This is a genomic window from Paenibacillus sp. J22R98 (assembly GCF_059383835.1).
On record NZ_JBXENW010000011.1, the window covers coordinates 57,672 to 173,014 of the forward strand.

A 115,343-nucleotide genomic window follows, 5' to 3' on the forward strand; every position below is an offset into this window, starting at 1 on the left:
CTTCAGCGGCAACTATGACATCTTCGACCAAGGTTATGCGAATGTCGTGAACAGCACCACTTGGAATCCGACGAATCAGAAAGCGGATATGATTGCCATCGCGCCTTATGTCGGCAGCGGCCTAGACGGTGCAAGTGCCAGCATTCAAAGCCAGTTCCACGCCGATATTGATGCTACTTTCACAGATCGCGTACTGACTGCAGTCGCCATCGCGCAGAAATATAACGTGAAGCTCGGCTGCTACGAGGGCGGACAGCATGTGCTGACCAACGCCGATCAATGGAGCGGCAACCAAAACATCTACACCGAATACACGTACATGCTGAACAAATTCGCTCCGTATTTCGTGCTCTATAACCATTATGCGCATGCCGGTTCTTGGTCTTCCGGCGGTGCGTGGGGAGCTAAAGCGTTCACCGGCCAATCGAACGCAAGCGCGCCGAAATACCGCGCCATCGTGGATTGGGTTGCAGCTCATCCTTGATGAGCCGCAACTAAAAAGAGCACCTCTTAGGAATTTCTAAGGGGTGCTTTCTTTTGTAATCAATCATCTGCTAGATGCAAACATCTAAGCACTGGTTCATAAGTGAAAAAACAGCCGACCAAGGAACTCCCCTTGGCCGGCTGCTTCTGTGAACGGAACCGCCTCGCAACGTTTATTTTTTATCTTTCTTGTCGTCCTTCTTATCCTCTTTCTCTTGCTTCTTCTCTTCTTTCTCTGCCTTCTTCTCTTCTTTCTTGTCATCCTTCGTCAAAGGCAGCATGACAATCGGGTCCGCCAATTGCACCTTATCCTGAAGGTTATTCCAAACCATCACCTTAACCGTAAACTTCTCTGCGCGTTTCGGCAGATCGAAACCGCTGGTGAATGTAGCGGTCTCGCCGTCCTTCAACGTTCTCGATACAGAAGACATAGCCTTCATGACGCCTTTCTTATTATACAACGCCACAACAAGGGTCACGGGCTGAGCCGCGCCATGATTCGTTGCCGTCACTTCGGCGAGCAGCATCCCTTCGGCAGGCACGCTCGTAACAATTGCGCCTGCCTCGTTCTTGAATACAGCGGTATCCAGCGTCAAGCCTTGCGGCTCAGGGGTCACCTCACCAGGATCTTCCGTTGTTTCGACGAGTTGAACGTTGTCGATCAGCAAGTCAACGCCCGCTGTGTTTTTCCAAATAAATACGTTCGAAGCCGCTACACTGGCTCCCGTCTTAAACACGACCTCTTTCTTTGTCCATTCGGTCGAGTCAAACGACAGCACATGTTTGATTTGGTCGGAATCCGGTGATTGGTCCGTCGGCTTGTATTGGAAGCCTGCCGCAGCGCCATCCGCCTCGGTTGCGCCGCTCACCTTGCCCCAGATCGCCAGCTTGTAATTCGTGTTCGGTTTCACCGTCACGAATTGACCGCCGCCGCCAGCACCGCCGGCCGTTACTTTCAGCGCCTTCGAGCCGCCAATTCCTGCTCCTGCCGCTGCTTCAAGACGTCCCCAGTTCATCCAGGCGTCCAAATCCTTCTCGAAATCGCCGTTTACAACAATTGGCGGTTGTTCCGCAAGCGATACGTTGTCGACCAGCAGGTCCACGCCGGCTGCCGACTTCCATACAAATACGTTTGCTCCCGCAACGCTTGGCCCCGTCGTGAACGTCACTTCTTTCTTCGTCCATGCCGTCGAATCGAACGACAATATGAATTTGATCTGATCGGAATCCGGCGATTGCTCCGTCGGCTTATACTGGAAACCCGCATCAGCAGTATCTGATTCAATCGCACCGCTTACTTTACCCCAAACTGTCAGCGTATACGTGGTATTCGGCTTAATCGTCACGAATTGACCGCCGCCACCCGCTCCACCTGCGGGCACCTTGAACGCTTTAGAATTATCGACTCCAACTCCTGTTGCGAGCTCAGCGCGCGACCAGTTCAACCAGCCGGTCAAGCCATCTTCAAAGTTACCGTTGACCATCACAGGAAGATTAAGCGTCACCGGTAACGTCAACGAATTATGATTGTCATCCCACACTTGATTGCCAAGCCAGCTCAGATTCGTCGGACGTGAGCCGTCTAGCTTATCGACTTCCCAGCCGCCGCCTTTGGTCGTATTGGCAGTCAGATCGAATTGATCCTCGCCTTCCCATGCCCATACAAGTCGACCCACATGACGCTGAACAGCCTCATTGAACATCGCCGCCGTTACGTTCGTAGTCTGACTGTCGCCGCCGCCATACTCTCCAATGATGAGTGCCAAACCTTTGTTTGCAGCTTCATCCAGATAGTTCGCGAGCCGCTGCTGGCCATTAAACCATTCCCCATACATGTGAAGCGAGAACACCAGATTATCGTACGATGCCGCCAGCTGCTGGCCCGTAGACAAAATCGCGCTGTCAGACGTTCCATTTCGGAATCCGCCCTCTTGGCCGTACAAATGACCGTCCAAAACGATGATATTCTCCGCTCCAATCGCACGGATGGCTGCAATGATTTCCTCATGCACCTCTTTCCAGCGCGCAATGGACTCGCTAGTCGAATACCCCTGTCCGGCCTGCCCCGGTTCATTCATGATGTTGAACCAGACGTACGGATTGTCTTTGTACTTCGTTGCAAGGTTAATCCAATAGGCTTTCAGTTCGTCCACGGACATGGAATAACTGCCATCCGCAGCGGTTGAGCCGGTTTCACCCGGATACGAGCCCGTGAAATCATGATCCTCAAGCATGGTTACGACATGCTTGGAGGTAAACGCATTTACGATGCCGTCCAAATCCATGTTATTGTTGATGTTCCAATGCTCCATACGCGGGAACATGTTCACACGAACCGTATTGAATTTCCAAGTGTCCACGATCATATTCACGTCTGGCAATGTCGGACGAGACCAAGGCCAGCGCGGGCCGTTCACGTTCACGCCTTTGGCAATGAATGTGTTTCCGCTTGGGTCCTTAATTTCACTCCCTTGGACAATAAAGTTACCGTCTGCCATAGTTGGCGTCTCCACGACCGGCACTTCCGGCTGCTCCGGCGCGGTCAGCACTTCTACACCTTCAACTACGCGGAAATGATCGAAATCAATCGGGCTGCTTCGAACACCGATCGCAATTTTGCCCGCATTATACGCGTGATCCTCAACCCGGTCAAACAACTTGGTAACCGTGTTCGCTTGAAGGGCATTCACCGAGATATGTCCGTCATCCTCTTGAATGACTTGCAATGTGGTTGTTTTGCCGCCTATTCCGTAAACAATATCAGTTGCCAAACTGGTTTCCGCATTGTTCACGATTTTCTTCAAAGAAACGTTTGCCGCATTGTTCGCAACGCTTGCATTGCCTAACAGCAATTCGTAATAGTTGCTTGCGTCTTGATATCCCCACAGCAATCGCGTTGCATTCCAGTGTCCGCTCGACAAAGGCGCCTCGACGTCGACTTGGAATGAATACGTACCGTCAAAGCTCTGGTCTGTGACCGCTGATTGCAGATAGGCACTCCATGACTCCGAATGCAGCTTGCCATTGGCAATTGAAAGCGTGGCATCCAGTGTCCAACCTTCGGCACTGCTAAAATCGCTTGTGTATTCCTCATTGGAAGCGCTTGCGAGAACGGGTACGACTTGGCTAACCAATGAGAAAATCATCATAACGGCTGCCATTATCGAGACCCATTTCTTAATGCTGACCATGCTCACCATTTCCCTTCATTTTTCAAGTGATATGCTGGGACCGCAATTCTAATTATAATTTTGGCGCGGATGGCTCCAATATGGAAAAAAGTAGGTAGAACAGTGAAATCTGTCTCCTCCTTAACTGGAAATCATACGCAATTCCACCCTGGAAATAGAAAAGACCGCTACACATAGGTAGACGGTCCTAATGAACGCATGGACGAACTGCAAAATGACTAGGAAACGAATGCGATCTTCCTGCTCAGCTCCACGACCATCTTCGCTTCGTTCGCTCCGCGAAGAGCCTCGCCCTGATAGGTTAGGTTGCTGATCGTAACCTGCTCAATCATATGCTCGGCATCATAGCCGCGAATAATCGACACCGGCAGCAAGCCGCCGACAATGGCAATGTCCTCGAAACGAATATCACGGACATGACCGCGCTCCGCATCCTTCGAGTATTGCGAGAACTGTACTTTAATATCAATGAGCTTCTCGCGTGAATCCTCCACTCGGATGTTCTTGTACAGCACATTATGCACATCCGCACGATCGCCATTATGAATCGTAAACGTACCGCCGGACTCGTAACCTTCGAATTCGCAGCGGATAATATCGCAGTCGCTGAATTCGACTTCGGAGATGGAAGCGCAGCGCGTCTCATAGCCGATCTCGAGTGCATTGCCCCATTCAGCGTTCCAGAACACCGAGCGGGTCACGCGTACATTTCTCACATCATGCAAGCCGGCCGGATGGAAATAATCGACGGCTTTGATCGCAATGCAGTCGTCCTTGGAGCGAGCGAACACATTATCCACCGTCACATCCTCACAGCCTACGATATCAATGCCGTCACCGGTTCCCGCGTAAGTCAGAATGTTGATGTTGCTGATCGCGACTTGCGTGCTGCCTGCCGGCACCACATGCCAGGTCGGCCCATCGATAACCGAAATCCCCTCGATTGTCACATGCTTGCAGCCTGCAAGCAGCATCATCAGATGCCTTTTGCTGCCTTCCTCGGCCTCTCTCCACGACGAACCATCCAGTATACCTCTGCCGCGAATCGCAATGTTCGATGCGTTCTCAGCCTTAATTCGTCCATATACGATAGCACCCTCTTCAATATAAACCGTTTCTCCGTCCGACAATACGATTTCACCTGCTTGATGAACCTCTCCACCCTTAAAATAACGCACTGATGGATCGGCCTGATCCGGACGTGCCTGGGCTTCCAATGGATTGATCCAAATAAACAGCGGTTCGCGGATGTTATCGTTGAACTCTACCGACAGCTTAATCGGTGCCTCTGCCTCGAAACGCAGCACGCCGCCGGCTTGAACCGGCTTAATCGCATGACGGAGCGGTCGAACGACAACTTGTTCAGCTGCTTGGCTGTCTTCGATTTCAACCGTGACCTTGCCTTCGGCGGACAGCATCGCATACCCTGCGCCTTGACTGCTGTAAACGAATACCGGCTGACCGTTGATACGTACTTTATAGCGCTCGGAAGCTGCGATTTGCGCTGCCGGGGCCAGATACTGAATCGTGGATTGCTGCATAGTTACACTCTCCTCATGAGCTGATTAAACTATTGTAGCGAACGTCCATCATGTAACGTGTGCGAAACTCGTCTGCACCCCGTACGAAACTTATTCTTTACGTACATGCTTGGGCAGCCTGCCGGTCTGCTGTTTATAAAATTTGCTAAAATACTTCTCGTCCTGAAAGCCCGTTTTCTCCGCGATTTGATAGACGGGCTCGTTCGTCGTAGCCAGCAGCTCCGTCGCTTTCTCGACGCGCAGGTCGTTCAGCACATCCTGAAATTGCTTCCCGACATATTGCTTGAAGCAGCGGCTGAGATAGCTCCGGTTCAAATTGATGCGTTTTGCCACCTCGGTCTGATTCATGCTGCTTTGCAAATCAATCGAAATCATCTGCATCGCCCGCAGGATGCCGATGCACACATCCTCGGAGAGCTCATGATGGCGCAGCCGCAAGCGAACGAGCCTGAGCCAGTCCGTCCATTGCTCCCAGAACAGCAGCTCTTCGCAAGCAGCAGCCCAGTCCATCGACTCCGATATCGACTCAAAATGCCGCCACAAAAGGACGGTGTTCTTCAGATGCTCGATCCAAACCGAAACCGCCGGTCTTCGCTCCCGCACCTTTTCCATCAAGTCGTGAAATGCGCCATCGTGGTACACCCAGTAGAAGGAACGCCACTGCTGCTTCAGCACTTGCATAACGGCATCTTCGGTGGTGATAGGCCGAGTCTCCAGCTCAATCCAGTCGATTTCATAGCCTGTCTTCTGCGCCTGGAAATCAAAGAACAGCTTCTCGTCCCGGTACCGGGTCAACAGCTGCACCATGACTTTCTCGGGCAAATTCCGCACACCGCGGATTATGACCGGAATCCACTGATTCCAATCCATCGCGGCATAAAGCTGTGCAATATTCGTATATTTCTGAAGCAGGTCTTCCCGCCTGACATAAATGCCCTTCTTCTGTATCGTAATTGCGCGACTCCTATGGCTGGGCATCATTAGCTCAAAGGGCAGCTCCCAATTTGCCTCATACGTAACAGGCGTCAAGAACAACGCCCATGGCTCCTCCGCCTCCTGATGCTGCTCCTGCAGCTCCAGCTTACGTTTCTCCTCTAACCGTATGCGTTCAATGATGCGGGCGATGGATTTATTTAAGGTGTCATTCTCCAGCTCTGTTTTGACCACATAGTCGATCGCACCAAGCCGCACAGCCTCTTGAATATGATGAAAATCCTGATGACAGGTTAAGACGGCAATCCACGTGCCAATATGATGTTCGCGAACTTGTTTTATCAGCTCAAACCCGTTCATCACCGGCATCGTCAGATCCGTAAGCACCAAATCCACATGGGATTGCTTCATGAGCTCCAAGGCAAGCTCGCCGTTAGCCGCCTCGCCGATGATCTCAATCCCTAACTCATGCCAAGGAATAATATGCATGAACCCTTTGCGCACAAAATATTCGTCGTCCACGATGATCGCCTTCATCATACGATCTCTCCTCAAAGTTAATGCGTGGCTGTGCCTGATCTCCGACTCCTCTGCCACCGCTTCAGACTTCACATTTTAGGGCGCCTCTGCCAGTCCGGATGCCAAGTTCCCCCTAAATATATATGGATCTAGTTAAGTGTTCAATAAAGGGAGGGGTGAAACCTGTTGGGTCCGAGTGGGAAGATTGTTACTTTTCATGCCAAAACAAGCCGCCCCGCTGTGGGACGACTTGTTCGGCTGTTTAAGTATGCTTGTAGGAGGATTGCTGCTAACCGTCTTGTTTAATACTTCGCGGCATGAATCGTTAACTACCTCAATTGAAGCAGCACATCAAACGGATAACGTCCGGCATTCCGACCGTAGAGGGCAAGACCGCCCTGTTCGGCCTCAAGCGTCAGCTTGAAGCTGCGGCTGCGATCCAGCTTCGCTGCGATTCGGCTTGGCAAGGTTACGCTGCATAGGTAGCCGAAAGATCCCGCTTCATCCAGCTTGTTGTACACCTCTTGATACTGCCAGGACAGAACGCCTCTGCTATCTGCAGGATTATCCGGAAGCAGGAACGAACCGACACGCTCCCCATCAATGAGAACATGGATGCGGGATTCATGACGCTCTTCATCCGTCATGTAGTACGTGTTGCTGTTGCGCTCCACGTTTGCGTCAGCCCCATGCATGAAACTAATCGTGTGCGCGCGATCCGTAGCCCCTTCCACATTGCGGGCAAGCAGTCGCTTCGCGCTGGCTTCGAAGCGGATATCTACATGGTGGATGACGTTCTGCTCTGCTTTGCTCGGCAGGTCAATGTCGTAAACGAATTGGCCTTCTCCGCCGCCGTTTGTTTTAAAGCCTTGAATCGCATTCCACTGATAGTTAAAGCTGTGCTCGGCAAATGCCGTAACCGGTACATTGACGAAACGCCCCTCTGCATCGTAGACGCCATCTTCGCTTCCGCTGCGCACATCGAATGTAATGAAGTTGCGTGTTACAACTTTGCCGGAGGCATCCTTCAGGGAGACCGCCAGCACGGCAACCGCATCCTGATTCGGCATCGTAACGGTAAGCGGCGCATCAATTGCTGTTACGCCGAAGCCATCCCAGTTAAGCGCGATTGCGCCTTGATCCGCAACCGTGCGGATACCGAGGTTGTCAAACCACAGCTCATAGCTCAGCTGCAGCTGCTGGCCGTGGTATTGGTCCGAATAGCTGGAGCGCAGCAGCGGCACCGCTACCCGCGCATTGGCTTGAACCGTCTGACATGGCGGCGCGTCGATGACGATAAAGTCTGCCGCATGCAGATCGGCAAGCGACATGCCCGGCACAAACTCCTCGTAACCGAAATATTTGTCCGTTCCATCCAGGCGATAGTAGCCGTTAAACTCATTGGTTACATCGCGGAATTCCGTAAAGACGAATCCGCACATCTTGTCATGGCGACGGAATTCGTTGAGCATGTACCGATAGTGCCATGCGAGATCGCTGTCGCCCGCACCGCTCGTGAAGCCCCATACATTGCCGCACTCACTGTTGATGAGCGGAGCGTCGCCTTGCAAGTTGCCGCCGATATAGTTGAAGTCTGAGCCCGGATAGGTCTTCTCTACAATCTCCGTTACATGCTCGCGTACTTGCTCATAGCCGTTAATATAGAAATGCCACGAATTCAAATCCGACTCGACATGGTCAAAGTTGCACGGGGAATTATCCTCGATAACCCGGGTCGGATCCGTTTGCTTCGCCCAGCGGTAAATCCCGCGCACCCATTCCTGCGTTTCCGGCAAGTACCAGCTCTGCTGGCCAGGCTCTCCTGTTAACCCATCCCCTTGCGGGTTGGTCTTCAGGCCCCAAGTTTCGTTGAACATAACCCAACAGAAGATCGATGGGTGGTTGTAGTCACGATCGATAATCTCTCTGGCTTCGCTCTCATAGGAAGCGCGCGCCGTCTCATCCGGGTTGCCCCAGAAGCATGGCATATCCTCCATCACGAGCATGCCCAGCTTATCCGCCCAGTACAGCTTGCGCGGCTCTTCCGGTTTGATATGGATACGGACCATGTTCAGGCCAAGGCGTTTCAGCAAGTAAATTTCATTATGCATCTCTTCATCCGTTGGATAGGTAAAATAACCGGTTTTATGGAACGACTGATCCAATGTACCGTTCAGGTAAACCGGCTTGCCGTTCAGCGTGATCCAGCGATACGAGCGGTCACCGAACAATGCCGTCCCGATTTCACGAATACCGAAATACGTGGAAACCGTATCCGTGCTTGTGCCGCTGCTGAGCGTGAGCTCGCCTTCATAGATGAACGGCGACTCCGGGCTCCACAGCTGCGGGTCGCTTACGATGAACGACACGTTAACCGCATTGCTGCCTGCTTCGAGCTGAATAACCGCCGTATGCTGCACCGACTGATCGGCGAAGCTGAACTGCAGCGTGGCTTCTCCCGCTTCCTGCGCCGTAATCGCGGCATTCACTTCAATGCTGCCGTCAATGCGGGTGTTGAACTTAGCCGATTGGATATAGGCCTGAGGACGCGCCTCCAGCCATACCGGCTGCCAGATCCCGCGAATTTCGCCATACCCTTGCTTGCCTCGTGCCTGCGAGCTGCGGTCGAAGTCTTCTGCGCGCACGATGATCGTATTCTCTGCGTCGTTTCTCCACAGCGTACTAACCTCGAACTCGAAGCTGCCATATCCGCCGGCATGTGAACCGACATGAATGCCGTTAACCCATACATCGGAGCGATAGTCGACAGCGCCAAAACGCACGAATACAAGCGATCCGCTCTCTACCGGCGCCCATGCTACAGTCTTCTTATACCAGCCTGTTCCAGTCTCGTTACGGCCGATACCCGACAACGGGCTGGACCACGAGAACGGTACCGTAATTTCGGAATCAAATTGATCCGTAGGCTGCAAAGCGGCAGAGTAATCGCTTACAATCTCTTCAGTATCTAGACGGAAATCCCATACGCCGTTCAGATTCAGCCAATCTTGGCGCTGCCAATCCGGACGCGGGTACTCGGGACGCGGCATTTCTGTTTGTGCAGATTTCAAAGCTTGAGCAGCCATTTGGGAAACACAACCTTTCAGGGTGGTGGATTTGAATTGCCCTCATTTTAGCATCGGTATATGATTTAATCAATATATATTATGTTTTTACAATACATCAATTATAGAGTACACTGGTGGTAATGAAAGAACTGAACGATGAAGGGTTGAAATGCAGATGAGTGAACTCAAACAAGATACCATTCGTTATCCCTCCACCCGCCTAATCGATGTGGCCAAAGCGTTGTCCGGTGACGTTCGCGTCCGTATCCTGGAAGCACTGGGCGAGAAATCGATGAGCGTCAGCCAGCTCGCCGAAGCACTCGGCGTTGCGCAGCCGACCATTTCCGTGAACGTGCAGATCCTGGAGAACGTAGAGCTGATTACATCCACACTCGGCGCGAGTCGGGAGAAAATATGCTCCGTCACCTGCCGCTCCATTCAGTTGGACTTGCCCGTGAAGCTTGGTGAAGGATTGCTTCGCACGGAAGAGCTGCGCATGCCCATCGGCATGTACGCTCATTGCTCGGTCCAGCCCACATGCGGCATCGTTACCCGCGATTGCGTGCAACTGGGATCCGTCGATGATCCGCGCGCCTTCTACTTGCCGGAACGGGTAGAGGCTTCCTTGCTCTGGTTCGCTGGGGCAGGATATGTGGAATATTATTTTGCCAATCCGATGCCGCCCGGCGTTGCCATTGATGAGCTGTGGTTCAGCGCAGAGCTGTGCTCCGAAGCGGCAGGCTTCCAGATGGACTGGTCGTCCGATATTTCCCTTATCATCAACGACCAACTTGTCGGCACATGGACAAGCCCCGGCGATCTCGGCGACCGCAAAGGTAAGTTAACTCCGGACAAATGGAAGAGCGGCACCGAATACGGTAAGCTTACAGAGTGGCGCATCTCCGCAGCCGGCAGTCGAGTGAACGGCGAAGCATCGTCGGAAACGACGCTTGCGACACTCGGCCTGCAGTACAACAAGCCGATTCGCGTCAGGCTTGAAGTGTCCGAAGACGCAGTCAATTGCCGCGGGCTTAACCTATTCGGCGCCGACTTCGGCGACCACAGGCAGGATCTGCTGCTGTCGTTTATCCGCTACGCGGAATAGATCCATAGAAGGACTGACTCAACAGTGCGCAGCCGCGACTTTTGGGACAGTCCTTTTTTTGTGGTGGGAGCTGAACGCTGGCAGGGGCCCTGCTTGGCGCCTCTCTGGCTCAGAATGGGTAGTTCACACTGTGAAGTTTCAGGGATATGCCGCCGGCCTCACTCTAACAAACCACAGAGGCCTTATTTCAGCAATTTGGCTCATTTTGAAATTCTAACGAACCCTACAGGCCCTATTTCATGTTTGGAGTCCCCTTTTCGAGCCTTTTGGGCGGAATAACGTCCCTACGATTCGTTAGATTTGAAAGAGGGCGATTTTCACCTAAATAAGGCCCGTACGGTTCGTTAGCGCGCAGCGGCTGTAACATCCGGGGATCTACATGGACGCCAAAGAAGCAAATATCTCGCAAGGAGCATACCTGGAGGTCTACATGAACGCCCAAAGTAGCTAATATCGCACAAGAGGCTCACCTAGAGATCTACATGGACGCCAAAGTAACTAATTTCGTACAAGAAGCACACCTAGAGATCTACATGGAACACCAAAGCAGCTAATTTTGTGCAAGAAGCTCACCTGGGGATCTACATGGACGCCAAAGTAGCTAATCTCACGCATGAAGCCCCTCTAGAGGTCTACATGGAAGCCAAAGTAGCAAATTTTGTGCAAGAAGCGCACCTGGAGATCTACCTAAACGCCCAAGCAGCTAATTTCGTACAGCCCTCGCCAAGAGAGCGGCTTTCGGTGCAATACAGTGGTGGGGGAGCGACGAATGAAGTAGGTAAGACACAGTTAGTTGAAGAGCCGCCTTTTGTGAGAGGTGTCGGTTGCCTCTCTCGCAGGATTACAAGACAAATTTCCAGAGCAACCACGAAACAAACGCTGCCAGCCACGACACAAACCCGAATATCATGACAATTTTGTTCTCGCTCCAGCCATACTTCAAGCTAAAATGATAATGAATCGGCGCCATCCGAAAGATGCGCAGCTTCGTCTTCTTGTAATACCAGACCTGCAGAATCACAGACAGCTGCTCGGCCAGATAGATGATAAACAGAATCGGAATCAGAATCTCTACCTTCTCGATGACCGCCAAGAAGGTGAGCGAACCTCCAATTGCTAGGGAGCCGGTGTCGCCCATGAATGCTTTTGCCGGGTAAATATTATAGATGAACAGTCCCAGCAGGCAGCCTATCATAACTAGAGAGAACGTCTGCACTTCGATTCTTTCGGAGATGACAAAGAAGAAGAAAAAGGTCGGAATCGCGACGTTGATTAACAGCCCGTCCAACCCATCGGTAAAGTTAATGGCGTTAGCGGAGCCTACAATGAACAAAAGCATGATCACCAGATATAGCCATGGGGGTAAGCTGAGCGAGAAGCCCCGAAACACCGCAATGTCCGTGCTTAAGTTGAATTGCTGAAGCAATACAAGCAGCAATGCACAGGCGAAGGTGAACTGAAGAACCAGCTTCATTTTGCCGGAAATGCCCGATGGATCTTGAAATGCTGCCTTTCGAAAATCATCCATGAACCCTACGACCCCGAATAAAACAAACGTTGCGCCTAAAAACAGCACCATCGGCTGGGGATGAACGTAGACCGAAACCATAATGCCAATTAGCAGGATTAATCCCGACATTAACGGTGTGCCGCGTTTAGCTTGATGATCAGGCGGCAATTCTGCACGAATAGGCTGCGTTAGCTTCAGTGTGCGCAAGCCCCAGATGAGCAGTGGAGTCAGCAGCGTTACGAGCAGAAACGAAATTCCAGACGCACTCAGTATGGAAGTATCCATTAGCCCGGTTCTCCTTCAGCGCGAGATTTATGACACTTCATAATGAGCGTAGATGGGATGATGCGCGCTTTTGTGCCGGAGTACCATTTTGCCGGATTGACGTTGTCCTCATCATCCACCTCAGACTCTTCGATTACAGCATCGATGACGAAGCCGGCGCTGATCAACGCGTTGATGAACGTGCTCACCTTGCGGTTGTGCATGACAATCGGCGTACCTCTCCATGCCTCATGCCGCTCGAAGCCCTCTGTCACATAGGACCGTCTGAATTTCAACTCTGCATCGCTGTATTCCACCACACTATGTACGGGATGCTCCCAGCTAAATACAAAGATCCCGCCGGGCTTCAAGCTTCTATGGATGTGGCTTAACGTCAGTGGCAAATCCACGGTCCAACCGAGTCCATAAATCGATACCGCTTTGTCAAAATAATTCTCCGGCAGCTCCGACATCTCTTCCATAGGTGTCTCCATGAGGACGACAGGCGTGTCCAAGTTAGAGGTAACCTGCCTTGCCGTCTCAATCTGCGAGCCAGACAAATCAACGCCCCAGAGCTCGCGCGCTCCACGCTTGGCCAGATACTCCAGTGTATGCCCGCTGCCGCACCCTACTTCAACGATCGCACAATCTGTAATTGTCCCCAGCAGGTTCAACTCCTCCTCCGTTGGCGCATAGGAACCATACGATAGACGTTCGAGCGAGCCTTCAAAGAATTGATCCGCTACTTTATTCCAGCCTTCTTTATTGATTTGAATGATAGCCTTGTGCTGCTGCAGCATGTTTGGATCCCTCCGCTTGGTTTGGAAGTCTACTATCCTAAATGCTAGCATTATATGGAAAATTATTGCAAGAGCGAATTAGCACGATTCGAAACAGAGTGGCATATTGTACGATCATAAGCGTGTATCCTTGACTTGGAAAATACTGTGTATTATAATCTCGAATAAGCTGAATATTCAAACAAAAGCTGTGAAGAGAAAGAGTATCGCGTTGATGTCTTTAACAGAGAGCCCCGGTCGGTGCAAAGGGGTAAAGAATAACCGCGAGAATATGGTCTCTGAGCTGCGCCCCGAACCCTCTATGGGAGTAGACTGCGCCGGATCCTGCACCCGTTACTGTGCTAGGGTATAACCGCGAACGCGTCGTACCTGAAGAGGTGAATGCCGCGAGGCATTTATAAAATTGGGTGGTACCACGTGAGCACAGCTCTCGTCCCTTCGGGATGAGGGCTTTTTCTGTTTTCCATTAAGGAGGCGATGTGGATGGCACCTATATTTATTGGCGGCGCTTGGCCGTATGCGAATGGCTCCTTGCACTTGGGGCGATTGGCGAGCTTATTACCCGGAGATGTTCTGGCACGTTTTTACCGTTCCAAGGGCGAGCAGGTTTTGTATGTATCAGGAAGCGATTGCCACGGCACTCCTGTCGCGGTTCAAGCGATTCAAGAAGGCGTTTCTCCCAGCGCTATCGCAGACCGCTATCATCAGGAATTTGCCGATTGTTTCGCACAGCTTGGCTTTACCTATGACCTCTATACGCGGACGGACCAGCCCTTCCATCATCAGGTCGTGCAGGAAATCTTCCTGAAGCTGCTCGAGAATGGCCATCTGTACAAGAAAACGATTCAACAGACCTACTGCGAGACGGATAAACGGTTTCTGCCGGATCGTTACGTTGAAGGAATATGCCCGGTTTGCGGAAGTCGCGCCCGAGGCGATCAATGCGATGCTTGTTCCACCATGCTCGACCCCGCCGATCTATTGGATAAGACCTGCAAAATATGCGGCAATCCGCCTACTGAACGGGCCACCGAGCACTTCTATCTTGCGCTATCCCATTTTCAGAATGAGCTGTCTGCTTATGCTGCCGGCAAGTCACATGACTGGCGAGAGAACGCGGTTCAATCAACTAAGCGCTACTTAGAAGAGGGCCTTCATGATCGAGCGGCAACACGAGACTTAGACTGGGGTGTTGAAGTACCGGTAGAGGGCTTCGAGGATAAGAAAATCTATGTCTGGATCGAAGCGGTCAGCGGCTATCTGTCAGCAAGTAAGCAGTGGGCTGCTGAGACCGGCGGGAGGTGGGAGTCCTTCTGGAAGGATGGCGAAGCGACTATAACGGCTTATTATGTGCACGGCAAAGACAATATCCCGTTCCATACATTAATATGGCCTGCCGTACTTCTGGGCGGAGGCGGACTGCATCTGCCGGATCGGATTATTTCCTGCGAGTACATGACGCTGGAGGGAAAGAAATTCTCGACCAGCCGCAACTGGGCGATTTGGCTGCCTGATATCTTGAGCCGGTATCAACCGGACTCCATCCGATATTTTCTCATCGCCAATGGCCCTGAGAGGCGGGATACGGATTTTTCTTGGCGTGAGTTTATCCACAGTCATAACGGGGAGCTGCTCGGCGCATTCGGTAACTTCGTGAACCGTACGCTCGCTTTTATAACAAAATCGTTTGAAGGACGTGTTCCCGCAGGCGAGCTTAGCGATGAATGGAAGCAGGTTCTTACGGAGTTGTACCTGGAGTCGGGGACTCTTATTGAAGAAGGCCGATTGAAAGAAGCGCTGGAATTGATCTTCGCTCAAATCCGCCGGGCCAACAAATATTTCGATGAGCAGAAGCCATGGGTTCAAATCAAAGCGGATCGCGATGCATGCGGCCATACACTCCATACCTGCACGGGAATCATTGCGAATTTAGCCAATCTGCTGCAGCCGTTCATCCCCTTCTCCTGTGAGCGCATCCGGACCTTTCTCACGCTTGAACAGCCGACTTGGAAGCTTATTACCGTTCCGGCTAACCAGCAAATTCAGAGCTTAGCGCTGTTATTCGAGCGCATTGATACTCTTCGTATTGAAGAGGAAGAAGCTAATTTGTTGAATAGCAGAACGCAGCAGCTGTAGCTGAGGCACCGTGGCCTAACGAACCGTACGGCTTCTACTCTCTACTTGCTCAATAACGTAACGAGCAAATAAACAGCCGTTCCCCACATGACTACAGCGGAGACTTTGTTCAGCGCCATCATAATCCGCCCTGATTTATCCAGACTGCCCGTTAGGCGTCCTGCCGCAGCCAGACTAGTAAACCATAGCCATGAGACAACCACGCAGGCCACGGTGAAGAACACCTTCTCGGCCCCGCTATATTGCAAGGAGCCTGTCCCAATGACGCCGATCGTGTCCAGAATCGCATGCGGATTGAGGAGCGACACCGACGCTGCAAAAGCAATCTGTTTGTTCGCTCCGAGAGCTTCCGCGGAAGAGGATTCCCGATTGGCCGGCTTGCTTTTCCAAGTCAGCCATCCCATGTAGAGGAGGAATAGGATGCCCACGGCGAACAGGATCGTCTTCAGCCAAACGAACTGCAAGACAAGGACCGATACGCCGAGCACCGCCAGCAAGATCAGCAGCGTATCGCAGATAGACGCCGTAATGACGACGGGCAGCGCCTTGCGGAGCCGGCTTTGAACCGCACCTTGATTAAACACAAACACATTTTGCACACCGAGCGGCAAAATCAATCCTAATGCCAATATAAATCCATGAATCATTGCACCAAGCATGGTTCCATTCTCTCTCCAGTTCCAGTTGTTTATTTACCTTAGCCCCGTGGTAAAACGATGTATATGCTGATTCACTTCCGCGCAATTGGCAGCACGCAGGACGAACTCGCCCGTAACGGCTCCATTATAATTATAATAGGTTACATGCGCCGCAGTCGCATCCAGAACGGTATTATCCAAATCTATGGCAATGTGCAAACGGGCTCAACTCCTTCGAGGCGGTGCCTATTCGTTCTACCTGCATGTGTGGAAGTATGTTTTCTCATTATCGGTTGCCGATCAGTCAAATACAAGAGGTGCGCACCTACTTTCCACAGCGAATTAATGAGTAGGAAACGGTTGCAATATTGTATCCAGCTGTGGATAACTTAAATTGTGGATATGTTCATACGTCCCCAATACTTATACACTCATTGCTGTTAAAGGCTGTTGGCAATGGGGGTAACTTTGTGAATAACTGTTGGGACAACTTTATGAACCGGAGGCCTCTATCATGTCCGAATCAACGACCCCCCCTATAACTGCCTTGCCTATGTTAGGGCAAACCCTCTCCCCCTTCGGGGCGGATCTGGTGATTGCCGAATGGACCGCCGAAGGTTGTTCACCGGAAAGGGAACCGATGCGCATTGCACCGCTGCATCTTCATCATGAAGATGATGAAGCATGGTATGTGCTTGAAGGGAAGCTGGCTATCCAAATTGGCGACACCATTGTAGAGGCTTCCGATGGCAGTGCCGTCATAGCCCCGCGCGGCGCGAAGCATACCTTTTGGAATCCGGCACCGGAGCCTGCCCGTTATCTGCTTATCATGAACAAGCGCATTCAAATGTTAATCGATGCGATTCATGCGATGGAGCAGCGAGATCCGGATTCGATGAGAGCCCTGTTTACCCAGTACAAAGCCGAACTGCTCGAATAGTTACGCACAAAAAGGCCGCCAGTCTCCTTCCCCGGAGAGTGGCGGCCTTTCAGTAATTCTATGAACCCAATCTTCCAATTGCGATAAATACGGCAACCGCCAAAATCACTACGTTCATCACGATCGCTTGGTTCTCGCCTCTTCTGGCATGAACCCCAATGGCCAGCACCATAATGACCGCAATCCCAATTCCGGCAACGCCGGCCAGCCATGGCAGAATGTCTGTTGCGGTTGGCACGATGAAACCGATTGCCGCGAGCAGCTCGGATAAGCCGACGAGGAGAACGAGCCCCCGAGAGGAATCTTTTGCCCAAGGCATGCTTGCTTTAACCTTCTCATATTGGAACGTCTTCATGATGCCTGCCATTAAGAACATAAGCGCCAGTATAATCTGAGCGGCCCACAATGCGATATTCATAATTTGTTCTCTCCCCTTATTGGTTGTATGGGCTTATCATACGACAAAGGGTATTTAATCAGAAGTAGGCACTTGAAAGTTTCCTTGTTTCCAAAAAGAAACCATAGATAAACACGGGAAAATCCGAGCAGGAAGCACACTCCCCCACTCGGATCTCCGCCTACATTTTACAACATGCCATAAGATTTTAACGTCTTTAATCGTTCTACCGTAACGAAACCGCGCCATTCGGCTTCAGCTCCGGGGCCTACCGGCTCCCAGCTGATGCCCCAACCCCCATCATCCCGCTGCTGATCGATTAAAGCATGCAGATGCCGATCCAGCTCGCCTTCCGAAATCACCTTGCCTGCATAGCTGCTACGCTTCGGAGCCCAATCCAGTACCTTTTGCACATAACCATCGGCTTCCGGATCTCGCTCGATGATGCCGGGCTGCTGCAGCCATTCCTCTATCCAAGCTAGATAGGGAGCAGCTTTCTCTTGCTCGGGCGTATGCTGCAGAAACGTAATCCACTGGATTCCATCGTGAAAACCTATCGGCTTCTCCTGTTCTAGCGCGCGCCAGATATAGGCTGTGTTTCGCTGAAACCATTCTTCCTTCCAAATGTCCGTCCGTGCTTGCTGTTTGTATAACGTTCCGATTAGTAGACCGGTCGGATTAATCGAAGCGACATCATCCCGCTCGGCATTCCACCAAGGCGCATGCGGGTATGCCGCCGCACTGCGGAATACGAACGGCACGCCGCCTTCCGGTAATGTAATGCTGCGAACATAGCGGATAATGCCGTCAAGGATGTCCGGATCATAGCTGTCCATCTCCTCCATGATCGCCAGCGCTACCTCAGTCGGCACAGGCTGACTGTCCGGACAGCGAATGTCCGCTTCCAGCGCATGTCCAAAACCGCCGTCCTCATTCTGATAGGCGCGAAGCGCGCCGAAGACCGCTTCTTTTGTCCCGTCCTCGAAGAGATATTCAAACCTTCTCCGATCAATCAACCTGCCGTTTCGGTATAGAAATGACTTTGCCCGTTCGAGAATTTTATTGTTTCCCATCCTGAACAACCTCCTCTAAAATAGGAATCCCTACTCAACTGTTATCTCTGACTGTATCTTGTATCTGTCGTAAACTTGTCTCGCCATCTGGAACAGCTCTTCCCGCAAATGCAGGGGTTCCTTTACTTCCGCATCCATGCCAAGCCAATAGAAAAACTTGATCGCCCACTGCCATTCCGAAGCCTGGCACATGAAATCCAGCTCCCAGCTCTCATCCGTGACCTGTTTCACGTTGTCGCCAATATGAAAGTCTTGCTCCGCCAATAACGCTCCCCGGTACGTTAATTGAGCAATAATGCGTGTAGAACCCTCATCGCTGTCGGCCGTACTCTCTGCTTCCCGAGCCGAACGTTCCGCTTCTTCGCCGGGCACCTCAATGAGTTCCATCGCTTCGAAGCGATCAACGCGAAACGTCCGCTGCTCGCCGTGGGTTATCGAATACGCTTCGCAGTACCAATACCCGTGCGCTGAATACATTTTACGAGGCCACAGTTCCAGCCAGCGGGTCTGTTTCTCCGAACGATAGCGCACACGGAGCCATCTCGAGTCAGCAGTATGGGCCAATAAATCGGTCAGAAACGGGGATTTGACGCTGCGCTGCGGCACTTCGACCTCGACATAATCAAGCATGGACTCGATCTGCGTCAAAATCTGCTCCGGCATAATGGCCTTCAGTTTATCCATCACCGTCCATCTAGCCTGCTGAAACGGCGTATCGGCCATCCTCGTCAAGCTGCGAAGCGCGAAGAGGACAGATAGCGCCTCGCCGGAATCCAGCTGCAGCGGCGGCAGCCGGAAGCTTTCCATCAACCGAAAGCCTCCTGATGGACCCGATACCGCATACAAAGGAACCCCCATCTCGGAGAGCGACTGCATATCCCGCAGAATCGTCCGCTTCGTCACTTCGAATTTGTCCGCCAATCGTTTGGCTGTTGCCGGCTCCTGCTGCAGCGCAATTAGGATCGCCATCAATCGGTCCATCCGCCTCACTGACATCCCTCATTTCAACCTCATTATATCACCCTATCGGTGACATTAAGTCTGTCACCATGCGAGCAGCTTCTAAACAAAAAAAAGATAACCTCACCGCAATATTGCAAACATATGTTCGGTACTGTATGATAACCGTATGGGCCATACTGATATGGCCACCCCAATCACAAAGGAGCGATTTTAAGATGATTACAATGTTGGTCCCTTATCTAGTCATGAACGGCAATGCAACGGAAGCCATCAAATTTTATCAAGAAGCTTTACATGCGGAAGTAGTCATCATGCAAACTTTTGGCGAGATGCCGCAGAACCCGGAGATGCCGCTTCCGGAAGAAGCTAAGAGCCTAATCGGCCATGCAACCATTAAAGTCGGCCAGACCGACCTTATGTTCTCCGATGCATTCCCAGGTACGCCTCATCAACTCGGCAACCAAGTTACAATTTGCTTGTGCACGGACGATGTAAATACTTCCAAGCAAGTATTTGCCGCACTCGAGCAAGGCGGTCAAGTCAGCGTGCCTTTAATTGAAACGCATTTTAGCCCGGGCTATGCGGTGATCACGGACAAATTCGGCGTTACTTGGCAGCTTTACACGAACATGCACCAATAGATTGCACGTTTTAAGGATAAAGAGACACGGCTTCGCACATGATGCGGGCCGTGTCTTTTTTGCTTACAAAGCAGGGGAAGTTATGTCTCATTTTGTCGTTTTTATTTCGTTTATATGCAATTTGCTTCTGATATAATGGAGTCAACTAGTCCAAATGTCGTAAAACAAAAGAAAAATGTCAAATCTATTCCTTCAGACATGGTAAAATGAAGCTATATGGCCTTATAATACTAACTTAGGAGGGAAAAGCGGTACTATGAATTATTTATACTTCATCTTGGGTTCATCAGTAGAATACTTCTCTGTTTTCGTTTTAATGTTTACCTTATTCCGCTTTCCCGTGACAGAACGGCTAAATATTACTTTGATTGTCTCCCTTATGATGAGTCAGGTTTCTTACTTCACTCGGCTTATCCCTGAAATCGGAGATATATCTTCCTATATACAACTCGGGATGCTAGTTATCGTCTTATGGGTCTTGTTCCGGGTTCCAATCTATTATTCTCTCATTATGAACGCCGCGGCCTTCATTGTCGGATTCGCCATTCAGGGGTTGACGCTTCTCGTACTCTCCCTAACCGGTACGCCGCTGGAAGTTGTGGCAGGTACCCCGATTCTGTCCGCATCGGTGCAAGTGTTGTCTGCTGCGATCGTGTTCGCCATCAGCAGAACCATTTTTATCAAACATTGGGGTTATGATTATGTACCAGCTTCGCATCGCGCGAACGTCACCATAACGGGAACCAATGCGATACTGCTCGTTGTTGTCGTATCCAGCCTCGTCATTGCTGCGGGCGCCGGACTCATCCTGCGGGGAAATTATAAAGACTATGCCATAGTAGCAAGTGTCATTTTTCTACTAACGATCCCCCTATTTCTGCATTACTCCATTAGAAAAGACAAAGAAGACGCTAAATAGGAATCGTTATTACTCTGATAAGGAGGTGATAGCGATGCAAAAAAGAGCTTACCAAATGTTGGCAGCAGCCATTATCGGCGTTTCATCCTTGTTTGTACTGACAGGATCTTATTTCCTGCTCCACAACCCGCGCATTCCAAACGAATTAAGAAAAAAGGGCGTGTAATATGAAGATTCCAGTCGTAAAAAGATACAATAAAAAAGAGTTTGATATCGTTTTTATTGATCTTGAGGACGTTCTTCTTATGCGCAGCTACCGCGGAGAGGTATACTATCAGACAAGAGAAGGTCTTTACAGTCAAGTTTCTACGTTTGAAGAACATGAGCGCTTCTTGGTAGGAGAAGGCTTTAAGAAAGTCGATCGTTGTTACGTCGTTCAAATGGATCAAGTCGAGTTTTTTGATGAAATCCAACAACGACTATACTTCGTGAAGAAACCAGTAAATAGCGATTCACCAAGCGCACCAGTTTCCGGCGCACATCTGAAGGAAGTAGATCGACTCTGCAATGCTGCAGAATCACCTGCGATCCGCAATGATCTGACCGGCGGGTTATCGACAACATAGATGGAAAGAACTAAAAAGCCTTCTTCCCTTAACCGGGAAGAAGGCTTTTTGGTTAGGCCGCCTGAATGGCGGCGCCTCTGGCACGGCGAATACGCAGCGCCATAAGCGAGGCCAGCAAGCAGAGGAAGCCGGACATTACGAATGGCACCGTGTAGCTGCCGAGCCAAACGCGCAGCAGTCCCGCTTCATAGGCTGCAAGCGCCGCGCCTGCTTGATGCGCCACGACGACCCAGCCGAAGATCATGCCGGCCTTCTCTTTGCCGAAGGTATCGGAGGCCAGCTTCGCGGTTGGCGGAACAGTCGCGATCCAGTCGAGACCATAGAAAACAGCGAAAACGGTCAGCTGCGTGTAGCCCATGCCCAGCGCATAAGGCAGGAAGATCAGCGACAGTCCGCGCAGGCCGTAATACCAGAACAGCAGCCACCGGCTGTCGAACCGATCGGACAGCCAGCCCGATAACGTCGTACCGACAAGATCGAACAGCCCCATCAGCGACAGCAATCCTGCCGCGGTTACAAGCGGGATGCCGTAATCGCCGCAAGCCGGTATCAAATGCGTTCCGATGAGTCCGTTTGTGGAGAAACCGCAGAAGAAGAATGTGCCGGCGAGCAGCCAGAACGTCCCGCTGCGCGCAGCGCTCAGCAAGGTCTGAATCGGAGTGAAAAACAAATTGCCGGTAAACGGTACAGGCTTCACCACTCCGGTTGTTCCTAGCGCAGATACGCCGACATCGTAAGGATGGTTTCGCATCCAGATTCCGACGATCGGAGTCAGTACGGCCAACACCCCTACAACCGTATATACAGCGGTCCGCCACCCGATATCCTCTGTCAGCTTAGCCAGCAGCGGCAGGAACAGAAGCTGACCCGTGGCAGCACTTGCGGTGAGCATGCCGATTACTAGCCCTTTGTGCGTGACAAACCACCGGCCGGCAATCGTAACACCGAGCACATTGGCCAAGGAGCCTGTTCCGATCCCGACCATGATGCCCCATAGCACGGTCATCTGCCAGATCGACGTCATGATCGGCGTAAGCGATAAGCTCACGATGAGCAGAAGCATGGAGATCACCATGATTTTACGTACGCCATACCTCGCCATGAAAGCTGCCGCGAATGGCCCCATTAAACCATACAGCAGAATACGAATCGAAACGGCGCCGGATACCGCGCTGCGATCCCAGCCAAATTCTTTCTCCAGCGGCAGCATGAGAACGCTTGGCACGGAATTAATCGCCGCTGAAACGAGCAGCGTCAGAAACACAATGCCGACAACTACCCAGCCATAGTACAACCTCGATGATTTCATTCCCCGTATCCCCTTACTTCAGCTTATAGGCAACAAGCGCCATCTCGAGACAACGCCGTTTATCGGCTTCCAGGAAGTCTTCTCCCAGCAGCAGGCTGAGCTTTTCTAACCGATTATAGAGCGTCTGGCGGTGGATGTGAAGCTTCGCCGCCGTCTCTTGCTTCGAGCCCATGCAAGCCAAATAAACATCCAGCGTCTCTATAAGCTGCAGATGATGCTCTCTATCGTATGCGATTAGTTCCCCCAGATGGTCATCCACATACGATGCGAGGAACGATAGCTTCGGAACAGCTTTCAGCAGCTGGTATACACCAAGTCGGTCATAGAAGATGCATCCCTCTTGCGTCGCTACATTACGTGCAACTTCAATAACCTGCTGCGCTTCTTCGAAGCTTCTGGAGGATTCCACAATTTGCGTACGCAGCTTGCCGAAGCCGGCATGAAGCTTTAATGATTTTCGCGGTTCATGCGCAGATGCTCGCAACTCCTCTGCTAGCCGCATAAGCGTCGCTTGGAAGTTGTCATGCGACTCCTTGTGCAGGGCGTCTTTGGCGCAGAGCATATAGATGCGATTGTTCTGGATCATGACCAGATTGTAGAGCCCATGCTTCTTCAGGAGCTGCCGAACCAAGATGAGCATATCCTGCTTATCGGCCTCAATCGTAATCGGTTCAATGTCGGCCGTATGCTGAATTTCGATAATGCCGCTGGCAAACAAATACTCGCCTTTGTTCAATTGACGAAGCCCCATTCGGGATTGTGCCTGGTCCTCGTTCTCGATGCGGTTATTCATAATATCCAGGATAAATTCGTTATGGTCGCGAGACATCTTCTCTTCCAGAAACTCGGTGCGCAGTGTAATCGCTGCAACAGCCTTCGTGGTGTAATCAAGCAGCAGCGTCAGCGACTCTGTAATCTCGGCGCGATTGTGCAAGAGAACCCCTACATAGGAGAAGGTCTGGCCGAAACAAATAACGGGCTCCACGACAAGCAATTGCTGCGCATTCATCGGCAGAATGGAGACGTCTTTGGCAGAGAGCGCCTTGGTATCCATCTGCCGCTGCAGGAAGCTCGAAATCGGCCCCGATACTTTACTGGTTAAAGCCGGGTAGAAAATGCTGTGGTCGAGCGATGAGAAATACAGCACCTGTCTGGCCGATTGTTCATGGAAAGCTTTCAAGATTTGCGCAATCCCCGTACTCTCCAGGGTTAGACGCTGCAGCTTTCGCGAGTAGACCTCCAGCTCCTTCAGAAACTGATGCTGCCTGTTAATAATCAGGGCGTGAATATCCTGCGTAATCTCGACAAACCGTACCGGCTGCTCAAACACAATAAGCGGAAAATGATGCAGGTCCGCGAGCTCCACAATTTCTTTCGGAATGTTATCGACGGTGGTGCCCATCTCGATACATAGCCCTGCCGCCTGTTGATCGATCAACTGCTTCATATAGGCAAAACGTTCCTGTTCATTCTGCTTCAGCCACAGGCCCGTCGTCAGAATCAAATCATTCGGGCTCACGTACGGCGCCACATTCGTAATTTCAAGCACATGCACCCAGCCGACCGGATGATGGATGCCTTCTCGTCCTGCAACCAATCTCGCGGCGCGAAAGATCGGCCGTTCGAGCAGCTGCTTAATCCCAAACGTCATCGTGTCCATTTTATCACCTTTACAGTAGACATTTTGTCTATACGTACTAGGCTCAATATACATAAATGTCTATCCATCTGTCAATTCACTTTATATTCTGTATGATGTTTATGCTTCAGATCCATTTTATAATGCAAATAAGAACAGGAAACAACTTACGACTTTCAGAGGTTCGCATTCATGAACGGGGAGAGATCACTAATGATCATTGGCGTGCCGAAGGAAATTAAAAATAATGAATGCCGCGTAGGCGTAACACCATCCGGTGTAAAGGAATTCGTGCAAGAAGGACATACCGTTTATGTGGAAACAAATGCCGGTTATGAGAGCGGTTTTACGGATGCTGAATACCAGCAATCGGGAGCGATTATCCTAGCCGATGCCGCAGCTGTTTGGCAACAAGCAGATATGGTTATAAAAGTGAAAGAGCCGCTGCCAAGCGAGTACTCCTTCTTCAGAGAAGGTCTTATTCTCTTCACTTACCTGCATCTCTCCGCAGAGCCAAGCTTAGCTGAGGCACTTGTCCAGTCGAAGGTGACTGCAATCGCTTATGAAACAGTCAAAGAAGGCGGAGCCCTTCCGCTCTTGACGCCAATGAGCGAAGTGGCCGGCCGGATGGCCGCACAAATCGGCAGTCAGCTGCTCGAGCGCTCCAAAGGTGGACGCGGCATTCTGCTCTCCGGCATTCCCGGGGTAGCCAGAGGCAAAGTCACCGTAATCGGAGGCGGCGTTGTAGGTACGAATGCAGCGAAGATCGCCATCGGCTTAGGCGCGGAAGTGACGATTCTCGATTTGAATGCGAACCGTCTGCGACAGCTCGATGATCTGTTTGGCAACCAAGTACAAACGCTCATATCGAGCCGCTATAACATTGCACAGAGCGTTGCCGAAGCAGATTTGCTTATCTGCGCTGTACTGATTCCGGGCGCGAAAGCACCTGTCCTCGTCTCCGAGGATATGGTGAAAACAATGAAGCAAGGCGCTGTAATCGTCGATGTGGCCATTGACCAAGGCGGCAGCGTGGAGACGATCGATCATATTACAACGCATGACAATCCAACGTATGTGAAGCATGGCGTCATTCATTATGCCGTAGCGAACATGCCGGGTGCCGTTCCGCAGACGTCCACCATTGGGTTGACCAATGCAACAATCCCGTATGCGCTGCAAATTGCTCGTAAAGGTGCTTATCAAGCGATTCAAGATAGCCCAGCGCTGCAAAGCGGCACGAATATTATTAACGGCAAAGTAACGTACAAAGCAGTAGCCGATGATCTTGGTTATGCATATACTCCTCTGGCACAAGTGCTGGAGCTGCATACCATTCACATATAAATCCATTTGAAAACCTGAACCAGGTTCAGACCCCTTCATATTTTTTAAACCCCACGCGAAGCCCCCTTGAGATAATCTCAAGGGGGCTTCGCGGTACATCTACGATTAACGGTATTGCGACAACATGATTTGTTATGATGTGGGTGATTGGACAGGCTGTGCAGCTAGGCTAGTTCAGTGATGCCGCCACCTCTTGCGTAACCTCGTCGCCTCCGGAAAGCTTCCATGTAGAGACAAACTTATCAAAGTCCTCGATCGGTGCCGCACCGGTTATGATGCGCAGGAACGTTTCATTCTCCAGATTATCAAGGCTGGTCCCTTTCTTCACCATCGTCGCCGTTGTGCCATAGAAGATCGGATTGATCTTCCTTATTTCCTTGGTCCCCGTAACGGCGCCGCCTGTGTAGTAAGCGAGAGAATCCGCGAACGCTGCAATGTCCATCTTCGGATCCTTCTTATTCTTCAAGATTGAATTCACGCGCTTAATTAGCCGTGCCGGCAGATCCTGCAGGTCGTTATCCTTCAGCACCTTGTCGTAGATCGGAATATCGCGGGCTAACGAATCTTGGAAGTCCAGCTGCACGTTCAGCGGATAGTTGAGCCAGCTGACGATCTCATCCTTGTACAGCTCATGCGACTTCGGATCGATTAGACGAATACCCTCGTATTCGACACTTAGCATCTTCAGTGCCGCCTCCGGATGCTTCGCATTCTTGTTCACTACAAGGAATGTTCCTGATGGCGCGGAAAGCACAACATTACGGTTGCCATCCTCGTCAAGCGGCGCAGCAAGCGGCACCCACTCTGCTTTCGGATCGGTTTTCACGCTGTCCGCCAGCATCCAGCCGGCAAACCATGGCGCAAACAGAATGCCTGCTCGACCTCCGGATACCAGCGCGGCATTGTCCTGCCATTTGCGCGTCAGAAACTCTTTATCGATGAGTCCTGCTTTGTACATATCCCTCAGCTTCATGAGCGCTTCCTTCGTCTCCGGTGTCGTAGATCCATATACGATATTGCCGCCGTCATCCTTAAACCAGCTCTTCGGATACGCATGATACTGGTTAAATATCGGATCGAAGGTGAAAAACTCAGCATCGCCGACAATCTGTTTGTCCCCGAGCAGTCCTACTGTATCCGGCTTGCCGTTCCGGTCGGGATCTTGCTCCTTGAAGGCTTGCGCAATCGTTTGAATATCTTCCATGGAAGATGGGAGCCCCAGCTTCAATTTATCCAACCAATCCTTGCGAACCCACAGCAGCTGGTAGGTACCGTCTATGTTCGTATTTGGCAGCCCGTACAGTTTGTTGTCGATACGGCCTGTATTCAGCACGCGATCGCCCGAGAACGACTTATAGTAGTCTTTAATAAGCGGTGAACTGTATTTCTCGTAAATCGCGGTCAGATCGGCAAGCATGCCTGCTCCTGCCATTTCTTTGAATTGCTGCTCATTGACGATCATGATATCCGGCATGCTATTATTGGCAATCGCCAAGCTAACCTTCTGATTGTAGTCATCTACGTCTTCAATGGAGAACTCGTAATTCACTTTCACATTGAGGCGGTCTTCGACGTATTTGAGAAACTCGTTGTTCTCCAGTGTATCCCCATTAGGTAAGTTATTGCCGGCAATTCCTTGCCTCCCGAGTGTAACCGTTATCTGCTCCTCATACTTCGTAAAGGGTCCATCATCATTGATATCCGCATATGTAGTTGAGTTTTTCTCTGCATTCAAGTCGCCCTCATGATAAGTAGCACTAAACGGATTGCCCTCATCAGCATCCTTCCGATCGCAAGCCGCCAAGCTTAACACGATTGATGCACACAGAAATAAACTCACCGCTGTAGGTTTCATCTGCTTCCCCCAAGTTTATGTTTGCTGTTTAACCCATTATAGTATTGAAAGGTCTTCTATTCTATGTAAAATCCATTTTAATTCGCACTATCCCGATAATCATCCTAGTAGATTCCAATTTTAGGAAAGTATTTGCGTTCTCAACACGTGTAAGCGCTGTTATTGTTTCGTTAGAACATGCTGCGTTGACGGTCCTCGAACCGGTATTGCCGTTTTTCGATTAAGCTTCCTGTACCTTGCCGGTGTCATGGCGAATCTGGACGAAAACATTTTGTAGAAATAACTTAAACTGCTGTAGCCGCAATCCAGCCCGATGTCGAGTATGGACGCTTCCCCCTGCTTCAACCATACAGCCGCGTGCTGCAGCCTTTGTTCATTCATCCACTCCGTCGGGGTGATGCCGAGATACTTCCTCATTTCCCTGCAAACATGCTCTTGTGAATAGGGAGCCAGCCTGTAGAGTGCGCCTGTTCCCTCGATTAGGTGCGCTCTTGTGCCGACTTGGTTGAGCAGATCATTTAACCACTTCGGTGCACTGGGATGAACATCTGCGGGCGGTGGCGTAAAATGCTGCACCAGCAGCTCAATTAGCAGGCCTCGTGCCGCAGAGCGAATGGCGGATTTATTCTCTGCACTCATGGCGTTGATTCGTTCGTATTGCCCAATCAACCATGCAGCTTGCTCCGGCGAGAGTACGCATTGCGGAGGCAGCACCGGCTCGGTCAACCGCGTTCGGTCAAAGCCTTCACCCAGATAGGCCCAAGCTTCCTCTACCATCGAGCAGCGAAAATTGATATTCAACAGCTCCACTTCTTCACTGCCATATCGCTCATAACTATGTATATCGGTTGGACGGATAAAAGTAAGCATACCTTCTGTCAATAGTTGTTTCACATCGTTAACAAGATGGTAGACGCTTCCCTCTGTAATCAGGAAACATTCATAGAAGTCTTCGTGATCATGCACGGTCGTCCAGTATTGAAGCTTGCGGTGATAATAGAACTCCGTTTCAAGTTCCGCATCGATCAGCCCATTCGCGGTCAACCGCAGCATGGCCATACCTCCCCTGTCATGTCATGTTCATTATATCAACAGAACGCAATTCTGAATCAATAAGAATGAAGATTCTTTGATGCCACGAATGGTACGCTATCAACAGAACGAAGTCCTAACCAATTTGATTACATAAAGGGAGATGAACCGCCTTTGCTGCGAATTCCGTTACATGACGATTGGCAGTTAACGTTTGAGGATTTATCCTGCGGTCCTGGTGCGGCTTATCGGATATTGGGCAAGCCAAAGGATTGGATGCCTGTTGCCGCGCTGCCCTGCGATATTCACATGCCGCTCATCGAGCAAGGCCTTATTCAAGACCCGGTGCTCGCCGATTATTGCTTCGCCGCAGAATGGACGGAGAACAAATCGTGGTGGTTCTTAAAGCGGTTCTCCCTCGACGAAGGAATACTTGCTCAGCAGCGCATTATGCTTCATCTGGAATCTCTCGATTCGGAAGCCGACATCTGGATGAATGGCGTTCATCTTGGCCATCATCGCAGTGCTTTCTACCCGTTCCGTTCATCCGTACAATCCCTGCTCCACGTAGGCGAGAACTCGCTGCTAGTGCGCGTCACATCGGGACTTGAGCATGTGTCTGCTCAAGATATGGTGATGACCGCCGGGACACTCGCGGAAATGGAGAACGAGGCGATTGGCAAACGCGGCGACGATCGGCGCGCGAACGTGCGCAAGCCGCAATTCGTCTATGGCTGGGACTGGGGGCCGCGAATTGCTACGACGGGCATCACCGGCAGCGCTTGGCTGGAAGCGGACAGCCTCGTCTGTATTCGCAGCGTCAGCGCGGTGACACTGTCCGCACCAGGAGCGTATGCGGAGGCGGGAGCGAGTGCGACGGCGGAGGCGAGTGCGACAGTGGGAGCGAGTGCGACGGCCATGGTGAGTGCGACAGTGGGGGCGAGTGCGAAGCTTCGCTTTGAAGTAGAGGCGGAGCAGCTTCATCCCTTTAAGACGCGGGAAGCGGTACTCTCTTTGCAGCTGCTTCACCCGAACGGCAGCATTAGTGCCGAAGTGAACGAGCAAGTCTATCTTCGTTCCGGCATCAACTTCCTTACCTATGAAGTGGAGGTGCATAATGCTGAGCTGTGGTGGCCGAACGGCATGGGAGGTCAACCGCTCTATATGGTGCACGCTTCACTGGTAAGCGGTGAAGAGCGGTTTGAGTATCCCGATTTTAAACTGGGTATTCGTACGATTCGTATTAACACGGATCCGGTGGTTTCAAATTTGTCAGACGGAGACGAGCCGGAGCGGCAGTTTACCCTTGAAGTGAATGGTGTGCCTGTCTTCTGTAAGGGAGGCAACTGGATACCGGCCGACTCTATTATCGCCAGAGTAAGCAATGAGAAGTATGATGTGTTGATCGCTGAGGCTCGGGATGCCAACTTTAACATGCTGCGCATTTGGGGCGGCGGTATTTATGAGCAGGATATTTTCTATGAGCGGTGTGATGCGTACGGTATTCTGGTCTGGCAGGATTTCATGTTCTCCTGCGGGAAGTACCCGGACCATTTGGACTGGTATAAGCATGAGGTTACAAAGGAAATCGATTACCAGACTCGGCGGCTTCGTAATCATGCTTCCCTTGCGCTCTGGTGCGGCAACAACGAGAACCATTGGGGCTTCGATGAATGGTGGAACGGTACTCGGCATCCGGATTTTTATGGTGGGGCCATTATCTATAATGAAATTGCGCCGGCGCTGATTCGCAGCAACTGCCCGCATATTCCTTATTGGAACAGCTCGCCTTATGGCGGCGAGCATCCGAACGGCAATGCTATGGGCGACCGCCATCACTGGCATGACGGCACGATGAACCCGGATATGGAGCGGCGGATTACACCTGAGATCTATGACGAGGTGCAGGCAAAATTTGTTTCAGAGTATGGCTATATTGGGCCATGCCGCTTATCTACGATCGAAACCTATTTCGATGGGCGTCCAATTGATACGAGCAGTCGCATCTGGGGGCTGCATACGAACACTTTCGAGAAGGACACCGTCCGCGCCGGTATCCGCAAGCATTATTCGGACCGTGACGACCTGTCGTTGGATGAATATTTGCTTTATGCCGGGCTTTGTCAAAGCCTCATGTACCAATATTCGCTGGAGTCCATTCGCAGCAAGCCGTTCTGCTCCGGTGCCCTGTTCTGGATGTACAACGATTGCTGGGGTGAGGTCGGCTGGACAATCGTGGACTACTATCTGCGGCGGAAGCTGAGCTATTACGGTGTACGGCGAGCTTTTGCTCCGGTGAAGCTGATTCTGCGTGAGGGGTCATCCGGCATGATGGAAGTAACCGCCGTGAACGAAACTGATGAGCCGCTGAAGGGGGCACTGGAATGCGGTCTCCTCTCCTTCGATGGGCAGACACGCCAGACTGAGCGGATTGACGTGGTCATTCCGGCACGCTATCGCGGAGTGCTGCATCGGTTCTCCGGTGGAGTTTCTTCCGCTGGGGCTGGGGTTGTGGCCGGCGCTGAGGCTGAGGCTGAGGTTGGGGCTGGGGTTGAAGGCAGGGTCGGGGGCGAAGCCGGTATAGAGGCTGGGGCTGGGGTCGGAGCTGAGGCCAAGTCTGGCGCTGAGGCTCTTGGGGCCGGCGGGATGTTCGCGGCTGCAATTCCTGTGGGCGGCCTCTCGCAGCGAGTTCAACCGGCAATGCTTCGCCCGGGTGATATTCGCGCACTTGGTCTCCCGCAGGCGGAAATCAGCATCGTTTCCACGAACGCTAGTGGGGCTGACCTTCTTGTTACGGTGAAGTCGCAGACCTACGCGCACGCCGTGCATTTTGACTTGGCGGATGGTGTGCGGCTAAGTGATCATTACTTTGACCTGCTGCCTGGGGAAGTACGCACCGTCACAATCTATGGCGGCGCCTCGGCAGGAATTGAGTTAGAGGCATTAAAAATTGCCTCTATTAAGTAACGGAAGCCCGTCTCAAAGCTCGCGCAGTCGCGGCTTTGAGACGGGCTTGTTTTCGCCTTCGGCGAGTGATTTCATTGCTATTAGCGGTATATCCGCTAATAGCGATCAAAACCAATTATAGTTGACATTGTTAGCGGATATGCCGCTTATCAATGCAACTATTCACCAAAACTCAGCCTTCAGCCGGTGATTTCATCCCTGTTAGCGGTATATCCGCTAATGGCTGTCCAAAACTAACCGAAATTGCAAGTGTTAGCGGATATGCCGCTTATCAACTAACTCCCGAAACTCAGCCCACTATCATCAATCCAACTGCATATGTGGGAGTGAGAGTCTCAAATCCGACCTCTCAACGTCGAAACCCGCGTCAAAATGAAGCTGAGAGTGCGAAAATCGAACTCTCAGCAGTCAAACTAACCTAAATAGCTCCGGGTGTGGGAGTGAGAGTCTCAAATTCGAACTCTCAACGCCGATACGGCGTCAAAATAAAGCTGAGAGTTCGAAAATCGAACTCTCAGCAGTCAAACTATCCTAACTAGCTCCGGGTGTGAGAGTGAGAGTCTCAAATTCGAACTCTCAACACCGTAACCGCGCCGAAATGATGCTGAGAGAACGAAAATCGAACTCTCAGCAGTCAAACTAACCAATCCTGCCGCTATGTATGAAAATGAGGGTCTAACCCACAGAAAACCGACCCCAGCCGGCACTCCTTTGCCATCTTCGGCGCGGAACAAACAAAAGGCGTTAGAGGCAACTCCCCTAACGCCTTTTCACCCTTATTCGTTGTCGTCCTCATCCGCGTAATAGGTGCATTTGAACCGCTCCGTACCGGGATACTTCTCGCCCAGGCTCTCCACCGTGAATCGGCTGCTCCGATAGAAGTCCACTGCTTCTTCATCTGTCTCAGCCAGCAGCACCGCGGGTTTCTCCAGCTCCAGCAGCTCCAAAATAATCCCTCTGCCATAGCCTTTGTACCGCTCCGATGGATCCACGGCAATATGGTCGATCACAATCGTATCGCTGCCCGTTTGGTGATACCCAATCAGACCAATAATTTCTTCCTCCGATACATAGCCAAGCAGCTTAGCCGACGCATCGTCCTTATAGTGCTGCACTGCTCTCTCCAAATGCTCCGGGTCCGGAAATACCGACCAGCCGAGCAGCTCCTGAATCGCTTCTTCGTCCAGCTTTGCTTTAATATCAATCAACATACGAGAATACCGCCTTTACGTGGTTACTTTGTGACCAAGATTATACCACAACCGCAGGCGACAACGCTCCCCACCTTCATGCCATGCCATCTGTCACCCATCTAACCCAACCATCCGCTCCGTCATCAGCTTTTCCGCTGCCGCCCAAGCCTCAACCAGCGCATCATACCAAGGACGCTCGCCCGCCGCTTCGATCGCACCCGTCTTATCCAGCTCCTCAATAACGCCCCGAATGCCCTGCTCCCACTTCACTGTGTAGCGAAAATCCAAGTCGCGCTTCGCTGCCGTATTGTCGAACAGGTTATTGTACCGGAAATTCTCCACGCACCACTCCGCCTTCTTCGGCAGCAGCAAGCCCAGAAGATCGGTCGGGATATGAACGATTTGCGGCTCAGGCGCACCCAGCGCAGCGGCAACCGTTCTCCAGTAACGGTCGTACGTCATCCATTCCTCACCTGTCACATTGTACGCTTTTCCGAAAGTTGCCTCATTACCGATGGCCTGAACAAAAGCTCTCGCCACATCATCCCGATGGCAAGCGACCCACAGCGAAGTGCCGTCACCATGAATGACGATCGGGCGTCCTTCACGCAGCCGCTTCATATTGTAATTCCCGTCTGCGATGGAAGGGACAGCTGTCCCGCTTCCGCCATACGTTTGAGCAGGCCGGAAGATCGTAACCGGAAACGTGCCGGGATCATGAGCTTCCAGCAACATATTTTCGCTCAGCACCTTATTAAATGCATACGGGAACGAAGGCAGCGCCTCACGTTCGCCATCTTCCGTAATCGGATAAGTCTTAGCCTGCTTCGTATATACGTCAACCGTGCTGCAATAAATGTACTGTCCCACTCTGCCCTTGAAGGCGCGGATGGCGCTCTCAGCCTCGTCCGCTTGAAACCCAATCATGTCGATGACACAGTCGAACCCTTCCGCTACCGACGCCATCTGTGCTTCGAATGCTGCAAAATCCCGCCTGTCCCCAATAATCGTCCGAACACCCGCAGGCGTCACTCCCCGCCCCCGATTGAAATGCCAAACCTCTGCATCCCCGCGGCGCAGCAGCTGTTCCGTTATCGCCGTGCTGATCGTCCCCGTTCCACCGATTATGAGCACCTTCATCTGATTGTCTCCTCCTTCATCGCAACGATAAGCACGTCCGTATTTGTTTCTGACATTGGGATCCTGCTGCTCACGCCAGCCGCAGTAACTGTGGTTGAAACCGCTGGCCGAATGGCATTCCGCCTGTCCAAATCTATCATTTTCACCGAATAACCTTCTGCAGCCAGGTCTAAAGAGAGCTCCACGTCGATGCTGTATGGAACATAAATCACCACTTTACTTAAATCGCGGCTCCCGGCTACGCGGATCTCCGGATAAGGCGTGACGAGCAGATCGTTACGCGGAACAAGCTCGAACATGGCATACTGCTCGAACAATTCTTTGGCATAGCCGGTATCCCAAGCACCTGAGAATCGCAGCGCCACTCGCCAGTCAAACGGTGTTTTGGCAAACTGCTCATTATTGAACGGCGTCCCCTTCCTATGCCAGGACCAGATACCGTGCGCACCATAGGTAAAGCCTGCTTTTGCACCACCTAATACACTCCACCAGAAAGCCCGGCGAACGTCAAACGCACCATATCGGCCGTATTGATTACCAAATCCATGACCCTCATAGCAGGGCTCGGAATTAATAATGGGTCTGCGAATGGTTTTCTCCATAAATTGCTCCGGGAGCTCGTAACAATCGGACTGCGTTTCCGTCAGATGGCCGGATTGATAAATATACAGATCCAAATCCTCCGATTGCAAAATCGTACCCGGAATATCATGCTGATGGGATCCCATGTGCATCGCCGTTACTGCCTCAGGAGCGCAGCGCTTTAGCGTTTGCAGTGCTTTCTCGTAATACGAGGTCACTTGCTCATTCTCAAACTGCGTGTCGCCGCTGATGTAATAGAGCGGGCTGTACCGCGCGAATCGCTTCGCGACATACTCGGTATAGGGCTGAACAGCCTCCCACGGAATCGTGTACTCCGGATGCATGTTATTCACGCCGGTACCGGGAACATAGTTGTGCCAGAGCACGACTAGCACGGGAAGGAAGCCGCGTTCGCAGGCCATCTGCAGCATTTTCTCCGCTTTATCGAAATAAGCCTCATTGCAGCTCATAAAGTCCCAATTCCCATCGGCATCAAAACGAAACGGCAATTCATCAGCAACCGTTTCATGCACGAGCGGCAGCACGCTGATTTGCAAGGCATTAAACCCCTGCAAGCGGCGGTATTCCAGATAGACCTCCCACTCCTCCAGCTTCGCGGCCGAGAATACACCCCACACTGTATCTGCCAAATAGAAAAAAGGCTTCCCGCGGTCAAGGAGGATTTCCTTGTTCTCCGCTACCGTAACTTGTCTCATGATTTCCCTCTTTTCGAGTCCATGTCATGCTTTCTCCTGCACTATACCATGGCTCAAAAAACGCTGTCTATGTAATAAATACAGAATGTATACAATAAAATAATGTTTTTTCATTGCACCGCAATGAAGCAGGAAAGTGGAACACACTCCCAGAAAAGGTATAGTCGAGGTTGAGTTCGTATTCGCACAAATGGAGGAATGACAATGGAAATCAAGTCGCTTATCGAGGATATTTTTCAAGCCGCTCGTTTAGATGAAGTCGCTCAGCTTCGTGCTATATTGGCCGCTCATCCGGAGTTAGCCAACACCGAGAATGATGACGGCTTAACGCCTCTGGGATTCGCAGCGCATTTCGGAAACCAGGATGCTGTGCAGGCTCTGCTCGATCACGGCGCAGATGTGAACGCTGTCTCCCATTCCAAAGTGTCTTACATTCCATCGAATACGGCTCTACATGCGGCCATCGCAGGGGAGCGCAACGTGGACGTAATCGGGCTGCTGCTTTCTAATCAAGCTGCGGCTACAATTGTTGACAGCAATGGGCATACAGCTCTCCATACGGCTGCGTTTCATGATGATAACGATGAGATCATTCGCTTATTGCTGGCACACGGTGCCGACATTCATGCTTTAACCGGAGACGGAGAAAAAGCATCCTTGATCGCAACCAAGCAAGGAAACCACCGCGTTGCGGAGCTGCTTCTTGCGAGTGAAGCTGTGGGCTAGCAAACGGTGAAGGCTATACGAGCTAACGAAGCCGTGAACTAATTAAGGGTTGTCTCGAAAGTGCGCCATGCGCATGTCGAGGCAACCTTTTTTGAAGGCTGGGAGATTTTCAGTGTAAGAGAGGTATCGGATACCGCACATTTACTGCAACGACTGAAAGTTTCAATAGCGTGCCCTAAAAACAAATACAAAAAAGCAGCCGAACAAGGTCCTCCCCCGTTCAGCCACTTCTGACGCCACTCCCCCTGCTGGGACAGCAGCCAACTTATATTAAACCGGAACCTGCTGCAGCGCGGCCAGCTCAACCGGCTTGTTGATGTAATACCCTTGAATGCCCCAGCAGCTCATCGCTCTGAGCATCTCGTACTGTCCTGCATCCTCCACGCCTTCCGCGATAACCTTTAAACGCAAGGCACCGGCCATAACTAGCATGGCGGATAGAACGGACTCATTCATTTCTTGGATAAAAGAGCGATCAATCTTCAGCGTATCGATAGGCAGTAAGGTCAGCATGCTCAGCGACGAGTACCCGGTGCCGAAGTCATCCAGCGCTATGCTGAAACCGACCGACCGCAGCCGGCTGAGCGTCTGCTTCACGCCTTGGGAATCGCTGATTACGGTGCTCTCCGTCAGCTCTAGCTCGATCGCTTGCGGAGGGACGTTTTCTTGCTCGACGATTTCGATAATTCGATCTACAAAATCCGGCTCACTGAGCTGCACGCTCGATATGTTCACGGATACACGAATGTCTTCTCCATAGCTCTCCACCAGCAGATGCCAATCCTGGCACGCCTTGCGGAGCACCCAATAGCCAATCGGCACAATAAGCCCGGTCTGTTCCGTGATCGGAATAAACTCTGCAGGCTGCACCATGCCTACATGAGCCCGGTTCCAACGAAGCAGTGCCTCTGCGCCGACCACACATTCTTGCTGAGGGCTGTAAATCAGCTGATAATGCAGCTCGAATTCCTCCAGCTCAATCGCACTCGACAGCGCAAGCTCGTGGATGAAATTCTCGACATGGTCGTATCGGGAGGTCGCCTCGTACACGTGGAAGCTTTTGCGGCCGGCCCCTTTTGCCTTATAGAGTGCAATATCCGCTTGCTTAAGCAGCGTCTGAATATCTTCATTCCCCTGCCTCAGCGCGATCCCAATGCTGCAGTTCAGCTTAATTTGCTGACCGTTGATCCGAAAAGGTGCACGGAACAGCTCCATAATCAGCAAGGCCATCGACTCCGGCTGCTCTACAGAGGTGCTGGCAGCTACAATAAATTCATCCCCGCCAAGCCGAACCAGCGTATAGTTCGCCATAAATACCCCGCTTAAACGGGTCGCAACTTCTACAAGTACTGCATCTCCTGCGTCATGGCCGAACGTATCGTTAATATTTTTAAAATAGTCGAGGTCCAGCAGGAAGAGTGCCTCGGCGCTCACCATTTTTTCCATCAGATATCTGCGGTTGTACAGCTTCGTACGATCATCGTGGTAAGCATAGTAGAATAGCAAATTCTCGTAATTCTTACGTTCGGTAATATCGCGCGTCATGCTGATGACATACTCGACTTCGCCGCTCTCGCCAAAGATAGGCGACAGCATCGACTCCCCGCTCATCGTCCCATTCGGCATCACAACGCCATCCTCGTAGCGAATGTCCTTTCGCTCCGTCACCACTCTGGCATATTTCTTATATAAATATTCAGCCATGGCAGGCTTATTGCGTTCGAAGAATGTCTGCCCTACATCTGCCATCGTAATCCCTGTCATACGGGTAGCTGCTTTATTCACGTAATAGTAAGTCAGTTCCATATCATGGGCTTTCATAATAAAGACGCCGTCTGCAATATCATCCAGCATCCGACCAATTTGCAAATGAAACTCGTATGGGTTCAAATCCCTGATCAACTCCTTGTGCGGTACCTCTACGATGTAAGCGATCTCTGTACCCCTATACTTCTGCAATTAGAGACGATTTCCCTGCTCTCCTTGCTCGCTTAGGCCATGAATATTTAATCCCTTTAAAGATAGAAAGGCTTCGCCCTGATTCGTCGTACCATCTCTTGGTGCACTCGACAAGGAGGAAGAAATCAGGCATGCTAGTTACTAAAGTAAATGAGTTAGGATGGAGGAATATCGAATGGATTTAGGATTTCGAAATCGTACTGTGATCGTGACGGCAGCCAGTAAGGGACTTGGAAAAGCTTCCGCGCTTCAGCTCTCTGAAGAAGGAGCGAACGTGGTGATCTGCGGCAGAAACGCAGACACCATTGAGGCGGCTGCAGCCGATATCCGCTCTGCTACGGGAGGGGAAGTGCTCGCGGTTCGAGCTGATGTTTCCTCGCCTGCAGATATCGAAGCGCTTATAGCCGCTGCTGTGGAGCGGTTCGGACGCGTTGATGGGCTCGTATGCAACGCCGGGGGCCCTCCGGCTGGTACGTTCACCAGCATTACGGACGAGCAGTGGGAGTCCGCATTCCAGCAGAACGTGATGAGCGTTGTCCGACTGGTTCGGCATACGCTTCCGCATTTCCCGGCTGAAGGCGGACGGATCGTGTACGTGTCCTCCACGTCGATCAAGCAGCCGATTCCCGGCTTGGTGCTCAGCAACTCGCTGCGCCTTGGCGTGCAAGGGCTCATAAAGACGCTTGCGGACGAGCTCGCGCCGCGCAATATTCTCATTAACGCGGCGGCGCCAGGCCGGTTCGCGACCGATCGCGTCCGTTCGCTGGACGAGTCGCGCGCGTCTGCAGCGGGCATTACGTACGAGGCGCAGCGTACGCGGAACGAGAGCGAGGTCGGCGTAGGCCGTTATGGCGATCCGGCGGAATTCGCCCGCTATGTCGCTTTCCTCGCATCGCCGGCGAACAGCTACATGACCGGCCAAGCGTTGATGGTCGACGGCGGGTTGGTTCGCGGGCTGTAGGCATAGTAAAGGGACGCCTCGCGGGCGTCCCTTTTTAATTGGCTGCTCAGTGATGTAAGTTCATCAATTTAGTTTCCGGCGTTTCATCTTGGCAGCGCAGGGTTAGGTGCTCAAACACTCCCGCTAACGAATCCTAGAGGTCTTATTTCAACAAGATGAAGGGGTTTGAAATTCTAACGAATCCTACAGGTCTTATTCGATGTCAAAAGGGCTTTCCTTGCTCGATTTCCTCACAATAAGGCCCCTACGATTTGTTAGATCTGAAAAATGGCTATTTTTGCAGAAATAAGACCCTCAGGATTCGTTAGCGTAAAACTGCTTGTGCATAGCGACCTCGTGACTAAATCCTCCACCATCATTTGTCCCATTTACAGTTCTTCAACAGATCTCAATAAAAGAGATGCCCCCAGCCATGACCGACATGGCCGAGGAACATCTCTTTCCCTCACTTCTTATTCCACGTATCCTTCAGCGGCACGATCCGATTAAACACAAGCGCCCCCTCAACGCCGCTGTGTTTCCGATCCACACTGAAGTAACCATGGCGGAAGAATTGGAACTTCTCCTCCGCACCGGCGTCTCGAACCGACGGCTCGATCAGCGCGTCCTTGACGATCACGAGTGATTCCGGGTTGATCGCGTCGGCCCAATTACCTTCCTCGCGGGTTGGCGCACTCTCGTCTAGCAGCAGCTTGTCGTACAAATGAACATCCGCCTTCACCGCATGCGCAGCGGAAACCCAATGAATGGTCCCCTTCACCTTGCGTCCGGTGAAACCCGTACCGCTCTTCGTAAGCGGATCGTACGTGCAGCGCAGCTCCGCAATCTCGCCGCTCGCCTTATCCTTGATCACTTCCTCACAGCGGATAAAGTACGCGCCTTTCAGCCGCACTTCGCTACCAGGGCTCAACCTGTGATACCCTTTTGGCGGCACCTCCATAAAATCATCCCGCTCGATATAGATCGTCCGCGAGAACGGAACCTCCCGTTTCCCCAAAGACTCGTTTTCGCTATTGTTATCAACGGGCAGCAGCTCTGACTCACCTTCAGGATAGTTCGTGATGACCACCTTTAACGGCTGCAACACCGCCATCACACTCACCGTCTTCTCCTTCAGCTCTTGTCTGAGACAATGATCCAGCAAGGAGATGTCCACCGTGCTTGTTGTGCGAATACTGCCAATCTCCTCAATAAATCGGCGGATACTCTCCGGCGTAAATCCCCTTCTTCTTAGGCCGCGAAGCGTAGGCAGCCTCGGATCATCCCAGCCGTCTACGTAACCGCCCCTCACGAGCTGCCTCAGGAATCTTTTGCTCGTCACAACGCCTGTTAAGCTAAGCCGCCCGAATTCCCTTTGACGAGGAGGCTCTTGGATGCCTGCCTCTTCCAGAACCCACTCGTACAATGGCCGATGGTCCTTGAATTCAATTGAGCACATGGAATAGGTGATTCCCTCAATGGCATCTTGAATGGGATGGGCAAAATCATACATCGGATAAATGCACCACTCGTTCCCCGTCCGATAATGCTCCGCGTGGATAATCCGATAAATGACGGGGTCGCGCAGATTGAGATTGGGTGATGCCATATCGATTTTGGCACGGAGCACCATGGATGAGGCCGGATAGTCGCCATTGCGCATTTTTGCAAAAAGCTCCAAATTCTCCTCCACAGACCGGTTCCGATAAGGACTGTTCTTCCCCGGCTCCGTTAATGTTCCGCGATACTCCCTCGTCTCTTCCGGGGTTAGCTCGCATACATACGCTTTGCCGCGCTCAATTAACGTGACGGCAGCCTTATAAATTTGTTCCGAGTAATCGGAGCCGTAATAGATGTGCTCGCCCGGATCATAACCGAGCCAGCGGATATCCTCCACAATCGCATTGACGTACTCTATATCTTCTTTCAGCGGATTGGTATCGTCGAAACGCAGATGGAAGTTGCCGCCGAACCTTTGTGCCATCGTATAGTTCGTATGGATCGCATAAGCGCTCCCGATGTGGAGATAGCCATTAGGCTCCGGCGGAAACCGCGTGCACATGGCTCTTCCGAAAGGCTTTTGTTCCAGCTCTTCACTGATTAGCTTATATAGAAAATTTTCGTTATGGTGTTCTTTCTCGTTTTCCAAGGTCAACGCCTCCTAATGAAGTAGTGATCTGACACTCCGATTCGCTGCAAAAACCAAAAAAACTTCACCCCCAAGACATGTTGTCTTGGGGACGAAGTTTATCGATCGCGGTGCCACCCCAGCTTCATTAATATGTCGCCATATTAACCTCTTCAAGTACGCCGCCTGCCGGCGCCGGTGTTCATGCCGATGCAGATGGTTATACTCTAGCTCTGTAACGGGAGCTCCCGTCATGCCATCCCCGTGCGGTTCCGACATGCTGCTCAGAGGCTTGTTTCGCGAAAATGTTCCTTGCTCCTTCTCAGCTTCCGGAGCTCTCTGTACAAGAACGATATTTCCCTACTCTTCTCGTCATCGCGTTTGAATATTGGAAAGATGATAACAGAAAATCTTTATACAGTAAATAGGCGTTCAAACTTCAGCTCTCGTTACAGTGTTCCCGATACCACGCTGCCACGATACAGCGATGCAATCCGCGGCGCTCTTCTGGCCACCGCTTCCGCGGAGCAGCTCGCCTGCACGAGTACTGCCGATGCATCGTCTCCGACAGCCGGCCAAACCCGCTCTCCTTGCTCATTAAGCGGGAGTACACCGCCCGTAATAAATCCAAGCGCGCGGGTCAGCGAATATTCGTCCGACATGTGGTACACCTCTGCCAGGCGGCCCGCTTTCTCCAAGTTGTCCCCATTGCCAAAAGGCGACCAGTGATCCGTAAGGCTGTCCGTACCCAGCTCCACCTTCACTCCTTTGCGATGCAGCATCGGGATCGGCATAACCAGCCCTCCAATCGGCACCGTAGATGCAACCGAAATCCCCGCTTCCGCAAAACGTTCCGCCAGCTGCTCTGCTTGCGCCGGCGTTCCACTCGCAAAACCAAACGCATGGCTGACTGTAACACGTCCCTGCCAGCCGGCATCAATCGTCATCTCGGCAAGTCGATGCATCGTCTCATAGCCTGCCGCCCCTTGCTCGTGAAGGTGCATGTCCACTCCGGCGCCGGTTTCGACGGCCAGATCCATCATCGCATGCAGCGATTGTTCCATGTCGCCATCCACAGAAGTAGGGTCCAATCCGCCGACATGAGTAGCTCCCTGCTCGATTGCCTGCTTCACCAAGCCGCGCGAATTCGAACGCAGCAAACCGTGCTGCGGGAATGCAACCAGCTCGTAGCCCAGTTTACCTTCATAGGCGGCAAGTGCATGCTGTGCAACTTCGAGCCCCCTAAGCTCGCTGGTCGGCTCGATATTGACGTGACCTCGCATATGCGTCGATCCGTATCCGAGCAGCAGCTCAATGATTTGCTTCGCCCGATCTACCGCAACCGGAAGCAGCTTCGGGAGCAAGATTTTCTCCTCTTCGATTCGGTCAAAAATACTTTTCGCCGGCTTCACCGCCTGCCAAGGACCCCCGAAATAGGTTTTATCCAAATGGATGTGCGCATCTCTGAATGCAGGAAGCAGCAGCATGCCTTTCGCATCCCGCTTCGGACGCTGATCCTCTGCAGGAATCGCCTCGAACAAGATCGACTCGACTCGGCCATCTACAATTAACACATGGCCAATCGCCGTCTCCGTTCCGGAAACAATCCCATTCTCGCGCTGGAACCCCGTCTCAAGCCGCACATTTTGCAGCCAATATGTCGTGACATTCATTATGCATTCTCCAATCTGTCAGTTGGTTTGTACATATCCTACTAATTTACCACATTTGAACAGGTTTCGAATCATTGGCGTGCGCGTTAAAAAACCTCCAGCTCCACTTGTTAAAGTGGTTCTTGGAGGCTCCGGCTCTTGTCTGGAATGGCGACGGTGAGGCTCACTTCTTATCCACTTGAAGCAGCGAAATGTTCTTCACCGCATACGTATCCTTCAGCTTCTCTTCGTTAAGTACGTTTAATTTAATAAGGCCCGCGATCTTAGCAGAATCCGGCCTGGACAGCAGCCGCCACACTTCCGGGTCACCAAGGGATTCATACAGCTTGATGTCATCGTATTCCTTGCGTTCCTGATGCACGATTTTCACCCGGTATTTCTCCGTTTCCAGCTCCGAGACGCCTTGATCCTCGCAATGCACCAATATTTCGCCGCGCAGCTCCGTCAGCTCCTGCTCAATTTCTTTCTGCTTCTGCTTCAACTGGAAATAACGCTTAACCTTCTTGTCCACTTTATTCACGCTCCTCTGTTACATACCTATGCAGAGGATGTTCTTAATATTTGGATGGCGACGAATTAGGTTATTTCGTCCGTATACCGTCTGAGTCCTTGTGCGAACGGCTTCACGCTATCAGGAGCAAGCTGCAAAATCGCATGCATTAACGTCCGTATTGCGCCTGCTTGTTCGCCCGCACTACACTGCGACAAGGCATAGAAACAGCGCTTGCCGATATGGTCCGGAAACTGGCCCGGCTCGGCGACGACTCGCCAATCCGGAGGCTGAGCTTAAAGCTCCACCATCGCTTTTATTACCTGCGATTCCGGCTTCAGCCAGCTGGGAAACTGCTCTATCATCTCGGCCAGCGGTGCACGGTGCGTAATGTAGCGGCTGACGTCAATCGCACCTGCGGACAGCGCATCCAAGACCGTGTCGAAATCTTCTCTTGTCGCATTGCGACTCGCCATCAGCGTGAGCTCGCGTTTGTGGAACTCGGGATCGTTGAAGGTGATGTCGGCTTTGACCAATCCGACAAAAACGAGCCTGCCGCCATGGGCTGCATAACGGAACGAGTCGCCCATGGACTTGGCGTTGCCCGTCGCATCGAAGACGACGGTTGGCAGCTCGCCGTCACACGCATCCATGATACGCCGAACTGGCTCATCAGGCAGCGCGTTCACAAGCGCATCGGCCTTTGCCCATTGCCCGCAGAAGCTAAGCCTGTCGTCATTCACATCCATCGCGATGACCTTGGCCCCCTTGTGCTTGGCAATAGCCATTACTCCGAGCCCGATCGGTCCGCCTCCGATGACCAGTGCCGTCTCACCCGCGGTTAGGCTCGACCTTCGCACAGCATGCGCACCGATCGCAAGTGGCTCGAGCACTGCAGTCTGGTCTAGCGACAGTCCATTCGTTGCCAGCAAACATGCGACCGGGACCGAGATCCGCTCTCTCATGCCGCCGTCGCGATGCACGCCCAGCACCGACAAATCGGTGCAGCAATTTGTTTTGCCGCTGCGACAGGCGATGCAAACTCCGCAGTGCAGGTACGGGATAATGCTGACTTGATCGCCAACTTGGAGTCCCTGTTCATTAAAGCCAATCTCTTCAATAACACCTGCAAGCTCATGCCCAAGTATTCGCGGATACGAGAAGAATGGCTGATTCCCTTTGAACGCGTGAAGATCCGTTCCACAGATGCCGATTCGTTTGATGCTGACGATGGCATGTCCCGCTTCCGGTACCGGTTCGGGCAAACTTTCCGTCCATTCGAAACGATCTACTTCCGCGCAGATGATTCCCTTCATAGCAGCCCATTCCCCCTGTCTATCTTCGTCTTATATTCATCACCGGTGAGCCGCTCCATCTCCACCATGAATGCCGTGACCTCTTCCGCCAGCCCTCCGATGGCAGACAAGTCGCTGCCCCAAATTTCCTTGTGACTAAGCAGCTGAGGAACAATCTCCTCAAGCGGAAGTTGGCTAGACCAGCTCCCGGTTAAAAGCTCCAAGGATGCCGCATCGTCCCTAACCGTATACGGAGTGCCATCAAGCGTGCGGCCTGTGAAACCATCGCCTTCCCGAACGACGCGGTAATACCGCAACAGTGCAGCAAGCGACTTCACGATTCGCTGCGGCAGCGCCTCTCCGCGCTCCACATAATAAAGCAGCGTAGGCAGCAGCCTGGTCCTGAACTTGCTGAGGCTGTTCATGGCAATATCCGCTAGGCGATGGTTAATGTATGGATTCAGAAACCGCTCATACACGGCCTCCGAGTACGCCTTCAATTCCTCTTCCGGCATGGCAACCGTCGGCACAATTTCATCTGCAACGGCTTCCTTCACAAAAGCGTTAAAGGTCGCATTCATCATGACATCTCTGACGTACTGCTCGCCATGCAGCAGAGCAAGCGGGGTCATGAGCGTATGAGCACCGTTAAGTATGCGTACCTTTCTTAGCTGATACGGACGCAAATCATCGACCCAGCGTACATGCAGCCCTGCCTGCTGCAGCGGCAGCTCCTCGTCCAGCTCCGGTTCCGCTTCAATCGCCCAGAAGTGATACGGCTCTACTGTTGTCAGCATCGCATCCTCATAACCCCATTCGTCGAACCACGCATTCGCCTGATCCCCAGGCGGATAACCCGTTACAATGCGGTCAACAAGCGAATTGAGGAATCGATTATGCGTGGATACCCATTCTCGGAACGACTCCGGCAGCGACCAATCCTCGCAATATTGCAGCACGCAGCGCTTCAATTCATCGCCGTTTCGTTCAAGCAGCTCACATGGCAGAAAAATAAGCCCGCTGTCAGGAGACGTACTGCCCAGCGCTAGATATCTGCGGTAGAGCAGCCATGCGATTTTGCCCGGAAAAGACTGAATCGGTTCGCCTTCCTCAAGAGGCTCCGGGTTGTAGACGAGTCCGGCCTCCGTCGTGTTCGAGACGACAAAACGTAAGGAAGGACTCTCCGCCAGTGCGATGAGCTGTTTCCAGTCGCTGTAAGGGTCGAAGACTGTGGAGAAAACCGACACAATCTCCTTTTTCTCCACTCGCTCCCCATTCTCCAGCCCCCGCGTCACTAAAGTGTAGAGACCGTCTTGGCTTTGCAGTGTATTGATTTTCGCCCGGCCGCTCGGCCTTGGCTGCGTCAGCGCTACACTTCCATGGAATAGACCTTGCTCACGGCATTTATGAATCATCCAATCGAAGAAACCGCGCAGGAAATTGCCTTCTCCGATTTGCAGCACCGTGATCGGACTTTGCTTGATACCCTCGTAGGCTTGCCGCTGCTTAGCAGGTAATGTCTCTTGGCTCAGCTGTTTCCCCATCGATTCAAACCCCTTTGCTTGTTTGGTCTTACTCTAAATTTAACATCCCTATGAGATCATAAAAGAGCATATTATTGCACATTTGTACCCTATTTTGATATATCCTTAGATAAGAGATGGACGACAAAGGAGCGCTCGCACATGAAGCCTATACGCAAACTTTTCGATGCACAGCCTTCCTTCCCTTTTGCCTATACATATAAGGATCGAAAAACACCGCAGCGCGAATTGCCTGATCATGTGCATGATTGGTTTGAGCTTGTCTATGTGTACAGCGGTAAGGGTGCTTTCTTTATAGACCGAACAATTTATGACATGAATAAAGGCGATCTCTTCATCATTCCGGGCAATACCATCCATCGCGCATTCCCGGACAAAGAGGATCCCGTTACGTCCACCGCTATGTTTTTTCATCCTATTCTTCTGGATCGCGTTTCGTTGGGAGAATCTTTTTCTTATTTGGCGTGCTTCGAGCAAAGTCGCATGAGTCATATGTTCAAAATGGAATGTTCGCCAGCGCTTCAGGAATCTGTTGAACGCGCACTTGATGAGGTTGAATCAGAGCTGCAAACAGCGCATACGGGCTACCGCCATGCCATTGTTCTGTATGTAGAGCAGCTGCTGCTGGCGGTCAATCGGGAGAAAGGTGGCGAGAGGAAGCAGAGAGCCAGCTCCGCCTTTATCGGTCCGAGCTGGATGAAGGATAGTTTGCTGTACTTGGACCAGCATTTTACGGAGGCTCTCGGCCTGAGCAAGCTCAGTCTGATGGCTTCCGTCAGCCCCGCGCATTTTAGCAGAGTATTTAAGCAGAGCACGGGAATGAACGTCACCGAGTTTATTACGGTAAAGCGAATATTAAGAGCTAAGGAGCTTCTGCAGGACAAGGATGATAAAATTGCAACCATTGCCGAAGCCTGTGGTTTCGAGAGCATGCCCTACTTCCACCGGGTGTTCAAAGAGATTGTTGGCATGACGCCATCGGCTTATCGGCATCGCACTTAAAAAAAGCCGCCGGTGAATGAGCATCCCTCGCTCCCGGCGGCTTCGAAACTTATCCGGTAATGGAGTAGCTTCCGTCAATATGAGTGTTGAATCGATATAAGCCTCCGCCTAATTGCTCGGCAGCGACAAGATTTCCTTCTGCATCCGTAATCGTAATTGGCGACTCTGAACGTAAGGTGCAGCTGCCTCCGGCTAGAGATTTCACGCTTGCCTTGTGTAGCTTGCCGTCCTTCCACGTCATGCCCACTTCGAATCCCCCGCGAGCGCGCAAGCCCTTAACAGACCCGTTCTGCCAAGCATCCGGCAGCGACGGCAACAGCCATACGTAATTCTGATGGGATTGCAGCAGTAATTCAGCAATGCCTGCCGTAGCGGCAAAATTGCCATCGATCTGGAATGGCGGATGAGCGTCGAATAAGTTGGCGTACACGCCGCCGCGGTGATAGTTCTCTTTTGCATATTCATCGACCAGTTGAAGCAGGTTGTTCACTAGAGCGAGTGCTCGATTGCCATCGCCAAAACGTGCCCATAGGCCGGTTTTCCACCCTAAGCTCCAACCGGTTCCTTCATCTCCACGACGTTCGAGTGAACGACGCGCAGCGGCAAACAGCTCCGGTGTACCTGCCTCCGTCAATTGACGGCCGGGATAGACGCCGAATAAATGCGAGACATGGCGATGGAATTGATCCTCATCCTCGAAGTCCTTGTACCATTCTTGAAGCTGACCATACTTGCCGATTTGCAAGGGGAATAAGCGCTCTTTGGCCGCTGCCAGCTCCGCTCTCCACTCCGCATCGATCTCCAGCTCCTCGGATGCTTCAATGCAGTTCGTGAACAAGTCCCAGATAATCGATAGATCCATCGTCGAAGCTACGCTGACGCCGGAAAGCCCGTCTTTGGTAACGAATTTATGCTCCGGCGATGTGGATGGTGACGTAATGAGTTTTCCTTGGCCGTCGTCAATGAGCCAATCCTGGCAGAACATCGCCGATTCTTTCAAAATCGGATACGCCTTATCTCTCAGGTAAGCTTTATCTCTGCTGAACGCGTAGTGCTCCCACAAATGCTGGGCCATCCAAGGTCCGCCCATCGGCCACAATGCCCATGCCGCATCGCCTTCTCCAAAATCACCGACCGGTGCCGTATGTCCCCAAATATCCGTATTATGATGAGCCGTCCAGCCGCGCGCACCGTAATGCATACTCGCCGTTTCCCGGCCGCTCTTCGATATCTTCTCGATCAAATCGATCATTGGCTCGTGACATTCTGCGAGCGCACAGGTTTCTGCCGGCCAATAGTTCATCTGCGTATTAATATTAATCGTATAATTGCTGCTCCATGGCGGTCTTGTTTCTTGATTCCAAATGCCCTGCAGATTCGTCGCTTGCGTTCCTGGACGCGAAGAAGCAATCATCAGATAACGGCCGAAATCAAACAACAGCTTCACTAATCCGGGATCGCTTGCCCCGTTTTGCTTAATCCGTTTATCCGTTGGAAGCAGCTCGTCCGATTCCGACGCTTGGCCCAGATCCAGTTCGACGCGATTAAACAACGCTTGATAATCCGCGATATGCCGCGCGCGAAGCTCCTCGTATGAATGGCTCAGCGCTGCATGAACACGCTGCGAGGTGCGTGCTGAAGGCTGCTCGTCTTTCGTCGCGAAATCCGTCGCCGCATCGAAGATTAAGACAACCGACGTTGCGCCGCTTACGCGCAGTCCATCCGGGCTCGCTTCCACTGTACCACCATCCGCAGATGCCGCCAGCCTTCCGTTGAAACGGATCGCTTTTGACGTCGACTCATCGCCGTAACGGATCGGATTATCGGAAGATTGATAGCTCGGCGCAACATGCTCAGGAGCTATGCCGCTCAGCGTTAATTCAGATGCTCCGTCTTGTTCCGTACGGTGACGAAGCGGACTGCTTAGCTTGGCATGGAAGGAGATCTTGCCCGGCTGGCTGGCAGTCAGTTTGATCACGATGACTTGATCCGGATGCGAGGCAAAATACTCCCGCGTATAAGCGACATTGCCGATGCGATAATGCACCGTCGAGATCGCTTCATCGATGCGGAGTTCTCGCCGGTAACCGCTCGTATTATTACCGTGCTCAAACAGAAGATGCAGATGGCCAAACGGCAAATACGACTGCGTGTACGCACCCATCATTCGTTTGCACAGCTGATCGGCTTCCACGTATTTCTCTTGCGCCAGCAATTGGCGAACTTCCGGCAAAGCAGCGAAAGCCTCTGGATTGTTCCAGTTAAAGTTCGGCCCCGACCAAAGTGTGTCTTCATTTAGCTGCAGCTGTTCGCTTTCCACACTGCCATAAATCATGGCACCCAATCGGCCATTTCCAATTGGCAGCGCTTCCGTCCAAACTCGTGCAGGTCCCGGATAATGCAATTTCAATTCATTTCCCTCCCAATCAGTCCTTGATGTTGTCCTATTCACACAGTATCAAAATTCTGCTCCTCTGTGTTGAATTTTTTCCCAATCGGGAGGATTCTCGCCGCCAGAGGGGGAGCTCCCGCCGGTGTGTGTTGCTCCTGGAGCTACTCTTACTCAAAAACCACCAAACTTCCGCTAATGTGTTGCTCTGGGAGCTACTCTTTCTCTAAAACCACCATTCTTCCGCCAATGTGTTGCTCTGGGAGCTACTCTTTCTCTAAAACCACCATTCTTCCGCCAATGTGTTGCTCTCGGAGCTACTCTTTCTCTAAAACCACCATTCTTCCGCCAATGTGTTGCTCTCGGAGCTACTCTTTCTCTAAATCCACCCTATTTCCGTGAATCTGTTGCTCTGAGAGCTACTCTTCCACTAAACTCTCCTTAATTCCGCCAATATGTTGCTCTGCGAGCCACTCTTTCCCTTGCTCTCCTACCAACACAACAAAAAAAGAGCCATCTCAAAAGTCGCTCTGCGCACTTTCGAGACAGCCTCTCTATCTAAACCACATCAAACACAGAATTCACATTCACATAGTGCACTGGCACGGTGGCGAATAATCGACTGAGCCGCTCGGCCAGCAGCCTCATGCCCGGCTGTTCGCTCTCCAGGTGTCCGAGAACGAGGAGGGACTTCGCCGCTCCACTGTGAACGGCGTCCCTCACGTACTCCGGCGTTTCCCACTCCGGTCCTTCGCCGTACAGAATCAGATCCAGCTGGTACTGCTCATAGAGCGGAATCGCCAACGCCCCGCCTCCCCTGTAACCGGCGAGTAATCCAACACGGCGGCACTGCACTGAAAGATCGCCTACGGCACGGAGCGATCCTACTCCCAGCCGAGCCTTCACATGTGCCGCAATTTCGAGGCCCGTACAGGAAGGAAGCTCCACGATCGAAGCTGCAGGAAGATGCTCCACGGCGAGCGCCCCCCATCCCAGCTCCTGAAGCAAACCTTCCATAATGCCATCGGGCTGCTGTCGATGCAATCCGTCATGGAAGCGATAAACTGCAAGACCGTGCTCGGCAATAAACTGCTTCTTCGCAGCATGCACCGGCCCCACAAACACCTCATCTCTATCTCGATCATGATGATGACTGTAAAAGATCCCTTCATGCGAAATCACCATATTCGCTCCCAACGAAACCGCCTGCTCCAAAACTTGCTGCGATGCGATAAAAGCAACGACGATCCCGCTGACAGCCTGCCCAGCTTCACCCAAGAGCAGTTGATCCGCGCGACAACCAACTGCTCCACCAGGCACCGTCGCCGCCAGCGCGTCAAGTACATCCTGAACGATGAGCGTCATTCCAGCCGCCTCCTCCTATACGCCTGAATAGGCCATGAATCCGCCATCCACCGGAACCGTAACCCCGGTGACGAACCCGGATACGGTATCGTCCGCCAGCCAAACTAGCGCACCAAGCAGATCTTCCGGCTTCCCGAATCGCCGCATCGGCGTATGGGTAATGATTTTATGAGAACGTTCCGTCAGCGAACCGTCCTCATGGGTTAGCAGCTTCCGATTCTGCTCCGTCAGGAAGAAGCCCGGCGCAATCGCATTAACCCGAATTCCCGCTTCCGCCATATGCACCGCGAGCCACTGCGTGAAGTTATCGATCGCAGCCTTAGCCGCACTGTAAGCCGGCACTTTGGTCATCGGACTGGGCGCGCTCATCGACGAAATATTGATTATCGACGCTCCTTCGACATGAAGCATTTGCTTCGCGAAAGCCTGCGTCGGCAGCAGCGTGCCTTTAAAGTTTAAGTCGAACACATACCCGAAGCCCTTCTCCGTTAAATCGAAAAAGGTGCGAATCCCCTCGGCTCCTACATCCTCAGCCCTAAAAATCTCGCTCGTCGTACTGCCCTCCGGATGATTGCCGCCTGCACCATTGATGAGCAGATGGCATGAACCCAACTGCTCCATAACTACGTTTGCCGCCGCATCCACACTCGATGCATCGAGCACGTCGCAAACAACCGATATCGCCTCAAAGCCTTCCCGGCGGATCTCCTCTACCACCTTCCGTCCCGATTCCTCGGTCCGGTTGAGGATGGCTACCTTCATTCCTTGCCTCGCTAATTCCTTCGCCATCGCGGAACACAGGACGCCGCTTCCACCTGTCGCTACAGCTACTTTGCCTCGCAGATTCTCATGCTTTGGCATGCTCATGCTCATTCCTCCACCTCGCCTGCACGCATGGAATCCCAAACGCCCCACAAATACATAATGCCTAACGCCCGATCATACAGCCCATACCCCGGCCGACATTGCTCGTCCCAGATATGTCTTCCGTGATCCGGACGAGCGTAGCCGGTAAATCCCGTTTCGTAATAAGCCCTCACGATACCTGCAATATCTACCGTTCCATCGGATGTCCGATGCGAAGTTTCAATGAAATCCCCATTGTCATAGACGCGCACATTCCGAATATGCGCAAACGGGATACGTCCCTTAAACTCCCGTACCATCGCCACAATATCGTTGTCAGGATTGGCACCGAGCGATCCACTGCACAGCGTCACCCCATTGTAAGGGCTGTCGACAAGCTGAAGCAGCCTGCGGATGCTTTCTTGACTGTTGATGATTCGCGGCAATCCGAAGATCGGCCAAGGCGGATCATCGGGATGAATGGCCATTTGGATGCCATGACGCTCCGCGGTCGGGATGATTTGTTCCAGAAAATACTGCAGATTACGCCACAAATCTTCTGCCGACACCTGCTTGTACTGCTCGAATAACGGCGCCAGCAGCTTCAGCCGCTCCGGCTCCCAGCCCGGCATCGTGAAATCCAACTCATTCGCAATGCGGTTCACAAGCTCGCCGGGGTCCATGCTGTCGACCTTAGCCTTCTCATAGAAGAGTGCCGTCGAGCCATCCTCCAGCTCCTTGAACAGCTCCGTCCGCACCCAATCGAATACCGGCATAAAGTTATAACAAATCGTTTTGACGCCAACCTTCGCCAGCTTCTCGATCGTCTTCTTATAATTGTTAATGTAATGGTCCCTAGAAGGCAGCCCCAGTTTGATATCCTCATGGACATTTACACTTTCGACAACCTCCAGATGCAGGCCGTAAGCATCGGCTTGTTCCTTGTAGGCAAGAATCTTGTCCATCGGCCACTCTTCACCAGCAGGCACATCATGCAGCGCCCAGACGATCCCTTCCACACCCGGAATTTGCTTAATCTGCTTCAAAGTAACGGTATCATTGCCAGTCCCGTACCAGCGAAACACCATTTTCATGCCGCGCTTCCCTCCTCTTCGCTTCTCTTCAAAGGTTTATTTATTCGTCTTTTCCGAAAAAGCGCAGCGCAAAAGGGTGAAAGGGATTGTGCCGGAGAGTTTACGTGCCGCCTTTGATAGTGTGTTATTACCTCTAAATCTCATCATAGAGAACACACAATCAACAGCGGCCGAAGGCACATCCCTGATCCCTGCAGCACTAGCGCTTTATCCTTAAACTAGTAGATCAACCGTCCCCGTTCATCGGCAATCCCCGACTTCCGATAAAAGTACGTATTAATGCAATCGCGCCATTCTTCCGCATGCTCCGCCTGGTGCGTAAGTCGATCGAGCACCTGCGCAAACCGTTCGCTGCCAACCGAGTCTAGCAATTTCCACTGCTCTACAAGCTGCGCCGCGCGCTCTGCACCTTCGAAATGCGTATCGTAAATATGCTGGATGACCGTCTTGCCGCTCTTAAGCCGATGGGTATACGGGACATGGTGGAAGAACAATAGAAGCTCATCCGGACACAACGCAAGCGATTCGTACCGTTCCGCCACCGGAGAATGATACTGTCCCGCGTAGCCGGTTCCGCTTCGCACGGTACGGTCAACGCCCATCCCATGGCAATCCGCATAGTGATACGTGCCCCATTTGGAATATTCATAGCCGTCTACGTTAGGGCCATAATGATGATTCGGATTGACCATCCAGCCTACGCCAAGCGGGGCCGTATAGTCCTCGTAAATGCTGTACGAGCTCAGCAGCATGCCGAGCAAAACACGCTCCACCGCCGAATCCAAGCCGAATGTCATCGCAATCCATTCCCGTGCAATCTGCTCCGCGCTTAAGCTCGGATTCCATGCCAACCGCGCATAGCCATACCAGTTCGCCTGCGCCAAAACATGTCCGGTCCAGTTCGCATCATCCCCGATATTCGCGACTGCCGCTACGCCGCCGCGCGCTCTCCCAAACAGCCGTCCGCTAGCTACTTCGGCAATGGTCGAACCTTCTCCTTGGGCATGAGTATCAAACTCCAAAACTTCTTTCCACTGTGGCACCAAGAAACACAAATGCTTTTGCTGTCCCGTATACTCCTGCGTAATTTGCAGCTCAAGCAGCTGGTTCGTTTCCTTCAGCCCGCCGAACAAGGGGGAAACCGGCTCCCGTACTTGAAAATCCATCGGCCCATTCTTGATCTGCAGCATCACATTATCCCGGAACGTGCCATCCAGAGGCATGAAATGATCGTAGGCGGCACGCGCGCGATCCGTAGTGCGATCTCGCCAATTCTGCAGGCAGTTGTAGACAAAACAACGCCATATCACTTCGCCGCCGTACGGTGCCAGCGCATCGGCCAGCATGTTAGCGCCGTCCGCATGATTTCTTCCATACGTAAACGGCCCCGGTCTGAATTCAGAATCGGCCTTCACTACAAATCCGCCAAAATCCGGGATATAACGGTAAATGTTCTTCGCCGCGCCATGCCACCACTGCGCTACCTCTGGCGCAAGCGGATCGGCCGTATCCAGCCCGCCAAGCTCCATCGGACTCGCATAATTAACGCTCAAGTAGAGGCGAATACCATACTCGCGGAAGATTGCAGCCGTCTTCGCTACATCCGGCAGAAACTCATCCGTAATAAGCTTCGATTCTTGGCTGTGCACATTAACGTTATTAATCGTTAGGGCATTAATGCCTCCAGAAGCCAGCAGCCGAGCGTAGTCCCGCACACGCTCTTGATCCTCAATAAAGCGACCCTCATGGAAGAAAATACTTCTTCCGGCATATCCGCGTTCAATCGATCCGTCCATATTGTCCCAATGGTTAATCATGCGAAGAGCGTTGCTCGGCAGCTCGCGAATGGCGAGCCTCTCGATGCTCTCCCCGGTTTGCAGCAGCCGGATAAAATGGAACACCGCATACAGCACGCCTTTATCCGCATCAGCCGACAAGTAGATCCGATTATCCCCAGACACGGACCGATGAATGACATACCCTTCCTCGCCCAGCTCATCGAAATTATAGAGACCTGCGAGCGGGTTCAGCAGCTGGGAGCTTCCAATTGTACCGACCACAATCGTCGGCAAGCTCCCCACAACAGCAGCATCCACCTCTTGCGGTGCTTCGCCCAGCATCACGCCCAGCGCAAGGTTCAACTCTCTGCATGCCGCTTGCAGCAGCGCTGAATCGCCTGTCAACACTAGCTGCGAGCAGCTCTTCTTATATTCTCTGCGTAATGACTCATTCGGGATTAGCTGATAATCAAGCCAGCATGCATAGCCGCTCTCTGTGCTTCTTTTATCCATGGCTGCGACAACCTGCCTCTCATTCGTGAAATGAAAAGGGCCTCCTGTAACAGGAGACCCTACCTACTACATATCAACTTTATTCTGCTGCTTCTATTGACCAAATGCGGTATTGCCCGCTTAGCGCCAACAAGGCAAATAAGTACAAACAATTATCATAATAGCGACGATCACCTTCGCGAACAGGCGTATTCCAGAACAACGCTACGCTCTCGCGCGCGTGAGGTCCATTCGGTGCCGCTATCGATGCGGCTGCATTCGTGGCGATAAGCCCAACCGGATGAAGCGATTTCTCCTCGAACGGCTCACCTGCAATCGTATACCGACGGTAGTCATCGGGATGCTTATCCGCGAAGAACGCTTGAATAAGCTCTGCCTCCTGCGTCATCCACTCGTTTGCGCCAAACCACAGCGCCTCTAACCCGATATTGGCTGCGACTCGGTAGGAATCGCTGAAGAAATGTCCGTATCCGCGATCATCGTTGGGCGTTCCGTCATAATGGGCGTACTCCGGGGCTAAGCCGGTTTCCGGATGGCAAGCCAGCAACAAAAACGCTCGGCTGGCTTCCGCCGCTTCTCTCCAGAATGGGCGATCCGCTTCATTAGCCCAAAGAGCAAACAACTCATAGAAATGCGGCAGATGATAGGACGGATCGGAGTATTCGCAGTTAGGCACGAATTTGATTAACTTATTGTCCGGGTTCCACATCGGATAGCCGATGCCGTCTTCCCCGTTGTGTATGCAGTCATGCAGCAGTGCGCGCGCCTTTACGCCGTAATCCAGCGGCGCCGCACCGTCGCCCCACCGATGCGAGGCGAACAATAGGGCAAGCGCGAAGTATTCCTCTCCATCCGGCGCCGGTCCGTTCGAACGCTTCGTTCCATCTGTGTTGCAGGACCAGGCAAAATAGCCTTTATTCTCACCTGAGGTCATGTACATATATTGATAGCTCCATCTCCAGAGCCGATCGAAGACATCCTTCTTATCCAGCTGTACAGCCATCATCATGCCGTAGGACATGCCTTCTGTCCGAACATCGAGGTTCCCGGTATCGAGCATATACCCCATATCGTCACCGGACGGGTAATAGATCCTCGTCGCTTCATGATCGCCGAAGAGCAGCTCCCACGTTTGCTCGACCTTCGCTTCGATGTCCTTCGCGTCATAACCATAGTCAAGCAGAAGATTGCGATGTGCTGCCATTAGCCTTTTACGCCTCCCAGCGTCATCCCTTTAACAAAGTACTTTTGCAGGAATGGATAGACCATCACAATCGGCAAGCTTGCGACAATCGTCATCGTGGCTCGAATGGATGTCGGTGTGACGAAGTTTGCAGCCGTTCCGCCCGACCCATCCATATTACCGCCAGAAGAGCTGATCGAAGCATTCGAGTTTTGGAGCATCTTCATCAGTTCGTATTGCAGCGTGCTTAGGCTAATATGCGACGAGTTATACAGGAACACATCGAACCAGGAATTCCAGTGATAAACCGCCGTGAACAAGGAAGTTGTCGCCAGCACCGGCATCGACAGTGGCATGACGATCTTCAGGAACGTCGTAAACTCGCCCGCCCCGTCAATTCTTGCCGATTCCAGTATGCCCTCCGGCAGCGCCTCAATAAAGGAACGAATCACGATGATATTAAATACGCCGACAATGCCCGGAATAATGTAGACCCAGTAGCTGCCCATCAGGCCAAGCTCGCGGATCAGCAAGAAGTTCGGAATCAATCCGCCGTTAAAATACATCGTCAGCACGAATGCCAGCGTGACGAATTTGCGCAATACGAATTCCGGACGGCTGATCGTGTAAGCCACCATCGCCGAGCAGAAGGTCGAAATAAGCGTGCCGAGAATCGTCCGCGATGCAGAGACCATAGTCGCGTGCAAGATGTCCCCTTGCTTGAACACATACTCATAATTTTCCCAGGTTAATACCCTTGGCCATAAGTAGACGCCGCCCTTAATGGAGTCCCCGGCATCGTTGAGCGAAACAGCCAGCATGTTGATGAATGGATATAGTGTCACGATCATGAGTAGCACCATGAACGTGTAATTGGCGATATCGAACAGCCGATCTCCTGCCGATGAATGACGGGCCATATTTACTTGCGATTTAGCCATGCTGTTCTCCTCCTTAAAACAATCGTTCTTGGCCTAGCCGTTTTGCAAGGTAATTCGCCGAGAACAATAGCACGATGCTGATGACCGTCTTGAATATCCCTGCTGCGACGGACAATGAATAGTTGCCCAGATTCATACCATACTTCAGAATAAAGATTTCAAGATTCTCGGAATAATCGAGGTTCGGCCCATTGCCAAGCAAATACTGCGGCTCGAAGCCAGTCTCTAGAATTTGTCCAAGGTTAAGAATAATCAGAATGATAATAACGGGCCGGATGCCCGGAAGCGTAACATGGAAGATACGCTGGAAGCGTCCTGCTCCGTCAATCTCGGCAGCTTCATACTGCGCAGGATCGATTGTAGTCATAGCGGCCAAATAAATAATCGTGTTCCAGCCTACGTTTTTCCATACTTCCGATATTCCAAGAATGCCCCAGAAATACTTGCCTTCTCCAAGCCAGAGAATCGGTTCCTTGATCAGCCCAAGACCCATCAGAATTTCGTTCAATACCCCGCCATCGGCAGAGAGAACGGTCTGAATGATCGTAGCTGCGACAACCCATGAAATAAAATGCGGTAAATAACTGATCGTTTGGACGACCCGCTTGAACGCTACTTTTCTTAACTCATTTAATAGAATCGCTAGTATAATCGCCGTCACGAAGCCCAGAACGAAATTGATTAAGCTCATGGCAAGCGTATTGCGAAGCACCAGCAGAAACCGATCATCGGAGAACATAAACTTAAACTGCTTCAACCCTACCCATTTCTGATCGCTGAAGGATTTCGCCGGCTTATAGTTCTGAAACGCGATCGTCCAGCCCCATAGTGGAATATATTTGAAGACAACAAGCCAAATAAGGAACGGAACGGACATTAGGACAAGCGCCCGCTGCTTCACAAGCTTCTCCAGAAATAAGCCGATACCGGATTTCTGACCGAGAAGTATCCGATCGGCAGTCACATCCTGCTGCTTGGTTTTTATCATTGCGATCACTCCTCTCCATACCTACCCGGTTCTATATGTCTAAATTAGGAAAGGCCGGCCCCGTACTGCATGCGAGTTCCGGCCTTCCCCCTTACACTTGATTAGCCTTTAATCTTTGCCACTTTTTCTTTGACTTTCTCAGTCATCGTTTTCTCGTATTCAGCTACAGGAAGCTTGTTGATTTCGCCTACGTACTCGTCCCACAGACCATCGAATTTATCCGGAGATGCAAGGACGATTTTCGCAAAATATTTACGTTGTACGTCTGGTTTCTTAGCCGTGTAGATTTGTGCATCCGAACCTTGCTCAAGTGCGATACTCCATGCCGGGTACCAAGGACGCTCATCCGGAGCAGCGAACATTTCTGCGTACGTTTGAACGCCGTATTTCGCAAGACGGTCTTTCTCAGCAGGCGTAAAGGATGCTTGTGCAACTTCTGGTTGTCTGCCTGGGTTTACGGCATTGCCATCCGGGAATGTGGAGCCTTGACCGTACATTGGCCAGTAGTACTCGAAGTAGCCGATACCGACTTGGCGTTTGTAGTCGTTATCTTTAAGCTTGTCGATTTCTTCTTGCGTTCTGTACAATCTGCCTTTGTCATCCACTTCATAGTTCTTGCCTTGAATGCCCCACTGTACCAGCTTCTGGTTCTCATCTGTCAGCAGGTTGTTGAAGAATTTAATGATACGAACAGGGTCTTTCGCGCTTGTCGTAATACCCACGCCGCGGTTATTTACAAAGGAAGCCGGATCGATGTATTGATCTTTAATGCTGCTGTCGAACGTGATTGGCAGCGGGAAGTACTCCAGATCGTCGTTGCCGCCGTTTTTCACCGTTTCGGTTTTCAACGTTTGCAGCGCTTGGTTCACCTGCCAACCGTAATCGAAGAAGCCAAGTACTTTACCGGAAGTCAGCTTCGCCAAGTATTGATCGTAGTTGTCTACGAAGGAGGACTTGTCGAACAGACCTTCAGCGTTTAACTCATTCAGTTTCTTCAACCAACGTTTGGTATCATCGTTAGCTGCGTAGATTTTGGCATCCATCGTGTTCATATCGACTTGAACTTCGCCATCATTCGGGTAGCCTGCAAGATGGTTCGGCGGGTTCGTTGTTGCAAAGAAACGCCAGTCGTGCGTCAGGGACATAAAGCCGGTCAATTTATCGTCTTTGTGCTTGCCTGCATAATCTTTAATCAGGTTAAAATACTCGTCGAACGTTTTGATCTTCGGATAGCCAGCATCCTTCAGGACGCGGTTTTGTACCCAGAAAGCGCCTTGGTCAATCGTTGGGTTCGGCTTATATTCGCCGACTATGGCACTGAATGGCAGGAAGTAAATATTGCCGTCTTCCGCTTTCATCAGGTTCATGTAAGGGCCGTATACGCGCTTAATGTTTGGACCATATTGATCGATAAGATCGTTAAGCGGAATGAATGCGCCCGCTTCCAACACTTTATCGATACCTGAATCGGGAGCCAGGATATCCGGATATTCGTTACTTGCGATCATCGTTCCGATCTTCGTATTCAAGTCGCCTACAAGATGCTCCATCTTGAAGTTGACGCCTGTTTGATCCTCCAGGATCTTACCGATTTCCGTCTTATTCGTATCTGTGTCTTTGTTTGCCGTAGCATTGAAGAAAGTAAAGGTTACCGGCTCTTCTTTCGCCGGCTCAGCTGCATCTGTTGTGTTCGTAGCTGTGTCTGTGTTAGTCGCTTCCGCATTGCCCGTTTCCTTTGGAGCGTTTTCATTTGCATTGTTATTGCCGCTGGAACAGCCGACAATACTCATCATCAGCGTGAGTGACATGATGCCTAATTGCCATTTCTTTCTCGTTTTCAAAGAAAAGTCCCCTTCCTGCTCTAATTTGTAAGCGCTTCAATTGAACATCTTCAGTATACAAAGCCGAGCAATCTTTGTTTACCAGGTAAACTATATATCGCGCTTAGAAAATTAAAGAGATCGTATTTCGATCCGAATCGACGTCCCCGCCCCTTTGCTGCTCTCCAAGTCGAAGGTCGCCTGGTCGCCATAAAACATCTTCAGACGCAAATACACATTGCGTATGCCGATGCTTTCCCCGATATCTTCCTCGGTCGAATACAGGTTTTGCAGCAGCTCGTTTCGTTTCTCTTCCGTCATGCCCACGCCGTTATCGCTGACCACGCAGAGGAGTCCACTTGGAGACTTGCGCACGCTGATCGTGATCAGGCCGGCATTCTTCAAGGGCTCGATGCCATGGATGCTCGAGTTCTCTACCAGCGGCTGCAGCGTCATCTTCGGAATTTTCTCTGTGACACAGTCCGGGTCTACCTCAATGCTGTAATCCAGCTTGTCACCGAATCTGTATTTCTGAATCTGCAGGAAGCTCTCGACCAAATCGAGCTCATCCTTAACCGTTACCATATCTCTGCCCCAGGAGAGAGACTTACGGAAGATCTTCGCCATATGATGAATGATTTTGGCCGTTTCTTCTTCGGACTTCATCAAGCTCCGCATGCGAATCGTCTCCAGCGAGTTGAATAGAAAATGGGGATTGATCTGACTCTGGAGCGCATGCAGCTGCGACTGGTTGCGGCTAAGCTCCAGCTCTTTCTTCTGAATGTCGGCCATATAGACATCATGAATCAGACTTTTGATTTGCATCGTCATTCGGTTGAATTCCGTTGTCAGCTGGCCGATCTCGTCATTGGCCTCTTCGTTATCGATCAGCTCGAAGCTGTGGTTCTTCACCCGCTTCATCTGCCTCAGGATACGGAACAACCGCTGATTTAGCGAACGCGTGAACCAAACAATAATGAGCGTTGGAACAAGGATGTTCGGGAGCGCCATATAAATGACGAATTCCCTAGACTTCCGGACTTCTACCAACACTTCACGCTCTTGAAATTTGCCTACAACGCGCCAATTTAGCAAATACTCCTTGTTCGCAAAACCTTCTTCGAATACGATGCCGTCATTGTCCGAGATTTCGTCGCCGTCCGCCTTGCCGGAAGAATACTGCACCGTATCCCCTTCGAGCAAATAAACGTTGCCCTCCAGCGTCACATTGCTTAATACTTGCCGGATGAGCCCGGGATCAAGGTCAATCTTGATGATTTTCTCGAAATTATTCTGCCCCGCCGAGCTGCTCATTCGCCTGACAATGCTGATCGATGGATCGGATGCAGACTCATTATTGCGCACAAGAATCGGATTAGACGTGCCTGAGCTTACCAGCCGTTTATACCACTCTGCATCGGGACTAATCTGCGAAATAGGCGAGACATAGCCGCCATAGATGATCGTATCGTTATCCGTATAGATGGTAATATTCTGAATCGCTCTATATACAGGCGCGTATTTCTCCAGCATGTCCGTAATATAGGAGTGGTAGTTCATGACGTAATCGGACGAATACACATAGCGTTGATCCAAGTAGTCGTTCATGATGGAATCGTTATAAAGGACGGAGGAGATGCCGACTACGGCATCGATCTGATACATGAACTCGTTGCGCATCTGCTCGATAGCCAGCGACAAGTCTTTCAGCTTCTGGTTTTTCACATTATTCGTCGTAATGTTGTAGAAGATGACGTTCGTGAGCACAACCGGAATTAATACCGATAGAAAATAAATCATCAGCATCTTGCTTCGAAGCCTGATGTTATGGAAGGCGCTGCTTATTCTCATGAACGTGAATCCTCCTGCGCCTTCTATGTTTTTGCGATCATCGCATTTTTGTATTCGGTCGGGGTTTTCCCTTCCACTTTCTCGAATTGGCAGACGAAATAGTCCGCATTGCCGAATCCGACGTTTGCCGCGATCTCGTAAATTTTCTTATCCGTCTGGCGAAGCTGACTCTTCGCTTCTTGAATCCGAATTTGCAGCAGAAACTCATTAAAGTACATGCCATAAGACTTCTTGAACAGCTGACCCAAATAAACCGGATTCATATAGAAGAGCTTGGCAATGCTCTTTAGGCTGATATTGCTGGCATAATGGCTCTCGATATAGCTTTTGATTTTGCCAATCTCGCCTTTCCCTATCTTGCTGCGAAGCGACGCCATATATGCCGTACATTCCGTTAAAAATTCCATCAGCAGCCCCTTAACGCTCTCCAATGTTCGAGGTTCGTTATACCAGTGCATAATGGAATTGAAGGCCGCGAGCTTATTCGCATCGCCTTGCATCGTTTGGATGATGCGAGTTGCCCCGTGCACACATCTGGAGATCGAAGCGCGTATCGATTCCAAGGCAAAGCCTTGCTCCCGGAAGGCAGCAAACATCGCATCCACGAGCTTCATTACGCCTTCGCCGTCATGCTCTTCCAAACGCTCCATCAGCTCGACATACTGGGTCTGCTCGATCTCTTTATACTGCAGCACCAGGCCTTTGATATCCTCATAGAGGATCGCTTCTTTGGGCGCCTGCGCGAATTTATATTTCATCGTTTCCATCGCCGTCGTGTAAGAAGCTTTCACTTGATCCAGTCCGTTGATTCGCTCGCCAACATAGACGCGTAATACGCCTTCGCTTCTTCCTGCTATCGCCCGGATTAGATCATCAGCCAGCCGCTTCACCCAATCCGGCCCCTGGTCGGATGGAATCAGAAATCCGAGTCCGTACATACTTGGAATGTAGATGAATGGTTCTTTGTCCGGTGCGTACCTCCGGAGCACTTTAAGGACGGCTTCTTTCACCTCGCCAATTTGCTCATTCTTCTCTTCCTCACTGAGGTGAGGAGGGACATTATTGAGCTCAAGCGCAACGTATCGCAGCGGTTTATGGACCGGCAGCCCCAAGAACAGCGCCGCATCCGCAAGCAGCTTCTCATCTGATTTGCCCGAGAGGAGCTGTTCAAACAGCGAGATTTGGAACAGGAGCTTGCTCCCTTCTTGCCACGGTGGACGCTCATCAAGCGTCTCGTTAATGCGCGCTAACGTTTCCATGAGCTCGTTCTCGTCAATGGGCTTGAGCAAATAATCATGAACGCCGTATCGAACAGCCTGCTGTGCATATTTGAAATCGCCATATCCGCTAATAATAATAAATTTAATATCCTTGCCGATTCGCTCCTGAACGGTCTGAATAAGCTCAAGCCCATCCAGCACAGGCATACGAATATCGGTAATGACGAGATCCGGCATCTGCCGCTCGATCAGGGCGAGCGCTTCTTCCCCATCCTCGGCCTCGCCAACGATCTGAAAGCCATATTTCTCCCAAGGGATAAGCCCTACAAGCCCTTTGCGGGCAAACATTTCATCATCAACCAGAATCGCTTTTCTCATAGGAATGCCTCCGATTTTGGTTTATTTATTTCTGTAATCGCTTACAAGTCGCGTCACCAGAAAGTTTCTGTTCCTTTAGTATTTTCAAATTCAATCCATTTTACTAAGACATCCTGCTTTCGTAAACTTAAAGAAGTATAGGTTTTGCTTAGTTTTCTAAAGAAAATGCAGCGATTGCGCTCTATTACCTGTTCTGTGATACTCTAAGGCTAGGCATTCGGACAACAACCGTCAAGTTATGAATGAGGTGAAATAATGGGGAACATCACAATTGAAGTGATCGAGGACGGCAATATCGAGCCATGCAGAGCGCTCTGCAATGAACTGATGGCATTCCAGCAATCCCAGGCGACGATGCTGCCGGAAGTGTTTGATGCGATGAATTTCGATACGCGGATGAAACGAAGCTATGACCATGCACTGGAAAGCCAGGTTATTGTCGCGAAGGATGATGGTGTGCCGATTGGCTATGTATTCTCAACCATCGACCAAATCATTGAAGGCAGCAGAAATGCCTACCCGGACTGGGCTCCCCGCGGAGGCAAAGGCTTCTATCCGGATTGGGACGACCTGCCCGCTAAAGTCGGCTGCTTGAACAATTTATATATCCGCGACGGCTATCGGGATATGAAGCTTGGCTCCAAGCTGTTCGACATGTCGATCGACTGGCTGGAGAGCTCCCCTCATGTGGACATCATCTTCATCTATGTTTCCAATGGCAATGAGGCGGCGCTGAACTTCTACCTCAGCCGCGGGTTTACGTACAGCCACGAGGTGTTTGGCGGGTTTATTAAGGCGGTTTATAAGTTTACGGACGCGCATAAGTAGCATAAAGAAGACCAGACCTACACACGTTTAGAGACGTGTATCGATCTGGTCTATTTATTAAGCTCTGCTTATATCCCCAGGTCGTAGCCTTGGTGCACGGCTAAACCAATCTGCTCTACATGCCCGCTGCGACCGTTGTACCACAGAAGCCACGACTCTCCATCAAAGATTGCGAACGGCTTGTAATTAGCCTCCGCATCCCATTCTCCCGGCTGCGGTGACAGGAGCGGATTAAGCGAGTGGCGCTTCCAATCGGTAACTCCATCCCTCGACCAAGCAAGTCCGATCGAGGCATAATCCTCGTCCCGGAAACCGATATAGAACATCGCAAAACCATCCATATACGGAATGACTTGGCATGCCGTTACTTTGTGCTGCTCCCAGGTATGCTTCGGCTCGCGGTCGAAGACCGGATTAGCGGGGCTCTTCTCCCACTGAAGCCCATCGCGGCTCGTGGCATAGCCGATCGCATTCGGCTCATACTGATCTCCGGCGGAGTACCACATCCGGAAATGCCCCGCTGCCTCATCCCACAGAACATGCGGGCACATGACAGCAACTTTCTCCCACTGAGCTTCAGGCTCCAAGACCGGGCGTTCACTTTGACGTATCCACTGAACGCCATCTTTGCTTGTGGCATAGCCGATACACGATCGCTCCGGACTCCCCACTTGCCCGGTGTACCACATATGGTAACCATCGTCCCGCTTCACGACGACCGGACGATTCAGATCATCCTCCCAGCCCGTCGCCTTGTTCGGCTCCAGCACGATAACCGGCTCGCTCCAATGGATGCCGTCCGTGCTCTCGACTAAGGCGATGCTGCTCTTGGGACGCCAGGAGAACCACATCCGGAAGACAGGGCCTTCCTTCAGCAGTGTAAGATCAAAGCAAGTTCCGTAATCGCCTCCCAGCACAGGATTTTGCTCATATTTCGTCCAGCCTGCATGATTCAACTTCATTGCTCATAGCTCCTCTCAGCTTGTGCTGTTGAACGCCCAGACCGCACCGGGCAGCACCATCGCCCGGCAGGTATCAGACAGTCCAAGATTACTGATTAGAATAAAGGTCGGAATCAGTTTGATTGCTCCAAATTCACTAGAGTGCGAGGGCGACCCGTTGCACCTCATCCGCCCGGTAACGCAGGACCCCATTTATCTCGATAAGGAAACCGCTCCCCTTGCCGTATCGCGTCCCATCCCTATCGTAAAGTACAGCTACGTCATGACCATGGTAGGCAACATTCTCTAAGCAGAAATAGTCCCACTTCGCATGCTCGGGAATAAGCGGGTGAAGCTCAAGTACGGCGTCGGAACGCGGCTGAATGCCGATTAATCCGGCTATAATCAAATCGCAGAAGGCCGAATGATTGTAATCCGCGCCTCTGTTTTTGTTCGCGTCATCACGCTCATGCAGCTTTGTCCGGGCAATCCATTCCCCCGTATATGGATTCAAATTCTCATCAATCCATGGAATCCGTTCATCATCCTCGTTGACTCGCCAGTGAGAACGGGCATAGATCTGGAGCAACTCATAGTAGTCTGCCTTATTTACGTGAGGCTGGCTGTAATCTCTTAACAGCCTTGCCAGCGCAGTCAACACCTGCGTCGTTGCGAAGGGCCAAGAAGGTCCGTTCCATAAGCATTCATGATCAGCCTCGGCCATAAACATGGGGTGCATCTGCTCTGCCGTAGTCGGGCCGAACGGCGCATAGAATTGACTTGGATCCATCAACCGCCGCCACGCCTCCGCGAACTCTTCGCCGGGCAAGCCGTAACACCACGGAACAAAGCCGACTAATTCACATACACCGGCAAGTCTATCTACCTGTAAGGCTTCCTCGGGCAGTCGATCGAGCCAGTCGTCGGCATGCTTAAGCGTGTAGGTAAGCCCTTCCTGATTGGTGCGCACCTTGAAGAACTTTGCCTCCGGATCCCATAACAGCAGTTCCACCTGTCGCTTAATCTCCAGCGCCTTACTTCGGTATAAGGCGGACAACTCATGCTTGCGAGCTAATTCCGCAATATTAGCTATTGCTATCGCATCTCCGTACATATAGCTATTGATTGTTGGCCGTAACCCCGATCCTCCAATGGAGAATTCCATCCCATCGCGGTCATCATATTGCCAGAACAGGCCGGATTCATCCTGCCGCTCTGCTTCCCAAGCCTCGTAATTGGCGACCAGCTCCGGGAGCAGACTCATGATGACTGTGGAGTCCCCCGTAACCAAAAAATGCGAATATAAGGCGTCCGCTGCCCAGAAGCTGTATCTTCTTGGCTCTCCGCCTTTGCGGAACCAAAACTCAGCGTATTCATTTAAGTATTGAGGGTCCCTCAGCCAGCGACCTTCGTAGAAATGATGACCGGCGGGGCAGCTGATCGTGTTATGCGTGCCTGCCCATGGCACTTCAGGCAGAAATTCTGTAACCACATAGCCGTCAGAGGCTGCTTTCAGATGTTTGCGGAATACGGACCAGCGAAAATAATAGATTCGCTGCAGCTCCTCATCCGGGCATTCGAAAATCGGGGCATGCTGCTCAAGCCACTTTCTCTCGTCCGGCGGCAGGAATACACAATTGGTTATCGTCATGTATAGGCTCCTTCATCGGGTCGACCTCTATTGACATTGTAGTTCCTTCCTGTAGTCTGTAATAGTCGTGATTTGAACTTGTTTAAACACAATATTGACTAATTCCGTTTCCATCGCAAGCCTTACAGCCATCCTCCGAAAGCGAGTGCTAGCCTATGTATCTGCAATTCACATGCCCGCCGTTTCCCTGCTTCATGGCAGCTGGGGAAGACACCTATTATTTCGGTGATCGCCATCCGAATCGGGTTAATCTTGGCGTCTTTGATCTACTGCTTGTAACCAAGGGTACGCTCTATATGAGTGAAGAGGATTGGCGTGTCGAAGTGTCCCAAGGACAAGCACTCATTATGAAACCGAATAAGAACCATTTCGCTTTCCGTTCCTGCGATGCGGAAACGCACTTTTACTATATTCATTTTCAGTCATTGGGCATTTGGTCAGAAGAATCCGCGCATGGATGGACCCATTACCAGCATCCTCACTACCAGGAGTTCAAGCATCTGGATAGCGATGACCGGTTAAATATCAAGACAAGCTCCCTGCGGCTCCCATCTTATGGCATACTGTCAACTCCCCAGAAAATCTACGCCCTCGCCCAGCAGTTGCTAGAGCTGGAGTCGCAGCCGCAGGCTTGGGCCAGATGGCAGCAGCAAACGATTTTTCAAAGCATCCTGCTTGACCTTCATACTTCCGGCGTACAGGAGAAAGATCGGGTATCGCTCCACTTAGCCGAAAAGGTGGCACAATACGTGCGCCTGCATTATCGCGATCCCATCTCTTATGAGCTGATCCGAGAAACTTTCAGCTTTCATCCCACCTATATCTCACGCTGCATGAAACAGGCGTATGGCATGAATTTGACGGAGTACTTGATTGCCTATCGCATCGAGCAAGCAGCCCTCATGCTGATCAAAACAGACCTGACGATCGGTGAAATCGCCGATCAGGTCGGATTTGCGAACATCTCCTATTTTGCCCGGAGATTTGCGAAAGCGAAAAACATGAATCCAAGTCGATTCCGTAAGCAGTTCTCTAGATAGGCGGATTAACGTTGCAATTAACCAGCTAGCCGGTCGAGATCGCTAACGAACCCAGGAGGTCTTATTTACGCGAAAATAGCGTCTCCTCGATTCTAACGAACCGTGGGGACGCTATTTGAGGGAAATGGAGTGAAAAAGGGCTTCTCGACACGTAATAGCGCCTGTACGGTTCGTTAGCATTTCAGAACGAGCCATTTGGCCGAAATAAGCGCTCTATGGTTCGTTAGAATTCTGCGGGCGGCGTGTTCAGCGCTCTATTGCGAGCACCAATCAGCCGATCATCCGGAAATCAATATGCAGCGGCGGCGGACATTGCTGCATCGCTTCCTCGATCAGTGCCTGCGTAAGTTCGACGTTCCTTTGTTCCGCGAGCTTCTTGGCGTTGTACTTGAACCAAAGCTCGATGATCAAGGTTTCGCCCTCGCGGATGACAGCGAACTCCGTGGCGAATAGCTTCTCCATGAAAGCGTCATGGCCAAGCTCCAGCGCGACTGCGCCTACGATAATTTGAATACGGTCGCTGCTCGCGAATGCCGGCGGCAACGATTCATACAATTGCCATGCCCGCTCATAGTCCTTATTCTGAATGACAAGATTGAGATACTCTTCCACGAATGCACGGTCGGGGAAACGACCGGAAACCGCATACGCCTGCTCATAATAAGCCAGCGCGCGATCCGTCTCTCCTCGCTGCTTCATCACCACGGCTAAATTTCGGAATACCCATGCCGAAGGCTTCAATCGCAGCGATGCTTCCCAAGCCTCAATCGCTTCCGCGTCCAGCCCTTTCTCATAGAGCATCACTCCATGATGCAAGAGTGCCGTCCACGAACGATAATCAGCCTGCTCAAAACTGCTTTTCAGCCTGTCCATCCACTCCTCTTGCATCATCCACGATGGCGGAATCTCTTCAACATCATGCTCCGGAAGATAACCTTCCCTGAGGAGGACAAGCCAAGGCTGCTGCTCCGCCCCCTGCGTCTCATCCGCGAAGACGAAACCCTCCGGGATCGCAGCAACAACAGTAGCAGCTTCATCCCCACCACCGCCGCCTGCCTCTTCCCTTCGCACTCGCTCTAACGCGCCCCAGCCTGAACCCGTATGCAGCGACAATTCCGGTGTTTTGCCCGCCTGCGCCTGAAATCTCGCATGATTGGCATACACCTCTTCCTCGCTGAGCTCCTGACTGACTTGCGCCTCTATATAGTCACGTGCTTGATCCCAATTCTCTTGATAAGCCGATTCCGTATCGATATTCAGCATCCCTATCATTTGCGTGAAATCCCATACGGTATGTGCAGGCATCTCGATGCCATGCAGCTGCGTCGGTGCAAACCCGCCCTGCACTTCAATATAATGGCCTTCGCCCGGCTTGGCCAAGAAGTCGCACCACCGTCTGCCGCCTGCATGATTGCCCCAGCAAAACATTTTGCGATAGCGAAGCAACGAAGTCGATCGCTCGAAGAACATGCGGCCATCCTCATAGGCGACGGCTTCCCACGGCGACCTCTCAGCGGCAGGCGTCTGGAAGAAATACTCGCTCGCATACGGGAATCCCATCGGATACGATACATCCACGCCCGGAACAGAAGGAAGAATCGGCAGCTTGTCGGCACCGTAGCCCTTCTGCGCAGGATCGATATAGATGACCTCGCCGGTCCCCGAGAACACCCGCGACTTCTCCGTTTCCTCTACGGCGATGTTCGTCCACCAATACATGGGCACCGCCGCCGCTTGATCATTCACGATACGAACATAGACCCCTAGCTGCCTAGCGCCGGGTGGCAAATGAAAATCGATGTGCCAGAACAGATTCTTGCACCGCTCATACTCGTAGATGCGCAGGAACTCGTTCCCTTCATCATCCGTGAGCTTAGCCGCATGCATTGGCGAACAGGTCGTAAACGTATGGCCAATGTGACCGATATTCCATTCGATCCCGCCCGAGAACCAGGCGTTCAGAATCGCCAAATTGGCCGGCTGGAACACCGGATTTTTGTACAGGATCTCGCGCCCCGTTGCCTTGTCTTGCAGCGAATACAGCCTTCCGCCATACTCCGGCAGAAAGACAGCTTTCAGCACGTCATTTTCCAGCACAAGGGTCTTCAGTTCAATCGTCTCGCGTTTCCTCGAATACCGGTCCTGCATCCGATACGGCAAATATCGCTCGCCTGTATTGTCGCCCATATATAGCTTATGTTCCGGCGTCAGACTGCCGTTATCCGTTACTTCGCGATGCTTGTCCTTGCTTCTGAACATCGGCAGGGGGTTCTCCCCTTCCGGCCTTGCTCCTTCAATCGTCAGACTTGCGGTCGTCACCAACATGGCGGCCCATCATCTCCCCACGGTTTTAGCCCTTAACGGCGCCTACAGTCAATCCCGAAATAATACGCTTGGATACAAACAGATACACGATAAAGCTTGGCAGAAACACGACCATACAGGCCGCGAAGATACCGCCGTAATTGCCCGTATTGGCATACCCGTAAACGATCGACTGCAGCGATAACGCGAGCGTGCGCGAATTGGCATCATTGGAGAAGATCAGCGCGAAGAAGTATTCGTTCCACACCCCAAGAAAGTTGAAGATCGATAACGTGATGATGCCCGGCTGCGCTACCGGCAGAATGATTTGAATGAACGCCCGAATCGGACCGCAGCCGTCCATTGCGGCAGATTCCTCGAGTTCTTTGGGAACCGAGGCGAAGAAGCTGGTGAGGAAAAACACGGCAAACGGGACATTCGTGCAAATATAAACGAGAATCAGCGTGATGATCGAGCCGGTCAGCTTCAATTCTACAAAGATCGAGAACAGCGGAATCGAGATGAGAATGCTCGGAATCGCAAGCGCAGACATGAACATCATGTTCAGCAGCCCGCGTCCCCTAAACTGCGCTCGGCCCAGCATATACGCGGCCGGAGCCGCAACGACGACGATGCCGATGCAAGCCGTAACCGTATAAATAACACTATTCGCAAAATACCGCCCAATGTCCTGCTGCTTAAACAAGTCCGTATAGTTGGAGAAATGGATACCGCTTTTCAATAGGGAGTTCGTGAAAATATCTCTCGTTGAACTCAGCGAAGCCAGGATGACCCAACCGAATAGAATGACGGAGAATAGCAGCCAGGCATAGAGCGGAATGTAAGCCGGTAATAGATTCATTTTCTTTCGCATTGCGACGCTACGCATGAAGGTCCCTCCTCCTCTTAATATTCCAAACGGTCTTTCGGGAAAAGCCGGCTGATGAGCGCAGATGCAAGCAGCGTCGCTAACGTAATCAAGATGCCGACACTCGCCCCTGATCCGACGTTGAATGCGCCGCCATCGGTCAGCACGGAGTTCCCTTTGGACATGCCGAACACCTTCTGATACATGTAGTACCCCGGTGTAACGGTATGCGGATCATCGAGCCCGAACGTTGCCGACCATACGAAGAAATTGAACGCTGTAATCGTCCACAGGACCAGCGTTGTACGAAACACATCCCGCAGAAGCGGCAGCGTAATCTTGAAGAATTTCACCCACGGATTCGCACCCTCGATGGTAGCTACTTCGTAGAAATCGCCGGGAATCCGGTTGATGCCGGCATTCAGAATAAGCATGAAATAACCGATCGAACCAAAGCTGAACGCCATAATCATCGCATAATAGATATGCTCGTTATCCGTCCACTGTATATTGGCAAGCGCCGTTAAACCAAGGCGATTAAATACGGTAGTTAGCAATCCGAAACTCGAATTGTAAATATATTGGAGCCACACAACGGACATAACCACCGCGGACACCGTATTCGGCAGGAAGATGAGCGACCGCCAGAAGTTTTTCCCCTTCACTCCGGAAGTAAGGATGGCCGCATAGAGGAAAGCAAAGACGAAGATCAGCACGCCGCCAATCGCCCAGATGCCAAGTACATTTTTGACTGACCCGATAAAATAAGTACTGCTCGTTACATCCTTGTAATTCACGAGTCCAACAAACTTCCACTCGGCAATGCGGCTGGAGAGCGTCGGGATATTATAGAAGCTCATAGCAAATGTGCGCAAAGTCGGATAGAGGAAAATGGCCAAATAGATGATGACGGCCGGCGCTAAGAACAGCGCGATAATTGATTTTTTCATTCTCATGACAGCACCCCCGCAACATGTCAGCCTTTAATTCAGAAACGCGGCGTTCCCATGAACGCCGCGTTCCGATACCAATAGCGTTACTTATTTACCGTCATAGAACTTTTTCGCTTGCTCCGCCATTTTGCTCACATACGCTTCCGGCTTGATTTTGCCTGTTGCCAGCTCCATGAATGTAGGGATAACTGTGCCGCTCGAGAAATCGCCGCCGTTGTCGATACCAAAGCCCCATGGCATGTTAACCTTCGCGTTGCCGAATGCAACCGCAGCTTCCGCAAGCGGAGCAGGCCATGTCGAATCGATCGTAGCCGGAATCGCAAGTGCTTGCGCCGACATTCCCTCTTGTGCCTTCTTGCCGACAAGGTACTTCACCAGCTCGAATGCAGCCGGAATATTCTTGCTGTTCTTATTCATCAGGAGGCCTTGCGCGCCGAAGGAAAGTCCTTGTTGGCCGCCCTTGTCATTGCCATTGGCCACGATAGGGAATTGGAACGAACCCCATTGGAAGTCAGGTCCCGCTGTTGCCGCTACTTCGTTAGGAAGCCAAGTGCCGTTCAGGTACATGGCCACTTTGCCCAGTGCCAGATCTTGCTGGCCTGCCGGATATTTGTTGCCTGCGATTTTCTTGGAGAAGTAACCTTTTTCATTCAAGATTTGCATGTCTTTCGCGAACTGGAGCACAATCGGATCTTTCCACATCTCGCCTGTTTTGTCTTTGACCAGGCTGTCCGTCCAGTCGCTGCCCATTGCGCTTCCGAGGTAACCGCCGATGAAGAGATCGCGGTAGGCATCATCGAAAGTTAATGGCTCTACGCCTGCTTTCTTAAGCAGCTCGCAATCCGCCAGAAACTCATCCCACGAAGTAGGAACTGCCGTGATGCCGGCTTGAGCAAACAGTGCTTTATTGTAGAAGAACAGTACCGCATATGGCTGCTGAGGAATCGCATAGTAGCCCTCTTCCAGACCTGCCGGTGCAGCCAGTGATTTCACCCAATCCATCAGCGATGGAAGCAAGGAGTCCTTCACGGACTTGCCATCGATACCGATCGACGGCTGCTCCAAGAGCTCATCCAGCTTCAAGACATGATCCTTCAAATTGCCGAGCGCCGAGCCCGGGTCTTGCTCGAATATATCAATTTGCTCGCCGCTTTCGAGAGCCGGCTTAATCAGCTTGTTAATATCGCGGCCGTTGTATTTCACTTCAACGTCCACTTTCGGGTTGGCCGCCTCAAACTCTTTGACCGCCTCATCGATGACTTTAGCCTGCGGCTCCGCATTGCTCCACATCGACCAGAAAACGACTTTCCCTTCGAGGCCTGCTGCAGTGCTTTCGTCTGTTGTCGCATTGGCAGCATTCGTGTTCGTGCTCGTATTCGCAGTTGCAGCTGTGTTCTCGGATTCCTTCTCATTCGCAGAAGCATTCGTTGTCGCAGCATCGTTGTTTGACTTCCCGCAGCCCGACAATACGGACAGCGCCAGCATCGTCGTTAACGTTAATGCGGCTAGTGGTTTTCTTTTGATCAAAGTGAATTCCCCCCGGCATGTAATGGCTTACAAGTGTGATTATAGGCGCATGAAGCGCAGGGAAGTATGACCGCAGATTAGATAAAACTGGATAGAAATAAGCCTGCTCCGAACGCAAACAAATAGAGAGGGAACATCGGCCCCCCTCCTATAAGCAACTTGAAGTGTTAAAAGTATGTAAACCAATTATAAGAATATGGATTAAATTAAGAGCTTTGCCTGAAACCGACTCTTTCGAAAACGATGATGTTATACTAATTTACATAAACGCCATCTCAATCACGATACGGACAGGTGCTATCATGGGAATCTTAACGAGAATGCGCATCAAGACGCAGCTTAAGCTAGCCGTTGCCCTTATTGTAATCATCATGCTGATGATTATTTACTCCTTATACACGCAAACCTCCCAAATCGTAATCAAGAACAACAATCAATATACCGAAGATACCATTCGCAAATTCAAGCTCAACCTCTCGCAGAAGACCGATGAAATCAGCCAGATTATCCTCAGCTTAGGGTTCGATCCCTTCGTGCAGAAATTCATGACGCAGAACGACCCCAGCTTACTGTACGAGATGAGCAATGAACTGGACCGCAAGATCATTTCATTAAAGGCAGGCAGAAAAGGCTTCCGGGATATCGTCTTAATCGGCACCAGCGGCATGCGGTACAGCCTTAACGGCAGCATCGATTTCGTGCAGCGCTCCAATAAAGAAATTGCGTCCAGCAAGTCCGTGTATGTCAGCGGCTTGGAGCCCTACGACTACAACTCCACTTCGAAGAACAGCATGCTGTTCGCCCAGAATATCTATTCCAGCGATCTCGGCAACGGCACGGACGGCAATCGGATCGGTTACATAGCAGTCATTGTCGACGTGGAAGCAATGTTCTTCGATGACGACAAGAGCAAGGCGGAGCCCGGCGTCGGTTTCTATCTCATCGATCGCTTCAGCAGCGTCTATCCGGAGACGAATTCTCCCGATATCACTAGAACGATTAGTACGTTAAGCAGCCAGCATAATAGCGAGCAGAAGCTGACGGATTCCATAGGCGGGATCAAGGGAGCCATCCAAATCCAGCGGCTGGACCAGATTAATGCCTCCGTGCTCAGCTTCGTTCCCCAGGAAGCGTTACTCGCGGAGCTCGACTCCGTGCGCAACCGCAGTATTCTCATCGTCATCCTATCGATTCTATTAATGGCCATCCCTTTCGCGGTTATAACCAATAACATCGTGCAGCCCATTCAGCGGCTCGTGCGATTCATTAACGGCATAAAGTCCGGCAGCATCAAGGATTTGAAATCAACCATTCACCTTGAAGGCAATGTGGAAATGAACGTAGTTGCCGAGAATTTGAACGGCATGTTAAGTGAGATCGACAATCTCACGCATCGCCTCGTCGAGACGAACACCCACCTGCTGGAGGCCGAGATCGAGAAGGAGAAAGCCGCCACGGCTTATCTGCGCAGCCAGATCAATCCGCATTTTTTATATAACACCTTAGAATCGATCAAAGGCGTCGCCCTCGAAGCCGAAGCTCCCCAAATCGTCGAAATGACGAAGGCGCTCGGCAAGCTGTTCCATTACAGTATCAAAGGTTCCGGCTATGTCACGCTCGATCAGGAGCTGAACGCGGTCAAGTCCTATGTGTACCTGCAGCTGATCCGTTTCGAGGATCGTTTCGACGTGACTTATCAGTTCACGGACGAAGCCCTGCAAGTATCCGTCTTGAAAATGATTCTGCAGCCGCTCGTCGAGAATGCGATTTTCCATGGACTTGAACCGAAGACGTCCAAAGGAAACCTCACCATTACCGGCGAGGTCGAGAATGGGAAGACACTCGTGCTCCGCATCACCGATGATGGAATGGGTGTCGATGAAGATACCTTGCACCGTATACAAAGCAAATTGCTGGAGAAGCCATCCTCTTTAAGCCGTGACAGCCAGGATTCATCCGACAGCGACAGCATTGGCTTACTTAACGTGAATAATAGGCTGCGTTTAGCCTATGGCTTTCAATATGGGCTTACCTTCGAAAGTGAAGCCGGCCATGGAACATGCATAACCCTTACGATGCCAAGTCACTACGTACAACCGGGAGGGGATATCCGTGTATAAAGTACTTCTCGTGGACGATGAGAACCTTGTTCTGAAGAGTTTGGCGGCAGGCGTGGATTGGAAGAAGTCCGGCTTCTATGTCGCGGGCAAGGCGAATAATGCCACCAAAGCGCTTCAACTGATTCAAGAGCTTCAGCCGCATGTCGTGTTCACCGATATTCGCATGCCGGGATTGTCCGGCCTTGAATTAATTAAGCAGATTAAAGAGTTGGATAAAACTATTCAAATCATCGTCATTAGCGGCTACGCGGAATTCGCCTATGTGCAGAAATCATTGAATTACGGCGTGCTCGGCTACTGCCTGAAGCCCTTCGACGACCATGAAATCCATACCTTGCTCCAAACGGCCGCCGGCAATTTGGATGAAATCAAGCACAAACGCGAAGGCAAGCTGCTGGAATTGCTTGATGATCCTACTGCATTAAGGGCACAATCCGCTTTCAACGAAATTTTGGATGACGCCGGCATCACCTCAGACACCCTTTATCTGCTCGTTTCCGTGGGCAAAGGCCGGCTAACCTTCCTAGCGGAAACCAATTATGTAGGCATTAATCTCGGTTATGCCCGCAGTGTTTATTGGGTGCAGGCGCCAGATCGGGATGCGTTATCAGCAGCCTTCTCCTCCCCGATCCCGGATGGGATTCTGGGGGTAGGCATCCTGCAATCGGATCGAAATTTGGAAGGCATGATGCAGCGAATCGAACAATGCACGGTGCGCGCCTGGGATTTCTTTATTCATAACCGCAGGGATTTGTATTGGGAGGAACAACAGGCGAAGGACGATCATGCTGTGCTGTTGATCCGAAAGCTTGAGCGAGCCGTTGCAAAGAGCGAATTTGCCTTAGCTAAAGACTTGCTGAATGAGATGAGTCTGCCTTCAAACAAGCAATGCCTGACGATCTACCACACGCTGCGGATCTATAATATCGTTTATTTTCATTCTGCTTCCCATTCGTCCGAGGACGATTACATCTTTAGCAAGGAGCAGTTATATCATCTCTACTCCAGCTTCGATCAGATGATCGACAGTTTGCAAGAAAGCTTAAACGAGGAGTCCTTAGCCCCCGAGCCTGTAAGCGCATCCCGCGCTGTGAAGGGGGAAACCGAACACGCGAACTTGAAAGAAATCATTAAATATATGAATGAAAATTATCGCAATCATATCTCCATCCAAAGCATCTCGCGCATCTTCTACTTGCATCCGAACTACTTGAGCCAGCTCTTCAAGCGCGAGATCAAAGTGACATTCACGGAATACTTGACGAATGTGCGGTTAAAGGAAGCGAAGAATCTGCTGCGTACGACGAATCTGCCCATTGGCGAGGTTGCCGAAACGATCGGCTTCCGAGACTACTTCTATTTCACGCGCATCTTCAAAAAGAACACCCAGCAAACCCCGAAGCAGTACCGATTACTGAGCAATGGGGGCGGCGAGGAATGATGAGAATGAACATCATGACACGGCGGCTGGCTCTGATGCTTGTGATTGCGCTGCTTGTCGCAGCTACTGCAGGCTGCCGCGGCAGCGCCGATCAGCAGCGTTTACCGACACAGCCCGCTTCCACCGCTCCGGCGGAGCATATGGATATTTCCGTTGCGATCTGGGAGCTGACGGATAACCCGCTGGAAGAGGACCCGCTTGTCCGACGTTTAGAGAAGAAGCTCAACATTACAATCAAGCCGATTCCGATAACGACCGCGAATTACGTGCAGCAGTTTCAGATGTGGGCATCCACGGGCCAGCTGCCTGATATTTTCGCCGTCGATGCCGTCAATACCCAGTACTACCGAAACTGGAGGGATCAAGGCGTCATCAAGCCGCTGCCCAGCGATTTATCCGCCTATCCTTATTTGGCCAAGTATTTGGCGACACCGGAGTTTCAAGACCTTAAAGATCATGGCAAGCTTTATTTTATCCCGCGCAAAACCTACGACAGCACCGACTATAACGTCCTGGATCGATTGGTCGCCTATCGTTGGGATCTGGCTCAGCAAGCGGGCATCACCAAAGAACCGGAGACCTGGGATGAGTTCCGGGCCATGCTCAAAGCGATCGTCGATAAAGACCCGGAGAACAAACATATTACGGGACTCACCTCCGTCTCCAAGCTGCTGCTGGGCGGATTGTTCTGGCTGTACGGCTCACCTGCTGCAACAAGCGACGGCAGCGGCAGTGATTTTAAATGGATCAAGGAGGATGGGCGCTTTATTCCCGCCGTATTCTCTAAACATGCCATTGCGTCCCTGCAGCTGCTTCGGGATTTCTATACGGCCGGGTTAATTGATCCGGATCTGCCGATCACCAGGGGCAACATGGGCTTTGATAAGTTTGCCGAAGGCAAGGTGGCGGCTCTCATCACATCCGGGATGTTCCGCTCCGTGGACAGCAATATAAACAAGAATCGCTGGCAGAAGCTGCACCCGAAGGTTGAGGATTTCTACGATAGCGTCCGGTTCCTCAAGCCTCTTCCAAGCATGGACGGCAACCGATACGGTGCGGTGTTCAAAACCTTCTGGTCCGAGAGCTACATCTCGTCGAAGGTGTCCGAGGCTAAGATGGACCGCATCCTGCAGCTGTTTGACTACATGAACTCTCCTGAATTTCTGGAGATGCGGCATTACGGCCTCATCGATGTCGATTACACCAAGAGCGGAGATGCCATACGGAAGAGCGATCCGAGTACCAACATTCTATTAAAATACCCATCGTTCACAGCCTTCGCGAATTTGGTCAATTGGGATGGGATGTTCGGGCTGGATCCGAATTTTTCCGGCATTTCCCCTGAAGCCTACGATGCGCAGCAGGAGCTGATTGACTACGCTCTGCGCATGACGAGTAAGCAGGCGTACGAGCCGAGGCTGACGAACCTATCCACGCGGACGAAGGATACGTTCACCATCTTCGACAACGATGATATGATTCGCGTGATGATCAGCAAGCTGCCCGTTGAGGTCATATGGAAGTCCATCATTGACGGCTACAAGGCCAAAGGGCTGGATCGGATGATTAACGAGGTTAATGCGGAAGCGAAGAAGCTCGGCATTGAATAAGCGCTTCAAGCTCGCGTGCTTATTCGCCCACTGCCAGGCCGCGCGTGCATTTCTTTCGCCTGAAGAGCAGATTCACGCCCAAATGGAATAGACATCGCAAAAAGGTACAGCCCCTTCAACGTTATTGGAGGGCTGTACCTTTTCTAGTGGTTTTATCGCTTATTGCACTCTAAGGTTATCGAAGTAGTAATCCAGTGTCGTTCTGCCGTTAATTTGAGCCGTAAATCCGGACCAGAGATACAGATTCACGCTGTTAATCTGATGACGGTTGGCTTGAGCAATACCGGTCAAACTAATGGTCACCGTGTTCCACTGGTTCGCCGTCAGATTCGGCAGCCGGTCCTCGTAGATGACGCCGCCTGTCTGATCCTGCAGCTTGAGCACGATCGGCTCGGTCTGCCCCGATGGCGACTGCGTTGTCGGATAGACATCGAGCTTCAAGCTGGTGGCGTTTGCGATGTCCACAAAAGGGCTGCTAATGGTGTAATAACCATTAGCCCAGCCGCTTGCAGGTACCGTGTAGTGGAACTTGATGGACTGAGTACCTTCCGTTTTCTTCGTTGTATCCGCCGTTCGCGCAGCCTCGCCTGCCCACTGGGCCGCACTCTCGAAGCCGTTAACCAAGAGGCTTGAAGAACTTGCCGTTGTCACCGTGTAGCTGTCGATATCCGCTGCCGGATTATCGGCCGAGTCCCGCTGGATCTTAATCGTATTCGTGGCGCCTGCATTCAGCGGAATCGTAATGGAGCTCGTATTGGCGAACGTATTCCAGCTGCCCGTCGGCGCGAAGCTGGTTTGCTGGATTTTCACGCTGTTCACGTACAGACTTAATGTTCTTGCAGCGGTGTTCGCGTTCGCGAAGCGGATCACCAGAGTGGCATTACCTCCTGCGCCTCCATCGACGTTATTCACCTGCGACGAGGCACCGACGCTGTTCAAATTGCCTACTACTTTGCCGTTCGACGCATTAGTTGCCGTCTGCTGCTGCCCGCCGCCGGCGTAGGTTCCGTTCTCCGCCTCATAAACCGTAGTTCCACCTGATGGCGGTGCGCTGATTAACGTTCCGTCGCCGAATAGACTTGGGTTGAGGTACGCATTTGCGGTTCCGTCATTCCAGCCCATTTGCGAGTCGCGCGCGCCCCCATCGTCATCATCATTAATCATCATATCGAAGCCGAAGCTCATATTGGCCGTCGGCACCTTGCCGAGCGTCGTCCAAGGAATCTTCACTTCGATTCGGTAGCCGCCTGTTCTTGCTGTTGTGGCCATACTCACGCCTGACGTGGCGCTATGCTTGAGTTCACTGACCGCCGTGTCCCCGTAGCCGAGCTGATACATGAAATCATCAGCGCCGTACGTCGTCGAATGATCATGGTTCATATCCAAATAAATATCGATGCTGTCATCATCCGATGCTGCAGTCGAATCATTCCTAAGCGTATCGTCATTAATATCTGCCAGGACATAGAGATTGGTGCTGTCCCACAGCACGCCGAAGTTACCGGAGAGATCCGATGAACCGGATACCGTTCCAATCGATACTTTGGAGATGGCATTGCTTACTTTCCCGGTCCAAGCCGTATCCAAATTGCCATCGATCGTTACCGCTGAGCTGACTTGGGTTGCATTAAAAGTACCTGTGGTTGGTGGTGGGGTTGTTCCTCCATAACCTGAGGTGGCCGGAGCCGGCGGTGGAGGCGAGTTCGTCATAATCGAGAGAAGCTGGCTCATAACGGGCTTGAACGTATTATTGTAACGCAGCAAACCGAAGTTCGATTCCGGATCATTCAAATTCGTGCTGCCATCTTTGTAGGTGTACAGAAACATCGGTCCCGTCCATGCTGCCCATGCAGACTGCGTCCAGACCTGGAAAGCAGATACGATATAGTCGCTTTGCTGCTGCTCGGTTACCGTATTCGGACCGGAAGTGGGATACCCGAACTCCGTTGCCCAAATTTGTTTATTCCCGTCCCCGTTGTTGACCATAATGGTATGAATTTCGTCCGCCCGCAGAAGAGCATTCCATACGCTCGGTGTTGTCGGAGCGGCAGGCCAGCAATACGGATGGATCGCTAAGGCGTCAAAATAGTTTTTCCCGCCGTTTGCATAAATCCCCGTCACCCATGCGTAAGGATCCACAATTCCGGATACATTGATCAGGTTCGCCGGTGCGCCATTCACGATCGTAACCGGTACATGCAAATCCGCGGAAGCGGCCCGGATGGCAGTCGATCCCGGGATTAGAATGTTGCTGACGAACAAGGAAGGACTGGATTGGACGGAGTAGTTGGGCTCATTCCAGATCTCATAGGTGGTTACCCCAAGCGGCAGGTAACGTCTTACGGCAAGATCGAGGAAGTTCTTCCACGCATTCATATTCGCGGCATTCGGATAGTAACGCGTATCCGAGTTGCCGCCATTCGCCCAGCTTGGCGTATAGCCGGCCACAAGCATGACTTTGAGCCCTCTGCTCAGAGCGGTATTGACCATTTTGTCCGGCCAGCTCCAGTCGTAGGAGGTCGCTCCCCCTGCTTGCACGATGTCCCATTTCAGATCCAACCGAACCCACTTCAATCCTGCGGCCACAACATTATCTGCGGCCGTATTGAGCTCGGCTTGCGTCCCATAATACCATTGCCCCATTATTCCGCCTCTTGTATTCGGCGTGCTGTAAGCGCTAACACTTGCTGGCATGGCTAACGTTGAGATCAACATAGCCAGCATGGCGATGACCAGTACAAGCGATATCCTGCTGCTTCTTTTCATGATAGAACCTCCCGATAGAGTTTTAATCATGCCGACCCATGATGGATAGAAGCCTTCATACGCTGCTTTGTACGGTAAGTAACCAATCTTCCCCCTTTGTAGATGTTGGTAGCACATGATTTCAACAGCGCTTCGCGCCTATCGTACTTTACCGCCATATAGGCGTCAATTGAAGATCTTTACCTCTGTTCTATTGGAATTGTGATTGTTGCTGCGAGCGATAATTGCAGGCAAGTCCTCACGTTTCAGCTTGTTGCTGTGCATAGACGATTTCAATCGGAATGCCCGACAGATCGTTGATCGGCGGCTGGTTCGTTAATCGCCTGATACTTGCGGGGTTCTCAATGAACATTCGTGCCGTCAGCGCGAGGACAGTGGCGTCCAAGACATCGTCCATTTTAGCCGAAACACCGTTCCAGACCGAGGTTCCGCCGCTTGCGGCAAGGTCGATATAGTTTGGGATATGGGCCTGAATAACCGCGAGCCTTTCGAATAGTCCGGGGAGATGATGCTTGCTCGAGAAGCTGCCGCGATTCGATAAAGCTATGAAGCAAATTTCAGGATGCGCTTCCGAGACCATGGAACGGTCCGGGATGCTTAACACGAACTCCCGTACATTCGCGATTCGAGGGACCAAGGCATAGCCGGGCGGGGTCAAATTGAGCTGCGTATCTTTCACATTAATGCCATTAATCGCGTTGTACTTCTCTCTTGGCGACATGGATCGTACGCCTTCGGAGTCAGCGCGTGAATGCCGCCGCCATTCCTCTAACGCATTGTAGCTAGGCGCGTGGAAGCATCTCTTCTTATTGGCAGGACCAAGCAGATCCATAACGAATTCATCGCAACTGCGTTTGCCGCTGCTGCTAAGTCCAAGCGGCATATCGATCAGCAGCTTCCGGCAGCCGGTTCCGAATTCAGCCCAGAGCTCTTCCAAATGCTCCACCTGAACATAGCGGATTGTCGTCTCTTCCTTAGTGCCCTCTAGCAGGGCAGCTACCCATTGATTCTTGGAACCGTCAACGCCGATATACATCCGTTTATCCCCCTATCCAAACACCTTTTATCGCTCTTCACGCAATAGTCCAATCATACTCCGCGTAGGTGTTCATTCGCTAGTGCGAGACTCTCTCGTCTAACCTGCCGCTGAAATTAAAAGCCTCATCAGCAGCATCTTCGCAATCAAAAAGCCGGACCCTAGTAGGGGCCGGCTGCTTTTCGCTCCGCTGTCAATTCACTTTCACGAGCTGCCACTGCTGATTCGTTCCGCCGTTGTCCGTATACTGGATGACATCGCCGCCATCCGCGGTCGAAGCGCCGCTGACATCCGCGACTTTACCGCTATTTCGGTTGATCAGCTTATAATAGCCTCCGACTAGTACCGGCTGCCATTGCTGATTAAGGCCAGTGCCGCCCGTATACTGGATGACATTGCCGCCATCCGCGGTTGATTGCCCCGACACATCAAGCACCTTGCCGCTATTCCGGTTTACCAGCTTATAGTATCCGCTGCCGGCGGAAACGAATTGCCACATTTGGTTCATACCGCCGTTGTCTGTCCACTGAATGACATCTGCCCCATCTGCTTGCGATCCTTGGCTAACGTCAAGCAGCTTGCCGCTCTTGCGATTCACCAGCTTGTAGTAGGCTGACGTATCGATCGTCGGCGTGCTGACACCCGAAACGCCGGTGATGACGAAGGTGCTGACAGACCCTGCCGGCACCGTCGCCGTGAATTTCTTATTCGCCAGCGATAGGCCAGAGACCGCAGCCAGATTCTCGGTGCCGCTGGTCCGAGTCCCCGACACCGACCCAGTCACGTTCGTAAATTGCGACAGGTCGTACGTCACCGTGTTGGAAGCGGAAGCGTCATTAACCGTAACAATGACGAGCTTGCTGCCCGCGCTATCGTACGCTGCAATCGAATCCCCGTCGGAGATATCGAGGATTTTGTAGCCTGGGCGGATGTACTTGCTCCACTGGGCCATGGAATAATACTTTTTCTTCACTGTAAAGGTGCCGAGGTTGGCGCTTGCATTGTTCAGATCCGTCTCGATCATCCCCCAGCCGCCCGGCGTCTCCACCGCCTGCCAATAGACCCATGCTGAATTTTTCATATATTTGATATCCCACAGAATATTTCGGGACATCGTAATCCCGTTCGCTTCTCCGTCGCCGTGCTCGGAGTTCCAGATCCGCTTGCCGCCGGCCGCGGTGTTCAAGCCTACACGGTCACTGCCTCCGTACGTATGGGAATTGTACTGAACGAGCTTCGCCTTGGTCGCCGCCGAGTAACTGTTGATCGTATCCCTCGCCAGATCGATGCTCGTTTCTTCCGGCGCGCTGATGCCCGTCGTTAATCCCTTGGTGATCAGCGAGTTGTACAGCTCACCGATCATAATCTGCTGATTGGCGGGGTACATGCGGTTGCCTTCTTGCCGGTTGCCGAACGTCCAGTAAGCAGAGCTAGGCTCGTTAAAGGCAGAGAGCGTACGGAAATTAATGCCCCAGCTGGTCTGAAAATGCTGCGTAACGGTCGTCAGATAGTCCGCGAAATCATCATACATGTCTACTTTCAAGTTCTCGTCGGCATTGTTATTCCCGGTAACGCTGCCGCTCTTCGTCATCCACCACGGAGGCGAGTTGGCGAAAGCCTCGGCAATGAACTCACTCGCATTAATCCTTGTCTTGGCGGCACTCAGCATCCAGCGCTGATTCGCATCCTGCGTCCAATCATAGCTTGCCGCAGCCGCAGCCTTATAGCCGGGTATTCGCGCCCGTAAGTCCATATGATCCGGATAGGCGGGATTCTCGCCGCCTCCGATATTGTAGCGCACGATGTTCAGATTCAGCCCGCTCGCGCCGAACAGCCGGTCCGCATAATCGTTGCGCACCGAATCTGCTGCACCTCCGACGCGGTGCGCCCACCAGGCGAGCGTCGTGCCCCAGCCTTCCCACGTCTGATATTGAACGCCTGGATTAACGACAGCCGTATAAGCAGCTGCACTTACCTTGGGAACATTCATGCCTCCCAAGCCCGATCCAATCATGGTCACCATCACCACCCAACTGAAAATGGACAAACCGATTCGTTTCAACATTACGCCATTACTCCTCTCATCTTCGAATGTTCATCAGGCAACTGATAACGCAACTCGGGCGGACTGCTCACAGTCCTTCCCCTCGTTTCGCCTCACCTCCTTTACGATCAAATCGATAGTCAGGGATAAGCAATAGACTTGCCTTCTACGGTAATGAAACCCATTTCATCAGAGGGCGGCAAGCAACTAGATTGTACCATATTTATATGTAAGCGTTGTCAATTTATGGTCGAGATTTGGAATAAAAAAAGCCCGCCTACGCGAGCGAGCATGTCCTTGCTATTAACCTCGAATTAGGCTGAGCCTTATACAGGCTGCGCTTCCCCGAGTCCATCGGACTCAATAGTTCGCGGCAGACGGACCTCGAACAGCGTGCGGATGACATCGCTCTGCGCCGTGATGCTCCCCTGATGCTGCGTCACGATATTCTTCGCGATGGACAAGCCCACACCTGTGCTTCCTTCGCGATGGGTCCGTGCTTTATCGCCCGTGTAGAACATATCGAAGATGAACGGCAGCTCCTCCGGTGGAATGCTAGTGCCGTAGTTAACCACCTGAATAACCGCTTCCTCGCCATCGATTTGCCCATTGATATCGATAAACAGACCCTCTTTGCCATAGCGAATGGCATTGGTCAGCAAATTCTCAAAGACGCGTGCCAGCAGCTCGCCGTCCCCTAGCACGGTCAAATGAGGAGCCACATTCAACCGGGTGGCCAGATTATTTTTCTCCACAGCCGGATAGAGCTCCTCGTTTAACTGAATGAGAAGCTCGCTCAGATCGATAGGTTTCATCTCCACAGGCAGCTTGCCGTAATTCACTCGCGTAACTTCGAACAGCTCGTCGATCAGCTTCTCTAACCGCTGCGACTTCGTGTAGGCAATGCTCGTATAGTGGTTGATTTGCTCCGCTGTCAGCTGATCGCCCCGAAGAATGAAATCCAGATAACCGAGCACCGAGGTGAGCGGCGTACGCAAATCATGGGCCAGGTTCAAGACCAGCTGCTCCTTGCTGTTCTCCGCAAAATCGCCTCTCGCCAGCGCTTGCTGCAATTTCTCGCTGGCTAGATTAATGTCCCGGGCAATATCCTCGAATTCATCATCGGATGAGATCCGTACGCGATTGTTGAAGTCACCATTGGCAAGCTGATTGATTCCGCTTGATATTTCACGAAAATAAGATGCATAACGGCTCGTGAGGAGGTAGAAAAACAAAATGGAGAGGGGGATAAAAACAATCATGAAGAAGTTGATATCCCCGATTTCGCCAATGAAAGCCCGTATCTTATAGAGCGGACTTTCACGCTTAGTAGTCCAATAGTACAGCTGCAGCACTTTATAGAGCAAATAAGTAATGCCCGCCGACAAAAACATGCTTAATCCGAAAAATTGAAGCATTTTGAACCGGAAGCTGCGGAACATCTCAGCCATGGAAGGAATACCCCACTCCCCAAACCGTTTTAATCAGCTTGTTTTTACGAACGTCTTCGCCAAGCTTCTTCCGCAGCGTACGAATATGGACCATGACCGTATTGTTGCCTTCAAAATAAGCTTCCCCCCATACCTGAAGAAAAATTTGCTCCGCGCTGAAGACTTTCTTCGGATGACTGGCAAGCAAATATAGAATATCAAACTCTTTCGGTGTGATTTCGATCGTTTCCCCATATAGGATTACGGTACGCTGTTCCGGATTAATCAGCAAACCACCCGATTCCACAACCGATTGCTTCGCTGCTGCGGGCTGATTCAGCTGCATGGAACGCCTCAGCTGCGCATTCACGCGAGCAACCAGCTCCATGGGATTGAACGGTTTGGTTACATAATCATCCGCTCCGCTGACGAGACCGGTAATCTTGTCGAGGTCGGTCGTTTTGGCGCTTAAGAAGATAATAGGCAGGTTATATTGAGCGCGAATTTGCCTGGTCGCTTCATAGCCGTTCAGCTTCGGCATCATAATATCCAGGATGGCCAAGTCAATGGGATGCTTCTGAATAGCGGCAACCGCCTCGTGCCCATCGCCGACTTTTATGCAATTGTAGCCCTCTTTGAGTAAATGCAGCTCGATTAAATCGGCAATTTCCGCCTCATCATCTGCTATTAGAATTGTGATCGACTTCATTCGTTCCTCCCTGGATTCCATTAGCATTAGGCATGCGCATTCTTTTCATACGACTAAGTTTAAGCGATTCTCGCAGTCACGATGACACCGTCCATATTGTTGCCTGACAGCTCATAGCTGCCATTCGCCGGCACCGGAATGGTTGTATCCCCGGAGATCGGATAATACGAGATCTCATAAGTTGCTTTATCGATGGTAATCGTAATGCTCTTCTTCTCTTTCAGGTAGTCCAAATACTGCTCCAGGACAAAATTTTTCTTCTGCATCACCGCGCTGTGCGGCAACCCCACATAACGGAAATGCCACGGCTCGAACTCGATCCCGGTAATTTTCGTCTTGTCACTCGGATACCGCAATATAAACCCGTATCGCCATGCATTCTTCTTCAGCCATTTGCCCTCAAGCGCTTGGCTCATCTCCGCTTGCGTCGAACCAATATCAAGCGATAGCCCTAAATTATGTTCGCTGTAGCCCGCCGGCAGCGCGTAATCAGCACCCTTTTGAGCATAAAGCTGATTCTGCTCCTCATTATTCCGATACCCGCTGTTGATGATAAAATGGCTCACTCCATCGTTCTTCGCCGCTTTGACCATCTCCGCGAATTTACGCGCCAAGCTTGGCGCTAGCTCAATCTCATTATCCTGTAAACGGAATCCGTTCACCAGCTCCAGATGCTCAGCCAGATTAACCGCGCCGGTCTCTTCGCTTCCCGGAGGTACCGGGTGATCCTTATTCACAAGCAATAAGTCACCTTTATTGATCTGATCTACACCTATGTGAAGCTCGCTCATATGAGACGTTGCCGCCTGAGCTGGCCTACCTTCATTCAGTTGGATTTCGTTATCGGCGTTCAATTTAGTCTCCCGAATGCCGTAAACAAACAGCAGTGTTACTAGTATAACAAAACAAAAAACCCACTTCTTCATCTCTTCAAGCCTCCCTTATCCCATCATGTACTTAAGGATAAAGAAAACTTTTTAAGAAGAAGTGGGGGTAAATCTAAAGGATTTCTTAAACTTCAATTGTTTCTACACCTTCAAATGATTAAGCCAGTTCCCTTATTCGAATATCATCGAACGAGACGCTGCCAAATTGAGCGAACAAGCGCAGTTTCAGCGGTGCCTGAAGCGGCCTTTGGAATCTCGAAATCAAGGTCCGATTGCCATTCACGCAAAGGTCGATCCAATCTTGTTTGATCACTACCTCAATCGAGGTAGGCTCATGCAGTGCTTCGAGTTCATAGATCGATGCCGCTTCATTCTCGAGCAAAGAGGAACAGTGGGCACGATGAATGCCGACTTTACGACGAGAAGGATCAAATCGGACATCATAACCGTCCTCGAATCCGTTCGGACCGGCAAGCGATATTCCGTAATATAAATTGCGGTTTCCAGGGGTCGCCTGGCAAGTAAGAATGAGATCGGAAGCCCCTTCGAGCTCGATATCGTGAACCATAAGTCCGTTGAAATCACTTAATGCTACGGGGTTTATCTCATGCGAAGCAACCGGCTCCTCTGCCAATTCCGGCATAGGCTTGAACCCTAATGTACCATCCGTGTGCTGCACAAGCTCACGAATGACGAGTTCTCCTGCGTACCTATCCGGCGAGGACAGAAATCCGGCAGCAATCCTTCGCCCGCCACGATAGGCGGCTGTCTTCGGCACGCGCCATTGCACGCAATCGAATACATCCATCGCCGGCCGCAGCCACGGCCCCATTGGCTCCCGCGAATACCGATACCGCGCAACACCGTCATTGCTGAAAATCAGATAATACCAGCCGTTCCACTGGAAATAATCCGAGCATTCCGGTTCATCATGGTACCCCGGTACGATAAACGGTTCCTGCTCCGTCCAACTCACGAGATCCGCTGACGTCAAATGGGCTAAGCAGCCCTGATTGCGAGAAGGCGTGAGAAGACTCGTTGTAATTAACATATGGTACAAGCCGTCCTCATCCTGAAACACATGAGGGTCCCGAACAGATGCCAGCGAATACTTGTTGGATAGCCCTATGTATTGCTCTGTTTTGTGAAAAGATGAACCGTCCGTACTTGTGGCATACGTTAATTTGGCGGGCGAACCGTCCGTAGCCCGAACGGCGTAATAGGCATAATACGTATGATCCTTCACGATCAGAGATCCTGTGCAGATCGAACCTTCCCAGTCTGCTGTAATCGCAACGGCCATGGGATGATGCTCCCACGTTTTGAAATCACGCGTACTAATCTGTGCCCATTGATGCGCGCCAAGACTCCATTTGCTTGCATGACCTCTGCGGTCGTACAGGTAAAACAAGCGGAATCGTTCGCCATCGAAAAAAGGCATGCAGTCCCCGACACCGGTATTGTGTCCTCGCGGTCTCCAATACTGGATCGACGTTGGCTCCACGCCAAGATATTGATCCTCGAGCTCCGTTGAAGGTTTCTCCGGGGTGATCGCGTTTTTCCATAGATAGAGCTTGTCGCACGCCTCCCCAACCTTCATCTCAACGTTCTCTAACGGCAGTGAACCCATCGGCCAATCTTCATCCACCAGCACGCCATCGACATAGAAACGAAGCGAGTAACCGTTATAGCCGACGAATAGGGAGTGACTCTCGCTGCCAATCGAATCCCATGGAACAGATAATGTTAACGGGTTCGCGCGCGCGTCTGTACGGAATTCCACGATAATCGAAGGCTTCTGTGCAGCAGCCGACGTTCCGGAATACACGCGAATGATCTCCTTGTGCTTGTGCTCCTGATCATGCTCCTGACTCTGCTGAACGATGGACACATAATCCTCGTCTAAAGCTTGCGTAATCGTCATTTGCATCGACAAACTTTGAACATTACCCCAATTAAACTGGTTAGCTTCTCGCTTATTTAGAATCAAATCGCAAGGTATTTCTACCGGCTGGCTCATGAATGATTCACTCCGTTCTATTCCGTTTCCGTAGTAGGAAGAAATAAGTCCCGATTACGCTCATAAAGCTGCTTGTATGTTTTATAGCCTCGGTTGTATGTATCCACATTTGCTTGAATCGGAACAATAGGCTTCTCGTGGATACTTACGATCGTGGAGCAAGCCGATTCCACGCTGCTGTATACTTGCACGCCTACACCTGCAATCATCGCCGCTCCGAAACAAGCCTGCTCCCGCATGGTGCTTACATACACATCGATCCCGAGTATATCCGCGAGAATTTGCTTCCACAGGCCGCTCTTCGCACCGCCCCCGGAAACAATCAGCTTATCCATCCTGACGCCAAGCGACTTAAAGATCTCCAAGCTATCCCGCATAGAATACCCGACCCCTTCCAGCACCGAGCGGACGAGATGGGCATCGCTATGCTTCAATGTCAAGCCGAAGAACATCCCTTTGGCATACGGGTCCATATGGGGTGTACGGTCGCCAGCCAGGTAAGGCAAGAAAATAACCCCTTCGCTGCCGGCTGGAATCGCTTGAGCCCGTTCGTCCAATCGCTGATAATCGGTTTCGCGCAAAATTTGCCCGGCCAGCCATTTTAACGAAAGCCCTGCACTCATGGAAGCCCCAAGCAAATACCAGCGATCCGGTACAGCGTGCACATAGGTGTGCGTCCGAAGCGGCTCATCATAGACAGGTTGAACGATGGGAGCAAACAATTGGCCGCCCGTTCCAATCGTGCAAGAAACTGTTCCCGGTGCAATGACTCCGTTGCCAATGGCCTGCATCGGCTGATCGGCCCCGCCGTACACGACCGGAGTTCCCATCGCGAATGGCCCTTCTGCCGCTGCTTGCTGCGTAACGGAACCGCTGACTTCCCAAGGCTCTCCCACGGATGGGAATAAGTCTTGATCAATGCCCATCTTCGCTAGAAGCTCTTCTGACCAGCACCTGCCTGCCACATGGAAAGCCGAAGTACTGGAAGCGTCCGTCGTTTCTACACCGATCGTGCCCGTTAGCCGGTAGCGAACATAGTCCTTCGGGAGGATCACGGAACGAATGCGACGATACAATGCCGGTTCATGGCTCTTCATCCACATTAGCGAAAGCAACTGAAACCCGGTCGCCACCGGATTTTGAATAAGCTCACCCAGTTGTTTCGGTGTGAATGCCTTCTCCAGCTCAAGCTTCTCGGCAATTGTTCGTTGGTCGCACCATATTATCGATGGTCGGATCACTCGGCCTACCTCATCAAGAACTACCAGTCCATGCATCTGACCGGAGAGGCCGATTCCAATAATCCGATCCGCTTGGAGGTTCGCCTGCTGAAGTGCCATAGCTGTGGTCTTACAGGTCAGATTCCACCATTCCTCCGGATCTTGTTCCGCATAATAAGGGGCTGGCATGTGCGTCTCATAATCCAATTGAGCAAACCCGAGCATTCGGCCTTCCACATCCATGAGCATGGATTTGACGCTTGAGGTTCCAATATCGATCCCCAGCAGAGCTTCCATTGCCTCCACCTCCATGAGTTTCCCTCTATAACATATAATCAATATACAGAATAGTCACAACAATCATACACAAGCTTCCAAATGAAGACAAGCATACATACTTATTCGTGTTTTACCAAATAATAAGGTGCTTTCAAAACAGCTTTAGAGGAGGTACCAATGGCTACGACCAGCAATGAGTTTCTATCGGGGATTCGCGAGAGACGAACCATTTATGCACTCAGCAAAGAATCGCCTATTCCAGATAGTCGTATCGAAGAAATCATCAGAGAAGCCGTAAAGCATACGCCATCGGCCTTTAATTCGCAGAGCACGAGGATTGTTCTGCTTTTAGGCGAGCAGCACGATAAACTTTGGAATATTACAACGCAGGTGTTGAAAGCGATCGTACCGGCCGAACATTTTGAATCCACCCAGCAGAAGATGGACAGCTTCAAAGCCGGCTATGGCTCCGTTCTGTTCTTCGAGGATGAGAGCATTATCCAAGGGCTGCAGGCGCAGTTCCCTACATACCAGGATAAATTCCCGGATTGGTCCCAGCACACGAGTGCCATGCATCAATTTGTGATCTGGACCGCTTTCGCAAACGAGGGGTTAGGCGCAAGTCTTCAGCATTACAATCCGTTGATCGATGAGAAGGTGAAAACCGAATGGGGCATCCCTGAGAATTGGAGGCTTATCGCCCATATGCCATTCGGCAAACCAACCGCACCGGCAGGGGAGAAACAATTCATGCCGATCGAAGAACGCTTTAAGGTGTTCAAATAAAAAGGAGGCAGCGATGATCTCGCTGCTTCCTTTTTTTATTATGAGGATGATTATTATTATCCCAGCCAGTGCTAGTGCGCCGATCTTCTCGCCTGTTCCTGCTTTAGCTTCTCCGGCGTAACGTCATTACCGTCCGGATCAATGATCGTGGAGTGCAAGAGCAGGCTGCCTACAGAACCACGAAAGATGCGAAGATATTCTTTGCGTAAATCGGCTTGTTCTGCTTTCTCCGCATCCGTTAAACCAGATTCTTTTTGTTTTCTCGATAGCTCATTAATTCGATTAAGTATGTTCAGCATAAGGGCTCACTCCTTTATTGCGGTCGTTCCATCTCAAACATTCTGCCCAAGGTTGCATAGAAATTGCCTGCCATCCGGCTGACGGGTGCCAGCTTCTGCGCATCGATTCTTCCGTGCTCCAGAAGCTCTTCCGAGATCTGAAAACGGACAACGCGCGCGATCAACAGGTCACATCCCGGTGCACCGCCTGTTCCGCCAAGCTCCAAAGCCTGTTCCAGCACACATTCCATTCTGATCTTGGACTCTGCGATTCCCGGTACTTTTACCGTTTCACTTTCAATTGGCGTGAGCCCTGCTAATGTTACCTCGCTTTCATCCGTAGGTAAATTCGCCGCAGTTTCATTAATAGCGCCTACGTTGGTCTCATCCACGATGTGAATAACAAGCTCGCCCGTTGCAACCGCATTTCGCGAAGTATCTTTCATCCTGCCATTCTTACGCTGAACGGCTATCGATAACAGCGGCGGATTGCTGGAAACGATAGAAAAATAACTGAATGGTGCGCCGTTCAATACCCCTTGCTCCGATCGTGTAGTCACAAACGCGATGGGACGCGGAACGACACTGCCGATAAGGAGCTTATAATTATCGCGCTCACCTTGCGCTGCCGGATCTATAGAGATCATATCGTCCCTCCCTTCGAGCGTCCATTAAGCTTCCGGAAAATGCTCTTGAAACCACTTGGTGGCTGCATTGACCTCGGAAGCGGTCAGCTGATGACCGTAGTTCTCCCAATGTACGGCAACATCGGCTCCCGCTCCGCCGAGCAGCTGCTGCAATTCTTCAGTCTCACTAGCTGAGCAAATCGGATCGTTCGTGCCGGCACCGATGAAGATCGGAGTGCCTGACAAGTCAGGCAGCTCCATGCCACGAAGCGGAACCATCGGATGATGCAGGATCGCACCTTTGAAAGCATCGGCATAATGGAACAGAAGGCTTCCGGCGATGTTCGCGCCATTCGAATATCCGACAGCTACAAAGCTGCTGCGGTCAATGCCATATTGAGCTGCGGCTTCATCCAAGAAGTCATAGAGCTCTTTAGTGCGGAATACTAGATCCTCTTCATCGAAGATGCCTTCCGCCAATCGCCGGAAGAAGCGCGGCATCCCATTCTCCAGAATGTTACCGCGAATGCTTAGCAAGGAAGAACCCGGAGAAATCCGTTGTCCAAGTGAAATCAGATCTCTCTCCGTTCCGCCTGTACCGTGCAGCAGCACTAAGGTTGGCGCACTGGATGATGTACCCTGTTCGAAAATATGCTTCATTATTTATTCGCCTCCAACTCACGAACTTGGATCGGATGCAGATTGGCTTCAATTTGCTCCCGTTTCGGTTCGAACCAAGATGGCAGCATCAATTTCTCACCCAGCGCATCCGCAGCTTCATCGTTCGCGAATCCCGGTGGATCCGTAGCGATCTCGAACAGTATCCCGCCGGCTTCCCGGAAGTAAATCGCGTTGAAGTATTGTCGGTCAATGATTTGAGTCGGCTGATATCCGGAATTCAGTACTTCCGTTTGCCACTGCGCATGTTCTTCGAAATCTTTCGCTCTCCAAGCAATATGATGCACCGTGCCTGCGCCGCCTGCTCCCCACTCCATATCGGCTACCGGTACATCGATGATGTTCCCGATATCTGCAGAGGTTTGGAAACGAGCATAACCTTGATCCTCGCCGACTTTGCTCATACCCAAAATATGCTCAAGGGCGTGTATCGTTTGCGCTGATTTGGTACTAAACAGTACGGCTCCGCCAAATCCTTTGATCGCTTTATCGGTAGGAACGCCGCTGAAGGACCATTCGCTATTCGATCCCGCTTCGCGTTCTACAATTTCAAGCCGCAGCCCTTCGTTATCCGAGAACTGAAGGTAGTCCTCTGAGAATCGGGTAACCTTCGTTACTGCAATCCCGAAGCCTTTCAAACGATCTTCCCAGAAGCTCAGCGCTCCTACAGGAACCACATACGTGGTAATCCCCACTTGCCCGCCGCCAACTTTACCTTTGCGGGAATTCGGCCAAGGGAAGAATGTAATGATCGTGCCCGGAGTACCGGCTTTGTCGCCGAAGTATAAGTGATACACATCAGGAGCATCGAAGTTAATCGTCTTTTTGACAAGGCGAAGACCCAGTGTTCCTGCGTAGAAATCGACATTGGCCTGCGGATCTCTTGCAAAGGCTGTAATATGGTGAATACCTGCAGTTTGTAATGACATGAATAATCACTCCCATAATTTATTGTAATTAAAGTGCACGATCTGTAGCTTTTTCAGTTAGTATTCCGCCATTTTCTCAAAAATAATGAGATGACCGAGATTAGTTAAACAGTGCATCCAGCGAATACGAACCCGCTCCGGCGAACGCTACGCCGATCACGACTGCGAGAAGTACAAGCGGGTATTCATAACCATTTGCCGTTGACCAAATTCCGTTCTTGCCATGCACTTTAACAATTGCTCCAAGCATGATTAGTGCAATAAGGGCGGCCGCCACCGGCGTGAACAATCCTGCTGCGAAGAATGCCCCGCCAACCAGTTCCATGAGCCCTGCTGCAACTGCCATCAGTACACCGGGTTTCATGCCGATCGATTCCATCCAGCCGCCTGTTCCCTTCGGACCGTAACCGCCGAACCAACCAAACAGCTTCTGTGCACCGTGTCCGATAAACAACAAACCAATCACTACTCGAATCATTAATAATCCTAATGCTAACATATTTAATCTACCTCCACATAGTTTGATTTTAACAATCTTTGATTAAAGATATTTGATCTGAATTCACTCGTGTTATTAGTTGAACAATAGTGCGTCAAGCGAATACGAACCCGCTCCGGCGAACGCTACACCGATCACGACTGCGAGAAGTACAAGCGGGTATTCATAACCATTTGCCGTTGACCAAATACCGTTCTTGCCATGCACTTTCGCAATAGCTCCAAGCATGATTAGCGCAATAAGGGCAGCCGCCACCGGCGTGAATAATCCTGCTGCGAAGAATGCCCCACCGACAAATTCCATCAGCCCTGCTGCAACAGCCATCAGTACGCCGGGTTTCATGCCGATGGACTCCATCCAACCGCCAGTTCCCTTCGGACCGTAACCGCCAAACCAGCCAAACAGCTTCTGTGCACCATGTCCGATAAACAACAAACCAATCACTACGCGAATAATTAACAATCCTAATGCTAACATTTGAAATTCTACCTCCATTATATTTTGGTTTTAATAATCTTTAATTTAAGATATTTGACAAAAAAAGTGGTGCATGGAGCTTCTAATCTTCTACGCCTTTCCCTAATTTCTTCAGAAGTTCAATAAGGGTCAGCTTCTCTTGATTGGATAAGCTTTGTGACATCAGATGTATGGAAGACGCATGCTTGGGAAAAATGTCATCGAACAAGTCGTTTCCGGCCTGTGTGATCTCCGCATAAATGACTCTTCGATCTGTTTCGCATGGGACTCGTTTGAGCAGCCCTTTCTTCTCCAGCTTATCGATATTGTACGTGATGCTTCCGCTAGTGACAAGGATCTTCTCCCCAATTTGCTGCAGTGGTATGCGTCCCTTGGTATACAGCACTTCGAGAATCGTAAACTCGGAGGATGACAGTTCATATTGCTTCATATCTTTAACAGCCCGGTCCATCAATGTTCTGAACGCTTTGGATAACACAACGAATGTTTTCAGCGAGACCGCTTGGTCGTCATCGATTTGGAATGACATTTGCACTCACCTCCCTCAGATGTCTTGGATTTAATTATCTTGAATTAAAGATAAATCATTTCGAGATTAAAGTCAACAACAAATTAATACCCCTAAATCCCCCTGAAAGGGGGACCCCGAGGGACCCGTCCCTCTGGACACCCGGAATGTGAATAACGTTGGCGCTGCAGAGAAGCGCTCGCGAGTTTGTTTGGTGCGTATGATCGCTTTCGTCCCGTTCGGGACACGCTTTACATTCGGCGCGGGATAGACGGGATGGTGGTTACCAGGTGCTCGCCGCTTTGCGACTCGCACGGTAACCTGGAGGCCCGCTCGTCCCCCCGCGGGGATGTTAGTTGAAGGGCGAGAAAGGCGATCTTGTTCCGTATCACGGAACTTTTTCGGTCGCCTACTTTTAGAGGCACAAGACAAAAGCAGAAAGAGGCTGAGTTGGATTCCCGATTATTGTTCGTTTAACGGAACCACTTTGGTTCCTGAATTGAGGACTTTCACTTTTACGTTGACATGAATGGGAACCTCAGGAAAAACCTCGTCCCATTTGGGCTTAAATGTACTCTTCCATGCTTTGCGATGCTGTTGATAGAAATGAGACCCGATTCCCAAGAAATCGGATTTACAGTCTTTTTGCGCTTTCGTTATTGCGGCTTCGAGTTCTTGTTTTACCGTACCTTCCAGCTCCTTCTCGCATTCGCGAAGAATTTCCGGTGTTATGGCTTTAACCGTGCTGTCGAATTGATACATTGTAGCATTGGCTTTTGTCGTAATGAATACTTCGGGTACCTTACTTCCCGTTTTAATTTTTATTTTCGACTTATTATCTTGAAGCCTGAATACGGCTTTTACAGAAGCTCCCGTGTCAGGTGCCCTTACGGATACCGAAGACAGTTCTTGTACTTTTTGATTTACAATTCGTCCAAATCCCTTGCTTTCGTTTCCATCCAGCACGCCTGCCAGCTTGAAGCCTTTGAATACAACCATATCCGACACCTTGATATTACCTTCCCCAATCATTTCTACTAATGGGGCGACAGGCTCTATTCCCTCTGCCATCAGCATCCTATTGAAATCTTTGATCCTGACTGGAAATGAAGCGCCTGTACGAGGTGTAACCTTAAAAAAACCCACTAACGCATCCCCTACCAACAGCCCCGATTTCCCGACCGGCATCCCCAGTATTTTGTCCGGTTTCTCCTTGGTAAAGGCCAGAAATACGGATTCTCTTATATTGGGCGTAATAAATAATAAATCCATGAAATTTTTCAGATGTTGCTTGGCCACTCTTTCGCTGATGATGAGCGTTGTAACATAACCTAAGAACAGTTCTCCCGGAACGCTGGTTTGCATGTTATCGAAGGCTTCCGGCACTGTTTTCCCTTTTCCTTGAACCAATACATTGGAATTCCCGCCTTGCTTGTCTTGTTTTCGTGTTTTTATGATTTCGTAAGTCAACAGAATTTGACCGTTGTTGTCCATATCGAGACCGATTGCGCGTACTAAAGCCATGCCTTCATACTCCATATAATCCCAGCATCCGGTGCAAACGGTCAGAATAACCATCGTTAGAAGGAGTTGTATCCATTTTGAATAGTTCATGTTTCCCTTACTACCGCCTTTTTTCCTTTTGCAACGATCAGGAAGGAAACTGTACAAAGGACAACGAGATAGAATGGATAGATACAATATTGAATAACCCTTATGTACCCGTAGAAGGCTTCGTTAAATGAACGCAAATTCAACGTTATGATGAATGTAACCATCGTAATGATGATGATGAGAAATTTGGAGCTTCTTTTCATAACAGATTCTGAAGCTACCCAGCTACTGTAGAAATTTCCTGCCAGCTTCAGCACGGTGATAATCACATATGGAATAAATATGAAAATTTCCAAGCCTTGAATGAACGTGCCAATTGTGATGGAAGAAGCCACATTGACGCCTGCAAAAGAAATTCTGGATGCCTCCTCCGGAGAAATAGCGGCTGAGAATAAGAACGATGCGGCTCCGGGCAAGAATACAACGGATACCAGTAACCCTACCGTAAGCGAGGTAAATTGCTTCCCCGGCCGATGCAACGATTCAACCATAATGAACAGGAATAGAATCACCTCAGAATGCCCTCCTCCTGCCAGTAATACAGCCTTTAGAAAGGAGGGAGCATCGCTGTCTATCATAGGGAAGATGTTCGAAGGTTCGAATTGCGTGATAACTCCGATAACGAGAACAGGTAAAAACATCAGGCCGAGGAAAAAAATCTCCAACGTAACGCTCATCCTGGCTAAGCATTCAATACCACTGCTTGCGATTAATAAGGACATTAAAGTAATCAGAAGCATGGGTGCCCACATCGGTGTATTGTGCAGAGCAATGGTCCTCACCAGTCCTCCGCACATCATTAACAGCAAGGAGGATAGGACGATGTTTAAGGCAACGTAAACTGCAATGAAAATCGTACTGATCCATTTCCCGCCAACCATCTCGACAATTTGGAAGATGTTTTTGCCGGGGTACTTCTTCGCAACGCTCAATACCCATAAGGCAAAGCCGATGTTAATAAACCCGCTTACGAACTCCGCAATCCACGCACTTCTCCCTGCCAGGCTGGTATTGTAAGAGTGATAGAAAAAAACGCCGCCATAAGCGCTTGCAAAGGTAAGAAAGATGGCTTGCATACTCGAAATCTTCTGCTTTTGCAACACGTTCCCTGAACCCCCTTTATTCTTTGGGACTCGGCTTCCTAGTGCTATCCCCCATCGAAGTTCCGTTATCGGATAATACTTTGGAGCGGTTTCTCAATTTCCACACGGGAGACCTTACGAGCAGATCCTTCATCAGGCTCATTTCACCGCCATCCATAGGATGGGAAATCGATACGCCGAACGAGCGAAGGGTAACCAATCTCCAGTGTAAGAAGAGGATACCGATAATAACACCAAACAGTCCTAATACGGTAGCCATAAATATTAAACCGTAATTGGCTATTCTTGACGTATTGGTAAGGTTTATCGAGGGCAGCGCAAAGCTTGAAATCGCAGAGACGGCAACAATGATGATGACGACAGGGCTGACATAACCTGCTTCCACAGCCGACTGGCCGATCACTACGGCCCCAAGGAAGCCGATGCTCTGACCCAACCCTTTCGGCAGCCTTATTCCTGCTTCTTTAAGCACATCAATCATAAAGGTCATGAGCAATACCTCAATGACGGAAGGGAACGGAACGTCACTTCTGCCTGCAGATATCCGAAAGGCTAAAGCCGAGGGAATGATGGAATGATTAAAGGCAACAAACGATACATACAGGGCAGACAATGTCGAAGAAAGAAAAAAGGCGCAAATTCGGGTAATTCGCATGATCGAACTGAACATCCATTTTTGCGAATAATCATCGGGTGTCTGAAATTCCTGTAAGATCAATAAAGGTACAATGACAACGAAGGAGAAGTTATCGCATAGTATCGCTACGCGTCCTTCAGCTATATTAGAGACGGTGACATCAACGCGTTCGGTCAGCTTATATTGCGGCCAAATCGTTAACGGATTATCTTCGGTTAGTTCCGTTAAGACCGATATCGAATGGACGATATCGATGTCGATCCGAGCTAATCTACTGCATATCTCTTCGATTATTTGAGGTTTGGCCACGTTTTTCAGCCATACGATTCTTACTTTCGTATGGGAAGTCCTCCCGACCTCCATCTGTTTGAACATTAAGTTCGGGGAAGGTAATCTCATTCTTAATAAGTTGAAATTTTTACTTAAGCTTGATGTAAAAGCTTCATTACCGCTCTGTATAGTAGGCTCTGTTTCTGATTTTTCACCTACTTCGCGCTTTAGTAAAGGGATGACTAAAGCGCAATCGCTATCGTCACTCGTTACTACAACATGACCTGTAAGGATAGCTTGTACGAGTTGATCCTTATCGTCCGAACTAAAGACTTTCGCTGCGGAAATAACCTTTGATTTCATTCTATCCATGAACTCGGCTGACGACTGAAGGCGATCTTCCGAATCTAGGTCCTGCAATCTTTCGATTACATAATGGTTAATGAGTTCATTTTCAATGAGATTCTCGATGTAACTAACACTTACTTCAAAATGTCCGCTCCAAACAGGTATCGTTCTTGAAACGAAATCAACATCACCGGAAAAGGTGTCTGTTAAATATTCCTTTAAACACATCTTACTTCCTAAATATATAGACATCGAGGATAAGGCCTCCCATAACCATTACAACCGTATAGATATAGATAGTTATGTTCAGCCCGCTTCTAAATTATGTGAAATCAAAAAAGCAGCCCCTACGTTACAGGGGCTGCATCACATTATGATTCTTCGCTAAATAGCGCGGCATAAGCGCCCCCGCATTTTATTCATCTAATAACTGCCACCGGAAAGAAACTCGCTCACCTTATAGCTTAGCGTACTTTTTCGGTAATAACCCTGATCTTCGTCTTCCGCCTTATAAAACGCAGTTGCCTCGGCGACCTTCGTCTCAACCCGTTTATGGAACCATCTAGACGATCTCATTTCCTTCCAAGATGCTTCAGCCCGCTCCTTCTGCTTCTGGCTCTGATAGAAGATGGCCGATTGATCATCCGTTGGATCAACATTTTGCCAGAACACTTTAAGCAGCTCGTCATAGGTAATCCGCTTCGGATTGTAATGAACCTCAACGGCTTCAAGCTGATCCGTGGTTCTGGAAACCACTTTATTATAGGTCGGATTGGTATCCCGTCCCCCCGAGTAGCCCGTATACACATCCGAGACGCCATCCAGCTTCTGGAAGGCTTCTTCCATATGCCAGAAGCAGCCACCGGTGAAGATTGCGGTTTCGACAGGTATATTCATCTCGTGTCTATTGCCTTCGTCTTGAGCTTCAGCAGCCTTCGCTTCCAATGAATGAAGCATGCCGTAAACGACACCTTGGTGATAATTCATATGCAGCGTGGTCAAGTAGATGAGCTCACCGATATTCCGGGCGTGCAGATTGTTTTCTCTCACCGGTTCATCCAGTCTATCTTTCAACGTCTCGTGGACATGCTTGTTCAATTCTTTGAACTTAGCGATCAATTCGTCCCACTCAGGCGGTTCACCCTGCCAGTCGGCAGGTTTCGTACCATACGCGAAGAAATCTTGATAGCGATCCGGAAGCAAATTGGGCTGCTCCGAAAGGACAAGAACATCAAACTGCGTGATGACAAGCACATGCCCTAAATGCCAATGGATATTATTCTTATAGCCTTCCGGTATGCTGCTGCGTCTCTCCGCCGGACATCGATTGAGTACACGAATGAATTGTTTGATGTGTTTGTTAAAATGGCGAAGTGCGAATTCATCTCTCATTGGATTGCTTCTCCTCTCCAAACTGAGCGGCATAATCGCCATATCCACTCTTATCAAGCTCAGCCTTCGGAATAAATACCATAGCTGAAGAGTTTATACAGTATCGCAGTCCCGTTGGTTTAGGCCCATCATTGAAGACATGACCTACAAAAGAATTCGCGTACCGGCTTCTTACTTGGGTCGAGGACGACGAGAACAATCCGCCGTCTGGCCTCAAGACAATATTGTCCGGCTCTAGCGGTTTAGTAAAACTAGGCCAGCCCGAACCGGCATCATATTTGTCCGCCGAGCTGAACAATGGCTCGCCCGAAACGATATCGACGTAAATGCCTGCCTCTTCGTTAGCCCAATATTCGTTCTCGAATGGCGGATCCTCGAAATCCTTCTGAGTGACGTTGAATTGATGCTTAGTCAGCGTTTTCAGCTTTTCCTCTTTATTGAACCCTTTATTGAACCCTTTAACGGCATGGAATTTCAATTCCCGATCCTCGCCCCAAGCATGATTCAGAAAAGAGTTACGTCCGGAGACGAGCTCGGTCAGCTCGTGGTGGAGTGGATTCTTTTTGTAATAATCCTGATGTTCCGTTTCTGCTTTGTAAAAGGTAGATGCAGCTAAAATCTTCGTGACAATCGGCATATCGAACCTCTTTGATGCTGCTAATTCATCTCTTGATGCTTCAGCCAGCTCTTGCTGTTCATTACTGCTATAAAATACAGCTGTTAGATAGTCACTGCCACGATCAGCGAATTGCCCTTCTGCATCTGTAGGATCAATGTTTCGCCAATAAACCTGAAGGAGATCGTCATACGTAATCTGATTGGGGTTATACAGAACCTCTACCGACTCAAGATGTCCTGTTTTTCCGGAGCCCACTTCTTCATAGGTGGGATTCTTCGTGTGTCCTCCCGTATAACCTGACTCCACGCGCAAGACCCCGTCAATCTGCTCGAAAGCCTCTTCCATGGGCCAGAAACATCCGCCTGCAAAAATAGCGATTTCGTAAGGCGTATTGGAATTTGCAATAAACGTAGTTAACAACGCTTGCGTCTTTGCTATTTCTTTCTTGTGATACGACATATAAACGGAATAAACAATAAAGAATATCAGGGCAATCGATAGTACGACCAACATGTTTTTTTTCAATTTCTTTCTCCTCTGCCGGATCTTAATAGTTCAAGAAGCAATTTATTTCATAAATGGATCCGCCAACAAGAGCAACGAGAAGAGACCAAATGATTACTTTTTTGTACATATTCAATTTCCTCCTCTTAGTAAGTAACTATCTATATTTGTTTTGATGGTTACAATATATCATGTGCACGCCAAGAAAACAAGTAAGTATCTATTTTGTTTTTAATGGTTACTTCTGGGAAATTCATCATTGTTGTCTGCTCTTACAAAAAATGCAGCCCCTTCTCATAGGGACTGCATGACTTCATAGGTTTCTTATACGTTAAGCAGAATGGACATGTGACTTTGGAAGAATCCTTCCGCAATCAAAAAACTCGCGGCAGACCACCAAATGCTCGGTCAAACTAACGGAATCATTATTGCTGCTTATTTCATCCAGCTTCTTGACCAAATTAATGATCTCATCAAACATGATGGAGCGGCCTACATAAGTAACAGACAACTCCACCAAGTAATACCCGTTGCCGTTTCCTTTGGTCGTATTCAAGATCAAGGTTACATCCGGTGTTGATTCATCTTCGCCTTCATACGAATAAATATTGATTTCCCACATTTTGGAGTAATCTCGAATATAATCATTTTCATGCCTGTACTTATCCAGTTCAAACCAGCCCTTTTTCATTACTTCCCTTCTTTCCTCCAACCTTTAGTCATCTATCTCCCATTTCAGCATCCTTGGTGTCTCTTCCCGCAATTATAACAAGAATCGAACAGGAGCAAATCTGTGGAAAGTCATGAACAATGTATGAAAATAGATCCTTCGTTTGACTGCAAACCATGAATAATTTCATGCCCTCCTGCCAAAAGTCATGCCCCGCAATTATCAAAGATGACGTACTGCAAATAAGGCTGCTTGTGTCCTGTCTCGCAGTCCAAGCTTCGCGATCAGATTAGACACGTGATTCTTCACGGTACCTTCCGTAAGATGCAGCAAGCCGGCAATTTCTTTATTATTATGCCCCTGCCCCAACAACGCGAGCACTTCTCTCTCTCGTTCCGTCAATTGTCTCAGCTCATCCGGCTCCGCTTTCCTTAATGAGTGTGCCTGATTCGAGCCCCTATCCGACATTTTATTTAATTCTTTGATCAGCATGGCTGTGATATCGTGTTGAAGCACCGTGCCCCCATTGTACACAGATTGAATCGCACAGATGATAGCCTCCGACGGCATATCCTTCAATAAGTATCCATGAACGCCTTTCTCCAATACTTTCATAATGAGCTCCGCATCATCGAATGTGGTCAGAATCAATACCTTCGTCTCCGGAAAGTGCTTGAGAATCAATTCCGTTCCTTCCACGCCATCCATTCCCGGCATGCGGATATCCATCAACACGACGTCCGGCTGCCATTCGACTACTTTAGCAAAGGCGTCTCTTCCATCTTCAGCGGTGCCGACTACCTCCATTCCAGGCTCCAAACCGATGATGGTCGCAAGACCCTCTCTCATCAGCCGCTGATCGTCGACAATCAGAACTTTCAATGCTGTCATCCCTCCGTTTCCGGTTTCGAATAAGGAAAATTCACTTCAACGGCAAAGCCTGTCTGCTGGTCCATCCTGAAATTCACCTCTCCGTTCCACTCCTTCACCCTTTCTTGCAAATTGATCAATCCAAACCCCAGCTTCAGCTCGACAGGCAAATCCCCGTCATTCCGTATGCTTAGCGAAAATCCGGTTTCGGCATAAGTCAGCAAGATGGCGATATGGGTCGCATGGCCATGTTTCTGCGCATTTGTAAGCGATTCCTGTACAATTCGATAGGCAGTCAATCGTAAATCGATTGGGAGATCAACCGGCGTGCCTTCGACTTCCAGAACAGTATGAACCTCAGCGAATTTAGTAAACTCTTCCGATAAACGGGCGAGGTTTTCATGTAAAGGCGTAGATGTATGAGGTTCGTCTCTGATCGCTCTAACGGAAAGACGTACCTCCTGCAAGGCAGACCTAATGAACTGCTCACATTCCAAATAGGTTTGTTCACTGCGCGGAGCGTCCAAGCTGCTCAGCTTGCGAGCCACTTGCATGTGAACCAAGACTGACGTCAGCTTATGACTAACCGTATCATGAATATCCCGTGCAATTCTCACTCTTTCCCTCGCGGCTGCCCACTCCTCCGTCTGGCTGGCATACGCCTGCAGCTTCTCGTGGGATTGCATCAATTGCGCATACAGCTGCATGGCTTCCGTGCTGGCACTTTTATAGAAAAGAATCAAGAAGCTCACAAAGCATGCAAACACAATGAAGGAAGAGGAGATAAAATAGCTTGTAACATCAAACCGTCGATACAGCGACCAATCGATGGTGCTCATCACACTCAAATAGATGACTAGCAAAAGCACCCCGGATGCGATGAGCGCTCGCGTATTCTTGACTAACATGAAAATCGCTAATGCCGTAATGCCTTTAAATAAAGGATCGGGTAATTTACCGCCTATATAAACATAGCCGTATGAAGCCGATACCATGAAATCAATGATGAGGAGCTGTAGCAGCCAATGTTTCTTCATGCTGGAGTAATAGAGATTAACGAAAAGAAAAACCAGTAAGGAGAATACAACAAAACCTAGTCTCCAGTAGTTTTCGGAAGTAAACAACCCCGCCAGGACTAAATCATAAACGAGCTTCAGCCCGAAGAGCCATCTGAGCGAAATCGAATTTTTCCACATGCTATCCGTTGCTTTCAGCATCATCTATAACTCCCTTTGGAGTAATTTTGCCCTAATAGTCTTAACCATATCGCAATGTCCTATGAAGGCATTAAAAAGGAGCCTGCCCACAGCAAGCTCCTTTACTTTCCTATAACAAGAAAATCTGCGGCCCAGAGCGGGCCGCAGAGCAGAATGACATATTTCCGATTAGCGCAGTGACTTCAATCCTGTACGGATTTCTGCAGTAAGAAGCGCAGGCTGCTCAAAGGCCGCAAAGTGTCCGCCCTTCGGAAGCTTGTTGTAGTGGATCAGGTTCGGGTAAGCCTTCTCTGTCCAACTCTTCGGCGCTTCATAAAGCTCATCCGGAAAGACGCTTACGGCAACCGGAAGTTTCACGCCTTTAACGGCGAAGAAGGAGCTCTTGTTCTCCCAGTAAATACGAGCCGCGGAAATCGCGGAGTTCGTCAACCAGAAGAGCGTGATGTTGTCGAGAACGTCGTCGCGCGTCAGACCTTCATTGATTCCGGCAAAAGCTCTGGAGATCAGGGCTAGGCTCTTCCAGTCATGGTCAATCATAAAGGCTGCCAAACCAATAGGCGAATCCACAAGACCGGTCAATGACTGAGGACGCGTTCCCATGAAGAAGGCGTAATAGAACTTATTCTCGCCAACTTGCTCGACCGCTAGTTTCTCTTCGTCAGAGAGACCGGCTGGCAGCGGGTTGCCGGACCACATTGCCGCATCAACGTCAGGCGGAATCACGCCGGCCATGTTCGTGTGAAGGCCCAGCAATCCCTTTGCTTCCTGAACGCCCATGAAATCAACGACGATAGCACCCCAGTCACCGCCTTGCGCTACATACTTCTCGTAGCCAAGACGAGTCATCAATTCGCCATAAGCGCGCGCGATGCGCTCCGGACCCCAGCCCGTCGCAGACGGCTTGCCCGAGAAACCGTAACCGGGCATCGACGGAATAACGACATGGAATGCATCCGCTTCGCTTCCGCCATGCTCCGTAGGATTAGTCAGCGGTTCGATCAGCTTCATTTGCTCGACGATCGATCCCGGCCATCCGTGGGCAATGATGATCGGCATCGCGTTCTCATGCTTCGAACGAACGTGGATGAAGTGAATATCCAGACCGTCAATCTCAGTTAGGAAATGCGGAACAGCATTGATCTTCGCTTCAATTTTGCGCCAGTCGTATTCATTCGCCCAATAACGAGCAAGTTCTTGCATCGTTTCAAGCTGCGAGCCTTGCGATTGATCGGATACGGTTTCTTTCTCAGGCCATCTTGTCGCGTTGATGCGATTGCGCAAATCGGTTAACTCTGCTTCTGGTACATTCACGTGAAACGGGCGAATACTTTGTGGTTTAGTCATGGTGTTAATCTCCTTCTGATATGAGTTTGTGGGTGGTCGAGCCATCTAGCGCATCGTGAAGTAATTAGCTCGTGATAACTATGCTCAGCCCAGCATTGCAGGGCTTGAATTTCGCCGAGACAGAAAGTGATCTTCTGGGTAAGCATGTATATCGATATCGTCTAGCGTTTTGCTTTCCCCACTCCACTTGTGTAACCATCTATATTTATTTTATTGGTTACAAACAGAACTATATCATGATCCACCACTTAACACAAGTAACTATCTAATTTATTTTTAGAGGTTACATTGCAAACCTTCATATTCGCCCGTTGCCGTTATCATATTAGACATGCTGCAGACAAATGGGAGCATTACGCTGTCCCATGCTGGCCGTATCTCCTCGTAATTGGTATACCTTCTCGTGATGCGCGAAGAAAGCGAAGTGGAAATTTCCTGCTGCGCGCAGCCGAGCGGTTCTGCCAGCTCTGCAATCGTGATGCGCTCGGCACCTTGCCGTCCGATCAACGTCACCAATGTTCCTTCCGGGCACGGTTTCGGAAGCTTGATCATCAGCTGGTCCATGCAAATCTTGCCGACTACCCGGGCACGCTGGCCTTCAACCAGCACGTCCGTACCCTGCATCCGCTGATTCCAGCCATCGGCATAACCGATCGGCACCGTTCCGATCCATTCGTCTTCCTCGGCCTGGTACGAATTGTCGTAGCCGAGAAACTCTCCTTTGGCCAGCCGCTTCACATGGATCAGACGGCTATGAAGGCTTAAAGCAGGCTCAAGCTTCACGGATCTCACCAGCTTCTCCGGATAAAAGCCGTACATGGCCGCCCCGATCCGCACCATATCCATCGCCAGATGAGGAAACCGCAGCGCCGCGGCACTGCCCGCGCAATGATAATGCCGGATCGCTAAGCCGGACGAGCGGCTCCATTCCTTCATCTCTATAAAACGTGCAGCCTGCTGCTCCAGAAAGTCCGTGTCGGCTTGCCCTGCCGTCGCGAAATGCGTATAGAAGCCATCCACTTCAACGTCCTCCGCGCGCAGCCATGGAACGAGCTCGTCCCATTCTTGTTGCGTACGAATGCCAATCCTTCCAAGTCCCGTGTCCATTTTCACATGAACCCGAAGCTTTCCCGTAGCGGAATAAGGCATGAAATTCCGCATTTCAGCAAACCATTTGGCACTTGTGACGGTTAAGGTTAAGTCGAGATCGAGCGCCATTTGCGTGAGCTCCGGCTTAATCGGCGTCAATATAAGAATAGGCAATTTCGTACCGCCAGCGCGTAAATGAAGTGCTTCCTCCAGGTATGCCACCGCCAGATAGTCGACTCCCGCGGACTCCGCCGCTGCAGCCGAATCGATGTCCCCATGTCCATAACCATTCGCCTTCACGACGGCCATGAGCTTGACTGAATGATGCAAGGTACGGCGAATGGTCTGCATATTCTCACGAATGCGGCTTAAACTAACTTCAGCCCATGTGTCTCTTAGCATCCCTTTCACCTCGCTCATTTCGTATATCGAATCGTTTGTTTGTTCGCGTGACGGGCGATGGCGTGGTCGATCAATTTCTCAACCAGCTGCGCATAAGTCGTGCCGTCGGTACGCTCCCACATAACCGGATACATGCTGAAATTCGTGAATCCGGGCAGCGCATTAATCTCGTTAAGGAACAAATCTCCTTCCCCATCGAGGAAGAAATCGACGCGGGCAAGACCCTCACAGCCGTGGGCTTGATAAGCTTGGATTGCCAGCTCGCGAATTCGCTTGGTCAAGTCGCCTGACAGTTCAGCGGGAATGGACATCGTAAGACGCTTGTCGAAGTACTTGGATTCGTAATCGAAGAACGCGTGGTCATGGATGAACTCCCCGGGCAATGAAGCTAGAGGCTTCTCGTTGCCGATGACGGCCACTTGAATTTCCCTGCCGGCCACCTCGCGTTCAAACACGAGCTTCTTATCGTAGGAGAACGCTTCTTGGATTCCGGCTAGCAGCTCTTCCCTGTTCCAGCATCTGTTGATGCCGATGCTTGAACCGAGGGAAGCCGGCTTCACGTAGCATGGATAGCCGATATTCTCTTCGACGCCACGAAGGACGGCCATTTCATCCATTGTCCACTCCTCGTGGCGGCACACGAGATATTCCGTTTGGTGAATGCCGGCTTGGGCCAATATTTGTTTCGACATCGCCTTGTCGAGCGTAAGCGCCGAGGACAGCACGCCGTTTCCAACGTAAGGAACGTTCAGCAGCTCCATCAAGCCTTGCACCGTGCCGTCCTCTCCATTAGAGCCGTGCAGAAGCGGCAATACAACTTTGGGTCCGGGCAGTGCCAGCACGCCTGTCAATATTTCGCCGATTGAACGAGCCGTGTCTTTAGACGAGGAACGGGCGACTAACTTCTCAACCGTTAGACCATCCTTGGAAAGAGATCCGGGCGTGCACCATAAGCCGTCGCGAGTAATGTAAATGGGATAAACCTCAAAGCGGCTTTCATCTATAGAAAGAAGGACGGTAACTGCCGTTTTCAACGACACCTCATGCTCGACGGATTTGCCGCCGTATAGCAGGTACAGCTTTGTTTTCATGTATAATGCCTCCTAATTTGCTTCTTGTCCGTTGCTCTATCTCTAAGATAACGCCATTGGCCGAGCAGGTTTATAACACGCCATAAAGGATTCCTTAAGAATTTCTTATTTGCAGCTTCGCTCTTAATCGGAGCTTCCGTTTGTTCTCGGCGATCCATACCGTAACCGCGGACATCCCGATGGACACTAGGCATACAGCGGCAAAATGGAGCAGGCTGTTCGCGATAAACAGCCGTTCCAGATTCGTTGCCTCAGCGGCTCCGCGAACGAGCACGATGGCAATTGGATGCAGAATGTAGACCCATACCCGCCACTCTCGGAAGGTTTTGTTCGATCCCACCTTCCACTGCATCGCCCAATGGAATAAGAAGTAAGTCGCTGGCAGCGCAAAGAGATACATGCTGTCATGCCTCGGAATATCAAAGGCATTCAATATCGATCCTTCAAGCAGCATCATGCCGAGCGAACACGCAAACAAGCTTGCATTGGTGTACGGCGATCTCGCCGGAAGCGGCTGCTTGGCTGCCCAAGCCCCGAGCGCCAAGAAGACAGGCGCGTAGAAGAATCCGTTACGCGTGTAATCGAACACGGTGAACATGCCCGCGTACATTTGAGTAATTCCTGTGCCGCTTGGCAAGATGCCATAGTAGCTATCCCCCAGCAGTCCCACAATGTACAAGAAACCCGCGATAGCCAGCATAACGTTCAAGGACTTCATCCGATAAATCGCGTATGTGATCATCAACCCCAGCATTAATGCCGGTAAATACCACAGATGATAGAAAGTACCGTTAAACACGATATCCTTGATCAACGAATAAACGGTGAAGGAATCCGAAAAATAACCTTTATACAGATTGAGCGGAAGGTACAGTATGATTGCAATCAAATATAACTTTCCGGTTCTCAGCATGTAACCGCGCAATGCTTTACGATCCTTCTGTGGGTCCCCCGTCAGTTTACGGAAGAATAGAAACCCCGCCGTCATGAAAAAGACCGGAACGGCAATGCGTGTAAGCAAATTGCTTAATAGAAAATCGGCAGTGGCGCTGTAAGAAAGAAACGGTACCGTATGATTAGCAACGACCATGATCGCGACAACGAATTTAAGCCAATCGAGTCCGCCGAAATTGGGTTTAGACATAAGCTTGGCTGCCTTGATCCCGAAATGCCGTGACAATAAAACCATCGCTGTTATTTCCCGATACGAGGTATCGATCGCAAGGTATTAGGGGAATGGTCGTAGAAATCCCCTCATCCGCCGCCGGTACAAAATAAATCTCAACGTACGCCCGATCATCCTCGAATACGAGATGATCGCCTTCGTACGGGAAGCCTCGGAGACGATCGATATATTCCTCCAAGCACCAATCGTTCCGCTCCATAAGCGCGGCGTGGGGATAGCCGACATAACGGAAATGCCACGGCTCGCAAGAAATATGCGTGATGGCTTCCTTCCCTTCCTTATAGCGTTGGATGAATCCATACCGGGCTGCAAGCTGCTTGAAGGTCAAATAGACATCGCTATCCGGAAAGGAAGGCGCGATGAAATCCACGTCCTTGTTTAACTTGCCGACGTCTATCGCTAGTCCCGTCTGATGCTCGCTCTGATTGGGTAATGCAACGTAACATGCCGTGTATTCGGGACCATTATCGACTAGCGAGGATTGATATATCAGCTCCTGCTCAAATCGGGTCCGATACCCGCTGACGGCGATAATATCGTTTATTCCATCGCAAGCCTCAAGTAAATGCATCAACTGCCACAAACAGGTCTGATCCAGCAGCATATCCTCACTCAGCGTATGAATAGCCGGGAACGAGCTAAGCGGCGTTAAACTCCCGGAAATTACCGTCTGTCGAATGGGATTCTCGCGATTAATTAAGACCAGATAACCTTGGTGAATCTCAGAATTAGCCACTTGCACGGAGTTAGCTTTCCTATGACAGCCTATATGTTGTTCGGCTTGTTGTAGTTGTTCCATCTCGCGCGAACCTCCTCATTATCGTTAAATGTTCCAGCAACTCTACGATAACGTCCAGGGACGAGGAGGTTTATAAAACGCCATAAAGGAAACCTTAAGATTTTCTTATTTGTGGATTCATCAGGTAGGTTGCGGAGACGATATCTGATAAGCTAATGCTACAAATGCGGTATTTAACCTGATATAAACGGAGAGATTCTATGAATCCGATTCAAATTCTGATCGCGGACGATGACCTTGAAATCGCCAAGCTGATCAAAATCTTCTTGACCAACGAAGGCTATCAAGTGCTGACGGCCAGTAACGGTCGCGAAGCACTCGACTTGATCGCCAAGGAATCGGTCCAATTGATTGTCCTCGATGTCATGATGCCGGAGATGGATGGTCTGGAGGTCGTGCGAACGGTTAGAGCGGAGTATGACGGTCTTCCAATTCTGATGCTGAGCGCCAAGGCGGAAGACATGGACAAGATCATGGGGCTGACTACGGGTGCCGACGATTATATGGTTAAGCCGTTCAATGCCCTTGAACTGCTGGCCAGGGTAAAGTCGCTGCTGCGCAGATCCATGTATTTGAACACCCAAACGCAGCCGGTGCAGGAACAAGACGAAATCCAGATCCAATCTCTGAAAATCAGCAAGAAACTGCATGCCGTAACGGTAGAGGATCGGAACGTAAATTTGACGTCGACGGAGTTTGATATCTTATATTTGCTGGCGAGCCATCCCAGGCAGGTGTTCAGTGCGGAGGCGATTTTCGAAGCGGTATGGAAGGACAAGTTCATGGAGTCCAATAACACCGTCATGGTGCATATAAGTAAGCTTCGCGATAAATTGGAGAGCGAGCTGGGCGGCGTGAAGCTCATCCAGACCGTATGGGGAGTTGGGTATAAAATTGATCCATACTAAACCGTGGGAGAGCCTTCGTTTCAAAATGTTGTATTTGTTCGCCTTAAGTGCTCTGGCGTCCAGCCTGACGGTCGTATTCCTCAGCTTGATTGCGTACGCAGCCTATCAGGTTAATATTCCATTAATTTCCGTTCTCGTAGGAACAATGCGATCACAGCTAGGCATTCCGGTTTCCTTTACTTTAGTCGGCCTCCTTTTTACTATTTTCTATTTCTTTGCCTTCAGCCGATCGACCATTCGCTATCTGGTGGAAATTTCGCAGGGTATCGAGCGAGTCGCGGGCGGAAATTTCGATTTCCGTCTACCGATTCGAAGAGATGATGAGCTCGGGGCGTTGGCGGACAATATCAATCGAATGACAGCGCAGCTAAAGCTGTCGATCGAGGAAGAACGGCGCGCCGAGCGGACGAAGGTTGAGCTGGTCACGAACGTTTCGCATGATTTGCGCACGCCGCTGACTTCCATCGTCGGGTATTTAGGTCTGATCAATGATGACCGTTACCGGGATGAGGTCGAGCTGCGGCAATACGTGCAAATCGCACACCAAAAGTCGATGCATCTGAAATCCATGATCGATGATTTATTCGAGTTTACGAGGACGAGCGGCGGCATGAAGCTTCGGCCGTCTCCGATCAATCTGGTCGAGCTGATCGGGCAATTGGCAGGCCAATTCCGTTTGCAATTCGAACAGGAGGAGATGGAATGTCGCTTGGTTCTCCCCGATCATCCCATTGTAATCGACGCGGACGGAGACAAGCTCGTCCGGGTGTTCGAGAACTTGGTCGTGAATGCGCTCCAATACGGGAAGAGCGGCCGGCGCATCGACATTACGACTTGGAGCTCTAACGGACAAGCGTTTGTGGAAATTGCGAACTACGGCGAGCCATTGCCGGCATCCATCATTCCGCTGCTGTTCGAACGGTTCTATCGCGGCGAGCATTCCCGTTCGCGGAATACGGGCGGTTCGGGGCTCGGCCTTGCAATCGCCAAAAACATCGTCGAACTGCATCGCGGTACGATATCCGCGGCAAGCGACGATGGGCGAACCTCATTCGAAGTGAAGCTCCCGCTCGCGAAATAACAACAACGGGGCAGATACTTAGATCTGCCCCGCTTTATTATGCCCGGTCGTGATGAACGGTTTTGCCTTCATAGAACATACGCTCCAAAGGCGCTGCTTGTTCTTTAGCCGACAACGTATCTACGGGCAGTTTATAGATAGCGGTTTTACTGCCTAAGCTGGAAACATAACGTTCCAAATGAACCCGCCCCAGCGGCCGATCATAATAACCCGGTACATATTTATCCAGCATGACCTGCATCGCCTCCATCGCCTCGTTCATATCCGTTACAGGAAGCAAAGATCCTTCGATGATGACGCTCATATACGCGGTATCCGTATCGGCTGGCACCGGGCTCGTAATCGTTCCATAATTCTCGCTGACCGTGAAACAAGCCCGAGGATTATCGGCGATATAATTGATTTTCCTACCTTCTTCCGCCCCATGAAAATAGATCGAATGATTCAGCCATGCATAATTAAGTGGAATGACATACGGGACGCCGCCTGAAGATAAACCGAGAAATCCGGTCCGAGCTTGCTCCAGAAAGGACTGGATTTGGTCTGTATCCGTACAGCTGCGGTTCTGATTGCGCATGGGGTACATGGAAGATTCACCTTTTCTTTTTCCGTTTACTTTTTACTTGAATTAGGATAACTATGAGCAGCCGATCGAAATGCAATCAAATAGTAACTATCTAACTTGGTTATAATAGTTACGGAACACACTTTATCATGAATGGCTACGCTCGTCAAGTAACTAGCTAAGGAACAACTTGGGTGTTACAATATAGAAAATTCTACATGAGGCAAGGGGGTCGTGACGCAATGTTTCAATTATGGGAGGATTTTCTGAGAAGCGATTATCGTGACTGGAGAGGCAGCGGTCATACCGAAGAACTGTTGGACAAGCCGGAATGGCTGGAGCAATGGCTGGCCATTCACGCCCTTCCCTATCCGGGGGCTCCGTCTGCGAAAGAAATCGATGAATTGAAACGGTTGCGAGGGCATATCCTCCATATCGTTCAGAAGCTGACGGTGAGCGATTCGGTGGACCCCGTTAATCTAGACGGGCTGAACCGCGCGCTATCTGGTGGACCTATGATTCTGCATATCGCGGAATCGAAGTCGGATTTCCGCTTGGAAACCACTCCTCTACAAACAGGCTGGTCCCGCATCGGTGCGGAGGTAGCCGCTTCTTTCGGCCGCTTACTCACAGACAGCGAACCTTCCCGCTTGCGTATTTGCGATAATCCGGATTGTAAGGCGGTTTACTATGACGAAACACGGAACCGATCCAAACGCTTCTGCGATGAGAGAGCTTGCGGCAACCTCATGAAAGTCCGCCGGTTCCGCGCACGCCAAAAAGCCGCCGAAACCGGCGGCCCTTCGAACCCTTAACAGCGAGAGTTCCATTTTCGAATTCTCAGCTTCCTGAGGAGGTGCATCTGCCCTGCACCTCCTCAAAATTTACGCTTCGCAGATTACTTCCAAAGCTCTTGGCGCTTATTGTAGTTGTCCGTAATAATCGCTTCCACATTCTCGTCGCCCGCGGCTTTCATCTCGGCAAGCATGCTGTCGAAACCGGCGTTCGCCTCTTGTTCACTCTTCGCGATAATAATCTTCGTGATCGATTGCTTCATAATATCTTGAACCTTCTGGTAGCTGAGCGATTCCGGCGTTCCGCCCCCAGGTCCGAGATTATCGTACGGTGACGTATCCCAAACGGTATCGGATAGATTCTTGAACGCCATCAGGTCGATCTCGCCGCGGTTGTTGTCTCCGATGTGATAAGGCGTACCATCGCTGCCCAGTCCGTTCTTGACGAACCATGTCCATTTTTGAAGACCGGTCTTCTTCGTCTCAGCCGTCCAGTCTTCCTTCAAGCCTTGCAGAACTTCCGGCTTCGGTGTATGTTTGCCGTCTTTCATATCCCAAGTTTGGCCTTCGATCCCCCACATGAGGAGATATTGCCCTTCTTCACTCGCAAGGAAGTTAATGAATTTCATCGTTTCTTCCGGATGCTTGTTGTTCTTGGAGATGGCAATCGCATCCCAGCCAAGCGGGCTCCGCGGACCGAATGTCGTCGCGCTAGGGTCAACTCCCGGTGCAACCACTTTATAAGAGAAGAGCTGGTGATCCGCTCCGCCCGATTTCAGCAAAGCGTTGTTCGCG

Annotated in this window: 93 protein-coding genes and 2 other annotated features (2 of these 95 cut by a window edge); of the genes, 22 read left to right on the plus strand and 71 right to left on the minus strand. The window is 50.8% G+C overall.

What is annotated here, in order from left to right:
* On the plus strand, window positions 1-484 hold the 3' portion of the coding sequence (locus AC50Y3_RS25550) for a CBM96 family carbohydrate-binding protein (protein ID WP_494821542.1). 1,646 nt of this gene lie to the left of the window's left edge; 484 of the gene's 2,130 nt are visible here — the last part of the coding sequence; its start codon lies off the left edge, out of view; its stop codon occupies window positions 482-484.
* A gap of 172 nt (window positions 485-656) precedes the next feature.
* Here AC50Y3_RS25550 and AC50Y3_RS25555 read toward each other — a convergent pair whose 3' ends face one another.
* The 4 genes from AC50Y3_RS25555 to AC50Y3_RS25570 all read right to left on the minus strand — a co-directional run bounded on the left by AC50Y3_RS25555 (window position 657) and on the right by AC50Y3_RS25570 (window position 9,753).
* Window positions 657-3,674, minus strand: coding sequence for a cellulase family glycosylhydrolase (locus AC50Y3_RS25555; protein WP_494821543.1), 3,018 nt, complete (start codon window positions 3,672-3,674; stop codon window positions 657-659).
* A 218-nt stretch (window positions 3,675-3,892) separates the two neighbouring features.
* Window positions 3,893-5,215 carry a glycosyl hydrolase family 28 protein gene (locus AC50Y3_RS25560; RefSeq protein WP_494821544.1) on the minus strand — a complete coding sequence of 441 codons (1,323 nt, stop codon included), beginning with the start codon at window positions 5,213-5,215 and terminating at the stop codon, window positions 3,893-3,895.
* 90 nt (window positions 5,216-5,305) lie between these two features.
* Window positions 5,306-6,688, minus strand: coding sequence for a response regulator (locus AC50Y3_RS25565; protein ID WP_494821545.1), 1,383 nt, complete (start codon window positions 6,686-6,688; stop codon window positions 5,306-5,308).
* A 308-nt stretch (window positions 6,689-6,996) separates the two neighbouring features.
* On the minus strand, window positions 6,997-9,753 hold the full coding sequence (locus tag AC50Y3_RS25570; RefSeq protein ID WP_494821546.1) for a glycoside hydrolase family 2 protein: 2,757 nt from the start codon (window positions 9,751-9,753) through the stop codon (window positions 6,997-6,999).
* Between the two features lie 157 nt (window positions 9,754-9,910).
* Here AC50Y3_RS25570 and AC50Y3_RS25575 point away from each other — a divergent pair, with 157 nt between their 5' ends.
* Entirely contained in the window at window positions 9,911-10,840 is a 930-nt protein-coding gene (locus tag AC50Y3_RS25575) for an ArsR/SmtB family transcription factor (RefSeq protein WP_494821547.1), read from the plus strand.
* An 841-nt stretch (window positions 10,841-11,681) separates the two neighbouring features.
* On the opposite strand, the gene mraY is transcribed toward AC50Y3_RS25575, so the two are convergent.
* Both mraY and AC50Y3_RS25585 read right to left on the minus strand, forming a co-directional pair.
* Window positions 11,682-12,635 (minus strand): phospho-N-acetylmuramoyl-pentapeptide-transferase, encoded by a 954-nt coding sequence (gene mraY, locus AC50Y3_RS25580; protein WP_494821548.1) that lies wholly within the window; start codon window positions 12,633-12,635, stop codon window positions 11,682-11,684.
* A complete protein-coding gene (locus tag AC50Y3_RS25585; protein ID WP_494821549.1) occupies window positions 12,635-13,414 on the minus strand; it encodes a class I SAM-dependent methyltransferase in 780 nt (259 codons plus the stop codon). Before AC50Y3_RS25585 ends, mraY begins: the two co-directional genes overlap by 1 nt.
* Window positions 13,415-13,595: 181 nt before the next feature.
* Window positions 13,596-13,855: a binding site (T-box leader), on the plus strand.
* A 42-nt stretch (window positions 13,856-13,897) separates the two neighbouring features.
* Here AC50Y3_RS25585 and metG point away from each other — a divergent pair.
* Window positions 13,898-15,550, plus strand: a complete 1,653-nt coding sequence (gene metG, locus AC50Y3_RS25590) for a methionine--tRNA ligase (protein WP_494821550.1) — start codon at window positions 13,898-13,900, stop codon at window positions 15,548-15,550.
* A gap of 41 nt (window positions 15,551-15,591) precedes the next feature.
* Here the strand turns inward: metG and AC50Y3_RS25595 are convergent, their stop codons facing one another.
* Together AC50Y3_RS25595 and AC50Y3_RS25600 are read right to left on the minus strand one after the other, a co-directional pair.
* Window positions 15,592-16,209 (minus strand): LysE/ArgO family amino acid transporter, encoded by a 618-nt coding sequence (locus tag AC50Y3_RS25595; protein ID WP_494821551.1) that lies wholly within the window; start codon window positions 16,207-16,209, stop codon window positions 15,592-15,594.
* Between the two features lie 33 nt (window positions 16,210-16,242).
* Window positions 16,243-16,407 carry a hypothetical protein gene (locus AC50Y3_RS25600; RefSeq protein WP_494821552.1) on the minus strand — a complete coding sequence of 55 codons (165 nt, stop codon included), beginning with the start codon at window positions 16,405-16,407 and terminating at the stop codon, window positions 16,243-16,245.
* Window positions 16,408-16,702: 295 nt separating this feature from the next.
* Between AC50Y3_RS25600 and AC50Y3_RS25605 the strand changes: the two genes are divergently transcribed.
* Complete coding sequence (locus tag AC50Y3_RS25605; RefSeq protein WP_494821553.1) at window positions 16,703-17,128, plus strand: cupin domain-containing protein; 426 nt, start codon at window positions 16,703-16,705, stop codon at window positions 17,126-17,128.
* 58 nt (window positions 17,129-17,186) lie between these two features.
* Here the strand turns inward: AC50Y3_RS25605 and AC50Y3_RS25610 are convergent, their stop codons facing one another.
* From AC50Y3_RS25610 to AC50Y3_RS25620, 3 genes are all read right to left on the minus strand, one after another.
* On the minus strand, window positions 17,187-17,546 hold the full coding sequence (locus tag AC50Y3_RS25610) for a DoxX family protein (protein WP_494821554.1): 360 nt from the start codon (window positions 17,544-17,546) through the stop codon (window positions 17,187-17,189).
* 167 nt (window positions 17,547-17,713) lie between these two features.
* Entirely contained in the window at window positions 17,714-18,598 is an 885-nt protein-coding gene (locus AC50Y3_RS25615; protein ID WP_494821555.1) for a hypothetical protein, read from the minus strand.
* A 30-nt stretch (window positions 18,599-18,628) separates the two neighbouring features.
* The gene (locus tag AC50Y3_RS25620) at window positions 18,629-19,579 is read right to left on the minus strand and encodes a helix-turn-helix transcriptional regulator (RefSeq protein WP_494821556.1); all 951 of its coding nucleotides are present in this window, start codon (window positions 19,577-19,579) and stop codon (window positions 18,629-18,631) included.
* A gap of 197 nt (window positions 19,580-19,776) precedes the next feature.
* Between AC50Y3_RS25620 and AC50Y3_RS25625 the strand changes: the two genes are divergently transcribed.
* The 4 genes from AC50Y3_RS25625 to AC50Y3_RS25640 all read left to right on the plus strand — a co-directional run bounded on the left by AC50Y3_RS25625 (window position 19,777) and on the right by AC50Y3_RS25640 (window position 21,687).
* Window positions 19,777-20,202, plus strand: a complete 426-nt coding sequence (locus AC50Y3_RS25625) for a VOC family protein (protein WP_494821557.1) — start codon at window positions 19,777-19,779, stop codon at window positions 20,200-20,202.
* Between the two features lie 256 nt (window positions 20,203-20,458).
* Complete coding sequence (locus AC50Y3_RS25630) at window positions 20,459-21,121, plus strand: hypothetical protein (protein ID WP_494821558.1); 663 nt, start codon at window positions 20,459-20,461, stop codon at window positions 21,119-21,121.
* 34 nt (window positions 21,122-21,155) lie between these two features.
* A complete protein-coding gene (locus AC50Y3_RS25635; protein WP_256256516.1) occupies window positions 21,156-21,287 on the plus strand; it encodes a hypothetical protein in 132 nt (43 codons plus the stop codon).
* A gap of 1 nt (window position 21,288) precedes the next feature.
* The gene (locus tag AC50Y3_RS25640) at window positions 21,289-21,687 is read left to right on the plus strand and encodes a LytTR family transcriptional regulator DNA-binding domain-containing protein (protein ID WP_494821559.1); all 399 of its coding nucleotides are present in this window, start codon (window positions 21,289-21,291) and stop codon (window positions 21,685-21,687) included.
* Between the two features lie 52 nt (window positions 21,688-21,739).
* Here AC50Y3_RS25640 and AC50Y3_RS25645 read toward each other — a convergent pair whose 3' ends face one another.
* Together AC50Y3_RS25645 and AC50Y3_RS25650 are read right to left on the minus strand one after the other, a co-directional pair.
* On the minus strand, window positions 21,740-22,996 hold the full coding sequence (locus tag AC50Y3_RS25645) for an MFS transporter (protein ID WP_494821560.1): 1,257 nt from the start codon (window positions 22,994-22,996) through the stop codon (window positions 21,740-21,742).
* A 13-nt stretch (window positions 22,997-23,009) separates the two neighbouring features.
* A complete protein-coding gene (locus AC50Y3_RS25650; protein ID WP_494821561.1) occupies window positions 23,010-24,656 on the minus strand; it encodes a PucR family transcriptional regulator in 1,647 nt (548 codons plus the stop codon).
* Between the two features lie 192 nt (window positions 24,657-24,848).
* On the opposite strand from AC50Y3_RS25650, the gene ald reads away from it, so the two are divergent.
* Window positions 24,849-25,982 (plus strand): alanine dehydrogenase, encoded by a 1,134-nt coding sequence (ald, locus tag AC50Y3_RS25655; protein WP_494821562.1) that lies wholly within the window; start codon window positions 24,849-24,851, stop codon window positions 25,980-25,982.
* Window positions 25,983-26,151: 169 nt separating this feature from the next.
* Here ald and AC50Y3_RS25660 read toward each other — a convergent pair whose 3' ends face one another.
* Window positions 26,152-27,837 (minus strand): extracellular solute-binding protein, encoded by a 1,686-nt coding sequence (locus AC50Y3_RS25660; RefSeq protein WP_494821563.1) that lies wholly within the window; start codon window positions 27,835-27,837, stop codon window positions 26,152-26,154.
* A gap of 159 nt (window positions 27,838-27,996) precedes the next feature.
* Window positions 27,997-28,890, minus strand: a complete 894-nt coding sequence (locus AC50Y3_RS25665) for a helix-turn-helix domain-containing protein (RefSeq protein ID WP_494821564.1) — start codon at window positions 28,888-28,890, stop codon at window positions 27,997-27,999.
* Between the two features lie 153 nt (window positions 28,891-29,043).
* Between AC50Y3_RS25665 and AC50Y3_RS25670 the strand changes: the two genes are divergently transcribed.
* Window positions 29,044-31,836 (plus strand): glycosyl hydrolase 2 galactose-binding domain-containing protein, encoded by a 2,793-nt coding sequence (locus tag AC50Y3_RS25670; RefSeq protein WP_494821565.1) that lies wholly within the window; start codon window positions 29,044-29,046, stop codon window positions 31,834-31,836.
* 776 nt (window positions 31,837-32,612) lie between these two features.
* Here the strand turns inward: AC50Y3_RS25670 and AC50Y3_RS25675 are convergent.
* The 3 genes from AC50Y3_RS25675 to AC50Y3_RS25685 all read right to left on the minus strand — a co-directional run bounded on the left by AC50Y3_RS25675 (window position 32,613) and on the right by AC50Y3_RS25685 (window position 35,467).
* The gene (locus AC50Y3_RS25675) at window positions 32,613-33,047 is read right to left on the minus strand and encodes a GNAT family N-acetyltransferase (protein ID WP_494821566.1); all 435 of its coding nucleotides are present in this window, start codon (window positions 33,045-33,047) and stop codon (window positions 32,613-32,615) included.
* A gap of 93 nt (window positions 33,048-33,140) precedes the next feature.
* A complete protein-coding gene (locus tag AC50Y3_RS25680; protein ID WP_494821567.1) occupies window positions 33,141-34,169 on the minus strand; it encodes an NAD-dependent epimerase/dehydratase family protein in 1,029 nt (342 codons plus the stop codon).
* Window positions 34,166-35,467 (minus strand): glycoside hydrolase family 140 protein, encoded by a 1,302-nt coding sequence (locus tag AC50Y3_RS25685; protein WP_494821568.1) that lies wholly within the window; start codon window positions 35,465-35,467, stop codon window positions 34,166-34,168. Before AC50Y3_RS25685 ends, AC50Y3_RS25680 begins: the two co-directional genes overlap by 4 nt.
* Before the next feature lie 204 nt (window positions 35,468-35,671).
* Here AC50Y3_RS25685 and AC50Y3_RS25690 point away from each other — a divergent pair, with 204 nt between their 5' ends.
* A complete protein-coding gene (locus AC50Y3_RS25690) occupies window positions 35,672-36,193 on the plus strand; it encodes an ankyrin repeat domain-containing protein (protein WP_494821569.1) in 522 nt (173 codons plus the stop codon).
* A 270-nt stretch (window positions 36,194-36,463) separates the two neighbouring features.
* Here the strand turns inward: AC50Y3_RS25690 and AC50Y3_RS25695 are convergent, their stop codons facing one another.
* The gene (locus AC50Y3_RS25695; RefSeq protein WP_494821570.1) at window positions 36,464-38,152 is read right to left on the minus strand and encodes a putative bifunctional diguanylate cyclase/phosphodiesterase; all 1,689 of its coding nucleotides are present in this window, start codon (window positions 38,150-38,152) and stop codon (window positions 36,464-36,466) included.
* 175 nt (window positions 38,153-38,327) lie between these two features.
* Here AC50Y3_RS25695 and AC50Y3_RS25700 point away from each other — a divergent pair, with 175 nt between their 5' ends.
* The gene (locus AC50Y3_RS25700) at window positions 38,328-39,113 is read left to right on the plus strand and encodes an SDR family oxidoreductase (protein WP_494821571.1); all 786 of its coding nucleotides are present in this window, start codon (window positions 38,328-38,330) and stop codon (window positions 39,111-39,113) included.
* Window positions 39,114-39,558: 445 nt separating this feature from the next.
* Here the strand turns inward: AC50Y3_RS25700 and AC50Y3_RS25705 are convergent, their stop codons facing one another.
* From AC50Y3_RS25705 to AC50Y3_RS25725, 5 genes are all read right to left on the minus strand, one after another.
* Entirely contained in the window at window positions 39,559-41,241 is a 1,683-nt protein-coding gene (locus AC50Y3_RS25705; RefSeq protein ID WP_494821572.1) for a glutamine--tRNA ligase/YqeY domain fusion protein, read from the minus strand.
* Window positions 41,242-41,325: 84 nt separating this feature from the next.
* Window positions 41,326-41,605 (minus strand) — a binding site (T-box leader).
* A 64-nt stretch (window positions 41,606-41,669) separates the two neighbouring features.
* Window positions 41,670-42,893: an amidohydrolase family protein gene (locus AC50Y3_RS25710; RefSeq protein ID WP_494821573.1), complete on the minus strand. Its 1,224-nt coding sequence runs from the start codon at window positions 42,891-42,893 to the stop codon at window positions 41,670-41,672.
* A gap of 163 nt (window positions 42,894-43,056) precedes the next feature.
* Window positions 43,057-43,404: a hypothetical protein gene (locus AC50Y3_RS25715; protein WP_494821574.1), complete on the minus strand. Its 348-nt coding sequence runs from the start codon at window positions 43,402-43,404 to the stop codon at window positions 43,057-43,059.
* 275 nt (window positions 43,405-43,679) lie between these two features.
* The gene (locus AC50Y3_RS25720) at window positions 43,680-44,699 is read right to left on the minus strand and encodes a zinc-binding alcohol dehydrogenase family protein (RefSeq protein WP_494821575.1); all 1,020 of its coding nucleotides are present in this window, start codon (window positions 44,697-44,699) and stop codon (window positions 43,680-43,682) included.
* Window positions 44,696-46,222, minus strand: a complete 1,527-nt coding sequence (locus tag AC50Y3_RS25725) for a tagaturonate reductase (protein ID WP_494821576.1) — start codon at window positions 46,220-46,222, stop codon at window positions 44,696-44,698. The genes AC50Y3_RS25720 and AC50Y3_RS25725 overlap by 4 nt, the downstream gene beginning before the upstream one ends.
* 141 nt (window positions 46,223-46,363) lie before the next feature.
* On the opposite strand from AC50Y3_RS25725, the gene AC50Y3_RS25730 reads away from it, so the two are divergent.
* Window positions 46,364-47,224 carry a helix-turn-helix domain-containing protein gene (locus AC50Y3_RS25730; protein WP_494821577.1) on the plus strand — a complete coding sequence of 287 codons (861 nt, stop codon included), beginning with the start codon at window positions 46,364-46,366 and terminating at the stop codon, window positions 47,222-47,224.
* Between the two features lie 49 nt (window positions 47,225-47,273).
* Here the strand turns inward: AC50Y3_RS25730 and AC50Y3_RS25735 are convergent, their stop codons facing one another.
* The 11 genes from AC50Y3_RS25735 to AC50Y3_RS25785 form a co-directional block, all read right to left on the minus strand.
* Entirely contained in the window at window positions 47,274-49,634 is a 2,361-nt protein-coding gene (locus tag AC50Y3_RS25735) for a glycoside hydrolase family 95 protein (protein ID WP_494821578.1), read from the minus strand.
* Between the two features lie 537 nt (window positions 49,635-50,171).
* Window positions 50,172-50,978: a Nif3-like dinuclear metal center hexameric protein gene (locus AC50Y3_RS25740; protein WP_494821579.1), complete on the minus strand. Its 807-nt coding sequence runs from the start codon at window positions 50,976-50,978 to the stop codon at window positions 50,172-50,174.
* Between the two features lie 15 nt (window positions 50,979-50,993).
* The gene (locus AC50Y3_RS25745) at window positions 50,994-51,845 is read right to left on the minus strand and encodes an SDR family oxidoreductase (RefSeq protein WP_494821580.1); all 852 of its coding nucleotides are present in this window, start codon (window positions 51,843-51,845) and stop codon (window positions 50,994-50,996) included.
* Window positions 51,846-51,847: 2 nt separating this feature from the next.
* The gene (gene uxuA / locus AC50Y3_RS25750; RefSeq protein WP_494821581.1) at window positions 51,848-52,918 is read right to left on the minus strand and encodes a mannonate dehydratase; all 1,071 of its coding nucleotides are present in this window, start codon (window positions 52,916-52,918) and stop codon (window positions 51,848-51,850) included.
* Window positions 52,919-53,136: 218 nt separating this feature from the next.
* Window positions 53,137-55,209: an alpha-glucuronidase family glycosyl hydrolase gene (locus AC50Y3_RS25755; RefSeq protein ID WP_494821582.1), complete on the minus strand. Its 2,073-nt coding sequence runs from the start codon at window positions 55,207-55,209 to the stop codon at window positions 53,137-53,139.
* Between the two features lie 79 nt (window positions 55,210-55,288).
* Window positions 55,289-56,413: a family 8 glycosyl hydrolase gene (locus AC50Y3_RS25760; protein WP_494821583.1), complete on the minus strand. Its 1,125-nt coding sequence runs from the start codon at window positions 56,411-56,413 to the stop codon at window positions 55,289-55,291.
* On the minus strand, window positions 56,413-57,333 hold the full coding sequence (locus tag AC50Y3_RS25765; protein ID WP_494821584.1) for a carbohydrate ABC transporter permease: 921 nt from the start codon (window positions 57,331-57,333) through the stop codon (window positions 56,413-56,415). Before AC50Y3_RS25765 ends, AC50Y3_RS25760 begins: the two co-directional genes overlap by 1 nt.
* Window positions 57,334-57,346: 13 nt before the next feature.
* Window positions 57,347-58,210, minus strand: a complete 864-nt coding sequence (locus AC50Y3_RS25770; protein ID WP_494821671.1) for an ABC transporter permease — start codon at window positions 58,208-58,210, stop codon at window positions 57,347-57,349.
* 212 nt (window positions 58,211-58,422) lie between these two features.
* Entirely contained in the window at window positions 58,423-60,129 is a 1,707-nt protein-coding gene (locus AC50Y3_RS25775) for an ABC transporter substrate-binding protein (protein ID WP_494821672.1), read from the minus strand.
* 144 nt (window positions 60,130-60,273) lie between these two features.
* A complete protein-coding gene (locus tag AC50Y3_RS25780) occupies window positions 60,274-61,992 on the minus strand; it encodes a sensor histidine kinase (protein ID WP_494821585.1) in 1,719 nt (572 codons plus the stop codon).
* Window positions 61,993-62,015: 23 nt separating this feature from the next.
* Window positions 62,016-63,590 (minus strand): response regulator transcription factor, encoded by a 1,575-nt coding sequence (locus AC50Y3_RS25785; RefSeq protein ID WP_494821586.1) that lies wholly within the window; start codon window positions 63,588-63,590, stop codon window positions 62,016-62,018.
* A gap of 255 nt (window positions 63,591-63,845) precedes the next feature.
* Between AC50Y3_RS25785 and AC50Y3_RS25790 the strand changes: the two genes are divergently transcribed.
* On the plus strand, window positions 63,846-64,418 hold the full coding sequence (locus AC50Y3_RS25790) for a GNAT family N-acetyltransferase (protein WP_494821587.1): 573 nt from the start codon (window positions 63,846-63,848) through the stop codon (window positions 64,416-64,418).
* Between the two features lie 68 nt (window positions 64,419-64,486).
* Here the strand turns inward: AC50Y3_RS25790 and AC50Y3_RS25795 are convergent, their stop codons facing one another.
* Together AC50Y3_RS25795 and AC50Y3_RS25800 are read right to left on the minus strand one after the other, a co-directional pair.
* A complete protein-coding gene (locus AC50Y3_RS25795) occupies window positions 64,487-65,380 on the minus strand; it encodes an exo-alpha-sialidase (RefSeq protein ID WP_494821588.1) in 894 nt (297 codons plus the stop codon).
* Window positions 65,381-65,516: 136 nt separating this feature from the next.
* Window positions 65,517-67,010 carry an MGH1-like glycoside hydrolase domain-containing protein gene (locus AC50Y3_RS25800; protein WP_494821589.1) on the minus strand — a complete coding sequence of 498 codons (1,494 nt, stop codon included), beginning with the start codon at window positions 67,008-67,010 and terminating at the stop codon, window positions 65,517-65,519.
* 155 nt (window positions 67,011-67,165) lie between these two features.
* On the opposite strand from AC50Y3_RS25800, the gene AC50Y3_RS25805 reads away from it, so the two are divergent.
* Window positions 67,166-68,050, plus strand: a complete 885-nt coding sequence (locus AC50Y3_RS25805; RefSeq protein ID WP_494821590.1) for a helix-turn-helix transcriptional regulator — start codon at window positions 67,166-67,168, stop codon at window positions 68,048-68,050.
* A 270-nt stretch (window positions 68,051-68,320) separates the two neighbouring features.
* Here the strand turns inward: AC50Y3_RS25805 and AC50Y3_RS25810 are convergent, their stop codons facing one another.
* The 4 genes from AC50Y3_RS25810 to AC50Y3_RS25825 all read right to left on the minus strand — a co-directional run bounded on the left by AC50Y3_RS25810 (window position 68,321) and on the right by AC50Y3_RS25825 (window position 73,702).
* On the minus strand, window positions 68,321-70,375 hold the full coding sequence (locus AC50Y3_RS25810; protein WP_494821591.1) for a DUF5107 domain-containing protein: 2,055 nt from the start codon (window positions 70,373-70,375) through the stop codon (window positions 68,321-68,323).
* Between the two features lie 25 nt (window positions 70,376-70,400).
* The gene (locus AC50Y3_RS25815; protein ID WP_494821592.1) at window positions 70,401-71,243 is read right to left on the minus strand and encodes a carbohydrate ABC transporter permease; all 843 of its coding nucleotides are present in this window, start codon (window positions 71,241-71,243) and stop codon (window positions 70,401-70,403) included.
* 17 nt (window positions 71,244-71,260) lie between these two features.
* On the minus strand, window positions 71,261-72,178 hold the full coding sequence (locus tag AC50Y3_RS25820; RefSeq protein ID WP_494821593.1) for a carbohydrate ABC transporter permease: 918 nt from the start codon (window positions 72,176-72,178) through the stop codon (window positions 71,261-71,263).
* A gap of 84 nt (window positions 72,179-72,262) precedes the next feature.
* Window positions 72,263-73,702 (minus strand): ABC transporter substrate-binding protein, encoded by a 1,440-nt coding sequence (locus tag AC50Y3_RS25825; protein WP_494821594.1) that lies wholly within the window; start codon window positions 73,700-73,702, stop codon window positions 72,263-72,265.
* Between the two features lie 302 nt (window positions 73,703-74,004).
* On the opposite strand from AC50Y3_RS25825, the gene AC50Y3_RS25830 reads away from it, so the two are divergent.
* Genes AC50Y3_RS25830 through AC50Y3_RS25840 form a run of 3 tightly spaced genes read left to right on the plus strand, consistent with a single transcriptional unit; the run spans window position 74,005 to window position 78,873 of the window.
* Window positions 74,005-75,822: a sensor histidine kinase gene (locus tag AC50Y3_RS25830; RefSeq protein ID WP_494821595.1), complete on the plus strand. Its 1,818-nt coding sequence runs from the start codon at window positions 74,005-74,007 to the stop codon at window positions 75,820-75,822.
* Entirely contained in the window at window positions 75,815-77,263 is a 1,449-nt protein-coding gene (locus tag AC50Y3_RS25835) for a response regulator (protein ID WP_494821596.1), read from the plus strand. The genes AC50Y3_RS25830 and AC50Y3_RS25835 overlap by 8 nt, the downstream gene beginning before the upstream one ends.
* Complete coding sequence (locus AC50Y3_RS25840; protein ID WP_494821597.1) at window positions 77,260-78,873, plus strand: extracellular solute-binding protein; 1,614 nt, start codon at window positions 77,260-77,262, stop codon at window positions 78,871-78,873. Before AC50Y3_RS25835 ends, AC50Y3_RS25840 begins: the two co-directional genes overlap by 4 nt.
* Window positions 78,874-79,032: 159 nt before the next feature.
* On the opposite strand, the gene AC50Y3_RS25845 is transcribed toward AC50Y3_RS25840, so the two are convergent.
* The 8 genes from AC50Y3_RS25845 to xylB all read right to left on the minus strand — a co-directional run bounded on the left by AC50Y3_RS25845 (window position 79,033) and on the right by xylB (window position 91,282).
* Window positions 79,033-81,639, minus strand: coding sequence for a sugar-binding protein (locus tag AC50Y3_RS25845; RefSeq protein WP_494821598.1), 2,607 nt, complete (start codon window positions 81,637-81,639; stop codon window positions 79,033-79,035).
* A gap of 238 nt (window positions 81,640-81,877) precedes the next feature.
* Window positions 81,878-82,675 carry a DUF429 domain-containing protein gene (locus tag AC50Y3_RS25850; protein WP_494821599.1) on the minus strand — a complete coding sequence of 266 codons (798 nt, stop codon included), beginning with the start codon at window positions 82,673-82,675 and terminating at the stop codon, window positions 81,878-81,880.
* A gap of 193 nt (window positions 82,676-82,868) precedes the next feature.
* Window positions 82,869-84,740 carry an RICIN domain-containing protein gene (locus AC50Y3_RS25855; RefSeq protein ID WP_494821600.1) on the minus strand — a complete coding sequence of 624 codons (1,872 nt, stop codon included), beginning with the start codon at window positions 84,738-84,740 and terminating at the stop codon, window positions 82,869-82,871.
* 305 nt (window positions 84,741-85,045) lie between these two features.
* Entirely contained in the window at window positions 85,046-86,170 is a 1,125-nt protein-coding gene (locus AC50Y3_RS25860; RefSeq protein ID WP_494821601.1) for a sensor histidine kinase, read from the minus strand.
* On the minus strand, window positions 86,163-86,858 hold the full coding sequence (locus AC50Y3_RS25865) for a response regulator transcription factor (RefSeq protein ID WP_494821602.1): 696 nt from the start codon (window positions 86,856-86,858) through the stop codon (window positions 86,163-86,165). Before AC50Y3_RS25865 ends, AC50Y3_RS25860 begins: the two co-directional genes overlap by 8 nt.
* A gap of 59 nt (window positions 86,859-86,917) precedes the next feature.
* On the minus strand, window positions 86,918-87,784 hold the full coding sequence (locus tag AC50Y3_RS25870) for a M15 family metallopeptidase (protein WP_494821603.1): 867 nt from the start codon (window positions 87,782-87,784) through the stop codon (window positions 86,918-86,920).
* 118 nt (window positions 87,785-87,902) lie between these two features.
* Window positions 87,903-89,765 (minus strand): glycosyl hydrolase, encoded by a 1,863-nt coding sequence (locus tag AC50Y3_RS25875; protein WP_494821604.1) that lies wholly within the window; start codon window positions 89,763-89,765, stop codon window positions 87,903-87,905.
* A 17-nt stretch (window positions 89,766-89,782) separates the two neighbouring features.
* Window positions 89,783-91,282 (minus strand): xylulokinase, encoded by a 1,500-nt coding sequence (xylB, locus tag AC50Y3_RS25880; protein WP_494821605.1) that lies wholly within the window; start codon window positions 91,280-91,282, stop codon window positions 89,783-89,785.
* A 159-nt stretch (window positions 91,283-91,441) separates the two neighbouring features.
* Between xylB and AC50Y3_RS25885 the strand changes: the two genes are divergently transcribed.
* On the plus strand, window positions 91,442-92,050 hold the full coding sequence (locus tag AC50Y3_RS25885; protein ID WP_494821606.1) for a nitroreductase family protein: 609 nt from the start codon (window positions 91,442-91,444) through the stop codon (window positions 92,048-92,050).
* Between the two features lie 71 nt (window positions 92,051-92,121).
* Here the strand turns inward: AC50Y3_RS25885 and AC50Y3_RS25890 are convergent, their stop codons facing one another.
* The 20 genes from AC50Y3_RS25890 to AC50Y3_RS25985 form a co-directional block, all read right to left on the minus strand.
* Window positions 92,122-92,349, minus strand: a complete 228-nt coding sequence (locus AC50Y3_RS25890; protein ID WP_494821607.1) for a DUF896 domain-containing protein — start codon at window positions 92,347-92,349, stop codon at window positions 92,122-92,124.
* Between the two features lie 14 nt (window positions 92,350-92,363).
* Window positions 92,364-92,975 carry a flavin reductase family protein gene (locus AC50Y3_RS25895; protein ID WP_494821608.1) on the minus strand — a complete coding sequence of 204 codons (612 nt, stop codon included), beginning with the start codon at window positions 92,973-92,975 and terminating at the stop codon, window positions 92,364-92,366.
* Window positions 92,976-92,999: 24 nt separating this feature from the next.
* Window positions 93,000-93,614 (minus strand): alpha/beta hydrolase, encoded by a 615-nt coding sequence (locus tag AC50Y3_RS25900; RefSeq protein WP_494821609.1) that lies wholly within the window; start codon window positions 93,612-93,614, stop codon window positions 93,000-93,002.
* The gene (locus AC50Y3_RS25905; protein WP_494821610.1) at window positions 93,614-94,561 is read right to left on the minus strand and encodes a ring-cleaving dioxygenase; all 948 of its coding nucleotides are present in this window, start codon (window positions 94,559-94,561) and stop codon (window positions 93,614-93,616) included. Before AC50Y3_RS25905 ends, AC50Y3_RS25900 begins: the two co-directional genes overlap by 1 nt.
* Window positions 94,562-94,661: 100 nt before the next feature.
* Entirely contained in the window at window positions 94,662-95,060 is a 399-nt protein-coding gene (locus AC50Y3_RS25910) for a DoxX family protein (RefSeq protein WP_494821611.1), read from the minus strand.
* 75 nt (window positions 95,061-95,135) lie between these two features.
* The gene (locus tag AC50Y3_RS25915) at window positions 95,136-95,537 is read right to left on the minus strand and encodes a DoxX family protein (protein WP_494821612.1); all 402 of its coding nucleotides are present in this window, start codon (window positions 95,535-95,537) and stop codon (window positions 95,136-95,138) included.
* A gap of 82 nt (window positions 95,538-95,619) precedes the next feature.
* The gene (locus AC50Y3_RS25920) at window positions 95,620-96,066 is read right to left on the minus strand and encodes a MarR family winged helix-turn-helix transcriptional regulator (RefSeq protein ID WP_494821613.1); all 447 of its coding nucleotides are present in this window, start codon (window positions 96,064-96,066) and stop codon (window positions 95,620-95,622) included.
* A gap of 441 nt (window positions 96,067-96,507) precedes the next feature.
* Complete coding sequence (locus AC50Y3_RS25925) at window positions 96,508-97,659, minus strand: Ger(x)C family spore germination protein (RefSeq protein ID WP_494821614.1); 1,152 nt, start codon at window positions 97,657-97,659, stop codon at window positions 96,508-96,510.
* Complete coding sequence (locus AC50Y3_RS25930) at window positions 97,656-98,762, minus strand: GerAB/ArcD/ProY family transporter (RefSeq protein ID WP_494821615.1); 1,107 nt, start codon at window positions 98,760-98,762, stop codon at window positions 97,656-97,658. Before AC50Y3_RS25930 ends, AC50Y3_RS25925 begins: the two co-directional genes overlap by 4 nt.
* A gap of 16 nt (window positions 98,763-98,778) precedes the next feature.
* Window positions 98,779-100,269, minus strand: a complete 1,491-nt coding sequence (locus AC50Y3_RS25935; RefSeq protein WP_494821616.1) for a spore germination protein — start codon at window positions 100,267-100,269, stop codon at window positions 98,779-98,781.
* 171 nt (window positions 100,270-100,440) lie between these two features.
* The gene (gene msrA / locus AC50Y3_RS25940) at window positions 100,441-101,409 is read right to left on the minus strand and encodes a peptide-methionine (S)-S-oxide reductase MsrA (RefSeq protein WP_494821617.1); all 969 of its coding nucleotides are present in this window, start codon (window positions 101,407-101,409) and stop codon (window positions 100,441-100,443) included.
* Window positions 101,399-102,553 carry a peptide-methionine (S)-S-oxide reductase MsrA gene (msrA, locus tag AC50Y3_RS25945; protein WP_494821618.1) on the minus strand — a complete coding sequence of 385 codons (1,155 nt, stop codon included), beginning with the start codon at window positions 102,551-102,553 and terminating at the stop codon, window positions 101,399-101,401. The genes msrA (AC50Y3_RS25940) and msrA (AC50Y3_RS25945) overlap by 11 nt, the downstream gene beginning before the upstream one ends.
* Before the next feature lie 310 nt (window positions 102,554-102,863).
* Complete coding sequence (locus tag AC50Y3_RS25950; protein ID WP_494821619.1) at window positions 102,864-103,223, minus strand: hypothetical protein; 360 nt, start codon at window positions 103,221-103,223, stop codon at window positions 102,864-102,866.
* Window positions 103,224-103,424: 201 nt separating this feature from the next.
* On the minus strand, window positions 103,425-104,093 hold the full coding sequence (locus tag AC50Y3_RS25955; protein WP_494821620.1) for a response regulator: 669 nt from the start codon (window positions 104,091-104,093) through the stop codon (window positions 103,425-103,427).
* Complete coding sequence (locus tag AC50Y3_RS25960; protein WP_494821621.1) at window positions 104,090-105,292, minus strand: sensor histidine kinase; 1,203 nt, start codon at window positions 105,290-105,292, stop codon at window positions 104,090-104,092. Before AC50Y3_RS25960 ends, AC50Y3_RS25955 begins: the two co-directional genes overlap by 4 nt.
* Window positions 105,293-105,457: 165 nt before the next feature.
* Window positions 105,458-106,633 carry an epoxide hydrolase family protein gene (locus AC50Y3_RS25965; RefSeq protein ID WP_494821622.1) on the minus strand — a complete coding sequence of 392 codons (1,176 nt, stop codon included), beginning with the start codon at window positions 106,631-106,633 and terminating at the stop codon, window positions 105,458-105,460.
* A 276-nt stretch (window positions 106,634-106,909) separates the two neighbouring features.
* Complete coding sequence (alr, locus tag AC50Y3_RS25970; RefSeq protein WP_494821623.1) at window positions 106,910-108,124, minus strand: alanine racemase; 1,215 nt, start codon at window positions 108,122-108,124, stop codon at window positions 106,910-106,912.
* Window positions 108,125-108,138: 14 nt separating this feature from the next.
* Entirely contained in the window at window positions 108,139-109,215 is a 1,077-nt protein-coding gene (locus tag AC50Y3_RS25975; protein WP_494821624.1) for a D-alanine--D-alanine ligase family protein, read from the minus strand.
* Between the two features lie 94 nt (window positions 109,216-109,309).
* Window positions 109,310-110,359 carry an acyltransferase family protein gene (locus AC50Y3_RS25980; protein WP_494821625.1) on the minus strand — a complete coding sequence of 350 codons (1,050 nt, stop codon included), beginning with the start codon at window positions 110,357-110,359 and terminating at the stop codon, window positions 109,310-109,312.
* Complete coding sequence (locus AC50Y3_RS25985; protein WP_494821626.1) at window positions 110,352-111,200, minus strand: D-alanyl-D-alanine carboxypeptidase family protein; 849 nt, start codon at window positions 111,198-111,200, stop codon at window positions 110,352-110,354. Before AC50Y3_RS25985 ends, AC50Y3_RS25980 begins: the two co-directional genes overlap by 8 nt.
* Window positions 111,201-111,400: 200 nt before the next feature.
* Between AC50Y3_RS25985 and AC50Y3_RS25990 the strand changes: the two genes are divergently transcribed.
* Both AC50Y3_RS25990 and AC50Y3_RS25995 read left to right on the plus strand, forming a co-directional pair.
* Entirely contained in the window at window positions 111,401-112,108 is a 708-nt protein-coding gene (locus AC50Y3_RS25990; protein ID WP_494821627.1) for a response regulator transcription factor, read from the plus strand.
* Entirely contained in the window at window positions 112,095-113,189 is a 1,095-nt protein-coding gene (locus AC50Y3_RS25995; RefSeq protein ID WP_494821628.1) for a sensor histidine kinase, read from the plus strand. Before AC50Y3_RS25990 ends, AC50Y3_RS25995 begins: the two co-directional genes overlap by 14 nt.
* 37 nt (window positions 113,190-113,226) lie before the next feature.
* Here the strand turns inward: AC50Y3_RS25995 and AC50Y3_RS26000 are convergent, their stop codons facing one another.
* Window positions 113,227-113,775 (minus strand): pyridoxamine 5'-phosphate oxidase family protein, encoded by a 549-nt coding sequence (locus tag AC50Y3_RS26000; RefSeq protein ID WP_494821629.1) that lies wholly within the window; start codon window positions 113,773-113,775, stop codon window positions 113,227-113,229.
* Between the two features lie 221 nt (window positions 113,776-113,996).
* On the opposite strand from AC50Y3_RS26000, the gene AC50Y3_RS26005 reads away from it, so the two are divergent.
* Complete coding sequence (locus AC50Y3_RS26005; RefSeq protein ID WP_494821630.1) at window positions 113,997-114,569, plus strand: CGNR zinc finger domain-containing protein; 573 nt, start codon at window positions 113,997-113,999, stop codon at window positions 114,567-114,569.
* A gap of 83 nt (window positions 114,570-114,652) precedes the next feature.
* Here the strand turns inward: AC50Y3_RS26005 and AC50Y3_RS26010 are convergent, their stop codons facing one another.
* Window positions 114,653-115,343, minus strand: partial view of an extracellular solute-binding protein gene (locus AC50Y3_RS26010; RefSeq protein ID WP_494821631.1) — the 3' portion only. It continues 962 nt past the right edge of the window; 691 of the gene's 1,653 nt are visible here — the last part of the coding sequence; the start codon falls outside the window, past its right edge; it ends in the stop codon at window positions 114,653-114,655.

Excerpts from the sequence above, each read along its gene's own strand:
- AC50Y3_RS25555 (WP_494821543.1), bottom strand. The coding sequence starts at position 3,674 with ATGGTCAGCATTAAGAAATGGGTCTCGATAATGGCAGCCGTTATGATG.
- AC50Y3_RS25560 (WP_494821544.1), bottom strand. The coding sequence starts at position 5,215 with ATGCAGCAATCCACGATTCAGTATCTGGCCCCGGCAGCGCAAATCGCA.
- AC50Y3_RS25565 (WP_494821545.1), bottom strand. The coding sequence starts at position 6,688 with ATGATGAAGGCGATCATCGTGGACGACGAATATTTTGTGCGCAAAGGG.
- AC50Y3_RS25570 (WP_494821546.1), bottom strand. The coding sequence starts at position 9,753 with ATGGCTGCTCAAGCTTTGAAATCTGCACAAACAGAAATGCCGCGTCCC.
- AC50Y3_RS25575 (WP_494821547.1), top strand. The coding sequence starts at position 9,911 with ATGAGTGAACTCAAACAAGATACCATTCGTTATCCCTCCACCCGCCTA.
- mraY (WP_494821548.1), bottom strand. The coding sequence starts at position 12,635 with ATGGATACTTCCATACTGAGTGCGTCTGGAATTTCGTTTCTGCTCGTA.
- AC50Y3_RS25585 (WP_494821549.1), bottom strand. The coding sequence starts at position 13,414 with ATGCTGCAGCAGCACAAGGCTATCATTCAAATCAATAAAGAAGGCTGG.
- metG (WP_494821550.1), top strand. The coding sequence starts at position 13,898 with ATGGCACCTATATTTATTGGCGGCGCTTGGCCGTATGCGAATGGCTCC.
- AC50Y3_RS25595 (WP_494821551.1), bottom strand. The coding sequence starts at position 16,209 with ATGCTTGGTGCAATGATTCATGGATTTATATTGGCATTAGGATTGATT.
- AC50Y3_RS25605 (WP_494821553.1), top strand. The coding sequence starts at position 16,703 with ATGTCCGAATCAACGACCCCCCCTATAACTGCCTTGCCTATGTTAGGG.
- AC50Y3_RS25610 (WP_494821554.1), bottom strand. The coding sequence starts at position 17,546 with ATGAATATCGCATTGTGGGCCGCTCAGATTATACTGGCGCTTATGTTC.
- AC50Y3_RS25615 (WP_494821555.1), bottom strand. The coding sequence starts at position 18,598 with ATGGGAAACAATAAAATTCTCGAACGGGCAAAGTCATTTCTATACCGA.
- AC50Y3_RS25620 (WP_494821556.1), bottom strand. The coding sequence starts at position 19,579 with ATGGACCGATTGATGGCGATCCTAATTGCGCTGCAGCAGGAGCCGGCA.
- AC50Y3_RS25625 (WP_494821557.1), top strand. The coding sequence starts at position 19,777 with ATGATTACAATGTTGGTCCCTTATCTAGTCATGAACGGCAATGCAACG.
- AC50Y3_RS25630 (WP_494821558.1), top strand. The coding sequence starts at position 20,459 with ATGAATTATTTATACTTCATCTTGGGTTCATCAGTAGAATACTTCTCT.
- AC50Y3_RS25635 (WP_256256516.1), top strand. The coding sequence starts at position 21,156 with ATGCAAAAAAGAGCTTACCAAATGTTGGCAGCAGCCATTATCGGCGTT.
- AC50Y3_RS25640 (WP_494821559.1), top strand. The coding sequence starts at position 21,289 with ATGAAGATTCCAGTCGTAAAAAGATACAATAAAAAAGAGTTTGATATC.
- AC50Y3_RS25645 (WP_494821560.1), bottom strand. The coding sequence starts at position 22,996 with ATGAAATCATCGAGGTTGTACTATGGCTGGGTAGTTGTCGGCATTGTG.
- AC50Y3_RS25650 (WP_494821561.1), bottom strand. The coding sequence starts at position 24,656 with ATGGACACGATGACGTTTGGGATTAAGCAGCTGCTCGAACGGCCGATC.
- ald (WP_494821562.1), top strand. The coding sequence starts at position 24,849 with ATGATCATTGGCGTGCCGAAGGAAATTAAAAATAATGAATGCCGCGTA.
- AC50Y3_RS25660 (WP_494821563.1), bottom strand. The coding sequence starts at position 27,837 with ATGAAACCTACAGCGGTGAGTTTATTTCTGTGTGCATCAATCGTGTTA.
- AC50Y3_RS25665 (WP_494821564.1), bottom strand. The coding sequence starts at position 28,890 with ATGCTGCGGTTGACCGCGAATGGGCTGATCGATGCGGAACTTGAAACG.
- AC50Y3_RS25675 (WP_494821566.1), bottom strand. The coding sequence starts at position 33,047 with ATGTTGATTGATATTAAAGCAAAGCTGGACGAAGAAGCGATTCAGGAG.
- AC50Y3_RS25680 (WP_494821567.1), bottom strand. The coding sequence starts at position 34,169 with ATGAAGGTGCTCATAATCGGTGGAACGGGGACGATCAGCACGGCGATA.
- AC50Y3_RS25685 (WP_494821568.1), bottom strand. The coding sequence starts at position 35,467 with ATGAGACAAGTTACGGTAGCGGAGAACAAGGAAATCCTCCTTGACCGC.
- AC50Y3_RS25690 (WP_494821569.1), top strand. The coding sequence starts at position 35,672 with ATGGAAATCAAGTCGCTTATCGAGGATATTTTTCAAGCCGCTCGTTTA.
- AC50Y3_RS25700 (WP_494821571.1), top strand. The coding sequence starts at position 38,328 with ATGGATTTAGGATTTCGAAATCGTACTGTGATCGTGACGGCAGCCAGT.
- AC50Y3_RS25710 (WP_494821573.1), bottom strand. The coding sequence starts at position 42,893 with ATGAATGTCACGACATATTGGCTGCAAAATGTGCGGCTTGAGACGGGG.
- AC50Y3_RS25720 (WP_494821575.1), bottom strand. The coding sequence starts at position 44,699 with ATGAAGGGAATCATCTGCGCGGAAGTAGATCGTTTCGAATGGACGGAA.
- AC50Y3_RS25725 (WP_494821576.1), bottom strand. The coding sequence starts at position 46,222 with ATGGGGAAACAGCTGAGCCAAGAGACATTACCTGCTAAGCAGCGGCAA.
- AC50Y3_RS25730 (WP_494821577.1), top strand. The coding sequence starts at position 46,364 with ATGAAGCCTATACGCAAACTTTTCGATGCACAGCCTTCCTTCCCTTTT.
- AC50Y3_RS25740 (WP_494821579.1), bottom strand. The coding sequence starts at position 50,978 with ATGACGCTCATCGTTCAGGATGTACTTGACGCGCTGGCGGCGACGGTG.
- AC50Y3_RS25745 (WP_494821580.1), bottom strand. The coding sequence starts at position 51,845 with ATGAGCATGCCAAAGCATGAGAATCTGCGAGGCAAAGTAGCTGTAGCG.
- uxuA (WP_494821581.1), bottom strand. The coding sequence starts at position 52,918 with ATGAAAATGGTGTTTCGCTGGTACGGGACTGGCAATGATACCGTTACT.
- AC50Y3_RS25755 (WP_494821582.1), bottom strand. The coding sequence starts at position 55,209 with ATGGATAAAAGAAGCACAGAGAGCGGCTATGCATGCTGGCTTGATTAT.
- AC50Y3_RS25760 (WP_494821583.1), bottom strand. The coding sequence starts at position 56,413 with ATGGCAGCACATCGCAATCTTCTGCTTGACTATGGTTATGACGCGAAG.
- AC50Y3_RS25765 (WP_494821584.1), bottom strand. The coding sequence starts at position 57,333 with ATGGCTAAATCGCAAGTAAATATGGCCCGTCATTCATCGGCAGGAGAT.
- AC50Y3_RS25770 (WP_494821671.1), bottom strand. The coding sequence starts at position 58,210 with ATGTCCGTTCCGTTCCTTATTTGGCTTGTTGTCTTCAAATATATTCCA.
- AC50Y3_RS25775 (WP_494821672.1), bottom strand. The coding sequence starts at position 60,129 with ATGTCACTCACGCTGATGATGAGTATTGTCGGCTGTTCCAGCGGCAAT.
- AC50Y3_RS25780 (WP_494821585.1), bottom strand. The coding sequence starts at position 61,992 with ATGAGAATAAGCAGCGCCTTCCATAACATCAGGCTTCGAAGCAAGATG.
- AC50Y3_RS25785 (WP_494821586.1), bottom strand. The coding sequence starts at position 63,590 with ATGAGAAAAGCGATTCTGGTTGATGATGAAATGTTTGCCCGCAAAGGG.
- AC50Y3_RS25790 (WP_494821587.1), top strand. The coding sequence starts at position 63,846 with ATGGGGAACATCACAATTGAAGTGATCGAGGACGGCAATATCGAGCCA.
- AC50Y3_RS25795 (WP_494821588.1), bottom strand. The coding sequence starts at position 65,380 with ATGAAGTTGAATCATGCAGGCTGGACGAAATATGAGCAAAATCCTGTG.
- AC50Y3_RS25800 (WP_494821589.1), bottom strand. The coding sequence starts at position 67,010 with ATGACGATAACCAATTGTGTATTCCTGCCGCCGGACGAGAGAAAGTGG.
- AC50Y3_RS25805 (WP_494821590.1), top strand. The coding sequence starts at position 67,166 with ATGTATCTGCAATTCACATGCCCGCCGTTTCCCTGCTTCATGGCAGCT.
- AC50Y3_RS25810 (WP_494821591.1), bottom strand. The coding sequence starts at position 70,375 with ATGTTGGTGACGACCGCAAGTCTGACGATTGAAGGAGCAAGGCCGGAA.
- AC50Y3_RS25815 (WP_494821592.1), bottom strand. The coding sequence starts at position 71,243 with ATGCGTAGCGTCGCAATGCGAAAGAAAATGAATCTATTACCGGCTTAC.
- AC50Y3_RS25820 (WP_494821593.1), bottom strand. The coding sequence starts at position 72,178 with ATGAGAATGAAAAAATCAATTATCGCGCTGTTCTTAGCGCCGGCCGTC.
- AC50Y3_RS25830 (WP_494821595.1), top strand. The coding sequence starts at position 74,005 with ATGGGAATCTTAACGAGAATGCGCATCAAGACGCAGCTTAAGCTAGCC.
- AC50Y3_RS25840 (WP_494821597.1), top strand. The coding sequence starts at position 77,260 with ATGATGAGAATGAACATCATGACACGGCGGCTGGCTCTGATGCTTGTG.
- AC50Y3_RS25845 (WP_494821598.1), bottom strand. The coding sequence starts at position 81,639 with ATGAAAAGAAGCAGCAGGATATCGCTTGTACTGGTCATCGCCATGCTG.
- AC50Y3_RS25850 (WP_494821599.1), bottom strand. The coding sequence starts at position 82,675 with ATGTATATCGGCGTTGACGGTTCCAAGAATCAATGGGTAGCTGCCCTG.
- AC50Y3_RS25855 (WP_494821600.1), bottom strand. The coding sequence starts at position 84,740 with ATGTTGAAACGAATCGGTTTGTCCATTTTCAGTTGGGTGGTGATGGTG.
- AC50Y3_RS25860 (WP_494821601.1), bottom strand. The coding sequence starts at position 86,170 with ATGGCTGAGATGTTCCGCAGCTTCCGGTTCAAAATGCTTCAATTTTTC.
- AC50Y3_RS25865 (WP_494821602.1), bottom strand. The coding sequence starts at position 86,858 with ATGAAGTCGATCACAATTCTAATAGCAGATGATGAGGCGGAAATTGCC.
- AC50Y3_RS25870 (WP_494821603.1), bottom strand. The coding sequence starts at position 87,784 with ATGAAGAAGTGGGTTTTTTGTTTTGTTATACTAGTAACACTGCTGTTT.
- AC50Y3_RS25875 (WP_494821604.1), bottom strand. The coding sequence starts at position 89,765 with ATGAGCCAGCCGGTAGAAATACCTTGCGATTTGATTCTAAATAAGCGA.
- xylB (WP_494821605.1), bottom strand. The coding sequence starts at position 91,282 with ATGGAAGCTCTGCTGGGGATCGATATTGGAACCTCAAGCGTCAAATCC.
- AC50Y3_RS25885 (WP_494821606.1), top strand. The coding sequence starts at position 91,442 with ATGGCTACGACCAGCAATGAGTTTCTATCGGGGATTCGCGAGAGACGA.
- AC50Y3_RS25890 (WP_494821607.1), bottom strand. The coding sequence starts at position 92,349 with ATGCTGAACATACTTAATCGAATTAATGAGCTATCGAGAAAACAAAAA.
- AC50Y3_RS25895 (WP_494821608.1), bottom strand. The coding sequence starts at position 92,975 with ATGATCTCTATAGATCCGGCAGCGCAAGGTGAGCGCGATAATTATAAG.
- AC50Y3_RS25900 (WP_494821609.1), bottom strand. The coding sequence starts at position 93,614 with ATGAAGCATATTTTCGAACAGGGTACATCATCCAGTGCGCCAACCTTA.
- AC50Y3_RS25905 (WP_494821610.1), bottom strand. The coding sequence starts at position 94,561 with ATGTCATTACAAACTGCAGGTATTCACCATATTACAGCCTTTGCAAGA.
- AC50Y3_RS25910 (WP_494821611.1), bottom strand. The coding sequence starts at position 95,060 with ATGTTAGCATTAGGATTATTAATGATTCGAGTAGTGATTGGTTTGTTG.
- AC50Y3_RS25915 (WP_494821612.1), bottom strand. The coding sequence starts at position 95,537 with ATGTTAGCATTAGGATTGTTAATTATTCGCGTAGTGATTGGTTTGTTG.
- AC50Y3_RS25920 (WP_494821613.1), bottom strand. The coding sequence starts at position 96,066 with ATGTCATTCCAAATCGATGACGACCAAGCGGTCTCGCTGAAAACATTC.
- AC50Y3_RS25925 (WP_494821614.1), bottom strand. The coding sequence starts at position 97,659 with ATGAACTATTCAAAATGGATACAACTCCTTCTAACGATGGTTATTCTG.
- AC50Y3_RS25935 (WP_494821616.1), bottom strand. The coding sequence starts at position 100,269 with ATGTCTATATATTTAGGAAGTAAGATGTGTTTAAAGGAATATTTAACA.
- msrA (WP_494821617.1), bottom strand. The coding sequence starts at position 101,409 with ATGAGAGATGAATTCGCACTTCGCCATTTTAACAAACACATCAAACAA.
- AC50Y3_RS25950 (WP_494821619.1), bottom strand. The coding sequence starts at position 103,223 with ATGAAAAAGGGCTGGTTTGAACTGGATAAGTACAGGCATGAAAATGAT.
- AC50Y3_RS25955 (WP_494821620.1), bottom strand. The coding sequence starts at position 104,093 with ATGACAGCATTGAAAGTTCTGATTGTCGACGATCAGCGGCTGATGAGA.
- AC50Y3_RS25960 (WP_494821621.1), bottom strand. The coding sequence starts at position 105,292 with ATGATGCTGAAAGCAACGGATAGCATGTGGAAAAATTCGATTTCGCTC.
- AC50Y3_RS25965 (WP_494821622.1), bottom strand. The coding sequence starts at position 106,633 with ATGACTAAACCACAAAGTATTCGCCCGTTTCACGTGAATGTACCAGAA.
- alr (WP_494821623.1), bottom strand. The coding sequence starts at position 108,124 with ATGCTAAGAGACACATGGGCTGAAGTTAGTTTAAGCCGCATTCGTGAG.
- AC50Y3_RS25975 (WP_494821624.1), bottom strand. The coding sequence starts at position 109,215 with ATGAAAACAAAGCTGTACCTGCTATACGGCGGCAAATCCGTCGAGCAT.
- AC50Y3_RS25980 (WP_494821625.1), bottom strand. The coding sequence starts at position 110,359 with ATGTCTAAACCCAATTTCGGCGGACTCGATTGGCTTAAATTCGTTGTC.
- AC50Y3_RS25985 (WP_494821626.1), bottom strand. The coding sequence starts at position 111,200 with ATGGAACAACTACAACAAGCCGAACAACATATAGGCTGTCATAGGAAA.
- AC50Y3_RS25990 (WP_494821627.1), top strand. The coding sequence starts at position 111,401 with ATGAATCCGATTCAAATTCTGATCGCGGACGATGACCTTGAAATCGCC.
- AC50Y3_RS26000 (WP_494821629.1), bottom strand. The coding sequence starts at position 113,775 with ATGTACCCCATGCGCAATCAGAACCGCAGCTGTACGGATACAGACCAA.
- AC50Y3_RS26005 (WP_494821630.1), top strand. The coding sequence starts at position 113,997 with ATGTTTCAATTATGGGAGGATTTTCTGAGAAGCGATTATCGTGACTGG.